Annotated in this window: 110 protein-coding genes and 2 tRNA genes (1 of these 112 running past the window's edge); 61 read left to right on the top strand and 51 right to left on the bottom strand. The window is 54.9% G+C overall.

Going from position 1 to position 113,681, the window contains the following annotated elements:
- The 5 genes from aaeX to ACOTZD_RS19410 form a co-directional block, all read left to right on the top strand.
- A protein-coding gene (gene aaeX / locus ACOTZD_RS19430; protein ID WP_003860416.1) for a p-hydroxybenzoic acid efflux pump operon protein AaeX crosses the window boundary here: on the top strand, positions 1-41 show its 3' end. The gene continues 163 nt to the left of window position 1, outside the view; only the last 41 of its 204 coding nucleotides appear in the window; its start codon lies beyond the left edge, outside the window; the stop codon is at positions 39-41.
- 7 nt (positions 42-48) lie between these two features.
- Positions 49-981 (top strand): p-hydroxybenzoic acid efflux pump subunit AaeA, encoded by a 933-nt coding sequence (aaeA, locus tag ACOTZD_RS19425; protein ID WP_003860417.1) that lies wholly within the window; start codon positions 49-51, stop codon positions 979-981.
- Positions 982-986: 5 nt separating this feature from the next.
- Positions 987-2,954: a p-hydroxybenzoic acid efflux pump subunit AaeB gene (gene aaeB, locus ACOTZD_RS19420; RefSeq protein WP_003860418.1), complete on the top strand. Its 1,968-nt coding sequence runs from the start codon at positions 987-989 to the stop codon at positions 2,952-2,954.
- Between the two features lie 86 nt (positions 2,955-3,040).
- Positions 3,041-4,495 carry an NAD-dependent succinate-semialdehyde dehydrogenase gene (locus ACOTZD_RS19415; protein ID WP_003860422.1) on the top strand — a complete coding sequence of 485 codons (1,455 nt, stop codon included), beginning with the start codon at positions 3,041-3,043 and terminating at the stop codon, positions 4,493-4,495.
- A 45-nt stretch (positions 4,496-4,540) separates the two neighbouring features.
- The gene (locus ACOTZD_RS19410; RefSeq protein ID WP_003860424.1) at positions 4,541-4,813 is read left to right on the top strand and encodes a barstar family protein; all 273 of its coding nucleotides are present in this window, start codon (positions 4,541-4,543) and stop codon (positions 4,811-4,813) included.
- 59 nt (positions 4,814-4,872) lie between these two features.
- On the opposite strand, the gene yhcN is transcribed toward ACOTZD_RS19410, so the two are convergent.
- Entirely contained in the window at positions 4,873-5,136 is a 264-nt protein-coding gene (gene yhcN, locus ACOTZD_RS19405; RefSeq protein WP_003860426.1) for a peroxide/acid stress response protein YhcN, read from the bottom strand.
- A gap of 378 nt (positions 5,137-5,514) precedes the next feature.
- Positions 5,515-5,985, bottom strand: coding sequence for a transcriptional regulator ArgR (gene argR / locus ACOTZD_RS19400; protein ID WP_003860428.1), 471 nt, complete (start codon positions 5,983-5,985; stop codon positions 5,515-5,517).
- Between the two features lie 397 nt (positions 5,986-6,382).
- Here argR and mdh point away from each other — a divergent pair, with 397 nt between their 5' ends.
- Positions 6,383-7,321 carry a malate dehydrogenase gene (gene mdh, locus ACOTZD_RS19395; protein WP_003860429.1) on the top strand — a complete coding sequence of 313 codons (939 nt, stop codon included), beginning with the start codon at positions 6,383-6,385 and terminating at the stop codon, positions 7,319-7,321.
- Positions 7,322-7,372: 51 nt separating this feature from the next.
- Here the strand turns inward: mdh and degS are convergent, their stop codons facing one another.
- The 3 genes from degS to zapG all read right to left on the bottom strand — a co-directional run bounded on the left by degS (position 7,373) and on the right by zapG (position 10,469).
- A complete protein-coding gene (gene degS, locus ACOTZD_RS19390; protein ID WP_003860430.1) occupies positions 7,373-8,440 on the bottom strand; it encodes an outer membrane-stress sensor serine endopeptidase DegS in 1,068 nt (355 codons plus the stop codon).
- Between the two features lie 92 nt (positions 8,441-8,532).
- Complete coding sequence (gene degQ, locus ACOTZD_RS19385) at positions 8,533-9,900, bottom strand: serine endoprotease DegQ (RefSeq protein ID WP_003860431.1); 1,368 nt, start codon at positions 9,898-9,900, stop codon at positions 8,533-8,535.
- A 170-nt stretch (positions 9,901-10,070) separates the two neighbouring features.
- Complete coding sequence (gene zapG / locus ACOTZD_RS19380; protein WP_174402491.1) at positions 10,071-10,469, bottom strand: Z-ring associated protein ZapG; 399 nt, start codon at positions 10,467-10,469, stop codon at positions 10,071-10,073.
- A 189-nt stretch (positions 10,470-10,658) separates the two neighbouring features.
- Here zapG and zapE point away from each other — a divergent pair, with 189 nt between their 5' ends.
- From zapE to ACOTZD_RS19325, 11 genes are all read left to right on the top strand, one after another.
- Positions 10,659-11,783 (top strand): cell division protein ZapE, encoded by a 1,125-nt coding sequence (zapE, locus tag ACOTZD_RS19375; protein WP_003860433.1) that lies wholly within the window; start codon positions 10,659-10,661, stop codon positions 11,781-11,783.
- Positions 11,784-12,075: 292 nt separating this feature from the next.
- Positions 12,076-12,504, top strand: a complete 429-nt coding sequence (rplM, locus tag ACOTZD_RS19370; RefSeq protein ID WP_003860434.1) for a 50S ribosomal protein L13 — start codon at positions 12,076-12,078, stop codon at positions 12,502-12,504.
- Between the two features lie 15 nt (positions 12,505-12,519).
- Complete coding sequence (gene rpsI / locus ACOTZD_RS19365; protein ID WP_003860436.1) at positions 12,520-12,912, top strand: 30S ribosomal protein S9; 393 nt, start codon at positions 12,520-12,522, stop codon at positions 12,910-12,912.
- Positions 12,913-13,219: 307 nt separating this feature from the next.
- Entirely contained in the window at positions 13,220-13,858 is a 639-nt protein-coding gene (sspA, locus tag ACOTZD_RS19360) for a stringent starvation protein SspA (protein WP_003860438.1), read from the top strand.
- Between the two features lie 5 nt (positions 13,859-13,863).
- Positions 13,864-14,361, top strand: a complete 498-nt coding sequence (sspB, locus tag ACOTZD_RS19355; protein WP_003860440.1) for a ClpXP protease specificity-enhancing factor — start codon at positions 13,864-13,866, stop codon at positions 14,359-14,361.
- A gap of 370 nt (positions 14,362-14,731) precedes the next feature.
- Entirely contained in the window at positions 14,732-15,409 is a 678-nt protein-coding gene (locus ACOTZD_RS19350; protein WP_023323800.1) for a DUF1120 domain-containing protein, read from the top strand.
- A gap of 128 nt (positions 15,410-15,537) precedes the next feature.
- The gene (locus ACOTZD_RS19345; protein WP_023323799.1) at positions 15,538-16,242 is read left to right on the top strand and encodes a fimbria/pilus chaperone family protein; all 705 of its coding nucleotides are present in this window, start codon (positions 15,538-15,540) and stop codon (positions 16,240-16,242) included.
- 14 nt (positions 16,243-16,256) lie between these two features.
- Complete coding sequence (locus ACOTZD_RS19340; RefSeq protein WP_023323798.1) at positions 16,257-18,674, top strand: fimbrial biogenesis outer membrane usher protein; 2,418 nt, start codon at positions 16,257-16,259, stop codon at positions 18,672-18,674.
- A complete protein-coding gene (locus tag ACOTZD_RS19335; protein WP_023323797.1) occupies positions 18,671-19,237 on the top strand; it encodes an outer membrane protein in 567 nt (188 codons plus the stop codon). Before ACOTZD_RS19340 ends, ACOTZD_RS19335 begins: the two co-directional genes overlap by 4 nt.
- A gap of 168 nt (positions 19,238-19,405) precedes the next feature.
- On the top strand, positions 19,406-20,071 hold the full coding sequence (locus ACOTZD_RS19330; protein WP_023323796.1) for a DUF1120 domain-containing protein: 666 nt from the start codon (positions 19,406-19,408) through the stop codon (positions 20,069-20,071).
- 198 nt (positions 20,072-20,269) lie between these two features.
- Entirely contained in the window at positions 20,270-20,941 is a 672-nt protein-coding gene (locus tag ACOTZD_RS19325; RefSeq protein WP_032627961.1) for a DUF1120 domain-containing protein, read from the top strand.
- 56 nt (positions 20,942-20,997) lie between these two features.
- Here the strand turns inward: ACOTZD_RS19325 and gltD are convergent, their stop codons facing one another.
- Both gltD and gltB read right to left on the bottom strand, forming a co-directional pair.
- Positions 20,998-22,416 (bottom strand): glutamate synthase subunit GltD, encoded by a 1,419-nt coding sequence (gene gltD, locus ACOTZD_RS19320; protein ID WP_017382721.1) that lies wholly within the window; start codon positions 22,414-22,416, stop codon positions 20,998-21,000.
- A 9-nt stretch (positions 22,417-22,425) separates the two neighbouring features.
- Positions 22,426-26,886 (bottom strand): glutamate synthase large subunit, encoded by a 4,461-nt coding sequence (gene gltB / locus ACOTZD_RS19315; protein ID WP_174402501.1) that lies wholly within the window; start codon positions 26,884-26,886, stop codon positions 22,426-22,428.
- 687 nt (positions 26,887-27,573) lie between these two features.
- Here gltB and ACOTZD_RS19310 point away from each other — a divergent pair.
- On the top strand, positions 27,574-28,515 hold the full coding sequence (locus tag ACOTZD_RS19310; protein ID WP_114078569.1) for a TIGR01212 family radical SAM protein: 942 nt from the start codon (positions 27,574-27,576) through the stop codon (positions 28,513-28,515).
- On the opposite strand, the gene ACOTZD_RS19305 is transcribed toward ACOTZD_RS19310, so the two are convergent.
- Positions 28,495-29,997, bottom strand: coding sequence for a helicase HerA-like C-terminal domain-containing protein (locus ACOTZD_RS19305; protein ID WP_023323792.1), 1,503 nt, complete (start codon positions 29,995-29,997; stop codon positions 28,495-28,497). The two genes, ACOTZD_RS19310 and ACOTZD_RS19305, sit on opposite strands and share 21 nt — an antisense overlap.
- Before the next feature lie 137 nt (positions 29,998-30,134).
- Here ACOTZD_RS19305 and ACOTZD_RS19300 point away from each other — a divergent pair, with 137 nt between their 5' ends.
- A complete protein-coding gene (locus tag ACOTZD_RS19300; RefSeq protein ID WP_022651917.1) occupies positions 30,135-31,781 on the top strand; it encodes a dihydroxyacetone kinase subunit DhaK in 1,647 nt (548 codons plus the stop codon).
- Between the two features lie 147 nt (positions 31,782-31,928).
- Here the strand turns inward: ACOTZD_RS19300 and ahr are convergent, their stop codons facing one another.
- The 5 genes from ahr to pepA form a co-directional block, all read right to left on the bottom strand.
- The gene (ahr, locus tag ACOTZD_RS19295; RefSeq protein WP_003861889.1) at positions 31,929-32,948 is read right to left on the bottom strand and encodes an NADPH-dependent aldehyde reductase Ahr; all 1,020 of its coding nucleotides are present in this window, start codon (positions 32,946-32,948) and stop codon (positions 31,929-31,931) included.
- A gap of 83 nt (positions 32,949-33,031) precedes the next feature.
- Positions 33,032-33,535, bottom strand: coding sequence for a GNAT family N-acetyltransferase (locus tag ACOTZD_RS19290; protein ID WP_003861887.1), 504 nt, complete (start codon positions 33,533-33,535; stop codon positions 33,032-33,034).
- Between the two features lie 123 nt (positions 33,536-33,658).
- Positions 33,659-36,514 carry a valine--tRNA ligase gene (locus tag ACOTZD_RS19285; protein ID WP_050870467.1) on the bottom strand — a complete coding sequence of 952 codons (2,856 nt, stop codon included), beginning with the start codon at positions 36,512-36,514 and terminating at the stop codon, positions 33,659-33,661.
- The gene (gene holC / locus ACOTZD_RS19280; protein ID WP_003861884.1) at positions 36,514-36,957 is read right to left on the bottom strand and encodes a DNA polymerase III subunit chi; all 444 of its coding nucleotides are present in this window, start codon (positions 36,955-36,957) and stop codon (positions 36,514-36,516) included. Before holC ends, ACOTZD_RS19285 begins: the two co-directional genes overlap by 1 nt.
- Before the next feature lie 68 nt (positions 36,958-37,025).
- Positions 37,026-38,537: a leucyl aminopeptidase gene (gene pepA / locus ACOTZD_RS19275; protein ID WP_003861882.1), complete on the bottom strand. Its 1,512-nt coding sequence runs from the start codon at positions 38,535-38,537 to the stop codon at positions 37,026-37,028.
- Between the two features lie 265 nt (positions 38,538-38,802).
- On the opposite strand from pepA, the gene lptF reads away from it, so the two are divergent.
- The 5 genes from lptF (at position 38,803) to mtgA (ending at position 45,064) form a co-directional block, all read left to right on the top strand.
- Positions 38,803-39,903: an LPS export ABC transporter permease LptF gene (lptF, locus tag ACOTZD_RS19270; RefSeq protein WP_003861881.1), complete on the top strand. Its 1,101-nt coding sequence runs from the start codon at positions 38,803-38,805 to the stop codon at positions 39,901-39,903.
- Positions 39,903-40,985 (top strand): LPS export ABC transporter permease LptG, encoded by a 1,083-nt coding sequence (gene lptG / locus ACOTZD_RS19265; RefSeq protein WP_001147540.1) that lies wholly within the window; start codon positions 39,903-39,905, stop codon positions 40,983-40,985. The genes lptF and lptG overlap by 1 nt, the downstream gene beginning before the upstream one ends.
- A 137-nt stretch (positions 40,986-41,122) precedes the next feature.
- Positions 41,123-43,456, top strand: coding sequence for an aerobic respiration two-component sensor histidine kinase ArcB (gene arcB, locus ACOTZD_RS19260; RefSeq protein ID WP_000809803.1), 2,334 nt, complete (start codon positions 41,123-41,125; stop codon positions 43,454-43,456).
- A 232-nt stretch (positions 43,457-43,688) separates the two neighbouring features.
- Positions 43,689-44,342 (top strand): isoprenoid biosynthesis glyoxalase ElbB, encoded by a 654-nt coding sequence (gene elbB / locus ACOTZD_RS19255; protein WP_003861876.1) that lies wholly within the window; start codon positions 43,689-43,691, stop codon positions 44,340-44,342.
- Entirely contained in the window at positions 44,339-45,064 is a 726-nt protein-coding gene (gene mtgA / locus ACOTZD_RS19250) for a monofunctional biosynthetic peptidoglycan transglycosylase (protein ID WP_003861874.1), read from the top strand. The genes elbB and mtgA overlap by 4 nt, the downstream gene beginning before the upstream one ends.
- 39 nt (positions 45,065-45,103) lie before the next feature.
- Here the strand turns inward: mtgA and npr are convergent, their stop codons facing one another.
- The 11 genes from npr to ACOTZD_RS19195 form a co-directional block, all read right to left on the bottom strand.
- Complete coding sequence (npr, locus tag ACOTZD_RS19245) at positions 45,104-45,376, bottom strand: PTS phosphocarrier protein NPr (protein ID WP_003861872.1); 273 nt, start codon at positions 45,374-45,376, stop codon at positions 45,104-45,106.
- Positions 45,373-46,227 (bottom strand): RNase adapter RapZ, encoded by an 855-nt coding sequence (gene rapZ, locus ACOTZD_RS19240; RefSeq protein ID WP_003861870.1) that lies wholly within the window; start codon positions 46,225-46,227, stop codon positions 45,373-45,375. Before rapZ ends, npr begins: the two co-directional genes overlap by 4 nt.
- 45 nt (positions 46,228-46,272) lie before the next feature.
- Positions 46,273-46,764 carry a PTS IIA-like nitrogen regulatory protein PtsN gene (gene ptsN, locus ACOTZD_RS19235; protein WP_003861869.1) on the bottom strand — a complete coding sequence of 164 codons (492 nt, stop codon included), beginning with the start codon at positions 46,762-46,764 and terminating at the stop codon, positions 46,273-46,275.
- Between the two features lie 82 nt (positions 46,765-46,846).
- Complete coding sequence (gene hpf / locus ACOTZD_RS19230) at positions 46,847-47,134, bottom strand: ribosome hibernation promoting factor (RefSeq protein WP_003861866.1); 288 nt, start codon at positions 47,132-47,134, stop codon at positions 46,847-46,849.
- Positions 47,135-47,156: 22 nt separating this feature from the next.
- Positions 47,157-48,590 carry an RNA polymerase factor sigma-54 gene (gene rpoN / locus ACOTZD_RS19225; RefSeq protein WP_003861864.1) on the bottom strand — a complete coding sequence of 478 codons (1,434 nt, stop codon included), beginning with the start codon at positions 48,588-48,590 and terminating at the stop codon, positions 47,157-47,159.
- Positions 48,591-48,637: 47 nt separating this feature from the next.
- Positions 48,638-49,363, bottom strand: coding sequence for an LPS export ABC transporter ATP-binding protein (gene lptB / locus ACOTZD_RS19220; protein ID WP_003861862.1), 726 nt, complete (start codon positions 49,361-49,363; stop codon positions 48,638-48,640).
- A gap of 6 nt (positions 49,364-49,369) precedes the next feature.
- Positions 49,370-49,924 carry a lipopolysaccharide ABC transporter substrate-binding protein LptA gene (gene lptA, locus ACOTZD_RS19215; RefSeq protein ID WP_003861860.1) on the bottom strand — a complete coding sequence of 185 codons (555 nt, stop codon included), beginning with the start codon at positions 49,922-49,924 and terminating at the stop codon, positions 49,370-49,372.
- Positions 49,893-50,468 (bottom strand): LPS export ABC transporter periplasmic protein LptC, encoded by a 576-nt coding sequence (lptC, locus tag ACOTZD_RS19210; RefSeq protein ID WP_003861858.1) that lies wholly within the window; start codon positions 50,466-50,468, stop codon positions 49,893-49,895. The genes lptA and lptC overlap by 32 nt, the downstream gene beginning before the upstream one ends.
- Positions 50,465-51,031, bottom strand: coding sequence for a 3-deoxy-manno-octulosonate-8-phosphatase KdsC (gene kdsC / locus ACOTZD_RS19205; RefSeq protein ID WP_003861856.1), 567 nt, complete (start codon positions 51,029-51,031; stop codon positions 50,465-50,467). The genes lptC and kdsC overlap by 4 nt, the downstream gene beginning before the upstream one ends.
- 14 nt (positions 51,032-51,045) lie before the next feature.
- Positions 51,046-52,032 (bottom strand): arabinose-5-phosphate isomerase KdsD, encoded by a 987-nt coding sequence (gene kdsD / locus ACOTZD_RS19200; RefSeq protein WP_003861853.1) that lies wholly within the window; start codon positions 52,030-52,032, stop codon positions 51,046-51,048.
- Positions 52,033-52,045: 13 nt separating this feature from the next.
- The gene (locus ACOTZD_RS19195; RefSeq protein ID WP_174402139.1) at positions 52,046-53,023 is read right to left on the bottom strand and encodes a calcium/sodium antiporter; all 978 of its coding nucleotides are present in this window, start codon (positions 53,021-53,023) and stop codon (positions 52,046-52,048) included.
- 227 nt (positions 53,024-53,250) lie between these two features.
- Between ACOTZD_RS19195 and mlaF the strand changes: the two genes are divergently transcribed.
- The 7 genes from mlaF (at position 53,251) to murA (ending at position 58,044) form a co-directional block, all read left to right on the top strand.
- On the top strand, positions 53,251-54,063 hold the full coding sequence (gene mlaF / locus ACOTZD_RS19190) for a phospholipid ABC transporter ATP-binding protein MlaF (RefSeq protein ID WP_174402138.1): 813 nt from the start codon (positions 53,251-53,253) through the stop codon (positions 54,061-54,063).
- A gap of 7 nt (positions 54,064-54,070) precedes the next feature.
- On the top strand, positions 54,071-54,853 hold the full coding sequence (mlaE, locus tag ACOTZD_RS19185) for a lipid asymmetry maintenance ABC transporter permease subunit MlaE (RefSeq protein ID WP_003861848.1): 783 nt from the start codon (positions 54,071-54,073) through the stop codon (positions 54,851-54,853).
- Between the two features lie 4 nt (positions 54,854-54,857).
- Positions 54,858-55,406, top strand: coding sequence for an outer membrane lipid asymmetry maintenance protein MlaD (gene mlaD, locus ACOTZD_RS19180; RefSeq protein ID WP_003861847.1), 549 nt, complete (start codon positions 54,858-54,860; stop codon positions 55,404-55,406).
- 18 nt (positions 55,407-55,424) lie between these two features.
- On the top strand, positions 55,425-56,060 hold the full coding sequence (gene mlaC / locus ACOTZD_RS19175; protein WP_003861845.1) for a phospholipid-binding protein MlaC: 636 nt from the start codon (positions 55,425-55,427) through the stop codon (positions 56,058-56,060).
- The gene (gene mlaB, locus ACOTZD_RS19170; protein ID WP_003861843.1) at positions 56,060-56,353 is read left to right on the top strand and encodes a lipid asymmetry maintenance protein MlaB; all 294 of its coding nucleotides are present in this window, start codon (positions 56,060-56,062) and stop codon (positions 56,351-56,353) included. The genes mlaC and mlaB overlap by 1 nt, the downstream gene beginning before the upstream one ends.
- 126 nt (positions 56,354-56,479) lie before the next feature.
- Positions 56,480-56,734: a BolA family iron metabolism protein IbaG gene (gene ibaG, locus ACOTZD_RS19165; protein WP_003861840.1), complete on the top strand. Its 255-nt coding sequence runs from the start codon at positions 56,480-56,482 to the stop codon at positions 56,732-56,734.
- Between the two features lie 50 nt (positions 56,735-56,784).
- Complete coding sequence (gene murA / locus ACOTZD_RS19160; protein ID WP_129258081.1) at positions 56,785-58,044, top strand: UDP-N-acetylglucosamine 1-carboxyvinyltransferase; 1,260 nt, start codon at positions 56,785-56,787, stop codon at positions 58,042-58,044.
- Positions 58,045-58,106: 62 nt separating this feature from the next.
- On the opposite strand, the gene sfsB is transcribed toward murA, so the two are convergent.
- Positions 58,107-58,394: a DNA-binding transcriptional regulator SfsB gene (gene sfsB / locus ACOTZD_RS19155; protein WP_017382732.1), complete on the bottom strand. Its 288-nt coding sequence runs from the start codon at positions 58,392-58,394 to the stop codon at positions 58,107-58,109.
- A 228-nt stretch (positions 58,395-58,622) separates the two neighbouring features.
- On the bottom strand, positions 58,623-59,594 hold the full coding sequence (ispB, locus tag ACOTZD_RS19150; RefSeq protein ID WP_003861833.1) for an octaprenyl diphosphate synthase: 972 nt from the start codon (positions 59,592-59,594) through the stop codon (positions 58,623-58,625).
- Positions 59,595-59,851: 257 nt separating this feature from the next.
- Here ispB and rplU point away from each other — a divergent pair, with 257 nt between their 5' ends.
- From rplU to cgtA, 4 genes are all read left to right on the top strand, one after another.
- Positions 59,852-60,163 (top strand): 50S ribosomal protein L21, encoded by a 312-nt coding sequence (gene rplU, locus ACOTZD_RS19145; RefSeq protein WP_003025032.1) that lies wholly within the window; start codon positions 59,852-59,854, stop codon positions 60,161-60,163.
- A gap of 19 nt (positions 60,164-60,182) precedes the next feature.
- On the top strand, positions 60,183-60,440 hold the full coding sequence (gene rpmA / locus ACOTZD_RS19140; RefSeq protein WP_003861831.1) for a 50S ribosomal protein L27: 258 nt from the start codon (positions 60,183-60,185) through the stop codon (positions 60,438-60,440).
- 95 nt (positions 60,441-60,535) lie between these two features.
- Entirely contained in the window at positions 60,536-61,501 is a 966-nt protein-coding gene (locus ACOTZD_RS19135; protein ID WP_003861826.1) for a DMT family transporter, read from the top strand.
- Positions 61,502-61,516: 15 nt separating this feature from the next.
- A complete protein-coding gene (cgtA, locus tag ACOTZD_RS19130) occupies positions 61,517-62,692 on the top strand; it encodes an Obg family GTPase CgtA (RefSeq protein ID WP_003861823.1) in 1,176 nt (391 codons plus the stop codon).
- Positions 62,693-62,725: 33 nt separating this feature from the next.
- Here the strand turns inward: cgtA and pmrB are convergent, their stop codons facing one another.
- From pmrB to dacB, 3 genes are read right to left on the bottom strand one after another with little or no spacing between them, the layout of a single operon-like run.
- On the bottom strand, positions 62,726-63,769 hold the full coding sequence (gene pmrB / locus ACOTZD_RS19125; protein ID WP_150324831.1) for a two-component system sensor histidine kinase PmrB: 1,044 nt from the start codon (positions 63,767-63,769) through the stop codon (positions 62,726-62,728).
- Complete coding sequence (gene pmrA / locus ACOTZD_RS19120; protein WP_003861819.1) at positions 63,766-64,428, bottom strand: two-component system response regulator PmrA; 663 nt, start codon at positions 64,426-64,428, stop codon at positions 63,766-63,768. Before pmrA ends, pmrB begins: the two co-directional genes overlap by 4 nt.
- A 2-nt stretch (positions 64,429-64,430) precedes the next feature.
- Positions 64,431-65,864 carry a serine-type D-Ala-D-Ala carboxypeptidase gene (dacB, locus tag ACOTZD_RS19115; protein WP_003861817.1) on the bottom strand — a complete coding sequence of 478 codons (1,434 nt, stop codon included), beginning with the start codon at positions 65,862-65,864 and terminating at the stop codon, positions 64,431-64,433.
- A 228-nt stretch (positions 65,865-66,092) separates the two neighbouring features.
- Between dacB and greA the strand changes: the two genes are divergently transcribed.
- Positions 66,093-66,569: a transcription elongation factor GreA gene (greA, locus tag ACOTZD_RS19110; protein ID WP_003861815.1), complete on the top strand. Its 477-nt coding sequence runs from the start codon at positions 66,093-66,095 to the stop codon at positions 66,567-66,569.
- 151 nt (positions 66,570-66,720) lie between these two features.
- On the opposite strand, the gene yhbY is transcribed toward greA, so the two are convergent.
- Positions 66,721-67,014 (bottom strand): ribosome assembly RNA-binding protein YhbY, encoded by a 294-nt coding sequence (gene yhbY, locus ACOTZD_RS19105; protein ID WP_003861814.1) that lies wholly within the window; start codon positions 67,012-67,014, stop codon positions 66,721-66,723.
- Between the two features lie 127 nt (positions 67,015-67,141).
- Between yhbY and rlmE the strand changes: the two genes are divergently transcribed.
- The 6 genes from rlmE (at position 67,142) to ACOTZD_RS19075 (ending at position 72,733) form a co-directional block, all read left to right on the top strand.
- Positions 67,142-67,768, top strand: coding sequence for a 23S rRNA (uridine(2552)-2'-O)-methyltransferase RlmE (rlmE, locus tag ACOTZD_RS19100; protein WP_003861812.1), 627 nt, complete (start codon positions 67,142-67,144; stop codon positions 67,766-67,768).
- A gap of 102 nt (positions 67,769-67,870) precedes the next feature.
- The gene (gene ftsH, locus ACOTZD_RS19095; RefSeq protein WP_003861810.1) at positions 67,871-69,805 is read left to right on the top strand and encodes an ATP-dependent zinc metalloprotease FtsH; all 1,935 of its coding nucleotides are present in this window, start codon (positions 67,871-67,873) and stop codon (positions 69,803-69,805) included.
- A 98-nt stretch (positions 69,806-69,903) separates the two neighbouring features.
- Positions 69,904-70,752, top strand: coding sequence for a dihydropteroate synthase (folP, locus tag ACOTZD_RS19090; RefSeq protein WP_003861807.1), 849 nt, complete (start codon positions 69,904-69,906; stop codon positions 70,750-70,752).
- Entirely contained in the window at positions 70,745-72,082 is a 1,338-nt protein-coding gene (glmM, locus tag ACOTZD_RS19085) for a phosphoglucosamine mutase (protein ID WP_003861804.1), read from the top strand. Before folP ends, glmM begins: the two co-directional genes overlap by 8 nt.
- A 222-nt stretch (positions 72,083-72,304) precedes the next feature.
- Positions 72,305-72,637: a preprotein translocase subunit SecG gene (gene secG, locus ACOTZD_RS19080; protein ID WP_003861803.1), complete on the top strand. Its 333-nt coding sequence runs from the start codon at positions 72,305-72,307 to the stop codon at positions 72,635-72,637.
- 9 nt (positions 72,638-72,646) lie between these two features.
- A tRNA-Leu gene (locus tag ACOTZD_RS19075) sits at positions 72,647-72,733 on the top strand.
- Positions 72,734-72,919: 186 nt separating this feature from the next.
- Here the strand turns inward: ACOTZD_RS19075 and argG are convergent.
- The gene (gene argG / locus ACOTZD_RS19070; protein ID WP_022649518.1) at positions 72,920-74,266 is read right to left on the bottom strand and encodes an argininosuccinate synthase; all 1,347 of its coding nucleotides are present in this window, start codon (positions 74,264-74,266) and stop codon (positions 72,920-72,922) included.
- A gap of 286 nt (positions 74,267-74,552) precedes the next feature.
- On the opposite strand from argG, the gene ACOTZD_RS19065 reads away from it, so the two are divergent.
- The 12 genes from ACOTZD_RS19065 (at position 74,553) to mtr (ending at position 88,256) form a co-directional block, all read left to right on the top strand.
- Positions 74,553-74,629: transfer RNA gene (locus ACOTZD_RS19065), tRNA-Met, on the top strand.
- A 207-nt stretch (positions 74,630-74,836) separates the two neighbouring features.
- Positions 74,837-75,289, top strand: a complete 453-nt coding sequence (rimP, locus tag ACOTZD_RS19060; protein WP_014833432.1) for a ribosome maturation factor RimP — start codon at positions 74,837-74,839, stop codon at positions 75,287-75,289.
- A 28-nt stretch (positions 75,290-75,317) separates the two neighbouring features.
- Entirely contained in the window at positions 75,318-76,820 is a 1,503-nt protein-coding gene (gene nusA, locus ACOTZD_RS19055; protein ID WP_003861798.1) for a transcription termination factor NusA, read from the top strand.
- A gap of 24 nt (positions 76,821-76,844) precedes the next feature.
- Entirely contained in the window at positions 76,845-79,532 is a 2,688-nt protein-coding gene (gene infB, locus ACOTZD_RS19050) for a translation initiation factor IF-2 (RefSeq protein WP_003861796.1), read from the top strand.
- Between the two features lie 106 nt (positions 79,533-79,638).
- Complete coding sequence (gene rbfA / locus ACOTZD_RS19045) at positions 79,639-80,043, top strand: 30S ribosome-binding factor RbfA (protein WP_003861793.1); 405 nt, start codon at positions 79,639-79,641, stop codon at positions 80,041-80,043.
- Entirely contained in the window at positions 80,043-80,993 is a 951-nt protein-coding gene (gene truB / locus ACOTZD_RS19040) for a tRNA pseudouridine(55) synthase TruB (protein ID WP_003861791.1), read from the top strand. The genes rbfA and truB overlap by 1 nt, the downstream gene beginning before the upstream one ends.
- Positions 80,994-81,147: 154 nt before the next feature.
- On the top strand, positions 81,148-81,417 hold the full coding sequence (gene rpsO / locus ACOTZD_RS19035) for a 30S ribosomal protein S15 (protein WP_003861789.1): 270 nt from the start codon (positions 81,148-81,150) through the stop codon (positions 81,415-81,417).
- Positions 81,418-81,659: 242 nt separating this feature from the next.
- A complete protein-coding gene (pnp, locus tag ACOTZD_RS19030) occupies positions 81,660-83,798 on the top strand; it encodes a polyribonucleotide nucleotidyltransferase (RefSeq protein ID WP_003861786.1) in 2,139 nt (712 codons plus the stop codon).
- A 110-nt stretch (positions 83,799-83,908) separates the two neighbouring features.
- Positions 83,909-84,793, top strand: coding sequence for a lipoprotein NlpI (gene nlpI / locus ACOTZD_RS19025; RefSeq protein WP_003861782.1), 885 nt, complete (start codon positions 83,909-83,911; stop codon positions 84,791-84,793).
- A 107-nt stretch (positions 84,794-84,900) separates the two neighbouring features.
- On the top strand, positions 84,901-84,981 hold the full coding sequence (yrbN, locus tag ACOTZD_RS19020; RefSeq protein ID WP_097397692.1) for a protein YrbN: 81 nt from the start codon (positions 84,901-84,903) through the stop codon (positions 84,979-84,981).
- A complete protein-coding gene (locus ACOTZD_RS19015) occupies positions 84,974-86,869 on the top strand; it encodes a DEAD/DEAH family ATP-dependent RNA helicase (protein WP_003861780.1) in 1,896 nt (631 codons plus the stop codon). The genes yrbN and ACOTZD_RS19015 overlap by 8 nt, the downstream gene beginning before the upstream one ends.
- 142 nt (positions 86,870-87,011) lie before the next feature.
- A complete protein-coding gene (gene mtr, locus ACOTZD_RS19010; RefSeq protein ID WP_045347164.1) occupies positions 87,012-88,256 on the top strand; it encodes a tryptophan permease in 1,245 nt (414 codons plus the stop codon).
- Between the two features lie 101 nt (positions 88,257-88,357).
- Here the strand turns inward: mtr and ACOTZD_RS19005 are convergent, their stop codons facing one another.
- The 3 genes from ACOTZD_RS19005 to ubiU all read right to left on the bottom strand — a co-directional run bounded on the left by ACOTZD_RS19005 (position 88,358) and on the right by ubiU (position 91,325).
- Positions 88,358-89,365 (bottom strand): luciferase-like monooxygenase, encoded by a 1,008-nt coding sequence (locus ACOTZD_RS19005; protein ID WP_045347165.1) that lies wholly within the window; start codon positions 89,363-89,365, stop codon positions 88,358-88,360.
- 78 nt (positions 89,366-89,443) lie between these two features.
- Positions 89,444-90,322: a U32 family peptidase gene (locus ACOTZD_RS19000; RefSeq protein WP_045347166.1), complete on the bottom strand. Its 879-nt coding sequence runs from the start codon at positions 90,320-90,322 to the stop codon at positions 89,444-89,446.
- A gap of 7 nt (positions 90,323-90,329) precedes the next feature.
- Positions 90,330-91,325, bottom strand: a complete 996-nt coding sequence (ubiU, locus tag ACOTZD_RS18995) for a ubiquinone anaerobic biosynthesis protein UbiU (protein ID WP_003861773.1) — start codon at positions 91,323-91,325, stop codon at positions 90,330-90,332.
- Positions 91,326-91,546: 221 nt separating this feature from the next.
- On the opposite strand from ubiU, the gene ubiT reads away from it, so the two are divergent.
- Together ubiT and ACOTZD_RS18985 are read left to right on the top strand one after the other, a co-directional pair.
- Entirely contained in the window at positions 91,547-92,071 is a 525-nt protein-coding gene (gene ubiT, locus ACOTZD_RS18990) for a ubiquinone anaerobic biosynthesis accessory factor UbiT (protein WP_023314904.1), read from the top strand.
- Positions 92,065-92,568, top strand: a complete 504-nt coding sequence (locus tag ACOTZD_RS18985; protein ID WP_003861769.1) for a GNAT family N-acetyltransferase — start codon at positions 92,065-92,067, stop codon at positions 92,566-92,568. Before ubiT ends, ACOTZD_RS18985 begins: the two co-directional genes overlap by 7 nt.
- Here the strand turns inward: ACOTZD_RS18985 and ACOTZD_RS18980 are convergent.
- Positions 92,555-92,884: a GIY-YIG nuclease family protein gene (locus ACOTZD_RS18980; protein WP_003861768.1), complete on the bottom strand. Its 330-nt coding sequence runs from the start codon at positions 92,882-92,884 to the stop codon at positions 92,555-92,557. The two genes, ACOTZD_RS18985 and ACOTZD_RS18980, sit on opposite strands and share 14 nt — an antisense overlap.
- 14 nt (positions 92,885-92,898) lie before the next feature.
- Here ACOTZD_RS18980 and ACOTZD_RS18975 point away from each other — a divergent pair, with 14 nt between their 5' ends.
- Positions 92,899-93,333: a YhbP family protein gene (locus tag ACOTZD_RS18975; protein ID WP_003861766.1), complete on the top strand. Its 435-nt coding sequence runs from the start codon at positions 92,899-92,901 to the stop codon at positions 93,331-93,333.
- Here ACOTZD_RS18975 and ACOTZD_RS18970 read toward each other — a convergent pair.
- Positions 93,313-93,831, bottom strand: a complete 519-nt coding sequence (locus ACOTZD_RS18970; protein WP_015571965.1) for a type 1 glutamine amidotransferase domain-containing protein — start codon at positions 93,829-93,831, stop codon at positions 93,313-93,315. The two genes, ACOTZD_RS18975 and ACOTZD_RS18970, sit on opposite strands and share 21 nt — an antisense overlap.
- Before the next feature lie 128 nt (positions 93,832-93,959).
- On the opposite strand from ACOTZD_RS18970, the gene ACOTZD_RS18965 reads away from it, so the two are divergent.
- Positions 93,960-94,604, top strand: a complete 645-nt coding sequence (locus tag ACOTZD_RS18965) for an NAD(P)H-binding protein (protein WP_023304489.1) — start codon at positions 93,960-93,962, stop codon at positions 94,602-94,604.
- 40 nt (positions 94,605-94,644) lie between these two features.
- Positions 94,645-95,682, top strand: coding sequence for a permease (locus ACOTZD_RS18960; protein ID WP_003861758.1), 1,038 nt, complete (start codon positions 94,645-94,647; stop codon positions 95,680-95,682).
- Between the two features lie 50 nt (positions 95,683-95,732).
- On the opposite strand, the gene dolP is transcribed toward ACOTZD_RS18960, so the two are convergent.
- The 4 genes from dolP to ACOTZD_RS18940 are packed head-to-tail and all read right to left on the bottom strand — an operon-like array spanning position 95,733 to position 99,409.
- Positions 95,733-96,308, bottom strand: coding sequence for a division/outer membrane stress-associated lipid-binding lipoprotein (gene dolP, locus ACOTZD_RS18955; protein ID WP_003861756.1), 576 nt, complete (start codon positions 96,306-96,308; stop codon positions 95,733-95,735).
- 9 nt (positions 96,309-96,317) lie between these two features.
- The gene (diaA, locus tag ACOTZD_RS18950; RefSeq protein ID WP_003861754.1) at positions 96,318-96,908 is read right to left on the bottom strand and encodes a DnaA initiator-associating protein DiaA; all 591 of its coding nucleotides are present in this window, start codon (positions 96,906-96,908) and stop codon (positions 96,318-96,320) included.
- 21 nt (positions 96,909-96,929) lie between these two features.
- Positions 96,930-97,325: a YraN family protein gene (locus ACOTZD_RS18945; protein ID WP_003861751.1), complete on the bottom strand. Its 396-nt coding sequence runs from the start codon at positions 97,323-97,325 to the stop codon at positions 96,930-96,932.
- Positions 97,283-99,409: a penicillin-binding protein activator gene (locus ACOTZD_RS18940; RefSeq protein ID WP_058663166.1), complete on the bottom strand. Its 2,127-nt coding sequence runs from the start codon at positions 99,407-99,409 to the stop codon at positions 97,283-97,285. The genes ACOTZD_RS18945 and ACOTZD_RS18940 overlap by 43 nt, the downstream gene beginning before the upstream one ends.
- 61 nt (positions 99,410-99,470) lie before the next feature.
- Here ACOTZD_RS18940 and rsmI point away from each other — a divergent pair, with 61 nt between their 5' ends.
- Complete coding sequence (gene rsmI, locus ACOTZD_RS18935; protein ID WP_045907594.1) at positions 99,471-100,334, top strand: 16S rRNA (cytidine(1402)-2'-O)-methyltransferase; 864 nt, start codon at positions 99,471-99,473, stop codon at positions 100,332-100,334.
- A gap of 67 nt (positions 100,335-100,401) precedes the next feature.
- Here rsmI and ACOTZD_RS18930 read toward each other — a convergent pair whose 3' ends face one another.
- The 11 genes from ACOTZD_RS18930 to kbaZ all read right to left on the bottom strand — a co-directional run bounded on the left by ACOTZD_RS18930 (position 100,402) and on the right by kbaZ (position 112,496).
- On the bottom strand, positions 100,402-102,291 hold the full coding sequence (locus ACOTZD_RS18930) for an enterotoxin (protein ID WP_047719120.1): 1,890 nt from the start codon (positions 102,289-102,291) through the stop codon (positions 100,402-100,404).
- A gap of 16 nt (positions 102,292-102,307) precedes the next feature.
- Positions 102,308-103,480 carry a MalY/PatB family protein gene (locus ACOTZD_RS18925; protein ID WP_003861744.1) on the bottom strand — a complete coding sequence of 391 codons (1,173 nt, stop codon included), beginning with the start codon at positions 103,478-103,480 and terminating at the stop codon, positions 102,308-102,310.
- Between the two features lie 12 nt (positions 103,481-103,492).
- Complete coding sequence (gene malX, locus ACOTZD_RS18920) at positions 103,493-105,064, bottom strand: maltose/glucose-specific PTS transporter subunit IIBC (RefSeq protein WP_017693930.1); 1,572 nt, start codon at positions 105,062-105,064, stop codon at positions 103,493-103,495.
- A gap of 117 nt (positions 105,065-105,181) precedes the next feature.
- On the bottom strand, positions 105,182-106,054 hold the full coding sequence (kbaY, locus tag ACOTZD_RS18915) for a tagatose-bisphosphate aldolase subunit KbaY (RefSeq protein ID WP_047654234.1): 873 nt from the start codon (positions 106,052-106,054) through the stop codon (positions 105,182-105,184).
- A 12-nt stretch (positions 106,055-106,066) separates the two neighbouring features.
- Positions 106,067-107,209, bottom strand: a complete 1,143-nt coding sequence (locus tag ACOTZD_RS18910) for an SIS domain-containing protein (RefSeq protein ID WP_126297105.1) — start codon at positions 107,207-107,209, stop codon at positions 106,067-106,069.
- 246 nt (positions 107,210-107,455) lie between these two features.
- Entirely contained in the window at positions 107,456-108,589 is a 1,134-nt protein-coding gene (nagA, locus tag ACOTZD_RS18905) for an N-acetylglucosamine-6-phosphate deacetylase (protein ID WP_045350328.1), read from the bottom strand.
- Positions 108,586-109,020, bottom strand: a complete 435-nt coding sequence (gene agaF / locus ACOTZD_RS18900) for a PTS galactosamine/N-acetylgalactosamine transporter subunit IIA (protein WP_003861734.1) — start codon at positions 109,018-109,020, stop codon at positions 108,586-108,588. The genes nagA and agaF overlap by 4 nt, the downstream gene beginning before the upstream one ends.
- Before the next feature lie 17 nt (positions 109,021-109,037).
- The gene (gene agaE, locus ACOTZD_RS18895) at positions 109,038-109,916 is read right to left on the bottom strand and encodes a PTS N-acetylgalactosamine transporter subunit IID (protein WP_017693933.1); all 879 of its coding nucleotides are present in this window, start codon (positions 109,914-109,916) and stop codon (positions 109,038-109,040) included.
- The gene (agaW, locus tag ACOTZD_RS18890; protein WP_003861730.1) at positions 109,906-110,685 is read right to left on the bottom strand and encodes a PTS N-acetylgalactosamine transporter subunit IIC; all 780 of its coding nucleotides are present in this window, start codon (positions 110,683-110,685) and stop codon (positions 109,906-109,908) included. The genes agaE and agaW overlap by 11 nt, the downstream gene beginning before the upstream one ends.
- Positions 110,686-110,695: 10 nt before the next feature.
- Complete coding sequence (gene agaV / locus ACOTZD_RS18885) at positions 110,696-111,169, bottom strand: PTS N-acetylgalactosamine transporter subunit IIB (RefSeq protein WP_003861728.1); 474 nt, start codon at positions 111,167-111,169, stop codon at positions 110,696-110,698.
- A gap of 19 nt (positions 111,170-111,188) precedes the next feature.
- Positions 111,189-112,496: a tagatose-bisphosphate aldolase subunit KbaZ gene (gene kbaZ / locus ACOTZD_RS18880; RefSeq protein ID WP_174402140.1), complete on the bottom strand. Its 1,308-nt coding sequence runs from the start codon at positions 112,494-112,496 to the stop codon at positions 111,189-111,191.
- A 239-nt stretch (positions 112,497-112,735) separates the two neighbouring features.
- On the opposite strand from kbaZ, the gene ACOTZD_RS18875 reads away from it, so the two are divergent.
- Complete coding sequence (locus tag ACOTZD_RS18875; protein ID WP_032607968.1) at positions 112,736-113,539, top strand: DeoR family transcriptional regulator; 804 nt, start codon at positions 112,736-112,738, stop codon at positions 113,537-113,539.
- Positions 113,540-113,681 lie beyond the last annotated feature (142 nt).

The following is a 113,681-nucleotide window of genomic DNA, read 5'->3' as shown; positions in this document are numbered from 1 at the left end:
ATTGCTGCCTGTTCTATTTAATATCGCGCATGTTTGTCTGAGGTTGATGTGAAAACGCTAACAAGAAAAATCTCCCGCACTGCCATCACTATGGCGCTGGTCATCCTGGCGTTCATCGCTATTTTTCGCGCCTGGGTTTATTACACCGAATCCCCGTGGACGCGCGATGCGCGTTTCAGCGCGGAGGTGGTCGCGATAGCGCCCGATGTCGCCGGTCTCATTACGGCAGTCAACGTCCACGATAACCAACTGGTGAAAAAAGATCAGGTGCTGTTCACCATCGACCAGCCGCGCTATCAAAAAGCGCTGGAAGAAGCGGAAGCCGACGTGGCGTATTACAACGCGCTGGCCTCTGAAAAACGCCGTGAAGCAGGACGCCGTAACAAGCTGGGCATCCAGGCCATGTCCCGGGAAGAGATTGACCAGTCCAATAACGTGCTGCAAACCGTGCTGCATCAGCTGGCAAAAGCGCAGGCGACGCGCGATCTGGCGAAGCTCGATCTGGAACGTACCGTTATCCGCGCCCCGTCCGATGGCTGGGTGACCAACCTCAATGTCTATGCGGGCGAGTTTATCACGCGCGGCTCTACGGCCGTGGCGCTGGTGAAACAGAACTCTTTCTACGTCCTCGCCTATATGGAAGAGACCAAGCTGGAAGGCGTGCGTCCGGGCTATCGCGCCGAAATCACGCCGCTCGGCAGCAACCGGGTCCTGAAGGGAACCGTGGACAGCGTGGCCGCGGGGGTGACCAACTCCAGCAGTACCAATGATTCAAAAGGTATGGCGACCGTCGATTCTAACCTCGAGTGGGTTCGTCTGGCGCAGCGCGTACCGGTACGCATTCGTCTGGATGAGCAGCAGAGCAACCTCTGGCCCGCAGGCACCACGGCGACGGTGGTGATCACGGGTGAAAAAGACCGTGATGCCAGCCAGGATTCTATCTTCCGTCAAATCGCCCATCGCCTGCGCGAGTTTGGTTGATCGCTATGGGCATTTTTTCCATCGCCAGCCAGCACATCCGCTTCGCCGTGAAGCTGGCATGCGCCATTGTGCTGGCGCTGTTTGTTGGCTTCCATTTCCAGCTTGAAACGCCGCGCTGGGCCGTTCTGACCGCCGCGATCGTCGCCGCCGGTCCTGCCTTCGCGGCGGGTGGCGAACCTTACTCCGGGGCAATTCGCTATCGCGGGATGCTGCGTATTATCGGCACCTTTATCGGCTGTATCGCCGCCCTGACCATTATCATCCTGATGATCCGCACGCCGCTGCTGATGCTGATTGTATGCTGTATCTGGGCGGGTTTTTGCACCTGGGTCTCTTCGCTGGTGAAGGTGGAGAACTCGTACGCCTGGGGTCTGGCGGGATATACCGCGCTGATTATTATCATCACCATTCAGAGTGAACCGCTGCTTGCTCCGCAGTTCGCCGTGGAACGTTGCAGCGAGATTGTCATTGGTATCGTCTGCGCGATTGTCGCAGACCTGCTCTTCTCTCCGCGATCCATCAAGCAGGAAGTCGATCGTGAGCTGGACGCGCTGATTGTTGCTCAGTACCAGCTCATGCAGCTGTGCATTAAGCACGGCGACAGCGAAGAGGTCGACAAGGCCTGGAGTGCGCTGGTGCGCCGCACGCAGGCGCTGGAAGGGATGCGCAGTAACCTCAATATGGAGTCTTCCCGCTGGGAGCGGGCCAACCGTCGTCTGAAAGCGATCAATACCGTCTCGTTAACGCTGATCACCCAGGCGTGTGAAACCTACCTGATTCAGAACACCCGCCCCGAAGTGGTAACGGATACTTTCCGCGAACTGTTTGATGAGCCTGTGGAGACGGTGCAGGACGTGCATCGACAGCTTAAACGCATGCGTCGTGTGATTGCGTGGACAGGAGAACGGGATACGCCAGTCACCATTTATACCTGGGTAGGCGCCGCAACGCGCTACCTGCTCCTGAAACGCGGCGTGATTAGCAACACCAAAATCAGTGCGGCGGAAGAAGAGGTGTTACAGGGCGAAGTGGTGATCAAACCTGAATCCGCCGAGCGCCATCATGCGATGGTTAACTTCTGGCGTACCACCCTGGCCTGTATACTCGGCACGCTGTTCTGGCTGTGGACCGGCTGGACGTCTGGCAGCGGCGCGATGGTGATGATTGCCGTCGTCACCGCGCTGGCGATGCGTCTGCCCAACCCGCGCATGGTCGCGATCGATTTTCTGTACGGCACCATTGCGGCGTTACCCATTGGCGCGCTCTACTTCCTGGTGATTATTCCCTCGACGCAGCAAAGCATGCTTTTGCTCTGCATCAGCCTGGCGGTGATGGCGTTCTTTATCGGAATTGAGGTACAAAAACGCCGTCTGGGATCGTTAGGCGCACTGGCGAGTACGATTAACATCATCGTGCTGGATAACCCGATGACCTTCCATTTCAGTCAGTTCCTGGATAGCGCACTAGGTCAGCTGGTGGGCTGTTTCCTGGCAATGATGGTGATCCTGCTGGTGCGGGATAACTCTCAGGCGCGGACAGGGCGCGTGCTGCTGAATCAGTTTGTATCGGCCGCCGTATCGTCCTTGACCACCAACACCGCGCGGCGCAAGGAGAACCACCTGCCGGCGCTCTATCAGCAGCTGTTCCTGTTGCTAAATAAATTCCCGGGCGATGTCGCCCGCTTCCGCCTGGCGTTAACCATGATTATCGCGCACCAGCGTCTGCGGAACGCGCCAGTGCCGATCAACGACGATTTGTCCGCCTTCCACCGCCAGCTACGGCGCACGGCGGACCATGTGATATCGGCATCCAGTGATGACAAACGTCGCCGCTACTTTAAGCAACTGCTGGAGGAGCTGGATATCTACCAGGAGAAACTGCGGATCTGGGAAGCGCCGCCGCAGGTTACCGAGCCGGTAGAGCGGCTGGTGTTTATGCTGCACCGCTACCAGAATGCGCTGACAGACAGCTAACGAAGAGAAAACCGACGCCAAAAGCGTCGGTTTTTTTGTGGCTATACTTATTCTTGCAGGTTCAAACATTCAGGAAGGGAGGACACATGACAACCCAGGCTCTTCAGGACAGTATTCTTTTTCAGACCGGGTATCTGGTCAACGGTATCTGGAAAACACTCGACACCACGTTTGATGTGCTAAACCCGGCCACGGGCGAGGTCATTGCGAAAGTGGCGAAAGCAGGAAAAGCCGAAACCGAAGAGGCCATTGTGGCCGCGACGAAGGCCTTTCCCGCATGGCGCGCAAAAACGGCAAAAGAGCGTTCCGCGATCCTCTATCGCTGGTATGAACTGATTATCGAGAACAAAAGCTGGCTCGGGCGGCTGATGACTACCGAGCAGGGCAAGCCGCTGAAAGAGGCTGAAGGTGAGGTGGACTACGCTGCCAGCTTCATTCAGTGGTTTGCCGAGCAGGCCAAGCGCGCCAACGGTGAAATCATTCCTCCGGTTAAACCTGGCTCCCGTATTCTGGCCACTCGTGAACCTGTCGGGGTGGTTGCTGCTATCACGCCATGGAATTTCCCGATGGCTATGCTCACCCGTAAGCTCGGCCCGGCGCTGGCAGCAGGATGTACCGGCGTGATCAAACCTGCAAACAACACGCCGCTGAGCGCCTTTGCGCTGCTGACGCTGGCGAAGCAGGCCGGTGTGCCGGATGGTGTGCTGAATGCGGTCGCGGGGAGCACCTCAGAAATTAGCGACGCCATTATGGCCAGCCATGACGTGCGCAAAATCTCGTTTACGGGTTCAACCGCCGTCGGGAAAACGCTGGTTCGCAATTCCGCAGAGACCATGAAAAAGGTATCGATGGAGCTGGGCGGTAATGCGCCGTATATCGTTTTCGAGGACGCGGATATTGATGCCGCCGTCAAAGGCGCGATCGCCAATAAGTTCCGTAACGCCGGGCAGGTCTGCGTCAGCGTAAACCGTTTCTATATTCAGGAGACGGTCTATGACAAGTTCGTCAATCAACTTGCCGATGCGGTGAAGGCGCTGAAGGTGGGTAACGGTCTGGACGAGGGCGTCGTTGTCGGCCCGCTGATTGAGCCTTCGGCTGTCGAGAAAGTGCGTGAGCACGTCGAAGATGCGGTAGCGAAGGGCGCCACGGTGCTGGCTGGGGGTAAACCGCACGAACTTGGCGGCAACTTCTGGATGCCAACCGTACTCGGTGACTGCCATGAAGGCATGAAGCTGGCAGAAGAGGAGACCTTTGGTCCCGTAGCCGCCTGCTTCCGCTTCACGTCGGAAGACGAAGTGGTTATGCGCGCTAACAATACGCCTTACGGGCTGGCGGCCTACTTTTATACCCAGAATCTTTCGCGCGTGTTCCGCGTCTCACAGGCCATTGAGAGCGGCATGATCGGAATTAATGAATGTGCGGTCTCGACCGAACTGGGTCCGTTTGGGGGCGTAAAAGAGTCCGGGCTGGGCCGCGAGGGGTCCGTGCTGGGGCTGGAGGAGTTTCTGGAAGTTAAAACCCTGCATATCGGGGGATTATAATAGACAGGGCGGCATTTGCCGCCCGCCTGTACCGGGTGGCTGGCAATGAAAATTTATACCTTTGATTTTGACGAAATTGAGAGTCAGGAAGACTTCTATCGCGAGTTTATTCGGGCGTTCGACCTGGAGCGGGGCAGCGTAAGCAATCTTGATATGCTGTGGGATGTGGTTACCGGCGACAGGCTGCCGTTACCGCTGGAAATCGAATTTACCCATCTGCCTGAAAAACTGCGCAGACGCTTTGGCGCATTGATTTTATTGTTTGATGAAGCGGAGGAGGAGCTGGAAGGGCAACTGCGTTTCAACGTGCGCCAGTGATAAAAAAGCCCCTGACCGGGAGGTCAGGGGCAAGTCGTATGATGAGATACGACGAGGGTTTATTTGTACAGTTCTGCGGTAGCGTGCCAGTGGTCGCCACTGCGCGCTTCGATGATGCGATAAGATGACGCACCCTGTTCTTCCGCTTTTTTGTTCAGCATTTCGTGCATGTCCATCGGAGACGTACCGATGGCACCAACAGAAACAGTCCCGATAGCCTGACGGGATTGTGCCTGTTCGGCATTAATGGTGTCGGCTGCAAACGCACCGAATGACAGGACTGACAGTACGCTCAGGGTAGCTACAGTGGTTTTAATTTTCATGATTATTTACCTCGTCAATTATTTTACTGGGGTCTTTGTTCTGTGACCCTCATCACAAAATCAAGTATACACTAATCACGCTAAAAATTAATACCAGGCTAATGGTTTCCTCTGTTATTACGTGTTAAAAAAATCATTTTTTATAACGCGAATGCATAAAAAAGGACGCCACAATGCAAGGTTTATGGTTTTTTCTTTCCTAAATCAAAGGGATAGATCAATTTGATTTTTTGTGCGGTTTTGCGGCAGATCATTCACTGAATGAATGTTAACAGGCGGTAAAAAGCACTATTTGCAAAAACAGCAGGCAGAGAAAAGCAGGGTAAAACGCGGAAGCAGCAGAATGATCCCCGCAGTCAGGCGCTACGGGGCAGACAATTACAACTCCTGTTCGAACAGGACCAGAATCGCTTCGTAGAGGTCTTTCACCGAGAAACCATTTGCCGGGGTGGTAAAAATGGTGTCATCACCGGCGATGGTCCCGAGGATCCCCTCTGCTTTACCCAGCGAGTCCAGCAGGCGGGCAATCAGCTGGGCTGCGCCCGGGCTGGTGTGGATCACGACCACGGCATCGTTATAGTCGATGTCCAGAACCAGGTTTTTCAGCGGGCTGGAGGTCGTTGGCACGCCAAGTTCAGCAGGCAGGCAATAAACCATTTCCATTTTGGCGTTGCGCGTACGCACCGCTCCAAACTTGGTTAACATGCGAGAGACCTTCGACTGGTTGATGTTGTCGAAGCCTTGTTCCTGCAACGCCTGAACAATTTCTCCCTGAGAACTGAATTTCTCTTCTTTGAGTAGCGCTTTAAACGCCTTCACTAATTCTTCTTGCTTAGACGAGCTTCGCATAAGTCACCCGGAATATGACGATAGAAACAACATTATTATGCATGTGGATGAATTTTTATGCAAATTATCTACCTGACGCCAGGCTGAAATAATGTTATGAAAGGGAGAGATTTTATCAGATTTCGTTATCGGAAAACATGCCTGGGTCACGCCGCGCAAATAACCTTAAAAGTAAATTAAATGTTATCAAAATGATGTTGTTTTGGTGGCGTGGCAGGGTGTATTGTAACCCCCTCTTAATTCGTTGTTGCCTACAGCCCGATAGTATTCAGGTGAAGGTGAAAGACGTGCGACCTCAAATTCTTTAGCGATGAAAATTGTAATTAATGACGTGCTGAATTATGGTCGCCGCAACGGAGTTACAGATACTTAAGTTAACCATAATAAGGAGTTTAGGATGAAAGTCGCAGTCCTCGGCGCTGCTGGTGGTATCGGCCAGGCGCTTGCCCTACTACTGAAAACCCAACTGCCTTCAGGCTCAGAACTCTCCCTGTACGATATTGCTCCGGTAACCCCAGGTGTGGCGGTTGACCTGAGCCACATCCCGACAGCTGTGAAAATCAAAGGCTTCTCCGGTGAAGATGCGCGTCCTGCGTTGCAGGGTGCCGACGTGGTGCTGATCTCCGCGGGTGTTGCACGTAAACCGGGTATGGATCGTTCAGACCTGTTCAACGTCAACGCGGGCATCGTGAAAAACCTGGTTCAGCAGATCGCTGAAACCTGCCCGAAAGCGTGCATCGGTATCATCACCAACCCGGTGAACACCACCGTTGCCATCGCAGCAGAAGTACTGAAGAAAGCAGGCGTTTACGACAAGAACAAACTGTTCGGCGTAACTACGCTGGATATCATCCGCTCCAACACCTTCGTGGCTGAGCTGAAAGGCAAGCAGCCAACGGAAGTGGAAGTGCCGGTTATCGGCGGTCACTCTGGCGTGACCATCCTGCCTCTGCTGTCGCAGATCCCGGGCGTGAGCTTCACCGAGCAGGAAGTGGCTGACCTGACTAAACGCATTCAGAACGCAGGCACCGAAGTGGTGGAAGCGAAGGCGGGTGGCGGTTCTGCAACCCTGTCTATGGGTCAGGCGGCGGCACGTTTCGGCCTGTCTCTGGTTCGCGCGTTGCAGGGCGAAAAAGGCGTTGTTGAATGTGCCTATGTTGAAGGCGACGGTGAACACGCGCGCTTCTTCTCTCAGCCGCTGCTGCTGGGTAAAAACGGTGTTGAAGAGCGTAAGTCTATCGGCACGCTGAGCGCGTTTGAGCAAAACGCGATGGAAGGCATGCTGGATACGCTGAAGAAAGACATCACGCTGGGCGAAGAGTTCGTTAACAAGTGATCTTGTCCCGGTAAAAAAAACGGAGCGCTAAGCTCCGTTTTTTTATGCCCGTCAGTTAGTGGCCGGGTATTCCTGGATGGTGACCTGGATCGTCAGCTTCTTGTCATTACGCATGACTTCAACAGGGATGATGGAGCCCGGGCGAATCTCAGCCACCTGGTCCATGGTTTCCAGCGCAGAGACCGCTGGCGTACCGTTAACGGAAAGGATAACGTCGTTCACCTGGATACCTGCATTGGCCGCCGGGCCGCCAGGCGCCACTTCGTTGACCACAATCCCCTGGATCTGATCGATACCACCGCCCTGCGTATGCATCGGTGCGATTTCACGCCCACCAATACCGATGTAGCCACGGATCACGCGGCCATCGCGGATCAGCTTGTCCATGATCTTGGTCGCCAGCTGGAATGGAATGGCAAAGCCAATCCCTTCCGGTGTTTCGCCGTCGTTGCTCTTGTCGAAGGAGAGGGTGTTAATGCCCATCAGTTCGCCCAGAGAGTTCACCAGCGCACCGCCGGAGTTACCGTGGTTGATAGAGGCATCGGTTTGCAGGAAGTTCTGCCGCCCTGACGGGTTCAGGCCGATTCGACCGGTCGCGCTGATGATCCCCTGAGTGATGGTCTGGCCCAGGTTGTACGGGTTACCGATCGCCAGTACCACATCGCCGATATGCGGCGTTCGTTTGCGATTAATCGGGATAGTCGGCAGACCGCCGGTGGCGTTGATCTTCAGCACCGCCAGATCGGTCAGGCTGTCCGACCCCACCAGCAGGGCTTCAAACACGCGGCCATCCTGCAAGGCGACGATAATCTGGTCGGCATCGTTAATGACGTGTTTATTGGTGATGATGTAGCCCCGGTCATCCATGATCACACCGGAACCGAGCGTGCGGATCTCCAGCTGGTTATGAGCAGAACTGTTAAGCCCGCGGTTATAGACGTTAACCACGGCGGGGGCGGCACGGCGTACCGCCTGATTGTACGTCGCAGGCGTTTCATCCGTGCTGTCGAACTGAGGAGCCGACAGTTTGTTGAACTGGCGTAAAGATGGCATAGCCACCAGCAGCAGACCGGCAACGATCAAACCAATGACAATTGAACGAAAGAGCTTTAAAAGCATGATGCGTGTGTCGTTAAAGAAGGAACGGTTTGCAGCATAACATGAGTTATCCGGACATCACACGCAGCGGCGATGCCCGGAGTCGCAAATGGTTAACGCAGTAAAATGTAGAGGGTATCGTTGCCACGGATAATTTGCAGGGCAATGACCGCCGGTTTACTCTCCAGCACCTTACGCATTTCGGCAATAGACTGCACGCGAGTACGGTTCACGCCCACGATCACGTCGTCCTGATGCAAACCTGCCTGCGCGGCCGGGCTGCTCTTCTCAACGGTAGTGACAGAAATGCCTTTCGTGCCGTTTTTAAGCTGACCGTCGCTCAGCGTAGCGCCCTGTAGAGCCGGGGAGATCTGTTCTGCGCTGGCGGAAGAGGAGGTGCTCTTGTCCAGCGTCACTTCCACGGTCAGCGGTTTGCCCTCGCGGATCAGGCCCAGCTTCACTTTAGCGCCAGGCTCCGTGGTGGCAATACGCGAACGTAATTCAGCGAAGCTGCTCAGCGGTTTATCGTTCAGGCTGACAATAACGTCACCGGATTTCACGCCCGCTTTCGCAGAGCCTGAGTTGGGCAACACTTCGCTGACAAACGCCCCGCGCTGGACGTTGAGCTTAAAGGCTTTGGCGATATCGGCGCTCATCTCCATGCCTTTGATGCCCAGCAGACCGCGCTTAACCTCGCCAAACTGAATCAGCTGTTGAGACAGGGTTTTCGCCATGTTGCTCGGAATGGCAAAACCAATCCCGATGCTGCCGCCGCCTGGCGCGAGGATAGCGGTGTTGATGCCGATCAGCTCACCGTTCAGATTAAGCAGCGCACCGCCGGAGTTGCCCCGGTTGATGGAGGCATCGGTCTGGATGAAATTTTCCAGCCCTTCGAGATTCAGGCCGCTGCGCCCCAGGGCGGAGACAATTCCGGAGGTGGCGGTCTGGCCTAAGCCGAACGGGTTACCGACCGCGACAGCAAAATCACCGACGCGCAGCTTATCGGAATCAGCAATGGCGATCTGGGTCAGGTTGCTGGGGTTTTGTACCTGTAGCAGGGCGATATCACTCTGATCGTCACCGCCGATCAGTTTGGCGTCAAACTCCCGGCCATCATTCAGCTGAACGCTGATTTTATCGGCCTGGCTGATCACGTGGTTATTGGTCAGGATATAGCCCTTAGCCGCGTCGATAATTACCCCTGAGCCCAGACCTTCAAACGGCTGAGCCTGCTGATCCGGCGCGTCTTCGCCAAAATATTTCTTCAGCTCTTCGGGAATACGCTGGCTTTGGCGTGCCGTCCCTTCCACCTGAACGCTGACTACCGCAGGCAGGACTTTTTCAAGCATCGGCGCAAGGCTGGGAATGGCTTCTTGTCCAGGCACCTGAGAAGGCAGTGCCGCACTGACGGGGAAGGACGCCGAGAGAGATAACCCGACACTTAACGCTAAGGCGCTCAACAGCTGGTTTTTTTTCTTCATCGATGCTGACTCTCGTATCCTGGAATGAAAAAGAACGGCCCCAAAAACATCTTGATGTTATTGAATTTTCAACCGCTGAACAATGAGGTGTTTGACTAAATAATAGCTGGGGACGGGAAGAAAGGACGGGCGCATAAGGTGCGCCCGTAAAATTTATTCAGGTTGTGCGATTAATCGCGTTTTACGCCACCGCGCAGCAGGCCGGACGCGCCGTCTGAATAGTCGCGTGGCATCTGAACCGGAGCCTGATCGTTACCGGCTTCAGAATCAGCCAGACGATTGCGGAAGGGGTTGGTCTCCGCGGTCATTTCCGGCAGCAGGTTGCTGGAGCTTTTCGCCATGTGCTGGTAGAGCTGGCGATAATCTGTCGCCATGTTGTCCAGCAGCTCAGCGCTACGGGCAAAGTGGCTGACCAGCTCTTCGCGATATTCTTCCAGTTCGGCTTTGTTCTTTTCCAGTTCGTATTGCAGTGACTGCTGCTGACGCAATTTGCGGTTACCGAAACGCATGGCCACAGCACCAATGATGATGCCGACGACTAAACCGATTAGCGCATATTCCCAGGTCATGAACTTCTCCCGTTGTCTTGTTGTTCCGTAGGGTGTTGGCTCGGCTCCTGCCTGTGCCTGATTATGCCACTATAACCGCTATTTCCGCAGAAGTGGAATCCTGACGTATCATCGCGTAGTGTAGAACAGCCTTTTTTTCATCAGCCACGCGCGCTGGTGAGGTTTAACTAAAGGAATAACAACAACATCATGCAAAACCTGTCCCCTTCATCGCGTTACCAACTGGCCCTGAGCGAGGGCACACACCAGCCGGATGATGTCCAGCGTGAAGCGGTTAACCGCCTGGACACGATTTATCAGGAAATTCTGGCGAAACCCGCCGATGCGGTGCAGAGCAGTGGGCTGAAGGCGGCATTCGGCCGTTTACTGGGCAAAAAAGAGCCCACGGTAAACGCACCGGTTCGTGGATTATATATGTGGGGTGGCGTTGGGCGGGGTAAGACCTGGCTGATGGACATGTTCTACCAGAGCCTGCCCGGCACGCGTAAGCAGCGTCTGCACTTTCACCGTTTTATGCTGCGGGTCCATGAAGAGCTGACGGCGCTCCAGGGCGAAACCGACCCGCTGGAGATTGTGGCCGATCGCTTCAAGGCGGAAACGGACGTGCTCTGCTTCGACGAGTTCTTTGTTTCCGATATTACGGATGCCATGTTGCTGGGGGGCCTCATGAAAGCGCTGTTTGCGCGTGGGATCACCCTGGTGGCGACTTCAAATATCCCGCCGGATGAGCTTTATCGCAATGGTCTTCAGCGGGCGCGTTTCCTGCCAGCCATAGATGCCATTAAACAGCACTGCGACATCATGAATGTCGATGCCGGCGTCGATTATCGTCTGCGCACATTAACGCAGGCGCACCTGTGGCTTTCACCGCTGAACGCCGACACAGCCAGCGAGATGGATAAACTCTGGCTGGCGCTGGCAGGGGCGCCGCGGGATAACGCGCCAGCGCTGGAGATTAATCATCGCCCGTTGTCGACGCTTGGCGTAGAGAACCAGACGCTGGCCGTCTCGTTTGGAACGCTCTGCGTGGACGCCCGCAGCCAGCATGACTACATTGCGCTTTCACGTCTGTTCCATACCGTTATGTTGTGGGATGTGCCCGTTATGACCCCACTAATGGAGAGCGAAGCGCGGCGCTTCATCGCGCTGGTAGATGAGTTTTACGAGCGCCACGTTAAGCTGGTGGTCAGCGCCGAGGTGCCTTTATATGAGATCTATCAGGGCGAGCGCCTGAAGTTTGAGTTCCAGCGCTGCCTGTCGCGCCTGCAAGAGATGCAGAGCGAAGAGTACCTCAAGCGTGAGCATATGCCGTAATAAATGCGCCCCTCTCCCCGTGGGAGAGGGGCTGGGGGTGAGGGCACCAGACCGCACAGTACGCAACCCCGAAAAACCCATTCCAAATCACATTTAAGGGTCGATCTTTGACCTCAACTTCTCTATAATCTTGCGACCCCACGTTTCGAGAAGGTTTTTTTCCCGAAACTTTCTATGTGTCGGCATGTGCTATTCGAAGGGGTAGGTTTGCCGGACTTTGTCGTGTGAACCTCAACTGACTAAACGTTTGGGTGTTCACCAACGTGTAACTTATTATTTGGGTAAGCTTTTAATGAAAACTTTTACAGCTAAACCAGAAACCGTACAGCGCGACTGGTATGTTGTTGACGCGACCGGTAAAACTCTGGGCCGTCTGGCTACTGAACTGGCTCGTCGCCTGCGCGGTAAGCATAAAGCGGAATACACTCCGCACGTTGATACCGGTGATTACATCATCGTTCTGAACGCTGACAAAGTTGCTGTTACCGGCAACAAGCGTACTGACAAAATGTACTACCACCACACCGGCCACATCGGTGGTATCAAAGAAGCGACCTTTGAAGAGATGATTGCCCGCCGTCCTGAGCGTGTGATTGAAATCGCGGTTAAAGGCATGCTGCCAAAAGGCCCGCTGGGTCGTGCTATGTTCCGTAAACTGAAAGTTTACGCAGGCAACGAGCACAACCACGCGGCACAGCAACCGCAAGTTCTTGACATCTAATCGGGATTATAGGCAATGGCTGAAAATCAATACTACGGCACTGGTCGCCGCAAAAGTTCCGCAGCTCGCGTTTTCATCAAACCGGGCAGTGGTAAAATCGTAATCAACCAGCGTTCTCTGGAACAATACTTCGGTCGCGAAACTGCCCGCATGGTAGTTCGCCAGCCGCTGGAACTGGTTGATATGGTAGAAAAACTGGATCTGTACATCACCGTTAAAGGTGGTGGTATCTCCGGTCAGGCAGGTGCGATCCGTCACGGTATCACCCGCGCTCTGATGGAGTACGACGAATCCCTGCGTTCTGAACTGCGTAAAGCTGGCTTCGTTACTCGTGACGCGCGTCAGGTTGAACGTAAGAAAGTGGGTCTGCGTAAAGCACGTCGTCGTCCACAGTTCTCCAAACGTTAATCCATTCTGCTTACGCAGAACGATTGGCGAAAAACCCGCTTCGGCGGGTTTTTTTATGGATAATACGCAGGTTATCCACAGTAACATTTCATATATCTTCTCTTTTTCCACATTTCCGGAATCCCCTCACCACAAAGCCATCAAAATCTGGTAAACTATCATCCAATTTTCTGCCCAAATATCGGTGAATACTCGATTTTTGTTCGATTCTTGAACAATGTGTCTTCTCTGGGATGGGCGATACATCATCTGGCTGGCCCCGTTGGGCTGGTAGCAGTAAAAATTCTGAATATACCTGGAGGTTTTCATGGCTGTCGCTGCCAACAAACGTTCGGTAATGACGCTGTTTTCTGGTCCTACTGACATTTATAGCCATCAGGTTCGTATCGTGCTGGCCGAGAAGGGTGTCAGTTTTGAGATCGAGCATGTGGAAAAGGATAACCCGCCTCAGGATCTGATCGATCTCAACCCGAGCCAAAGCGTACCGACGCTGGTGGATCGCGAGCTGACCCTGTGGGAATCCCGTATCATTATGGAATACCTGGATGAGCGTTTCCCGCATCCGCCGCTGATGCCTGTTTATCCTGTTGCGCGTGGTGAAAGCCGCCTGTACATGCAGCGTATCGAGAAAGACTGGTACTCGCTGATGAACGTTATTGTCAACGGTTCCTCTTCTGAAGCGGATGCTGCACGTAAACAGCTGCGTGAAGAGCTGCTGGCGATTGCGCCGGTATTTGGTCAAAAGCCTTTCTTCCTGAGCGACGAATTCAGCCTGGTAGATTGCTACCTGGCTCCGCTGCTGTGGCGTCTGCCAACCCTGGGCGTAGAGTTCAGCGGTCCTGGCGCGAAAGAGCTGAAAGGCTACATGACTCGCGTCTTTGAACGCGACTCTTTCCTGGCATCCTTAACTGAACCGGAACGTGAAATGCGTCTCGGCCGAGGCTAATGACTGTGGAAATGTCACAACTTTCACCACGCCGTCCGTATCTGCTGCGCGCCTTCTATGAATGGCTGCTGGATAACCAGCTCACGCCGCACCTGGTTGTGGATGTGACGTTGCCGGGCGTGCTGGTTCCAATGGAATACGCGCGCGACGGACAGATTGTACTGAATATTGCGCCACGCGCAGTGGGTAACCTGGAGCTGGCGAACGACGAAGTGCGCTTTAATGCGCGCTTCGGCGGCGTGCCGCGTCAGGTTTCCGTGCCGCTGGCAGCTGTGCTGGCTATCTACGCCCGTGAAAACGGTGCGGGCACAATGTTTGAGCCGGAAGCAGCTTATGATGAAGAGGTTGCGAGCCTGAACGATGAAGAGGGCGGCGTTGGGACCGAGAGCGAAACGGTGATGTCTGTGATTGATGGTGATAAGCCCGATCGCGAAGATGATAACGATCCTGATGACGATCCGCCGCCGCGCGGAGGACGTCCGGCATTACGCGTTGTAAAATAACGCTAACTCAATTTTAATCTTAACGGTCAGGTTTATGCCTGGCCGTTTTTTTTGGAGAAAATTATATATTTTTTAAATTGATCGAAAAATAAGAATATGGGACTGCATTTTTCGTTTTTTTTTATCTCGAGAAGAATGGTTACAATAATAAACGCAATGAATAATTTAAGCGGGTAGCCTTGCGTAATACCCGATTTAATAATTCATGATTATTATATCAGAGAAACTAAAAGTATAAATTAAATTTGCTAAATTGCATATATTTATAAAAATAATATTATAAAGTTCCCCAGTGACAGCTCATATTGCAAAAATAGTTTTGTACCTGATGGAAACCTATTTTTAATTATCATATGTTAAGGATTAACGAATGAAAAAAGTTCTTATTGCCACCGCACTGTCTCTTTGCGTCGCTTCCGCATTTGCTGCTGATACCGCAGTATTGCAGGTAAAAGGTAAGCTGACAAATGCTGCCTGTACTCCAGAATTAAGTAAAGGTGGCGTAGTAGATTACGGTACTATTCACCTTGGTTCATTGTCTGCCAGCGCAGTAAACCAGTTAGGTCAGAATAATATCGATCTAACCATCACTTGTTCTGCTGCGACGAAAGTTTCGTGGACTATGGTTGACGATCGTGCAGAGACGAATGCGGGTTTAACCGTTAATAACGCAATGTTTACCGGTGCAAGCCTATCCAATTCTAGTCAGACCTACGGTGTAGGTAAAACAACGGGCGGCGTGAACATCGGCAGCTATGCAATGTTTGTTAAGGTTGATAGCGTAACCGCTGACGGGGCGACAGTTGATCCTATTTACACTCAGAATGGGGATACCTCCAAGTGGACCACGAGCACGAATGGTTCTAGTCAGGCTCAAAACATCCGTGAGTTTACTGTTGCAAAATCTGGCGAAAAAGTTCCATTGGCATTCCTGAGTGCAACATTCCCGCTGGTGACATCACTGGCTATTCAGGATACTACCACGCTGGCCATTACCGACGATACCACACTTGATGGTCAGCTGACTATCAGCCTGAAATATTTATAATATTTTAAAAGTTATAATATTTTAAAATCGGTATATTAATTAAAAAGGGAATAAACATATCTTGTTTATTCCTTTCTAACTACACGTGAACATGGAATGTTGTGTTGTGGATTAAAGGAGTGATAATTATGTCTTGTTTAAAGAAAACCTTACTGAAGTCCGTTATTGCTGCCGCTCTGTTTTCAGCTCAATTCTCGACGTATGCAGCAGGAATGGTTCCTGAAACCAGTTTACTGGTAATTGATGAGGCAACGCACAGCGGTACGATCAACGTTAAAAATACGGACAGCTTTCCGGCTCTGTTATATACCAATGTCCTTGATTTACCGGACGATCAGGGTTTAAAACTGATTTCCACCCAACCGGTGGTACGTCTGGAGCCTGGCCAGACCCAGCAGCTTCGTTTTATTTTACAAAATAAAGAACCGCTGGAGGCTGAGCACTATAAACGTGTGACGTTCGAGGGTATTCCGCCGAAAAGCGATAACAAGAACATTAAGATCGGATTTAATCTTCGTCAGGATTTGCCTGTGCTTATCCGTCCGGCGAAACTGGCGGTTGTTACCGATGCATGGAAGTACCTGGAATGGAACGCAACGGGTACAACGCTTACGGTGAAAAACCCCAGCAAATACGTTGTGCGTCTGGCACAAAACGTTATGACTCAGCCATCTGGCACCGCAGGCACGCTGCCTAAAACGTATATTTTACCAGGCCAAAGTATGACCGCAACGCTGAAGAAAACGGTGAGCGGCGATAATAAAGTGAAATTTTTCCCGGCCAGTCGCTACGGTGTGGAAGTACCGAGCTTTGTTTCAGAATTAAATAAATAACACTCAATAGGGATATGACGGTGTGTAAAAAAAGCCGCCTTGCACTTTGTGTCCGCGCTATTCTTTGCGGCACATTACCTCTGGTAGTCCTCGCGTCACCCTCTTTGTATGCGAGGGAAGTGACGTTTGATACGGGCATTATTCAGTCACGTGGATTAAGCCCCGATTTAAACCATTACTTTGCACAAGCGCCACGATTCTTACCCGGCACACACTCTGTACAGGTTAAAGTGAATGGGAAAGATCGCGGTACGGCCGCTGCACGTTTTAATGAAGACGGCGAGCTCTGTATTGATAAAGATTTTCTGGATTTTGCCGGGATTATGCCTGTCCCGCTCAAGGCTGGCGAAGCGTGCCATGATATCCGCAGCGATTATGCGCAGGCGGTTGTCAACGCATTACCAAACCAGGACGCGGTAGAGCTTTATTTACCCCAGGAGGCAATTAACAGTTTAACCTCCAATATTAAACACTTTCAGCAAGGTGGCACGGCGGGGTTACTGAACTACTCATTATTCAGTACCCGTAACGAATATGGCGACAGCGATAACAGCCGCTATTCGCAGGCTAGCCTGGAGGCTGGCTTTAATACGATGGACTGGTCTGTGCGCAGCCGCTATATCCTGACGGATGATGATGGCGATAAAAATGCGGAAAGCATTTACACCTACGCGGAGCATGTATTTGTTCCCCAGCGCCTGACCATGCAGGTGGGTGAAATTAACGCCATGTCCGGTGTATTAAGCGGCGTGCCGATTACGGGGGTGCAGCTCATGCCCACCAACGGCCTGGAAAGGGACGGGACTGGCGTAAGCGTATCGGGTATCGCCCGTTCCTCGCAGGCGCGCGTTGAGGTGCGCCAGAGTGGTCGTCTCGTCTACAGTACGTTAGTGCCGGCGGGTCCGTTTACCCTGGACGATGTGCCAGTTGTCAGAAATAACGTCGATCTCGACGTGACTGTCGTGGAATCAGATGGCTCTTCAAGCCACTTCATTGTGCCTGCTTCCGCAGTCAGAACCCGCAAGCTGGGGCGTCCGCAGGGATTGACCATGTCTGTGGGCCAGGTACGGAGTATTGACAGCGATTATAGCGATCCGCTGGTCGTGAACGTCTCTGACGGCTGGCGTATCACACCATGGATGAACGTACTGGCATCCGGCGCAGTGGCAGAAAAGTATCAGGCTGCGGGCGGCAGCGCGGAGTTTATGCTCTCTGATATATGGGGCATCACGACTACCGCTGCGGCAAGTAAAGAGCAGTTTGGCGACAGTAATAGCGGGCTCAAAACCGAGCTGCAAAGCGATTTAACGCTGGGTGAACACGTGAGCCTTTCCGCCAGCGCAACGCATTTTAGCAGCGGTTACCGCGAGCTTGCCGATGCGCTGGATGATGAATTTCAGCCTAATGATAATACTTACAGCGGCAACGTAAGTTTTGCGACAGGGATTGCGGGTACGTTTAGCGCAGGGTTTAACTACAACCAGAGCGCAAACTACGAGGACAGCCGCTACCTGCTGCTGTCGTGGGGTAAAACCTTTAAATATGCCAGCATCACCGTGAACTGGCAGAGCGCCGTCGGAAATACTGATGACGAGCAGGATGACGATATGCTCTACGTCAACCTGAGCATTCCACTCGGTGGCTCGCAAAGCCTGAGCAGCTATATGCGCAAGCAGGGTGACAGAACCACCTATGGTGTCGCGAACAGCGGCGCCATTGGCGATAACACCAATTATTATATCTCTGCGGATCGTGATAACGATGACAATGAGAATAGCTTTAACGGCAATATCAACACTAACCTGCACTATACCCAGTTGAGCGTTGGTGGGGGCAGCAGCGGTAGTAACCAGCGCAACTATAGCGCAACGCTGACGGGCGGTATTGCAATGCATAAAGATGGCGTGACCTTCTCGCCGTACGCTATTAAAGATACGTTCGCCATCGCTAAGCTGAACGAGCCGAAGAGTGGCGTAGAGATTTCAACGCCGCAGGGCACCATCTGGACCGACCATTGGGGACAGGCTGTGGTACCGGGGCTGAATGAGTGGCGTAACTCCCGTATTGAAATTGATGCCAATAAACTTCCGCCAAGCATGACGCTGGCGAACGGCATTAAATACGTTGCGGCAGGGCATGCTTCCGTCAGTGAAGTCAGCTTTAAAATTCTGAATAGCCGTCGCGTGATGCTGCGGGTGAAGAGAGCGGATGGTACACCACTGGCGAAGGGGTTATCCATTGTTGATGAGAAGGGCAATTATATCGTCACCAGCGTGGATGACGGCCATGTGTTTATCAATGATGCCGATCAGCTGAAAGGGCTGTATGCCATGGATGACAATAACAATCGGCTTTGTCAGATTCACTATACCTTAAGTGATAAAAAAGATGACGAAGCGTTCTATGAGGAAGTAAACGGAGTATGCCAATGAAGACTCAGCGCGTAATCAAAGTAGCGACGTTTCTGGCGTTTTGTTTACCCGGTTTGACGCTTGCCGAAGATTGTCAGATCACGCTTTCTCAGCCCATTGTAGATTATAAACAGCTCAAGCGTGACGATATTGTTACGTCTCAGCAAAGCTGGCATAAATTGCCGGAACGGGAAGTTACCGTGAATGTGTTTTGTCCAGACAAACAGAAGCTGGCAGTGCTTTTACAGGGTAATGCTGGAGAGAAAGGTCGCTTCCGTTTTGGTCAGAATGGCGGTGTCGCAGTTAAAATTGATGATATGAATGTTGATGGCAAAAGCTATACCGTGGGTAAAACGGTTGATCAGCTTAACTTTACGCCGGAAAGCGGGTCGCCTTCGCCATTCTATTTAAGAAATAATGAAGCCGTCGTCGCGGTTGAAAATAACCAGGCCGTTACGGGCCAGCAGATGACATTTACAGCTACGATATTCCCTGTGCTTAATGAAAGTGCATTCAGTAATAATGCCGATCAAACAACGCTGGAAAGCGATTTAAGCTGGAAAATATTGCAAAATAATCCATAGGCAATGTGGTGATGATATCGTAATAACGTTATCTTTAAGCGTTGCAGGATTGTTTTATCACGAATGGTACGCCATTCAATTAGTAAGTGCGGAATATACAACCCATTCTTTACATGAATAAAAGATTGGGTTGGGTTTCCGTGAATCAATAATGTTAAGGATTAACAAATGAAAAAAGTTCTTCTCGCTACCGCGTTGTCTCTTTGTGTCGCTTCCGCATTTGCTGCTGATACCGCAGTATTGCAGGTAAAAGGTAAGCTGACAAATGCCGCTTGTACTCCTCAGTTAAGTAACGGCGGTGTCGTAGATTATGGCACTATCCATTTGGGTGAGCTCTCTGCAACAGCTGTTAACCAGTTAGGTGACAAAGATATTAACCTGACGATTACATGCGGTGCGCCTACTCAGGTTGGTTGGGTTGTGAATGACGATCGCGAGTCAAGTAAGGCTGGTATTAATGTCGATTTCAACGGCACAATGCAAAACATTTCTTACTATCAGTATGGCGTAGGTAAAACCACAGGTGGTGTGAATATTGGTAACTATATGCTTTTCATCAAAAATAAGAAAGTCACCATTGATGGGCAAGAGGGCGACGAAATTTTTTCAAACGTCGACTGGAATGGCTCTAAATGGGAATCAGGCGGTGCGGTTCGCAGCGACGGTATCTCCATTATCAGTGCCGCAACCACAGGCACAACGACCCCTGTTGCATTTACCACTGCGGTTTTCCCACTGGTTACCTCTCTGGCTATTCAGGGGACCGATACGCTGGCGATTACTGACGATACATCTTTAGATGGTCAGGCAACAATTACCCTGAAATACCTTTAAGTTATTTGGGTATTAATATCCCGCTCTGTCGTTGTGTAAGGCTATATTAGCATTTACGCTTACAGCGGATTATTTAGGTTTGAATATGTAGAGGGAGTAACTTCCCTCTTTGTTTAGAAAATTCTGTTTTTAATAGCGAGAGTAGCCCACTTTATTAAAAGCAGAAAGAACATTTACATTAACGTTAAGAATTAACAAATGAAAAAAGTTGTATTGGCTTCTATGCTTGTCATGTTTGTATCTTCTGCCTTTGCCGCAGACACCGCCGTACTGAAAGTCACAGGCGTTCTGACAAATAGCAGTTGCATCCCTGAAATCAGCGGCGGTGGCGTGGTAGATTACGGTACGATCCACCTGTCAGCCCTGAACACCACTGCTATTAACCAGCTGGGCCAGAAAGATTTCTCTCTTTCTATTACCTGCCCTGCGCTGACCAAAGCGGGCTTTAGCGTTTCTGACGACCGTACTGGTACTGCGCCAAACATTATGGTTAAAGATGGTGCGGGTAACGGTAACGATATTATTCAGCCGCTCAATATGTTTGGTCTGAATAAGACCGCAGGAAACGTTAACATCGGTAACTACACCATTTTCGTGAAAAACGACACGATTACTGCTGATGGTGCCACTGTTGGGGCGATCTACAGCGCAGACAACGGCACCAGCTGGTCTGATAACGGCACACTGATGGTTAATGACGGTAGCCAGATTGTATCCGTTGCTACAGTTGGCAGCACCGCGCCAGTTGCGTTTAAAAACCTGGTCATTCCGATGGCGGTTTCTGCTGCGATTCAGGATACCAATACGCTGGCTATTACTGATGATACCAACATGGATGGTCAGGCAACGTTTACCATCAAGTATCTGTAATATTCAGAAACTGGCAGAATATAAAAATAATGCCCGGCATTGCCGGGCATTATTATTTACACTTCGAGGAAGTTCATGATCCCATCAGCCGCTTTACGGCCTTCGGCAATCGCCGTGACCACCAGGTCAGAGCCACGAACGATGTCGCCACCGGCGAAGATTTTCGGGTTGCTGGTCTGGAACGCGTTGTCGCTGCCTTCTGGCGCAATGATGCGGCCCTGAGAGTCCAGCTCTACGCTGTGCTTCGCCAGCCACTCCATGCTGTGAGGACGGAAACCAAACGCCATCACCACGGCGTCAGCCGGGATCACGTGTTCAGAACCGGCCACGATCTCCGCGCGACGACGGCCTTTCGCATCTGGCGCACCCATCTCCGTGCGCGCCATCTTCACGCCGCTCACTTTACCATTGGCATTCACTTCAATACCCAGAGGCTGAATGTTGAACTGGAACTCGACGCCCTCTTCACGCGCGTTTTTCACTTCGCGTTTAGAACCCGGCATGTTCTCTTCGTCACGACGGTAGGCACAGATGACATGCGCCGCATTCTGACGAATGGAGGTACGCACGCAGTCCATCGCGGTATCACCGCCGCCCAGCACCACCACGCGTTTGCCTTCCATACTGACGAACGGCTCATCGGCGGTCTCGCCGTAGCCCATTAGCTGTTTGGTATTCGCAATCAGGAACGGCAGCGCGTCGTACACGCCTGGCGCATCTTCGTTCTCCAGACCACCGCGCATGGACTGATAGGTTCCCACGCCCAGGAACACGGCGTCGTAATCTTTCAGCAGGTCGTCGAGCTGTACGTCGCGGCCCACTTCGGTGTTGAGTTTGAACTCAATGCCCATGCCGGTGAAGATTTCGCGGCGGCGGGTCATGACCTCTTTCTCCAGCTTGAAGGCCGGGATACCGAAGGTCAGCAGGCCGCCAATCTCTGGGTGGCGATCGAAGACCACCGCCTTCACGCCGTTACGGGTCAGCACGTCCGCACAGGCCAGGCCTGCCGGGCCCGCGCCGATAATCGCCACGCGCTTGTCGGTTTGACGCACACCGGTCATATCCGGACGCCAGCCCATCTCGAACGCTTTATCGTTGATATAGCGTTCGATGTTGCCGATGGTCACCGCGCCAAACTCGTCGTTCAGCGTACAGGAGCCTTCACACAGACGATCCTGAGGGCACACGCGGCCGCACACTTCCGGCAGGGTGTTGGTCTGATGAGACAGCTCGGCGGCTTCAAAAATACGCCCTTCGTTGGCCAGCTTCAGCCAGTTCGGGATGTAGTTATGGACCGGACACTTCCATTCGCAGTAAGGGTTACCGCAGGACAGGCAGCGGTCTGCCTGTGCTTTGGCCTGGCCTTCTGAAAACGGCTCATAGATTTCAACAAATTCAATTTTACGGATCTTCAGCGGTTTCTTTGGCGGATCAACACGCTGAAGGTCGATAAACTGGTAAACGTTCTGGCTCATCTGAATTCCTTACTGCGCCTGCACGCGCAGCTCTGCTGCGCTACGACTACGGTGACCCAACAGGGCTTTAACATCGCTGGACTTCGGCTTAACCAGCGCGAATTTCGCAGAGAACGCCGGCCAGTTGGCCAGGATCTCTTCGCCGCGCGAAGAACCGGTATGCTGCACGTGTTCGGTAATTAAGCCGCGCAGGTGTTCTTCGTGGATGGCCAGAGTATCAACGTCCAGCACTTCCACCAGCTCAGGGTTCACGCGTTTGCGGAACTCACCGTCTTCATCCAGGACGTAGGCAAAACCGCCCGTCATGCCCGCGCCAAAGTTCACGCCGGTTTTACCCAGGACGCACACTATTCCGCCCGTCATGTATTCACAGCCGTTATCGCCGATGCCTTCCACCACGGTGATGGCGCCGGAGTTACGCACCGCAAAACGCTCGCCCGCACGGCCCGCGGCAAACAGACGACCGCCGGTTGCACCGTACAGACAGGTATTGCCGATGATGCTTGCTTCATGGCTGCGGAAGGCTGAACCAACCGGAGGACGCACCGCCAGCAGACCGCCCGCCATGCCTTTTCCGACGTAGTCGTTGGCATCACCGGTCAGGTATAACTCAACGCCACCCGCGTTCCACACGCCGAAGCTCTGACCCGCGGTACCGCTGAAATGCGCGGTAATCGGATCCGACGCCAGACCCTGATCACCGTGCGTTTGCGCGATGTAACCGGAGAGAGATGCACCCACGGAACGGTCGGTGTTGCGGATATCAAACCAGAACGTTTTGCTCTGCTTCTCATCCACATACGGCTTCGCCTGTTGCAGCAGCTGTGCGTTCAGCACGCCGTTATCGAACGGCGGGTTGTTCTCGGTACAGTAAACCGCTTTGCCAGGATGCGGCTGAGCGGTTTCCAGCAGCTTGGACAGCTCCAGCTTCTGCTGCTTGGCCGTGAAGCCCTCAAGCTCTTTCAGCAGGTCGGTACGGCCAATCAGATCCACCAGACGCTTCACGCCCAGCTGCGCCATCAACTCGCGGGTTTCACGGGCGATGAAGTCAAAGTAGTTAGTCACTTTGAACGGCAGGCCGTGATAGTGGTTCTTACGCAGCTTTTCGTCCTGGGTAGCAACGCCCGTTGCACAGTTGTTCAGGTGGCAAATACGCAGGTATTTACAGCCGAGCGCAACCATTGGGCCGGTACCAAAGCCGAAGCTTTCCGCTCCCAGAATCGCCGCTTTGATGATGTCGAGGCCGGTTTTCAGCCCACCGTCCACCTGCAAACGGATCTTGTGACGCAGGCCGTTAGCGACCAGCGCCTGCTGGGTTTCCACCAGGCCGAGCTCCCACGGACAGCCCGCATATTTCACGGAGGAGAGCGGGCTTGCGCCGGTGCCGCCGTCGTAACCGGCGATGGTGATCAGATCCGCATAGGCTTTCGCCACGCCGGTGGCAATGGTGCCAACGCCCGGTTCGGAAACCAGCTTCACGGAGATCATCGCTTTCGGGTTGACCTGTTTCAGGTCGAAAATCAGCTGCGCCAGATCCTCGATAGAGTAAATATCGTGGTGCGGCGGCGGGGAGATCAGCGTCACGCCTGGCACCGAGTAGCGAAGCTTAGCGATGTACGGGGTGACTTTATCACCCGGCAGTTGACCGCCTTCACCCGGTTTTGCCCCCTGAGCGACCTTAATCTGGATCACGTCGGCGTTAACCAGGTACGCAGGCGTTACGCCAAAGCGACCGGACGCCACCTGCTTGATACGGGACACTTTGTTGGTGCCGTAGCGGGCCGGATCTTCACCGCCTTCGCCGGAGTTGGAGTTGCCGCCGATGCTGTTCATGGCTTCCGCCAGCGCTTCGTGGGCTTCCGGGCTCAGCGCGCCGATGGACATCGCCGCGGTATCGAAGCGTTTGAACAGCTCAGACGCGGGTTCAACCTCGTCAATGCTGACCGCTTCCTCACCCGGATTGAGGGCAATGAGATCGCGCAGCGTCGCCGCGGGACGGTTGTTCACCAGCTCAGCATACTGCTGATAATCGCTGTACTCGCCGCTCTGCACCGCCTGTTGCAGCGTGCGCACTACGTCCGGGTTATAAGCGTGATACTCACCCCCGTGGACATATTTCAGCAGGCCGCCCTGTTCCAGCGGCTTACGTGCCAGCCAGGCGCGTTTCGACAGGTTAACCAGATCCTGCTGGAAGTCAGCAAAACCAGCGCCACCGATACGGCTGACCACGCCCTGGAAGCAGAGGTTGGCGACCTCGTTATGCAGGCCGACCGTTTCAAACAGCTTCGAGCAGCGGTAAGAGGCGATGGTCGAGATGCCCATTTTGGACATGATCTTGTACAGACCTTTGTTGATGCCGTTACGGTAGTTCAGCATCACAGCACGGTAGTCTTTGTCGATCGCGCGGGTATCTACCAGGCGTGCCAGCGTTTCGTAGGCCAGGTACGGATAAATCGCCGTGGCGCCAAAGCCTAACAGCACCGCAAAGTGGTGCGGGTCGCGCGCGCTCGCGGTTTCAACGATGATGTTGGCATCGCAGCGCAGGCTCTTGTCCACCAGACGCGTCTGGATAGCCCCCACCGCCATGGGGGCAGGCACCGGCAGACGGTTTTTCGCGATGTTGCGGTCAGACAGCACCAGCAGAACGGTGCCGTTACGTACCATCTGCTCGGCTTTGTCGCACAGCGCGTTCACCGTCTCTTCGAGGCTCGTTTCGGTCACGTCGAAGGTGATATCGAGCGTGTCGGCGCGATAGTGCTCCTCGGTCATGGTGGTGAGCTGTTTGAAATCGGAGTACAACAGGATCGGTGATTTAAAGGTCAGACGGTGCGCCTGGCCTTCGGCTTCACAGAATACGTTCATCTCACGGCCGATGCTGGTGGCCAGCGACATGACGTGGGCTTCGCGCAGCGGGTCTATTGGCGGGTTAGTGACCTGCGCAAACTGCTGACGGAAATAGTCGTAAATAATGCGTGGCTGGCTGGAAAGCACGGCAAACGGGGTATCGTCACCCATTGAGCCGACCGCTTCCTGGCCGTTTTCGCCGAGCACGCGAATAACCGAGTCCAGTTCTTCCGCGCTGTAGTTAAACTGCTTCTGGAAGCTCGCGAGGGTGTCATCGTCCAGCTCGCGGCTGCCCACTTCTTCGTCCGACAGATCTTCAAACGGCACCAGACGACGCACGTTTTTCTCCATCCACTCTTTGTACGGATGGCGGCTCTTCAGATCGTTGTCGGTTTCGGCGGAATGCAGAATACGCCCACCGCGGGTGTCGATCACCATCAGCTCGCCCGGACCGACGCGGCCTTTTTCGACCACTTCGTCAGGCTGGTAATCCCAGATCCCGACTTCAGAGGCGCAGGTGATGAGCTTGTCTTTAGTAATAACGTAGCGCGCCGGACGCAGACCGTTACGGTCCAGGTTACAGGCGGCAAAACGACCGTCGGACATCACGATGCCCGCCGGGCCGTCCCACGGCTCCATGTGCATGGAGTTAAAGTCGAAGAACGCGCGCAGCTCAGGGTCCATATCCGGGTTGTTCTGCCAGGCCGGTGGCACGAGCAGACGCATGGCGCGCACGATATCCATCCCGCCCGCCAGCAGCAGCTCCAGCATGTTATCCATGGAGCTGGAGTCCGAGCCGGTTTCGTTGACGAACGGTGCGGCATCGTGCAGGTCCGGGATCAGCGGGGTCTGGAACTTATAGGTACGGGCGCGGGCCCACTGGCGGTTGCCGGTAATGGTGTTGATCTCACCGTTGTGCGCCAGGTAGCGGAACGGCTGAGCCAGCGGCCAGCGTGGAACGGTGTTGGTGGAGAAGCGCTGGTGGAACAGGCAAATGGCCGATTCCAGACGCAGATCCGCCAGGTCCAGATAGAAGCGCGGCAGGTCAGCCGGCATACACAGACCTTTATAGATGTTCACCAGGTTAGAGAGGCTACAGACGTAGAACTCTTTATCGTCCTGGAGACGTTTTTCAATGCGGCGGCGTGCGATAAACAGACGGCGTTCCATATCACGCGGACGCCAGCCCGCAGGCGCGTTGACGAAAATCTGTTCAATACGAGGCAGCGAGGAGAGGGCGATTTCACCGAGCACCCCTTCGTTGGTTGGCACATCGCGCCAGCCGACAATCGACAGGGTTTCACGCTGAAGTTCTTCTTCAACGATGCGGCGTGAGGCGGCAGCTTTTTCTGGATCCTGATTCAGGAACAGCATACCGACAGCGTAGTTTTTGGCTAAACGCCAGCCGCGCTCTTCCGCCACGATGCGGAAGAAACGATCCGGTTTTTGCAGCAGCAGGCCGCAACCGTCGCCGGTTTTACCATCGGCAAGGATGGCGCCACGGTGCTGCATACGGGCCAGTGCGTGAATAGCAGTACGCACTACCTTGTGGCTAGGTTCGCCTTCTATGTGGGCGATCAGGCCGAAACCACAGTTATCCTTCTCAAGGGATTTATCGTACAACATATCAGTGAACCTCCCCAGGCTCGTCGGGCTTCCCACTGAACTTTACCGTGGCGCACAGGCGCAGAAAGAGCATGGCGACGGGGTTAGCGTTTCATACGCGGACCTCGCATTCGCCCTCTTTTTCATCCTTTTGCGCAGGTAAACAAGTTTGAGGACTTGCTTCAGAGGGAATCTCAATTACTGCATAAATATGATGAGCAGGCCGCTCATCCAGAAAGCTTCCAGCGGATTTCCAACTTATCGGGAATTGGTACACAGGTCAAATGGCAATCTTATTTATACAAAAATGTGCTAAAGCGTTATTATCTAATTGTTTTTATTGTGTATTTAACTATTTTTACAACCGCTTAAAGCACCGGGCAGGTGCAGGGGAGTGTGATCTGACTCACTATATGAAAGCGGTATTATCGATGCAGCGTGCTGAAATGCAGATTTATAGCAGAATATTAATCTGGTGTTGCATTCAATGCCGCATAAAATCACTGTTTTTCAGTCCTGGCGCTATAAATGAAAAAAACCATCAGAACATAAGGAAAAGTAATTACGTTCAGGGTGAATGAAATGTCGGTAATCGTGATTATTTATTCAAATAGATAAAAGCCGTCCAGGGCGATTGATCCAAGTCATCGCCGACAGAGGCTAAAAATGGCAGGCTTGTCCCCTTTCTTCGGGACGGTCTATCAGATTATGCAGTTACAGAAATTAGTCAATATGTTTGGTGGGGATCTTTTGCAGCGCTACGGACAAAAGGTTCACAAACTGACGCTGCACGGCGGCTTTAGCTGCCCGAACCGCGATGGCACCATCGGGCGTGGTGGCTGCACCTTCTGTAACGTGGCCTCGTTTGCTGACGAGGCCCAGCAGCATAAATCTATCGCTGAACAGCTCGCCCATCAGGCGAGTCTGGTGAACCGCGCGAAGCAGTATCTGGCCTATTTCCAGGCCTATACCAGCACGTGGGCGGAGGTGCAGGTGCTGCGCTCGATGTATCAGCAGGCGGTTGCTCAAGCGAACATTGTCGGGCTGTGCGTGGGGACGCGTCCGGACTGCGTGCCGGACGCCGTGCTGGATTTACTTAGCGAGTACAAAGAGAAGGGCTACGAGATCTGGCTGGAGCTGGGCTTGCAGACCGCGCATGACAAAACCCTGCACCGTATCAATCGCGGGCATGATTTCGCCTGCTATCAGCGCACCACGCGTCTCGCCCGCGAGCGTGGATTAAAAGTCTGCTCGCATCTGATTGTCGGCTTGCCGGGAGAAGGGCAGCAGCACGGGCTGGAAACGCTGGAAAAAGTCGTTGAGACCGGCGTGGATGGCATTAAGCTGCATCCGCTGCATATCGTGAAGGGCAGCATAATGGCGAAAGCCTGGGAAGCGGGGCGGTTATGTGGTATCGAACTCGACGACTATACGGTGACTGCGGGGGAAATGATTCGCCATACGCCGCCGGAGATTGTTTACCACCGCATCTCGGCAAGCGCCCGCCGTCCAACGCTTCTGGCACCGCTATGGTGTGAGAACCGCTGGACGGGGATGCTGGAAATCAACCGCTATCTACAGGAGAACGGCGTACAGGGGTCGGCGCTTGGCCGCCCGTGGGTTCCCACGCTACCGGCGACGGCCGCCTAGCAGACTTCCCAGCATGCCGCGTACTATCTGGTTGGTAATCTGACGCGTCGCGCTTTTTGCCATGGTCTGAACCACGCCATCGCGTTTGCCGCCGCGTGGCCCGGTGCTGCCGAACAGAATATCTTTCAGCCCGCCGAGAATGCCGTCGTCCACGGCAACAGATTGCCCTTTTGCGGCAGGCGCATCCTGCGATTCGGCAGTCGCCTGCACCCCTTTTTGCAGCATCTCGAACGCCGATTCGCGATCCACCTCGTCTTCATACTTTCCGTACACCGGGGAGTGGTTAATCAGGCTGTTGCGTTCATCGTCCGTTACCGGACCCATGCGCGAGCAGGGCGCAATCACCATCGCGCGCTCGACAACTGTCGGGCTGCCTTTTGCATCGAGGAACGAAATCAGCGCTTCACCGGTGCCCAGCGCCTGAATGGCGGTTTCGGTATCAAAGGCCGGATTGACACGCATGGTTTGCGCCGCGGCTTTCACCGCTTTCTGATCTTTCGGCGTAAAGGCGCGCAGGGCGTGCTGCACGCGGTTACCCAACTGCCCCAGTACGTTGTCCGGAATATCCGACGGGTTTTGCGACACAAACCAGACCCCGACGCCTTTGGAGCGGATCAGGCGGATAACCTGTTCAATTTTATCCAGCAGCACCTGCGGCGCGTCGTTAAACAACAGATGCGCTTCGTCAAAGAAGAACACCAGTTTGGGTTTTTCCAGATCGCCTGCTTCCGGCAGTTGTTCGTACAGTTCAGAGAGCATCCACAGCAGGCTGGCGGCGTAAAGCTTCGGCATCTGGTAGAGCTTCTCTGCGCTCAGAATGTTGATGATGCCTTTGCCGCTGCTGTCGGTACGCATCCAGTCTTTGATATCCAGCATTGGCTCGCCGAAGAAGTGTTCGGCGCCCTGTTGCTCCAGCGTCAGGAGCCCGCGCTGAATGGCGCCCACTGAGGCGCTGCTAATATTGCCGTACTGGTTCTGGAAGGATTTGGCGTTATCGCCAATGTACTGGGTGATGGCGCGCAGATCTTTGAAGTCGAGCAGCAGTAGCCCCTGATCGTCGGCGATACGGAAGATAATGTTCAGTACCCCGGACTGCACGTCGTTGAGGTTAAGCAGACGAGCCAGCAGCAGCGGGCCGAGGTCGGAGACGGTGGCACGCACCGGATGCCCTTTTTCGCCGAAGATATCCCAGACTACCACCGGATTACCGTGCGGCGTCCAGTCCGTGATACCGATATTTTTCAGGCGCTCAAGCAGTTTTTCTGACGCTGCACCTTCCTGAGCCACCCCAGTTAAATCGCCCTTCACGTCAGCCATAAAAACCGGCACGCCAGTCTCTGACAACGACTCAGCCAGCTTTTGCAGGGTAACGGTTTTTCCCGTCCCGGTCGCGCCGGTGATCAGGCCATGACGGTTCGCCATCGCGGGCAGTAAAAACAGCTCTTTTTCCAGCGTCCTGGCGATTAACAATGGTGTACTCATGATGCACGTCCTCTCGTAGTCCTGGGTGGAGTATAGGCAACCTGACGGCAAAATGTCTGCGTAAATTCCTCACTTTGCGGCGCATTATCCAGTGCGGACTATGCTTTTGCATACGGTAAACAAAATTTTGGGAAACTATGTCCAGATTCTTTTTTAACGACCGCAAACAGCTTGTCAACGATGCCATTGAAGGCATACTTCTCTCCGCGCCGCACGGTAATCTCGTCAAACTGGATATCGATCCGGCCATCCGCGTGGTGGCTCGCGGCGACTGGGATAAAAGCCGCGTGGCGGTGATCTCCGGTGGCGGCTCCGGCCATGAACCGGCACATGCCGGGTTCGTCGGCAAAGGCATGCTTACCGCAGCGGTGTGTGGCGATCTGTTCGCCTCCCCAAGCGTGGATGCGGTCCTCAATGCCATTGTGGCGGTGACGGGCGACCGTGGCTGCCTGCTGATTGTGAAAAACTACACCGGCGACCGGCTTAACTTTGGCCTGGCGGCGGAAAAAGCCAAACGCTACGGCCTGAAGGTCGAGATGGTTATCGTGGCGGATGATATCGCCCTGCCGGATAACAAGCAGCCGCGTGGTATCGCGGGAACGGCGCTGGTGCATAAAATTGCGGGATATGCGGCAGAGCAGGGGAAATCGCTAAACGACGTGCGGGATATTGCGCAACAGGCCTGCGATAACCTCTGGAGCCTGGGCGTGGCGATGCAAACGTGCAACCTGCCGGGCAGCGATGATGAAGGGGGGCGCATTAAACAAGGCCATGTCGAGCTGGGTTTGGGCATTCACGGCGAGCCGGGAGCTTCCGTCGTGGATACGCAAAACAGCAAAGCCATTATCGACACGCTGGTGACGCCGTTACGCGCGCAGGCGGGGGAAGGGCGTTTTGCGGTGCTGATTAACAATCTTGGTGGCGTATCGGCGTTGGAGATGGCGCTGCTGACCAAAGAGCTGGCGCACTCGGCGCTGAAAGAGAACATTGCGTATCTGATTGGCCCGGCGCCGCTGGTGAGTGCGCTGGATATGAAAGGCTTTTCGTTAACGCTGCTAAAGCTCAACGATTTCTTCGAGAAGGCGATTCACGCCGAGGTCGAGACGCTGGGCTGGCAGAAGCCCGTGGCGTTCGCGCCCCTGCGTACCGTCCCACATAGCGCCCTTCATGATCGCGTGGAATATGCCCCGTCGGACAATACGGAGGTGAGCGAGGCCGTCGCCTCGGTAACGAAAACATTGATTCAGCTGGAAAACCGCCTTAACGCGCTGGATGCCAAAGTAGGCGATGGCGACACGGGCTCCACTTTTGCGCAAGGGGCGCGGGATATTGCGCAGCGACTTGAGGAGAACAACCTGCCCCTTAACGACGTGCCGACATTACTCCTGCTGGTAGGCGAGCGGCTGGCAACGGTGATGGGCGGATCGAGTGGGGTGTTGATGTCGATCTTCTTCACGGCGGCAGGACAAAAGCTTCACGATGGACAGCCGCTACCTGAAGCCTTGCTGAGCGGACTTGCGCAGATGAAGCAGTATGGCGGCGCGGATCTCGGCGATCGTACGCTGATCGATGCGCTGCAACCGGCGCTGGAGGCGTTACAGAAAGGCAATATTCAGGCGGCAGCGCAGGCCGCGCAGCAGGGCGCCGAAGCAACGGCAAAAATGGCGAAAGCCGGCGCGGGACGCTCGTCGTATGTGAATAAAGAGAATCTGGACGGGGTGATGGATCCGGGGGCAGTCGCGGTGGCGGAAGTTTTTAAGACCATGGTAGATGCAAAACGGTAACAACCGTTACCGTTTTTAGTGTTTGCGCCCTCTCCCTGTGAGCTGAGGGATCCCCACAAAATAATGCCTGCACAGACGGCCCCCTCTCCCTTGAGGGAGAGGGTTGGGGTGAGGGCATCAGGCCGCACATTCCCCGGCAATGTCACATCAAAAATCCGCTTTCAACACCACGCGGTAGCGGGCTTTGCCGTCGCGCACGTGCTGGATCGCTTCGTTGATTTTTGACATCGGGTACAGCTCGGTGGTGGGTGCCACTTTTGTGCGTCCGGCAAACTTCATCAGCTTGCGCAGCTCGTACGGTGTACCGGTCGCGGAGCCTGACACGCTGCGATCCCCGCCGATCAGGGTAAACGCCGGAACCGGCAGCGGCTTCATCACCGCACCCACGGTGTGGAAGTTACCGCCGTAGGCCAGCGCTTCAAAGTACGGCTGCCAGTCGAGATCGACGTTTACCGTGTTGATGATCAGGTCAAACTGGCCTGCCAGGGCGGTGAGTGCCTGAGGATCGCGGCTGTTCACCACTTTATCCGCACCCATCGCCAGCACTTCCTGCTCTTTCGCCGGGTTAGAGCTGAACGCCGTCACTTCACAGCCCATCGCATGCAGCAGTTTGATGGCAATATGCCCCAGACCGCCAATACCGATCACGCCGACGCGGCTGGTGGCGGTGATGTGATGCATCAGCAGCGGTTTAAATACGGTGATACCGCCACACAGCAGCGGACCTGCGGATTCAATATCAATGCTGTCCGGCAGCGGGATAACCCATTGCCAGTCGGCGCGCAGCTTATCGGCGAAACCGCCCTTGTTAAGGATGGTCGGCGTTGCGCCCTCAAGGCAGTTGATCTGGTTGCCGCTGATACAGGCATCGCAGTGACCGCAGCTGCGTGCCGTCCAGCCGATACCCACGCGCTGGCCCACTTTCAGCCCTTTGTCCTGCGCGGCGCTGCCGAGCGCCACGACGCGGCCAATGACTTCGTGCCCGGCAACCAGCGGATAGCTGGAAAAGCCCCATTCATTGTCGATCATCGAGAGATCCGAGTGGCAGATCCCGCAGTAATCAACCTGTACTTCGACGTCTTCCGCTTTTAGTTCGCCCGCATCGTACTCGTACAGCTCAAGTTCTGCACCCGCCTGCGGTGCGGCGTAGCTTTTTATCTTCGACATCGCGTTTCCCCTGTTTTGGTGTGAACTGTGAGTGTAGAGCATTCAGTTTACAGACGCTTAACAGAAGACGGCAGGAACGAAACTTACAGACTTTTCAGCATCCTGACTTCGCAGTCCACGTGGCCCGTGCAGCCCAGTGGCGCATCGATATGCTCAAAGCCCAGATGCTCATACAGGCCAATGGCCTCTTTAAGGAAAGCGGTGGTTTCGAGGTAGCAACGTTTAAAGCCCTGTGATCGTGCATGTTCCAGGGCGACCAGCGCCAGCTTTTTCGCCAGGCCTTGTCCGCGTATCGTTGGCAGGAAATACATTTTCTGAAGTTCACAGATATCCGGCTCGCTGCAAAGCAGTGGGGCAATGCCGCCGCCGCCCACGACCTGGCCGTCCTGTTCAATGACCCAGTAGGCATGACCCGGCTGGCTGTACAGCTGAAAAAGTTCGTCCAGATTGGGGTCGGCCACGGTGTAGCCTTTGTCGGCGGTCAGGCCATATTCGGCAGAAACCGTGCGGATAACGGCGGCGATAGCCGGGTTGTCCTGCTCAGTGATCCGACGCATTGTCGTCGCGACGGGGGTAATCACGCTCATAGCTTTACTCATGACAAAAATTGACACACAACTGCTGTTAATAGCACCGCAGAAAGGGGAGTGCAAGCGAGGAGTTTTCAGGAAGGATACCCCTTACGCCCTGAAGCGTAAGGGGTAAAAGCATTACAGGGCTGCGATAACCGCCTGCTGCTCGATCAGTTTGGTCTTCGCATCGGCGAAGGCAACCAGACGCTCACGCTCTTTGGCGATGACCGCTTCCGGCGCGCGGGCCACAAAGCCCTCGTTCGCCAGTTTGCTTTCGATTTTGCCAATTTCCACGTCGACTTTCGCCACTTCTTTCGCCAGACGCGCCAGCTCCGCGTCTTTGTCGATCAGGCCCGCCATCGGGATCAGCAGCTCCGCGCCGTCGATGATTTTGGTCACGGAAACCGGACCTTTGTCATCGGCAGGCAGCACGGTGATGCTTTCCAGACGCGCCATGGTTTTCAGGAATGTGTTGTTCTCGGTGACGCGACGAACGGCAGCTTCGCTGCAACCGCGCAGCAGCAGTTCCAGTGGTTTACCCGGAGCGATATTCATTTCCGCGCGGATGTTACGTATCGCAACGATCGCCTGTTTCAGCCACTCGGTATCCGCAGACGCGGCTTCATCCACTTTCGCGGCGTCGAATGCCGGGAACGGCTGGAGCATGATGGTATCGGCATTAATACCGGCAATCACCTTCACGCGCTGCCAGATGGTTTCGGTGATGAATGGAATGATCGGGTGCGCAAGGCGCAGCAGACCTTCCAGAACGGTAATCAACGTATTACGCGTGCCGCGCAGTTCCGCTTCAGAACCACCGTTCATGACCGGCTTCGCCAGCTCCAGGTACCAGTCGCAGAACTGGTTCCAGGTGAATTCGTACAGGATGCCTGCCGCGATGTCGAAGCGGTAGCTGTCCAGCGCGTCGCGGAATGCTTTAACCGTCTGGTTAAATTCCGCCAGGATCCAGCGGTCTGCCAGAGACAGGGTCATTTCGCCGCCGTTAAAGCCGCAATCCTGATCTTCGGTGTTCATCAGCACGAAGCGGCTGGCGTTCCACAGCTTGTTACAGAAGTTACGGTAACCTTCCAGACGCTTCATATCCCAGTTGATGTCACGGCCGGTGGAGGCCAGCGCCGCCAGGGTGAAGCGCAGGGCGTCGGTACCGTGAGATTCGATCCCGTTCGGGAACTGCTTCTCGGTACGCTTGCGGATTTTCTCCGCCAGCTGCGGCTGCATCATATTGCCGGTACGTTTTTCCAGCAGCTCTTCCAGAGAGATACCGTCTACCATATCCAGCGGGTCGATAACGTTACCCTTGGATTTGGACATCTTCTGGCCTTCGTCGTCGCGGATCAGGCCGGTCATGTAAACGGTATGGAACGGAACCTGCGGCTTGCCGTCTTCGTCTTTGATGAAGTGCATGGTCATCATGATCATGCGGGCGATCCAGAAGAAGATGATGTCGAAGCCGGAGACCATCACGCTGGTTGGGTGGAACTGACGCAGCGCGTCGGTGTTTTCCGGCCAGCCGAGGGTAGAGAAGGTCCACAGCGCGGAGGAGAACCAGGTATCCAGCACGTCTTCATCCTGGCGCAGGGCAACGTCAGCGCCCAGGTTGTTTTCCTGACGCACTTCCTCTTCGGTGCGGCCAACGTAGACATTGCCTTCGTTGTCGTACCACGCCGGGATACGGTGACCCCACCACAGCTGACGGGAAATACACCAGTCCTGAATATCGCGCATCCAGGAGAAGTACATGTTTTCGTACTGCTTCGGCACGAACTGAATGCTGCCGTTCTCAACCGCTTCCACAGCCGGTTTCGCCAGCACGTCGGCACGCACGTACCACTGGTCGGTCAGCATTGGCTCGATAACTACGCCGCCACGGTCGCCGTACGGCACGGTCAGATCGTGAGGCTTAATCTCTTCCAGCAGGCCGAGCGCGTCAACGGCGGCTACGATGGCTTTACGCGCGGCAAAGCGCTCCAGCTTCTGGAACTCAGCCGGGATGTCGCTGGAATAAACGTCGGACTCGTTGCCTTTGGTGTCATACACTTCTGCGCTTTCGCGGATATCGCCGTCGAAGGTCAGAATGTTGATCATCGGAAGTTGATGACGACGACCGACTTCATAGTCGTTGAAGTCATGCGCCGGGGTGATTTTCACGCAGCCGGTGCCTTTTTCCATGTCGGCGTGTTCGTCGCCCACAATCGGAATACGGCGGTTCACCAGCGGCAGCACCACGAATTTGCCGATCAAATCTTTATAACGCGGATCTTCCGGGTTAACGGCCACGCCGGTATCGCCCAGCAGGGTTTCCGGACGGGTGGTCGCCACCACCAGATAATCTTTGCCGTCTGCGGTTTTTGCACCGTCTGCCAGCGGATAGCGGATGTGCCACATGGAGCCTTTAGACTCGCGGTTTTCCACTTCCAGGTCAGAGATGGCGGTACGCAATTTCGGGTCCCAGTTGACCAGGCGTTTGCCGCGGTAAATCAGGTCTTCTTTGTACAGACGGACGAAGACTTCTTTCACGGCGTTGGACAGGCCTTCGTCCATGGTGAAGCGCTCGCGCTCCCAGTCCACGGAGTTGCCGAGGCGGCGCATCTGACGGGTAATGGTGCCGCCGGATTCTGCCTTCCACTGCCAGATTTTGTCGATGAACGCGTCGCGACCGTAGTCGTGGCGGGTTTTACCCTCTTCAGCGGCAATTTTACGCTCAACCACCATCTGGGTCGCGATACCCGCGTGGTCAGTCCCCGCCTGCCACAGGGTGTTTTTACCCTGCATGCGCTGGTAGCGGATCATGGTATCCATGATGGTCTGCTGGAAAGCATGCCCCATATGCAAACTGCCGGTGACGTTCGGCGGCGGGATCATGATGCAGAAGGACTCTTTGCTTTCGTCGCCGTTAGGCTTGAAATAGCCCTGCTGTTCCCAGTGCTCGTAAAGCGGCTGTTCGATATCGCGTGGGTTATATGTCTTTTCCATTATTTCCAGGTTGCCGTATTCAGGTTAAAACCGGCCAGGCGGTACGCTTTGTAGCGTTCGCGCGCCAGTTGTTTCAAAGATTCTTCGTAAGGGACAAAGTCTACCACTTCTGTGAAAGCGGTGGCAAAATCTGCAAAGTCTGTCCGCAGGCTAATGAGAATATCGCGCGCGCTACTGTTGCGTTTTTGCGGCCAGGCAATCTCCACCGGTGCCCCGCCGCGTGGACCTTCGCCCGACAGGTTATGCGGAACAAAACTCTCCGGCGGGCGCGCCCATAGCGCTTCATCCAGGCGAATTGCTTGCTGCTCATCTTCACAGGCAATCAGGACGCGTTTACCTGCGCGCCAACGTTCTGCGGCAATTTCACACACCAGCTGTTCAACGGCGCTGAGGCCATCCTGATGGGTGTCATTGTCCAGAAGGTAGAACGTTGCATTCTTCATATATGGGGTTTCTTGTCGTGGATTTAAATGCAAAGCCGGGTAAGCGTAGCGCCACCCGGCGTTTATCATTACTCGTCGCCGTTAAAACCCGCACGATTGAGCAGGAACTGCGACAGCAGCGCCACCGGACGTCCGGTCGCGCCTTTGGCTTTACCGGAGCGCCATGCGGTCCCCGCGATGTCCAGGTGCGCCCAGTTGTACTTGCGGGTAAAGCGCGCCAGGAAGCAGCCCGCGGTAATCGCCCCGCCAGGACGACCGCCGATGTTTGCCATGTCTGCGAAGTTAGACTCCAGTTGTTCCTGGAACTCGTCCCCCAGCGGCAGACGCCACGCGCGGTCGCCGGCCTGTTCGGACGCGCCGATCAGTTCATGCGCCAGCGGGTTGTGGTTCGACATCAGGCCGGTGATGTGATGCCCCAGCGCAATCACGCAGGCGCCGGTCAGTGTAGCCACGTCAATCACCGCTTCAGGTTCGAAACGCTCAACGTAGGTCAGCACGTCGCACAGCACCAGACGGCCTTCGGCGTCGGTGTTCAGCACCTCAACGGTCTGGCCGGACATGGTGGTCAGCACATCACCAGGACGATAAGCGCGGCCGCCAGGCATGTTTTCGCAGCCCGCCAGCACGCCGATCACGTTGATGGGCAACTGAAGTTCCGCGACCATGCGCATAACGCCGTAAACCGCCGCCGCGCCGCACATGTCGTACTTCATCTCATCCATGCCTTCTGAAGGCTTGATGGAGATACCGCCTGAGTCGAAGGTCAGCCCTTTACCGACGAGCACGATCGGACGCGCATCTTCAGACGGATTGCCCTTGTACTCAATGACTGACATCAGGGATTCGTTCTGGGAGCCGTTACCGACCGCCAGATAAGAGTGCATCCCCAGCTCTTTCATCTGCTGTTCGCCGATAACGCGGGTGATAACGTTCTTGCTGTAGGCGTCAGCCAGCTGGCGCGCCTGAGACGCCAGGTACGCGGCGTTACAGATGTTTGGCGGCATATTGCCAAGATCTTTTGCCGCTTTGATACCGGCGGCAATGGCCAGACCGTGCTGAATGGCGCGCTCGCCGCTGGTCAGCTCGCGACGGGTTGGCACGTTAAAGACCATTTTACGCAGCGGGCGACGCGGCTCGCTTTTGGTGGTCTTCAGCTGATCAAAGCTGTAGAGGCTCTCTTTTGCGGTTTCGACGGCCTGGCGCACCTTCCAGTACGTGTTGCGGCCCTTAACGTGCAGCTCCGTCAGGAAGCAGACGGCTTCCATCGAACCAGTATCATTCAGTGTATTAATGGTTTTCTGAATAACCTGCTTGTACTGGCGCTCATCAAGCTCACGTTCTTTACCACAGCCAATCAGCAGAATACGCTCGGACAGGACGTTCGGAACATGGTGCAGCAACAAGGTCTGCCCTGGTTTGCCTTCCAGTTCGCCACGGCGCAGCAGGGCGCTGATATAGCCGTCGCTGATTTTATCGAGTTGCTCGGCGATCGGGGAGAGTCGGCGTGGTTCAAAGACGCCCACAACGATGCAGGCACTCCGCTGTTTCTCCGGGCTACCGCTTTTTACACTGAACTCCATGCACTACGCTCCTGAATCTTAAAGACAACGGCGGCGGCTACGGATAGAATTGAAACCTTTCGTAACTCATGTCCGCCGTTGTGGTGACTTCGTGTTAATCTTACGTTACTACGGTTTCGACACGTCAATAAATGTCATGAAGCGCGAATCCGCCGGGTTTTTTAATCTTAGCGATGATTTCGACGACTCAAGAGAATAAATGACGTTTAAGCCATGAAACAAGCTAAATTCCTGCATAAGACGAGTTTTAACGGGCGTATTTAAAGTGATAATCATAAGATATCTGGTTCGGGAGACGCTGAAGAGCCAACTGGCGATCCTCTTTATCCTCCTTCTGATCTTTTTCTGTCAGAAGCTGGTCAGGATCCTCGGCGCGGCGGTTGATGGCGAAATCCCAACGAATCTGGTGCTTTCCCTGCTCGGGCTTGGCGTGCCGGAAATGGCGCAGCTTATCCTGCCGTTAAGCCTGTTCCTTGGTCTGCTGATGACCCTGGGTAAGCTCTATACCGAAAGTGAAATCACCGTGATGCATGCCTGCGGCCTCAGTAAAGCCGTACTGGTAAAAGCAGCCATGGTGCTGGCGCTGTTTACGGGCATTGTTGCCGCGGTTAACGTCATGTGGGCGGGGCCGACCTCCTCTCGTCATCAGGATGAGGTGCTGGCGGAAGCAAAAGCTAACCCGGGGCTGGCGGCGCTGGCGCAGGGGCAGTTCCAGCAGGCGACCGACGGTAACTCCGTGCTGTTTATCGAAAGCGTCGATGGCAACCGCTTCAATGACGTGTTTCTTGCTCAACTGCGCCCGAAAGGTAACGCTCGGCCTTCTGTGGTGGTGGCGGACTCCGGTCAGCTGTCTCAGCGTAAAGACGGCTCTCAGGTTGTCACGCTGAACAAAGGAACGCGTTTCGAAGGCACGGCTATGCTGCGCGACTTCCGTATTACCGATTTCCAGAACTACCAGGCCATCATTGGTCATCAGGCCGTCGCGCTCGATCCAACGGATACTGAGCAGATGGATATGCGCACCTTAATGAATACCGATACCGATCGTGCGCGTGCTGAACTGCACTGGCGTATCACGCTGGTATTCACCGTATTTATGATGGCGCTGATGGTGGTTCCGCTGAGCGTGGTGAACCCGCGCCAGGGCCGCGTGCTGTCGATGCTGCCAGCGATGCTGCTGTATCTGGTGTTCTTCCTGCTGCAAACCTCAATCAAGTCTAACGGCGGGAAAGGAAAAATTGACCCGATGATCTGGACCTGGGTCGTGAATGGTTTGTATCTGCTGCTGGCAGTCGGACTCAACTTGTGGGACACGGTGCCTGTGCGTCGTCTTCGTGCCCGGTTTACGCGTAAAGGAGCCATCTAATGCAGGCGTTTGGCGTACTTGACCGCTATATCGGTAAAACGATTTTCACCACCATCATGATGACCCTGTTCATGCTGGTGTCGCTCTCGGGCATTATCAAATTTGTCGACCAGCTGAAAAAAGCCGGGCAGGGGAGTTACGACGCGTTGGGTGCCGGGATGTACACCCTGCTCAGCGTACCAAAAGATGTGCAGATCTTCTTCCCGATGGCGGCCCTGCTGGGGGCGTTGCTGGGCCTGGGGATGCTGGCTCAGCGTAGCGAGCTGGTGGTGATGCAGGCATCTGGCTTTACCCGTATGCAGGTTGCGCTGTCGGTAATGAAAACCGCGATCCCGCTGGTGCTGTTGACCATGGCGATTGGCGAATGGGTCGCGCCGCAGGGCGAACAGATGGCGCGTAACTACCGTGCTCAGGCTATGTACGGTGGTTCGCTGCTCTCCACGCAGCAGGGGTTATGGGCGAAAGATGGTCAGAACTTCGTCTATATCGAACGCGTGAAAGGGGACGATGAACTGGGCGGCGTGAGCATCTACGCCTTCAACAACGATCGTCGTTTGCAGTCGGTGCGTTATGCCGCCTCCGCTAAATTTGATGCGAACAACAAGCTGTGGCGGTTATCCCAGGTTGATGAATCTGACCTGACGAACCCGAAACAGATCACCGGTTCGCAGACCGTAAGCGGTACCTGGAAAACCAACCTGACGCCGGACAAGCTTGGCGTGGTAGCGCTCGATCCCGATGCGCTCTCCATCAGCGGTCTGCATAACTACGTGAAGTATCTGAAATCGAGCGGACAGGATGCGGGGCGTTACCAGCTCAACATGTGGAGCAAAATCTTCCAGCCACTGTCCGTGGCGGTGATGATGCTAATGGCGCTGTCGTTCATCTTTGGACCGCTACGTAGCGTGCCGATGGGGGTCCGCGTGGTAACTGGTATCAGCTTTGGTTTCGTGTTCTACGTCCTCGATCAGATTTTCGGTCCGCTGACACTGGTGTATGGCATTCCGCCAATTATCGGCGCGCTGTTGCCGAGCGCCAGTTTCTTCCTGATCAGCCTCTGGATGCTGCTAAAACGCTCCTGATAAAACGTCTTCCTCGCTCCCGCTAGCCCGGGGGCGAGGCTAATCTCCTGTTTCACCCCGCACTTTTTCTCACAACCTTCAACGCCTCGCCGTGAATTTGAGTATTATTGAGCGATAAAGTCGTGAAGGGATCCTCTATGAAGCAAATTCGAATGCTGGCCCAGTACTACGTCGACCTGATGATGAAGCTCGGGCTGGTGCGTTTTTCCATGCTGCTGGCGCTGGCGCTGGTCGTTCTGGCCATTGTCGTGCAAATGGCCGTGACCATGGTTCTGCATGGTCAGGTCGAGAGCATCGACGTGATCCGCTCTATTTTCTTTGGCCTGCTGATCACCCCATGGGCGGTCTATTTCCTCTCCGTGGTGGTTGAGCAGCTGGAAGAGTCCCGACAGCGTTTATCGAAACTGGTGGATAAGCTGGAAGAGATGCGCGAGCGCGATCTTAAACTCAACGTTCAGCTCAAGGACAACATTGCCCAGCTGAATCAGGAAATTTCAGACCGTGAGAAGGCGGAAGCCGAGCGTCAGACCACGCTTGAGCAGCTGAAAATTGAGATGAAAGAGCGCGAAGTCACGCAGATCCAGCTTGAACAGCAATCCTCTTTCCTGCGCTCGTTCCTCGATGCGTCGCCGGATCTGGTGTTCTACCGTAATGAAGATAAAGAGTTCTCCGGCTGTAACCGGGCCATGGAACTGTTGACCGGGAAAAGCGAAAAACAGCTGATCCACCTGAAACCTCAGGATGTCTATTCCGAAGAGGCGGCAGCAAAAGTGATGGAGACGGATGAAAAGGTCTTCCGCCATAACGTTTCGCTGACCTATGAGCAGTGGCTGGACTACCCCGACGGGCGCAAAGCCTGCTTTGAGATCCGCAAAGTACCTTATTACGACCGGGTGGGTAAACGTCATGGTCTGATGGGCTTTGGCCGTGATATCACCGAGCGTAAGCGCTATCAGGATGCGCTGGAGCGCGCCAGCCGGGATAAAACAACTTTCATCTCCACCATCAGCCATGAACTGCGCACCCCGCTGAATGGCATTGTGGGGCTGAGCCGCATTCTGCTGGATACCGAGCTGACCAGCGAGCAGGAAAAATACCTCAAAACGATCCACGTCTCGGCGGTCACGCTGGGCAATATCTTCAATGATATTATCGACATGGATAAGATGGAGCGCCGTAAAGTTCAGCTCGACAACCAGCCGGTTGATTTTACAGGCTTCCTTGCGGACCTGGAGAACCTGTCAGGTTTGCAGGCCCAGCAAAAAGGGTTGAGCTTTGTGATGGAGCCGACGCTGCCGCTGCCGCATAAAGTGGTGACGGACGGCACGCGGCTGCGTCAGATCCTGTGGAACCTCATCAGCAATGCCGTGAAGTTTACCCAGAAGGGGCAGGTTGCGGTGCGCATTCGCTATGACGAAGGCGACATGCTGCACTTTGAAGTTGAGGACTCGGGTATCGGCATTCCTCAGGAAGAGCAGGATAAGATCTTCGCCATGTATTATCAGGTTAAAGACAGCCACGGCGGTAAACCGGCGACCGGTACGGGCATTGGCCTGGCGGTGTCGAAACGTCTGGCGAAAAGTATGGGCGGGGATATCACCGTTGCCAGCCAGCCGGGTAAAGGCTCCACCTTTACGCTTACCGTCCACGCGCCTGCCGTGGCGGAAGAGGTGGAAGATACGTTTGAGAACGACGATATGCCGCTGCCAGCCCTGCACGTCCTGCTGGTGGAAGATATTGAGCTGAACGTCATTGTCGCCCGGTCGGTACTGGAAAAACTCGGTAACAGCGTGGATGTGGCGATGACCGGCAAAGCCGCGCTGGAGATGTTCACGCCGGGCGAGTACGACCTGGTGCTGCTCGATATTCAGCTACCGGACATGACCGGACTGGATATCTCCCGCGAGCTGACGCGCAAATATGCTCCTGACGAGCTGCCGCCGCTGGTGGCGTTGACCGCAAACGTGCTGAAAGATAAAAAAGAGTACCTCGAGGCCGGAATGGACGATGTGCTCAGCAAGCCGCTGGCGGTACCTGCCCTGACGGCGATGATCAAGAAGTTCTGGGATACCTGTGATGAAGAGGAGAGCACCATGACGTCTGTTGATAGCGCCAAAGCCCAAACGATACTGGATACCGCCATGCTGGAGCAGTATATCGATCTGGTAGGACCAAAACTGATCACCGATGGCCTGGCCGTGTTCGAAAAAATGATGCCGGGCTATCTGAACGTGCTCGAATCCAACCTGACGGCGCGTGACCAGAAGGGCATCGTCGAAGAGGGACATAAAATCAAAGGCGCGGCAGGATCGGTCGGGTTACGTCATCTCCAGCAACTGGGCCAACAGATTCAGTCGCCTGATTTACCTGCCTGGGAAGATAATGTAGGTGATTGGGTCGAAGAGATGAAACAGGAGTGGCAAAACGATGTGGCAGTGCTGAAAGCCTGGGTAGATGCCAGAAAAAAATGACCCCGGCTATACCGGGGTGCGCGAATACTGCGCCAACACCAGGGAAATCGTGGCTGCGCCTGATTTTTGTGGGTTGTTTTCGCATGGACGCCGCCTGAAAATTGAGGCCGCACGCAGATAAGATAGCAAATCTTAAACAGTTTGTTACATGAATCAGTGAAATGTGTGAAGCATAGCGTTTTAATCAGAATTTTTAATGTGCTTCAGCGAGTTGCTTAGAAGGATCGTCAGAATGAAGAAAGTGGGTGTCGTGCTGAGCGGATGTGGCGTTTACGATGGTTCAGAGATACACGAAACCGTATTAACGCTGCTGGCATTATCGCGGCAGGGGGCAGACGTTCTCTGCTTCGCGCCGGATAAAACTCAAGCAGACGTAATGAATCATCTTACCGGCGAGCCAATGGCGGAAAGCCGTAACGTGCTGATTGAAGCAGCACGTATTGTGCGTGGAGATATTCATCCGCTGGCACAGGCCGATGCCGCTGAACTTGATGCGCTCATCGTGCCGGGCGGCTTTGGCGCGGCAAAAAACCTGAGCACGTTTGCAACAGAAGGCGCGGCGTGCCATGTCGATCCCGATTTGAAAGCGCTATCGCTGGCGATGCATGCAGCAGGTAAGCCGCAGGGCTTTATCTGCATTGCGCCAGCCATGCTGCCGAAAATTTTTGATTTCCCGCTGCGGCTCACGATCGGAACCGACATTGATACCGCTGAAATTATTGAGGATATGGGCGGCGAGCACGTGCCATGCCCGGTCGACGACATTGTGGTGGATGAGGACAACAAAATCATCACCACGCCGGCGTATATGCTGGCGCAGAATATCGCTGAGGCTGCCGCAGGCATTGAAAAGCTGGTGGACAGAGTGCTGGTTCTTACCGAATGAGTCGTAAATTATCCCCTGGCGGGTGGTTAAAACGGATCCTGCTGCGTATTGTGCTGGTCCTGGCCGTTTTTTGGGGCGGAGGCATTGCGCTGTTCAGCATCCTGCCCGTCCCGTTCTCCGCCGTGATGGCAGAGCGGCAGATTAGCGCCTGGCTCTCGGGTGATTTTGGCTATGTTGCCCACTCAGACTGGGTCGGCATGGATGAAATCTCCCCGTGGATGGGGCTGGCGGTCATTGCGGCAGAAGATCAGAAATTCCCGGAGCACTGGGGTTTTGACGTGGCGGCTATTGAGAAGGCGCTGGATCATAATGAACGTCATGAAAACCGCGTCCGCGGCGCGTCAACGCTTTCTCAGCAGACGGTAAAAAATCTGTTCTTATGGGACGGTCGCAGCTGGGTAAGAAAAGGGCTGGAGGCCGGGCTGACGCTGGGGGTCGAGACGGTGTGGAGCAAAAAACGCATTTTGACCGTCTACCTGAATATCGCGGAGTTTGGTGACGGCGTGTTTGGCGTCGAAGCGGCATCGCAGCGCTATTTTGGCAAGCCCGCCAGCAGGTTGACTATGTCCGAAGCGGCACTCCTTGCCGCCGTGCTGCCGAACCCGCTGCGTTTTAAGGCCAGCACCCCGTCAGGCTACGTGCGAAGCCGCCAGGCGTGGATTATGCGCCAGATGCGTCAGTTGGGTGGGGAAGGGTTTATGGAGCGAAATAATCTTATGTAGGGCGGGTAAGCGCAGCGCTACCCGCCGACATGGCGAACGTTAGTCTTCGTCAAACCCGGCGTTAAACAGGGCAATCACTGCCGCCAGCGCTTCTTCTTCCTGCGGGCCGGTGGCTTCAACTTCAATCTGGCGGCCTTTGGCAGAATCCAGCATCAGCAGGGCGATCACGCTATTGGCTTCTGCCTCGGTTCCCTCGTCGTTGCGCAGCAGCACCTCAGCATCAAAACCCTGCATCAGCTCAAACAGCTTCATCGCCGGGCGCGCATGCATGCCCAGCTTATTGGTGATTTCGACGGTCTGTTTTACGGTCATGTTTTGCGTTTTTCCAGCGTGCGATGACGGGACTGAACGTTCTTCCCGCGTGAGCGGAAGTAATCGGCCAGCTGTTCGGCAATGTAGACCGAACGATGTTTACCGCCGGTACAGCCAATCGCCACCGTCAGGTAGCTGCGATTGTTTGTTTCCAGCATAGGTAACCATAGCTCAAGGTAGCTTCGCGTCTGGTAGATAAAATTGTGTACTTCTGTGTGTCGGTCGAGGAACGCCGCCACCGGCTTATCCAGACCGGTCATCGGACGCAGTTTCGGATCCCAGTGCGGGTTCGGCAGGAAACGCACATCAAAAACGTAATCCGCATCGATAGGTATGCCGTGCTTAAAGCCGAAGGATTCAAACACCATCGTCAGTTCACGCTCGCGCTTGCCGAGTAAGCGCGTACGCAGCATTTCCGCCAGCTCGTGGACGGACATTTCAGAGGTGTCGACAATCAGGTCGGCCCGCGAACGCAGCGGCTCAAGCAGATCGCTCTCTTTATCGATGGCGCTTTCCAGCGAAAGATTTTTACTGGAGAGCGGATGCAAACGACGTGTATCGCTGTAACGGCGGATCAGCGTGTTGCGGTCAGCGTCCAGGAACAAGAGCTGAGGCGAGAAGCATTCCGGCAGGCTGTTCATTGCCTGCTCGAAGATTTCCGGCGATTCCGGCATGTTACGCACGTCAATACTGACGGCGGCAGAGATTTGCCTGTCCGCCAGCGTCCGCGCCAGATCGGGTAACAACACTACCGGCAGGTTATCTACACAGTAAAATCCCATGTCTTCCAGCGCGCGCAGGGCCACGGACTTCCCGGACCCCGAACGACCGCTGACGATCATCAGCACCATGTTCCGTTTCTCCTCAGGGCAGCCGTTCTGAAGGCCCTTTCCCGATTATGCCTCATCCTGATTGCCTTCTGCTTCAGTGATAATTTGATAAAGCTCTTCATCACTTTGGGCTGAGCGCAGTCGACGACAAATGGTTTTATCCGCCAGACGTTTGGCAACCAGCGACAGCGTGTGCAGGTGGGTCTTGGTCTGATCGGCAGGAACCAGCAGCGCGAAGAGCAGATCCACAGGCTGGTTATCAATGGCGTCAAAAGCGATAGGCGTTTCCAGTTGCACAAACACCCCCACGGCACGCAGCGTATCTTCTTCCAGCTTGCCATGCGGGATCGCAATGCCATTGCCGATGCCGGTACTGCCCATTTTTTCACGAGTCAGAATGGCTTCAAACACGATCTGCGGCGGCAGACCCAGCTGTTTTGCGGCCAGCTCACTGATGATTTCCAGCGCACGTTTTTTGCTCTGGCAGTGAACGCCACTGCGGGTACAATCCTGGTTAAGGACATTGCTCAGTTGAAGAGCGGAATCGTTGTTTATCATAATTTCACCTAAGCGCTAACTGTACAAATGGCCTGTTGTGTTTCACAACAGGCCGTCCTGCACCCGTTAACTGCCCGGACAATTAGTGTTGTTTCAGTTTATCTTTATGTTTATTGAGCTGTCTCGCAAGCTTATCAATCAAGCCGTCGATAGCCGCGTACATGTCTTGCCCTTCCGCACTGGCATGGAGTTCCCCTCCGTTGACGTGCAGGGTCGCATCCGAGATATGCGTCACTTTCTCCACTTTCAACACAACATAGACCTGGTTGATCCTCTCGAAATACTGCTCGAGTTTCGCAAACTTAGTGTTTACAAAATCGCGTAAAGCCTCAGTAATCTCGACGTTATGTCCGGTGATATTGAGCTGCATAGTGTCTTCCTTATCGGTTGTGTCAAACCAGTTGTTTACGCTGGTTAGACGGCGGAATGGATAAAGACTCTCGATACTTCGCGACAGTACGACGTGCCACCATAATACCCTGATCGGACAGCATGGTGGTTAACTTACTGTCACTGAGTGGCTTCGCGGGGTTCTCCGCGGCGATCAACTTCTTCACCAGTGCGCGAATGGCCGTCGACGAGGCTTCGCCGCCGCCTTCGGTGTTCACGTGGCTGGAGAAGAAATACTTAAGCTCAAAAATACCGCGTGGGCTGTGCAGATACTTCTGCGTGGTCACGCGGGAAATGGTTGATTCATGCATCTCGACTGCCTGGGCTATGTCCGCCAGCACCATCGGTTTCATAAACTCTTCGCCCTGCTCAAAGAATGCCTGCTGCTGTTCGACAATACAGCGGCTGACGCGCAGCAGCGTGTCATTACGGCTCTCCAGACTCTTAATCAACCAGCGTGCTTCCTGAAGGTTGCTGCGAATGTATTGATTATCAGCGTCGTTACGGGCGCTGGTGCACATGGAGGCGTATTGCTGGTTGATTTGCAGGCGAGGAATGCTGTCGGCGTTCAGTTCAACGACCCAGCGGCCATTGTGTTTTCTCACCAGCACATCGGGAATGACATATTCCGGTTCGCTGGTCTGAATCGACTGCCCCGGACGCGGATCGAGCGACTGGATCAGATTCACCGCTTCCTTCAGCACCTCTTCTTTCAGGCGCGTGACGCGCATTAGGGTGCGGAAGTCGTGGTTCGCCAGCAGATCCAGATGATCGCTGATGATGAGCCGGGCTTCGTCAATCCACGGTGTCTCTTTAGCAAACTGCGAAAGCTGGATCAGAAGGCAGTCACGCAGATCTTTCGCGGCGACGCCAATCGGGTCGAAACGCTGAACGCGTTTCAGGACGGCTTCGATCTCTTCCAGTTCAATCTCGTCATCGCCGATGCTTTCAAGAATCTCGTCCAGCGTCACGGTCAAATAGCCCGTGTCGTCAACGGCATCGACAATCGAGGTGGCAATGGCGCGATCGGTATCGGAGAAAGGCGTCAGCTCCACCTGCCACATCAGGTAGTCCTGAAGCGATTGGGTAGTTTCGCCCTGGTAGACCGGGAGTTCATCGTCCTGGTAGTCTGCACGCGTCCCGGAAGGGGTACCCGCGGTGTAGATTTCATCCCAGCTGGCATCCAGCGGCAGTTCGTCCGGCATCTCTTTCTGTTCGAGTGCATCTACGGAGTCGAGCGTTTCTGTGTCCTGCGTCTGCTGGGCGTCTACCTCGTCATGAAGATCGGTCTGCTCCAGCAGCGGATTGCTGTCCAGCGCCTGCTGGAGCTCCTGCTGGAGTTCTAACGTGGACAGCTGCAACAGACGGATTGCCTGCTGGAGCTGCGGCGTCATGGCCAGTTGCTGGCTGAGCCGTAATTGCAAACCTTGCTTCATGTTCAGAGCGTTTTTCTCCGGTTCGGCGTGACTTAACCTCTACCCTATCAGAGTCTGAAGTCTTCCCCAAGGTACACGCGCTTAACATGCTCATCTTCGAGGATTTGCTGCGGCGTACCGTGGGCAATCAGATGGCCCTGGCTCACTATGTAGGCGCGCTCACACACCGCCAGCGTTTCACGAACGTTGTGGTCCGTGATCAGTACGCCAAGCCCGCTGTCGCGCAGGTGTTCAATGATACGTTTGATATCGATAACGGAGATGGGGTCAACGCCCGCAAACGGTTCATCCAGCAGGATAAATTTCGGGTTTGCTGCCAGCGCGCGCGCAATCTCAACGCGGCGGCGTTCACCACCGGACAGCGCCTGACCGAGGCTGTCGCGAAGGTGTTCAATATGAAACTCTTCCATCAGCTCGTTCGCACGGTCAGTGCGCTGCTCGCTGGTCAGATCGTCACGGATCTGGAGCACGGCCATCAGGTTGTCGAACACGCTTAAGCGGCGGAAGATAGACGCTTCCTGCGGCAGATAGCCGATGCCACGACGCGCGCGGGCATGCAGCGGCAGCAGGCTGATATCTTCATCATCGATAATGATGTTGCCGGCGTCACGTGGGACGATGCCCACTACCATGTAGAAGGTCGTAGTTTTACCCGCGCCGTTAGGGCCAAGCAAACCCACGATTTCGCCGGAGTTGACGGTCAGACTGACATCTTCGACGACGCGGCGGCCCTTATACGCTTTCGCGAGGTTTTTTGCAGTTAAAGTTGCCATAACGAATTAGTTACTCTTTTTCTTTGCCGGAGCCTGACCGTTGTTCTTGTCCTGCAACTGCGAAGGCACAAGCACGGTCGTGACGCGTTTGCCTTTTTCGCTGGAGGCCTGCATTTTCTGCTCTTTCACCAGATAAGTGATCTTGTCGCCTTTGATATTGCTGTCCAGCTGTTCCAGGTAAGCATTACCGGTCAGGATGACCAGATCCTTCGCCAGTTCATAGTGCATATGCGAGGCATGGCCTTTCACCGGCTTGCCGTTGTCCTGCATCTGGTAGAAGGTGGCCGGGTTGCCATAACCATCGATAATCTCTTTCCCCTGCTCGCCGCCCGGACGGGTAACGACCACTTTGTCGGCGTTGATTTTGATGGTGCCCTGGGTCACAACGACGTTGCCGGTAAAGGTGACGACGTTACCCTGCATATCCAGAGACTGGGTATCGGATTCAATATGAATCGGCTGTTCGGTGTCGCCAGTCACAGCAAGCGCGGGAAGACTGGCCGCCAGCAGCGCGCTGGCGATAACAACTTTAAGGCTGAGTTTGTTTGTTTTGAATTTCATAGGAGGTTCTAACCTTTTCAATCAGCTCGGCGTTTTTGCTGCGTAAGTTCCCGCGCATTCTTAAACCGCTGGAATTAAATGTTGTGCCATACAGGGTGACTAAATCCTGCGACGTGACATCCTGGGTGACCAGGTTGATCTGGGCGTTATCAGTCGTAATTTTTCGCAGTTGCGCGTCAGCGGTCAGGGCGTTGACTTCAACGTGACCATACAGGTAAAGCATACGGTCATTTGTCAGTTTTGCCCGGTCAGACTTGATTGACCACGTCGGCACTTTGTCCGTATCAAAGGTGGTCAGGACCGGCTGGGTAAACCACGAGGTGCCGTCATCTGAAAAATATTCTACATGCTGAGCAACGAGGCGATAGTTCAGCGCACCTTCCGGGCTATAGACCACGGTGTCGCTGTGATCGCTTTTATAGGTCGGGTCGCTCGTGTTAACCACTTCCGCTTGCGTATCATCGCGGTCAGCGAGATTTACGCCAATCAGTATCAGGGCGACAAGCGCAAGCAGAATGATAACCCAACGTCTGGTTTTACTCATATCGATTGCCCTTTCGCCTCATCAAGCTTGCCCTGCGCCAGCAGAAGCAGATCGCAGACTTCACGGACGGCGCCACGGCCACCGTGAATATGGGTAACGTAATCAGCACGCGGGATCAGCAGCGGGTGCGCGTCAGCCACGGCGATGCTCAGACCCACCTCCGCCATGACTGGCCAGTCGATCAAATCATCCCCGACGTATGCCACATTCTCTGGCGCAATGGCCAGTTTTCCCAGCAAATCCCGGAAGGCTACCATCTTATCAGACTGTCCCTGATAGAGATGCGTAATGCCCAGCGTTTCACACCGATCTTCTACCAGTTTAGCTTTCCGCCCGGTGATGATTGCAACTTCAATACCGGACGTGAGCGCACAGCGGATACCGTAACCGTCGCGAACGTTAAAGGCTTTCAGCTCTTCGCCGTTATTGCCCATATAAATCAGACCGTCGGAGAGCACACCATCCACATCGAGGATCAGCAGGCGGATATTTTCCGCCTTTGACATCATGTGGGCGCTCACCGGGCCATAACAGGTTGCAAGGGATGCACCCGCATTACTCATTGTCTTATCCTTCATTACACTACGCCAGCGCGCAGCAGATCATGCATATGTACCACACCCAGCAGTTGGTCGCCATCGGCAACCATCACTGAGGTAATATGACGGGACTGCATCAGGTTCAGTACATCTACCGCCAGCGTACCCGGACGGACGCGGATCCCTCCTGGTGTCATTACATCAGCGATGCCCAGCGTTCGGACATCCACACCCATATCGAATACCCGGCGCAGGTCGCCGTCGGTGAAAATGCCCTGAATCTTCATCAGATCGTCGCAGATAACCGTCATGCCCAGGTTTTTACGGGTGATCTCCAGTAACGCGTCGCGCAAAGAGGCCTCTTTGCTGACGTGCGGGATCTCATCCCCGGTGTGCATAATATCGTTAACCCGCAGCAGCAGTTTGCGCCCGAGCGCGCCGCCGGGGTGAGACAGGGCGAAATCTTCTGGCGTAAAACCGCGGGCTTCCAGCAGCGCAACGGCAAGGGCATCGCCCATCACCAGCGCGGCGGTTGTGCTGGAGGTCGGCGCCAGCCCCAGCGGGCAGGCTTCTTTAGGCACCTTCACGCACAGGTGAATATCCGCCGCGCGCGCCATGCTGCTTTCCGGGCGGCTGGTCATGCAAATCAGCGGTACGTGCAGACGCTTCAGCACCGGGATCAACGCCAGGATTTCATTCGATTCCCCGGAGTTGGACAGCGCAATAACCACGTCCTGCGGCGTAACCATGCCGAGGTCACCGTGCGCGGCTTCTCCGGGATGAACGAAGAATGACGACGTGCCGGTACTGGCAAAGGTCGCCGCCATTTTGCGCCCGATATGGCCGGATTTGCCCATCCCCATCACCACGACTTTACCGGCGCAGTAGAACATCTTCTCACAGGCCAGACTAAAATCCTGATTAATGTACTGATCTAACTGCGCCAGACCTTCACGTTCAATCTCCAGAACGTCTTTGCCTGCTTTCTGAAAGTCAAAACCCGGCTGCAATTCTATTTGCGACATAATGCGTTTCCGTTTACCCAGAGAGAAGTGGCGAAAGCCAGTACAGCATCGCCAGCCATACGATAAATCCACCCGTCAGCAGCGCGCCTGCGCCTTTGCCGATCTGCTCTTTTCGCCGCCAGCAGAGCAGGGCGAAAATTACGCTGACCAGCAGCATTACACCGTAATCGCGCGTGAAGACCATAGGGTTAAACGGCCCCGGTGAGATTAATGCCGGCACCCCCGTCACGATCGCGATATTGAAAATATTCGAGCCAATGATATTGCCGATGGCGATATCATCTTCCCCTTTACGCGCCCCGGCGATGGCGGTAGCCAGCTCTGGCAGGCTGGTGCCGATAGCGATGACCGTCAGACCGATTGTCAGTTCGCTCATCGCAAACGCGTTCGCCAGCACCGTCGCGTTATCGACCACCATCCGCGTGGCCATTGGCATGATAATCAGCGCGACGCCCAGCCACAGCAGGGCGACGGGTAAGGTCCCTTCCCGGGGCAGCTCGGCGAGGTGCTCACGCGTGAGGCTATCGTTACCCTGTTTTTCCGCCAGACGTGCGATCTTCACGCTGTAAAGCAACCAGATCACGGCCAGGGCGAGCAGGAATATACCGTCACCGACGCTCAGCACCCCGTCATAAAGCACATAGCCCGCCAGCAGACTGACGACTAACATTAGCGGCAATTCACGACGCAAAACATCGGAATGTACGCGAAATGGATGCAGTAATGCGGCTAAGCCTAAAATCAGCAAGATATTGACGATGTTAGAGCCAATCGCGGTGCCGATAGCGAGGTCAACCTGGCCATGCAACGAGGCTGAAACAGAAACGATGATTTCAGGAAGCGATGTGCCTACACTGACCACCGTCATGCCGATAATGATGGGCGGCATGCCAATGAGTCGACAGAGAATGGATGCGGCAAAGACCAAACGGTCAGCACTGTAGACCACCAACAGTAAACCAATTATTAACAGTGCTGTTGCTAAAAGCATCAAAAGTCCTTTCTTCAGGTATACTCGCTGGTCCACTGCGCACGAATTTTAGCGCCAGATGAAGTCTGAGACGTGACGAATTCCTAATTTTGACTTTATGCGCCGGAAAAGTAAAACAAATGCCAGCTTTCGCTAACCCCAATAGTGAATATTCTGTAAAAATGCGGGGTTTAGGGCTGATTTACGCTTCATGCCAGCCGTGAAGCAAGGTAAGTAAGGAACCATAAATGAGCCAAACGATGGCGAATATAGTCGATGTCCGGGGCGTCAGTTTTTCTCGCGGCAAGCGGTTAATATTTGATGATATTTCGCTGACCGTGCCGCGCGGTAAAATCACCGCCATCATGGGGCCGTCAGGGATCGGTAAAACCACGTTGCTGCGTCTTATCGGCGGGCAAATCCCCCCTGACAGCGGCGAAATTCTCTTCGACGGCGAAAACGTCCCGGCGATGTCTCGCTCGCGCCTCTACACGGTTCGCAAACGGATGAGCATGCTCTTTCAGTCGGGTGCGCTGTTCACCGATATGAACGTTTTTGACAACGTGGCCTATCCGCTGCGTGAGCACACCCATCTTCCTCCTGCGCTGTTGCACAGCACGGTGATGATGAAGCTTGAAGCCGTGGGGCTGCGGGGGGCTGCGAAACTCATGCCGTCCGAACTCTCGGGTGGGATGGCGCGCCGCGCCGCGCTGGCGCGTGCTATTGCCCTGGAACCCGATTTAATCATGTTCGATGAACCGTTCGTCGGGCAGGACCCCATCACCATGGGCGTGCTGGTGAAGTTAATTTCGGAGCTGAACAGCGCCCTTGGCGTCACCTGCGTGGTGGTTTCCCACGACGTGCCGGAAGTGCTGAGTATCGCTGATTACGCCTATATTGTGGCTGACAAAAAGATCGTCGCCCACGGCAGCGCGCAGGCGTTGCAGGAGAATGGCGATCCGCGCGTGCGGCAGTTCCTGGACGGTATCGCAGATGGGCCGGTGCCTTTCCGCTATCCGGCGGGCGACTATCATGACGATTTACTGGGAATAGGGAGTTAAGCCACTCATGCTGTTAAATGCGTTGGCGGGTCTTGGACACCGTGGCCTAAAAACCATCAGTACGTTCGGGCGTGCCGGATTAATGTTGTTCAACGCGCTGGTCGGCAAACCGGAGTTCCGCAAGCATGCGCCGTTACTGGTGCGGCAGCTTTATAACGTCGGCGTGCTGTCGATGCTTATCATCATCGTGTCGGGTTTGTTTATTGGCATGGTGCTGGGGTTGCAGGGGTATCTGGTACTGACAACCTACAGCGCGGAAACCAGCCTTGGCATGCTGGTGGCGCTCTCGCTGCTGCGTGAACTCGGGCCGGTGGTTGCCGCGCTGCTGTTCGCCGGGCGTGCCGGGTCAGCGTTGACGGCGGAAATTGGCCTGATGCGCGCCACCGAGCAGCTCTCCAGTATGGAGATGATGGCAGTCGATCCGCTGCGCCGGGTGATCTCGCCGCGCTTCTGGGCCGGGGTTATCTCCTTGCCGTTACTGACTATCCTCTTTGTGGCGGTAGGTATCTGGGGAGGCGCGCTGGTTGGCGTTAACTGGAAAGGCATTGATGCCGGATTCTTCTGGTCTGCCATGCAGGACGCCATCGATCTGCGGATGGATCTGGTGAACTGTCTGATCAAGAGCGTGGTTTTCGCTGTGACGGTTACCTGGATTGCGTTGTTTAATGGTTACGATGCCATTCCGACGTCGGCGGGCATTAGCCGTGCAACGACGCGTACTGTCGTACATTCGTCGCTGGCCGTTTTAGGTCTGGATTTTGTGCTCACCGCACTGATGTTTGGGAATTGAGTTCATGCAAACGAGAAAAAATGAAATTTGGGTTGGCGTGTTTCTGCTTCTGGCGCTGCTGGCCGCGCTGTTCATCTGCCTGCGAGCGGCGGACATCACCTCTGTTCGCGCCGAGCCGACGTACCGTATCTACGCGACTTTCGATAACATCGGCGGCCTGAAAGCGCGCTCACCGGTGCGTATTGGTGGCGTCGTTATCGGACGTGTCGCCGACATTACGCTTGATGAGAAAACCTATCTGCCGCGCGTCGCGATGGATATCGAAGAGCGCTATAACCACATTCCGGACACCAGCTCGCTTTCTATCCGCACCTCTGGCCTGCTGGGGGAGCAATATCTGGCCCTTAACGTTGGTTTTGAAGATCCTGAGCTGGGAACGACTATCCTTAAAGACGGTAGCGTAATCCAGGATACCAAGTCAGCGATGGTGCTGGAAGATATGATTGGTCAGTTCCTTTACAACAGTAAAGGGGATGATAAAAAGTCTGACGATGCCCCTGCGCAGAGTGAAGACCACACCAACGTCGAACCGACGCCAGGCGCGACGAATTAATTTCAGGAGAAGTTATTCATGTTTAAACGACTGTTAATGGTTGCCATGCTGGTCATTGCCCCTCTTACCGCGGCGCACGCTGCGGATCAGAGTAACCCGTACAAACTGATGAATGAGGCCGCGAAGAAAACCTTCGACCGTCTTAAAAACGAACAGCCAAAAATCCGTTCTAACCCTGATTATCTACGTGATGTGGTGGATCAGGAGCTGCTGCCGTATGTGCAGATCAAGTACGCGGGCGCACTGGTGCTGGGCCGTTACTACAAAGACGCGACCCCGGCGCAGCGCGAGGCTTACTTTGCGGCGTTCCGTGAATACCTGAAACAGGCTTACGGCCAGGCGCTGGCGATGTATCACGGGCAGACCTATCAGATTGCCCCTGAACAACCGCTGGGCGATGCCACTATCATTCCTATTCGCGTGACGATTATCGATCCAAACGGTCGTCCACCGGTTCGTCTGGACTTCCAGTGGCGTAAAAACAGTCAGACCGGAAACTGGCAGGCGTACGACATGATCGCTGAAGGCGTCAGCATGATCACCACTAAACAGAACGAGTGGAGCGATCTGCTGCGCACTAAAGGCATTGATGGCCTGACGGCTCAGCTTCAGTCCATCTCTCGTCAGAAAATTACCCTGGACGAGAAGAAGTAATGTCACAGCAGCTTAGCTGGGCGCGTGACGGCGAGACGTTGACGCTGACGGGAGAGCTGGATCAGGATCTGCTTAACCCGCTGTGGGACGCTCGCCATAACGCGATGCAGGGCGTGACGCTGATTGATCTCCATGGCGTCACGCGGGTAGATACCGCCGGTATCGCCCTGCTGGCGCACCTGGTGGCCACGGGCAAAAAGCAGGGGAGTAGCGTCACCCTGACGGGGGTAAGCGATAACGTGATTACCCTTGCACAGCTTTACAATTTGCCCGAAGACGTATTACCTCGCTAATTTTTTCAGTACGTTACTTCTGAAAGCCCCGACAGTTTACGCGTCGGGGCTTTTTGCTTGTTTAAGACCGCGCCACTTTGCTCTAAGATGTTGAGCTTGTTTTCACTATCAGATGATGTAGACCCCATGGAAAATAATGAAATCCAGACTGTGCTGATGAATGCACTCTCCCTTCAGGAAGCCCACGTCTCTGGCGATGGCAGTCACTTCCAGGTTATTGCTGTGGGTGAGATGTTCGACGGAATGAGTCGCGTGAAGAAACAGCAGGCTGTGTACGCGCCGCTGATGGAATACATTGCGGATAACCGCATCCACGCCCTGTCGATTAAAGCGTTCACCCCACAGGAGTGGGCACGCGATCGCAAACTAAACGGTTTTTGAGCTGAGGGCGAAACGCCCGCAGCACGGTTGAATTTATAAGAGAGCAAACGATGGATAAATTTCGTGTACAGGGACCTACGCGTCTCCAGGGCGAAGTCACAATTTCTGGCGCTAAAAACGCCGCGCTGCCCATTCTTTTCGCTGCGCTGCTCGCAGATGAGCCGGTAGAGATCCAGAACGTACCGAAGCTAAAAGATATCGACACGACCATGAAGTTGCTCGGCCAGTTGGGCACCAAAGTGGAGCGTAACGGTTCCGTCTGGATCGATGCCAGCAACGTGAACAACTTCTCAGCGCCGTATGAGCTGGTGAAAACCATGCGTGCGTCCATCTGGGCGCTTGGCCCGCTGGTTGCGCGTTTCGGTCAGGGACAGGTTTCACTGCCGGGCGGATGCGCTATCGGCGCGCGTCCCGTTGACCTGCATATCTTCGGCCTGGAAAAACTCGGCGCGGAGATCAAGCTGGAAGAGGGTTACGTTAAAGCATCCGTCAATGGTCGTCTGAAAGGCGCGCACATTGTCATGGACAAAGTGAGCGTGGGCGCAACGGTCACCATCATGTCGGCTGCTACGCTGGCAGAAGGGACCACGATCATCGAAAACGCCGCGCGTGAACCGGAGATTGTGGATACTGCAAACTTCCTGGTCGCGCTGGGAGCGAAGATCAGCGGGCAGGGCACAGACCGTATCACCATCGAAGGCGTTGAACGTCTGGGTGGCGGTGTGTATCGCGTACTGCCAGACCGTATCGAAACCGGCACTTTCCTGGTGGCCGCGGCCATTTCTGGCGGTAAGATTGTCTGCCGTAACGCCCAGCCGGATACCCTGGATGCGGTGCTGGCGAAGCTGCGCGATGCGGGTGCGGACATTGAAATCGGTGAAGACTGGATCAGCCTGGATATGCACGGGCAGCGTCCTAAAGCCGTTAACGTGCGTACTGCGCCACATCCGGCATTCCCGACGGATATGCAGGCACAGTTCACGCTGTTGAACCTGGTGGCCGAAGGCACGGGCTTCATCACGGAAACCATCTTCGAAAACCGTTTCATGCACGTACCAGAACTGATCCGTATGGGTGCGCATGCTGAGATTGAAAGCAACACGGTAATTTGCCACGGCGTTGAAAAACTGTCCGGTGCGCAGGTGATGGCGACCGATCTGCGCGCATCTGCGAGCCTCGTACTGGCAGGTTGTATTGCGGAAGGGACTACCGTTGTCGATCGTATCTACCACATCGATCGTGGTTACGAGCGTATTGAGGATAAACTGCGCGCGCTGGGTGCAAATATCGAGCGTGTGAAGGGCGAGTAATCATTCCGGCACCCCCCTGCCAGAACAGGCCGGGGGATTGCTGTTCTTTCAATTCTGGTGCATCAGTCCTGATGCGCTTTCTTCGTTTTGCTCTGGCGCATCATGCGCGTTCTGTCGATAAATTCATGGGTGATGGGATCGTGGTAGCGTGACGGCCATATCACCCACGGATGCGTATCCAGCGCCGTCGCGATAATCAGTTCCCCCTTCGGCCATGGGCGGGTCAGGGCGTTTGCCAGCGTCGACGAGCTCAGCCCATGACGACGTGATTCGGCAGCCAGCGAAGTTCCTTTTTTACGCAGTGCCGCAATAATGTCAGCAGAATGCCAGTCGATGAATTTTGTATCCATAATGCTGTCCTTGTGTTCGTTATCGTCCACGTCGTTTCGTGTGAAAAGACAGCATTACTATACTCACTTCGAACATCTGTTCTAAAAAGTTCATGTTACGAGAAGCAATATTCAGAATAAGGCACGGCTTTATACATACGGCCTGTAACCCGATGGGCTTACGCGTAAATGTAATTTACTGGAGCGTACTGGAGTCTCCCTGCGTAGGGGCAGGGAGATGATGAGGGATTAACGGTCGCGCTGGACGGCGATGTGCGCGAGGCCGATTAGCGCATCACGCCATGGGCTGTCGGGAATGACCTGAATAGCGGCGATGGCTTTGTCCGCTTCTTCTTCAGCGCGCTGACGCGTCCATTCCAGGGAGCCGCAGATTGCCATTGTTTCCAGTACCGGTTCCAGAAGATGGCGTCCATTTCCCTGCTCGATAGCCTCCCGGATCATTTTCGCCTGCTCTGGTGTGCCATTGCGCATCGCGTGGAGCAGCGGCAGCGTTGGCTTGCCTTCGTTCAGGTCATCGCCGACGTTTTTACCGAGCGTTTCGCCATCCGCGCTGTAGTCCAGCAAATCATCAATCAACTGGAACGCGGTACCGAGGTAACGGCCATAGTCCTGAAGGCCTTTTTCCTCCGCTTCGCTACAGCCAGCCAGAATGCCAGAGCACTGCGCGGCGGCTTCGAACAGACGTGCGGTCTTGCTGTAAATCACCCGCATATAGTTTTCTTCGGTGATGTCCGGGTCGTTGACGTTCATCAGCTGTAGGACTTCACCTTCAGCGATAACGTTCACGGCTTCTGACATCACTTCCAGCACCTTCAGCGAGCCAAGGCTTGTCATCATCTGGAAGGCTCGGGTATAGATAAAATCGCCTACCAGAACGCTTGCCGCATTACCAAACGCGGCGTTGGCGGTGGCTTTGCCACGACGCATGTCTGATTCATCCACAACATCGTCGTGAAGAAGGGTGGCGGTGTGGATAAATTCGATCAGCGCCGCGATCGTGACATGGGCATTTCCCTGATAGCCAACCGCGCGTGCGGCCAGAATGGCAATCATCGGACGAATACGTTTACCGCCGCCGCTGACGATGTAATAGCCCAACTGATTGATCAGCTGAACGTCAGAGTTGAGTTGCTCCAGGATTGCTGCATTCACACCCGCCATATCTTGCGCGGTTAACTCATTGATTTTTTCTAAATTCATCGCAAAAGCCGGGCTTTTTATCCTGTTTATCCCACACGAGATGGGTACACAAAGGGTTTCGGTTTATAAATAGTATTGCTGATTGTACTGAAAAAACGGCTCAGATAAACGTTACCGTACGTGTTGTGTTTTTTTTCTTCATGTATTGATGGTAGCACTTGTCAAAGGCTCGCGTTTTGCGTAATATTCGCGCCCTATTGTGAATATTTATAGCGCACTCTGAATCATACGAGGATGTGCGCGGAAGCGGAGTTTATATGTACGCGGTTTTCCAAAGTGGTGGTAAACAACACCGAGTAAGCGAAGGTCAGACCGTTCGCTTGGAAAAGCTGGACATCGCAACTGGCGAATCTGTTGAGTTCGCTGAAGTTCTGATGATCGCAAACGGTGAAGAAGTCAAAATCGGCGTTCCTTTCGTTGATGGCGGCGTTATCAAAGCTGAAGTTGTTGCTCACGGTCGTGGCGAGAAAGTTAAAATCGTTAAGTTTCGTCGTCGTAAACACTATCGTAAGCAGCAGGGCCACCGTCAGTGGTTCACTGATGTGAAAATTACTGGCATCAGCGCCTAAGACCTGAGGAGAGATTTAAATGGCACATAAAAAGGCTGGCGGCTCCACACGTAACGGTCGCGATTCAGAAGCTAAACGCTTGGGCGTTAAGCGTTTCGGTGGCGAATCCGTTCTGGCGGGTAGCATCATCGTTCGTCAGCGTGGCACCAAGTTCCACGCGGGTACCAACGTAGGTTGCGGTCGTGACCACACTCTGTTTGCTAAAGCAGACGGTAAAGTGAAATTTGAAGTTAAAGGCCCGAACAACCGTAAATACATCAGCATCGTTGCTGAGTAAGGTTTTCTCGGTCCGGTAACGGATTAAAGCCCCGCAACGTGTTGCGGGGCTTTTTACATTGGAAACCCGGAAAATTTTCTGTAGGGAAAACGGGCATGAAGCAGCAGGCCGGCATTGGTATTCTTTTGGCGCTCACTACCGCAATGTGCTGGGGTGCGCTGCCAATTGCAATGAAGCAGGTACTGGAAGTCATGGAGCCACCGACGGTGGTGTTTTATCGCTTCCTGATGGCAAGCATAGGCCTGGGCGCCATTCTGGCCGTCAAAGGTAAGCTGCCACCGCTGCGCATCTTTCGAAAACCGCGTTGGCTGGTGTTACTGGCTATCGCGACGGGCGGTCTGTTCGGTAACTTCATTCTGTTCAGCTCTTCCCTGCAATATCTTAGCCCTACAGCGTCGCAGGTGATTGGTCAGCTTTCACCGGTCGGCATGATGGTCGCCAGCGTATTCATCCTCAAGGAGAAGATGCGCGGCACGCAGATCATCGGGGCAAGTATGCTGCTTTGCGGGCTGGTGATGTTCTTTAACACCAGCCTGATTGAGATTTTTACCCGCCTGACGGATTACACCTGGGGTGTCATTTTTGGGGTGGGCGCAGCAACGGTCTGGGTGAGTTATGGCGTCGCGCAAAAGGTGTTATTGCGCCGTCTTGCCTCACAGCAGATCCTCTTTTTGCTGTACACTTTGTGTACACTGGCATTATTGCCTTTAGCGAAGCCGGGTGTAATTACCCAGCTCAGCGACTGGCAACTGGCGTGCCTCATTTTTTGTGGGCTGAATACGCTGGTCGGTTATGGCGCGCTGGCTGAAGCCATGGCGCGCTGGCAGGCAGCACAGGTGAGCGCCTTAATCACGCTTACCCCGCTGTTTACGCTGTTATTTTCAGATTTATTATCAATGGCCTGGCCCGATGTCTTCGTCAAGCCGATGCTCAACCTGTTGGGTTATCTCGGTGCGTTTGTCGTGGTTGCGGGCGCGATGTATTCCGCCATTGGTCATCGTCTCTGGGGGCGTTGGCGCAAAAATGAAGCGGTTGTAATAGTCCCCCGCTCAGGCGAATGAGTTACGGAGAGTAAAATGAAGTTTGTTGATGAAGCGACGATTCTGGTCGTGGCAGGTGATGGCGGTAACGGTTGTGTAAGCTTCCGCCGTGAAAAATATATTCCTCGTGGCGGTCCTGATGGCGGTGACGGTGGGGACGGTGGCGACGTGTGGCTGGAGGCGGATGAAAACCTCAACACGCTGATCGACTACCGTTTCGAAAAATCTTTCCGCGCCGAGCGTGGCCAGAACGGCCAGAGCCGCGACTGTACCGGTAAACGCGGTAAAGACGTGACGATCAAAGTGCCGGTGGGTACGCGTGTCATCGATCAGGGTACGGGCGAAACCATGGGTGATATGACCAAACACGGTCAGCGCCTGATGGTGGCGAAAGGCGGCTGGCACGGTCTGGGTAACAGCCGTTTCAAATCGTCCGTTAACCGTACCCCGCGTCAGAAAACCATGGGTACCCCAGGTGATAAGCGCGACCTGCAACTGGAACTGATGCTGCTGGCGGATGTGGGGATGCTGGGAATGCCAAACGCCGGTAAATCGACGTTTATCCGTGCGGTCTCTGCGGCGAAACCAAAAGTGGCAGATTATCCGTTTACGACGCTGGTACCGAGCCTGGGCGTTGTCCGTATGGATAACGAGAAGAGCTTCGTGGTCGCTGACATCCCGGGTCTGATTGAAGGGGCTGCAGAAGGCGCCGGTCTGGGTATTCGCTTCCTGAAGCACCTTGAGCGTTGCCGCGTACTGTTGCACCTCATCGACATCGATCCAATCGACGGTTCCGATCCGGTTGAAAACGCTCGTATCATTATCGGCGAGCTGGAGAAATACAGTGAAAAACTGGCGCAAAAACCGCGCTGGCTGGTATTCAACAAGATCGACCTGATGGACAAAGCGGAAGCTGAAGCGAAAGCTAAAGCGATTGCCGAAGCGATGGGGTGGGAAGATAAGTACTATCTGATCTCTGCCGCCAGCCAGGTTGGCGTGAAAGATCTCTGCTGGGATGTGATGACCTTTATCATCGAGAATCCGGTTGTTCAGGCAGAAGAGGCGAAACAGCCTGAAAAAGTCGAATTCATGTGGGATGACTACCACCGCCAGCAGCTCGAAGAGCTGGAAGCGGAAGAAGATGATGAAGACTGGGACGATGACTGGGATGAAGACGACGAAGAAGGCGTCGAGTTCATCTACAAGCACTAACCCCTGTATAAAGCCCCTTAACGGGGCTTTTTTTTATCCTATTTTCGTCGGTAACCAACAGCTGGCGATGAGGCCGCCCTCAGCGCCGTTCTCCAGCGTTAAATGACCATGATGGAGCTGTACGATACGCTGTACGATGCTCAGCCCAAGGCCGCTGCCGCCGTAGCGCTGGTCGAGACGTCGGAAAGGTTCGGTGATCGACTGGCGGTGCGCCTCATCAATACCCGGCCCCTGATCGGTAACGCTCACCCGGGTACCCCCCTCCGTCGCTGTTAATGCCACTTCAATGATTGTGCCTGCCGGGCTGTAACGGGCGGCATTCTCCAGAAGGTTCCTTAGCATCAGACGTAACAGGACGGCGTCCCCCTGTACCGTCAGCGTGCTGTGGGCCGGCCATATTACCGTATGCTCTTTGGCTTCATGCTCCAGGCTAAGCGGAGCAATGATCGACTCAGTCCAGTTCACGGTATCGTAATGGCCGCTGGCCATCGCCTGTCCGGCACGCGCCAGCATCAGCAGCTGTTCCACCGTGTGCATCAGCTGATCGATCCGGTTTATCAGTGGCGTGGCCTGCGGGGAACCGGACTGAGCCATCAGTTCCAGATGGAGCCTAATCCCCGCCAGCGGCGTACGTAACTCGTGTGCCGCATCGGCGGTAAACAGGCGTTCCTGTTGAATAGTGTGGTCCAGCCGGGCGAGGAGTTGGTTGAGGGACGTGGTTACTGCGCCTATCTCTTCCATATCAGAATACATCGGCAGGGGAGTCAGATTATCCGCCGAACGGTTCGCAAGGCTGGCGCGAAGTTTGTTGAGTGGTCGGGTGATCCATGTGACTGCCCAGAATGAGAAGAGCAGGGTAAAACCGACCATCACCAGTGAAGGGACCAGCAGGGAGGCAATGGCTTCGCGGATCTCTTTTTCGACATGGTTGTTGCGTGTTTTAGCGGACAACGTTTCATTCACCAGAAAACCGATCTGCTCGCGGCTCTCATGCCACAGCCAGACTACGCTAATGAGTTGAAAAAATAGCAGAATAACCGCCAGCAACACCATTAATCGCCGGCGCATACTGTTCATTTCTGGCTCTCCAGACGGTAACCCACGCCGCGTACGGTTTTGATGCGATCTTTACCGAGCTTGCGGCGCAGATTATGAATATGAACTTCAAGCGTGTTTGATCCTGGATCGTCCTGCCAGGAGTAGATGTCCTGTTGCAGCGTTTCACGGTGCACGGTCTGCCCGCTGCGCATGATCAGGCGCGTCAGCAGAGCGAACTCTTTTGGGGTCACTTCCACAGGCTGAGACTGGCGCAGCACCTGCTGAGTTTGCAGATTGAGGGTAATATCCCCGTCCGTCAGCAGGTTGTCGCTGTGGCCCTGATAGCGGCGGATCAACGCCCGTACGCGAGCCTGTAGCTCGGCAAGGGCGAAGGGTTTTACCAGATAATCGTCAGCGCCAGAATCAAGCCCGTTAATTCTGTCTTCAATGGCATCGCGGGCGGTGAGAATCAATACGGGATTCTCCACTCCGCGACGACGCCACTGGCAGAGCAGCGTCGCGCCGTCTTTATCCGGCAGTCCCAAATCCAGGATCACCAGGCTGTATTCACCGCTCTGGATCAAGGCATCTGCTTCAGCGGCCGTGGCGGCACAATCCAGGGCGTAGCCCTCATTGCCCAGCGCCAGCGCTAACCCTTCCTGCAATAACAGATCGTCTTCAACTATCAGTAGTTTCATCGCTAGTTATTCTGGTAGATGTCCTTATAGAGCCTGCTTTCGAAACGTACCAGTGGAATACGGCGATTGCGCTGGTCAGCCGGTTCGACGGCATAGCCGGAAAGATACTGCACAAATGCCATGCGTTGTCCGCTGGCGGTCGTGATGAAACCGGCAAGGTTGTAAACGCCTTGCAGGGAACCCGTTTTGGCTGAAACTTTGCCATCCACGCCCGCAGCGTGAAGGCCCGCGCGGTACTGAAGAGAGCCGTCGTGTCCGGCAAGCGGCAGCATCGTAATAAAGTTTAGCTCAGCGTCATGCTGAGCAATGTACTGCAACACCTGCATCATGGTGGCCGGCGAGATCAGGTTATGACGCGATAAACCGGAACCATCAACGGCGATCGTATTGCCCAGATCGATACCCGCCTGCTGGCGCAGGATCTGACGTACGGCATCAGAACCGGCCCGCCAGGTGCCCGGCACACCAAAGCGCGCGTGCCCGATCATGCGGAATACCGTGTCGGCAATCATGTTATCCGACTTTTTCAGCATAATCTTAAGCAAATCATGCAGTGGCGCGGACTGTTTGCTGGCAATCACCGTGCCTGGCTCATTCACCTGCGTCTGGCGCAGCAGCGTTCCGGTGTAGGTTATGCCCGCCTGCTTCAGTTCATCTTTAAAAATGGCACCGGCATAACCTGCGCCATCCTGAATGGCAAAGGCCAGCGGGAGTGGATCGGCCCGCTGGGTCAGGCAGCCGGTGAGCGTATAGCGGTTGAGATCGCCCGGTACCACGTCCAGCTCGCAATACTGTGCCTCCGGGGAGCCTTTCGCCAGCGTCCGCACCTGGCTGAACATCGTGACCGGGTAGTAAGACGCCACGCGGATAAACGCTAAGTCATTTGGTTTTGGCGCGCTGTAAAGCGATACGGAGAAGCAGTTACGGTCAACGATGGCGGCGGCTGGCGGGGCGCTAAAACACTGCGTCATGTCGTTCCATGGCCAGCCAGGCGCTTTATCGTGGCTGGCGAAAATGGAGGTGTCGATCAGCACGTTGCCATCAATTTTTGTTACGCCGGATTTTTTCAGTACCGCCACCATGTTGCGGACATCCTGGCGCTTAAAGGTGGGATCGCCACCAAAACGGGCGATAAGATCGCCTTTCAGTTCGCCACCCTCAACGTTACCTCTGGTTTCAAGGGTGGTAGTAAAACGGAAGTCAGGCCCGAGCTGGAGCAGAGCGGCGAGGGCGGTGATCACCTTCTGGGTACTGGCAGGCAGCGCCATCTGTTGACTGTGATAGTCAATCTCGGGAGCCTGCGCGCCAACCTTCTGCACCATCAGGGCAAGGTTCGCGCCGGCGGGCAGTTGATTAATGTACTCATCAACATTCGCGGCCTGAACGGTGAACGTTATACTGGTAGTCAATCCGATGATAAAACTGGAAAATCGCATAATCTCGCGCTAACAACCCGAAAACAAACCGTCATACTACGGTGCATGGCACTGTAAAGTAAACGATGACCCATAGTGAACTTCGCGGTAAAATGCGTATCAAATTGAAAAATTGCTGCTGACCTGGGGCGTTGCTCCCGGGTCGGTTTTCTTTTTGCTTCTGGCCTGTTCAGGTGGGCTGGAGCAGGGAACACTGCTCCCAACAGGAATGTTTAAGAGGTATAACAAATGCAAGCTATTCCGATGACCTTACGTGGTGCCGAAAAACTGCGCGAAGAGCTGGATTTTCTGAAATCCGTGCGTCGCCCTGAAATCATCGCCGCTATCGCGGAAGCGCGTGAGCATGGCGACCTGAAAGAGAATGCTGAATACCACGCGGCGCGTGAGCAGCAGGGTTTCTGTGAAGGGCGTATTAAAGATATCGAAGCAAAATTGTCCAATGCACAGGTTATCGATATCACCAAAATGCCGAATAATGGCCGTGTGATTTTTGGTTCAACCGTTACCGTGCTGAACCTGGACAACGACGAAGAGCAGACCTATCGCATCGTGGGTGATGATGAAGCTGACTTCAAACAGAACCTGATTTCGGTGAACTCGCCAATTGCTCGTGGCCTGATTGGCAAAGAGCAGGACGATGTGGTCACCATCCGCACCCCTGGTGGTGAAGTGGAATACGAAATTATTAAGGTTGAATATCTGTAATTCGCTTCTCTACTAAGATGTTGATACATTGTAAAGAAAAGAAAAAGGCCGCATAGCGGCCTTTTATCAACTCACGGAGCATGGCATTTTGCTCGCCTGCTGAAAGAAATCCCTCGTTTCACACAGAAAATGTGTTCGATTCAGGATATCCTTAACGTGGCAGCGAGATTTTGCGCTCTTTAGATGGGCGATAGAGCACCAGCGTTTTACCGATGACCTGTACATTACAGGCGCCGGTTTCGCGCACGATGGCTTCCACGATCAGGTTTTTAGTGTCTCTGTCTTCAGAGGCGATTTTCACCTTGATCAGCTCGTGGTGTTCCAGCGCTTGTTCAATCTCGGCAAGCACCCCTTCGGTCAAACCATTGTTGCCAAGCATCACTACAGGCTTGAGCGGATGTGCCAGACCTTTAAGGTGCTGTTTTTGTTTAGTACTCAGATTCATCGTATATTTTTGCTTACGTTGGGATTGAAAACGGTTCATTCTACCGCCATCTCCCTAATATCGCCAAATAGCTGCGTAGAAATTTACGTCACAGGCAAGCAACGATGAACCAGGACGGAAATGTTAAATGACAGGTAAAAAGCGTTCTGCCAGCTCCAGCCGCTGGCTTCAGGAACACTTTAGCGATAAATATGTTCAACAGGCGCAGAAAAAGGGGTTGCGTTCCCGCGCCTGGTTTAAACTTGATGAAATACAGCAAAGTGACAAACTTTTTAAACCGGGAATGACGGTGGTCGACCTCGGTGCGGCACCTGGCGGATGGTCCCAGTATGCGGTTACGCAGATCGGCGGAACGGGCCGAATCATCGCATGCGATCTTTTACCAATGGATCCCATCGTCGGTGTCGACTTCCTTCAGGGCGACTTTCGTGATGAATTAGTGCTGAAAGCATTACTTGATCGTGTAGGTGACAGTAAGGTCCAGGTTGTCATGTCGGATATGGCGCCAAATATGTGTGGAACACCGGCGGTGGATATCCCCCGCGCCATGTATCTGGTGGAACTAGCGTTAGAAATGTGTCGTGATGTACTAGCGCCTGGTGGTAGTTTTGTTGTGAAGGTGTTTCAGGGCGAAGGTTTCGAGGAGTATCTTAAGGAAATTCGCTCCCTGTTTGCGAAGGTCAAAGTTCGTAAGCCGGACTCTTCCCGGGCCCGTTCCCGTGAAGTGTATATTGTAGCGACCGGGCGAAAATGATAACCGGTAGATTTCAGGCGAAAGTTTGAATGAAACTGGATATAGAGTATCCTGACGCTGTTTTTAACACAGTTGTAATATGAGGTTAATCCCTTGAGTGACATGGCGAAAAACCTAATACTCTGGCTGGTCATTGCCGTTGTGCTGATGTCAGTATTCCAGAGCTTTGGGCCCAGCGAGTCGAATGGCCGCAAGGTGGATTATTCTACCTTCCTGCAAGAGGTCAATCAGGACCAGGTTCGCGAAGCGCGTATCAACGGACGTGAGATCAACGTTACCAAGAAAGATAGTAACCGTTACACGACTTACATCCCGGTGAACGATCCTAAGCTGCTTGATAACCTTCTGACCAAAAACGTCAAAGTGGTAGGCGAGCCGCCGGAAGAACCAAGCCTGCTGGCTTCTATCTTCATTTCCTGGTTCCCGATGCTGCTTCTTATCGGCGTCTGGATCTTCTTTATGCGCCAGATGCAGGGCGGTGGTGGCAAAGGTGCCATGTCGTTCGGTAAGAGCAAGGCGCGTATGCTGACGGAAGACCAGATCAAGACCACGTTTGCTGACGTAGCAGGTTGTGACGAAGCAAAAGAAGAGGTGGGTGAACTGGTTGAATACCTACGCGAGCCGAGCCGTTTCCAGAAACTGGGCGGTAAGATCCCGAAAGGCGTCCTGATGGTCGGCCCTCCGGGTACGGGTAAAACCCTGCTGGCAAAAGCCATCGCGGGTGAAGCGAAGGTGCCGTTCTTTACTATTTCAGGTTCTGACTTCGTTGAAATGTTCGTGGGTGTCGGTGCATCTCGTGTGCGTGACATGTTCGAGCAGGCTAAGAAGGCAGCACCGTGCATCATCTTCATCGATGAAATCGATGCCGTAGGCCGCCAGCGTGGCGCAGGCCTGGGTGGTGGTCACGATGAACGTGAGCAGACGCTGAACCAGATGCTGGTTGAGATGGACGGCTTCGAAGGTAACGAAGGTATCATCGTTATCGCGGCAACTAACCGTCCGGACGTACTTGACCCTGCGCTGCTGCGTCCAGGCCGTTTCGACCGCCAGGTTGTGGTCGGTCTGCCGGATGTTCGCGGTCGTGAACAGATTCTGAAAGTGCATATGCGTCGCGTACCGCTGGCGCCAGATATCGACGCGGCAATCATCGCGCGTGGTACTCCAGGCTTCTCCGGTGCGGATCTGGCTAACCTGGTCAACGAGGCAGCCCTGTTTGCCGCTCGCGGTAACAAGCGTGTAGTGTCCATGGTGGAATTTGAGAAAGCGAAAGACAAAATCATGATGGGTGCGGAACGTCGCTCCATGGTGATGACGGAAGCGCAGAAAGAGTCCACGGCATATCACGAAGCGGGCCACGCGATTATCGGTCGTCTGGTGCCGGAACACGATCCGGTACACAAGGTGACGATCATTCCACGCGGTCGTGCGTTGGGTGTGACCTTCTTCCTGCCTGAAGGCGACGCGATCAGCGCCAGCCGTCAGAAGCTGGAAAGCCAGATCTCAACCCTGTACGGCGGTCGTCTGGCAGAAGAAATCATCTACGGTGCGGAACATGTTTCCACCGGTGCGTCGAACGATATTAAAGTGGCGACAAACCTGGCGCGTAACATGGTGACCCAGTGGGGCTTCTCCGACAAACTCGGTCCGCTGCTGTATGCAGAGGAAGAGGGCGAGGTGTTCCTGGGCCGTTCCGTGGCAAAAGCGAAACATATGTCCGATGAAACGGCACGTATCATCGACCAGGAAGTGAAAGCGCTGATTGAACGTAACTACGCTCGCGCCCGTCAGATCCTGAACGACAATATGGACATCCTGCATTCGATGAAAGATGCGCTCATGAAATATGAGACCATCGATGCACCACAGATTGACGACCTGATGGCGCGCCGCGAAGTGCGTCCGCCGGCAGGCTGGGAAGACCCAGGCGCGTCTAACAATTCTGACAACAATGGCACCCCGCGTGCGCCGCGTCCGGTCGATGAACCGCGTACGCCAAACCCGGGCAACACCATGTCAGAGCAGTTAGGCGACAAGTAAGTCACTGCTGTTGAAGCGTTTGTCTGTATCTCAAACCCTGGAGCTTGCTCCGGGGTTTTTCTTATCTGTTTAACCACATTAATCCCAGGGACTTCACCATGAAACTATTCGCCCAGGACTCGCATCTCGACCTTTCACATCCCCATGTGATGGGGATCCTGAATGTCACGCCTGATTCCTTCTCTGACGGCGGCACGCATAATTCGCTTATCGACGCGGTTAAACACGCGAATTTAATGATTAACGCGGGTGCCACCATCATTGACGTTGGAGGGGAGTCAACGCGACCTGGCGCGGCGGAGGTTTCGGTGGAAGAAGAGCTGGCGCGCGTGGTGCCGGTGGTGGAGGCTATCGCCCGGCGCTTTGAAGTGTGGATCTCTGTTGATACCTCCAAACCCGAAGTGATCCGTGAAGTGGCGAGAGTGGGCGCTCACATTATCAATGATATCCGCTCGTTGACCGAGCCGGGCGCGATTGAAGCCGCCGCAGAAACCGGGCTACCGGTGTGTCTGATGCATATGCAGGGCCAGCCTAAGACAATGCAGGAGGCGCCAAAATATGAAGACGTGTTTGCCGACGTCACCCGCTTCTTTATTGAGCATATCGAACGCTGTGAACGTGCGGGTATCGCAAAAGAGAAATTGCTGCTCGACCCGGGCTTCGGTTTCGGTAAAAATCTCTCACACAATTACGCGTTGCTTGCGCGCTTATCAGAGTTTCATCAGTTCGGCCTGCCACTGCTGGTGGGAATGTCGAGAAAATCGATGATTGGTCAGTTGTTGAATGTCGGGCCGAGCGAACGTCTGAGCGGCAGTCTGGCCTGCGCGGTGATTGCCGCGATGCAAGGTGCACACATCATTCGCGTACATGACGTAAAAGAAACAGTAGAAGCCATGCGTGTGGTGGAAGCCACACTGGCAGCGAAGGAAAACAAACGCTATGAGTAATCGTAAATATTTTGGTACCGATGGCATCCGTGGGCGCGTAGGCGATGCGCCAATTACCCCTGACTTTGTCCTGAAGCTGGGCTGGGCAGCGGGGAAAGTGCTGGCGCGTCATGGCTCCCGTAAGATCATTATTGGGAAAGATACCCGTATTTCGGGTTATATGCTGGAGTCCGCGCTGGAAGCCGGGCTGGCGGCGGCGGGGCTTTCAGCTTCCTTTACGGGGCCAATGCCGACTCCTGCTGTTGCCTATCTGACCCGCACCTTCCGTGCGGAAGCGGGCATCGTCATTTCCGCTTCCCATAACCCGTTCTATGACAACGGTATCAAATTCTTCTCCATCGACGGCACTAAACTGCCGGATGACGTGGAAGAGGCGATTGAAGCGGAAATGGAAAAAGAGATCACCTGTGTTGACTCCGCTGAGCTGGGTAAAGCAAACCGTATTGTCGATGCCGCAGGCCGCTACATTGAATTCTGCAAAGGCACTTTCCCGAATGAGCTGAGCCTGGCACACCTCAAAATTGTGGTGGACTGTGCCAACGGTGCGACTTACCACATTGCGCCGAATGTGTTCCGCGAGCTGGGTGCGAAAGTGATCACTATCGGCTGCGAGCCGGACGGTCTGAACATCAACGAAGAAGTTGGCGCGACAGACGTGCGTGCCTTGCAGGCGCGTGTCCTGGCTGAAAAGGCCGATCTGGGTATTGCCCTGGATGGCGATGGTGACCGTGTGATCATGGTTGATCACGAAGGTAACAAGGTCGATGGCGATCAGATCCTCTACATCATTGCGCGTGAAGGCCTGCGTCAGGGGCAACTGCGCGGTGGCGCGGTGGGCACTTTGATGAGCAATATGGGTCTGGAACTGGCGCTGAAACAGCTGGGCATCCCGTTTGTTCGTGCGAAGGTGGGTGACCGCTACGTGCTGGAAAAACTCCAGGAGAAAGGCTGGCGTATTGGCGCGGAAAACTCCGGCCACGTGATCCTGCTCGATAAAACCACCACCGGTGACGGCATTGTGGCGGCGCTTCAGGTTGTTGCCGCGATGGCGCGTAACCATATGAGCCTGCACGATCTGTGCAGCGGCATGAAAATGTTCCCGCAGATCCTGGTCAACGTGCGTTTCACCGCGGGTAAAGGTGACCCGCTGGAAAATGATAACGTGAAAGCGGTGATGGCAGAGGTGGAAGCGACGCTTGGCAGCCGTGGGCGCGTCCTGCTGCGTAAGTCGGGTACCGAGCCGCTGATCCGCGTGATGGTGGAAGGCGAAGACGAAGCGCAGGTGACTGAATTTGCGCACCGCATTGCGGATGCAGTCAAAGCTGCATAATCTTTCAGAATAAGTGTTTAAAAAGGCGGCGTTTGCCGCCTTTGTTTTAAACAATTAATGGCTTTTTGCTGTTTTTTTCCGCAGTTGATACAATGCCTCGAAAATGCCCTTGCGAAGGTGATTCGCTTTGGTTAGTATTCACACCCGCTTCAGTGGGAAACAAAATCCTGCTAATTGGTCGAAGCATTGGTATGCGGCAAATCCGCAAGGAACAGGTTGATTATGTACGAAGCTCTTTTAGTTATTTTCCTTATTGTAGCCATCGCTCTCGTAGCGCTGATTATGCTACAGCAAGGTAAAGGCGCTGATATGGGAGCCTCCTTCGGAGCAGGCGCTTCTGGTACGCTGTTCGGTTCAAGTGGTTCTGCGAACTTCATGACCCGCACGACGGCGATTCTGGCTACGCTGTTCTTCATTATCAGTCTGGTGCTGGGCAATATCAACAGCAACAAGACCAGTAAAGGAAGCGAGTGGGAAAATCTGAGCGCGCCAGCAAAAACTGAGCAAACTCAGCCAGCTGCACCGGCTAAGCCAACCAGCGATATCCCGCAGTAAGTATTCCGTACCGAGGTGGTGGAATTGGTAGACACGCTACCTTGAGGTGGTAGTGCCCTAACGGGCTTGTGGGTTCGAGTCCCATCCTCGGTACCAATATTCCAGAAGAAAGACGTCGCAAGACGTCTTTTTTTCGTCTCTATATTCTGTGTTTCCGATCTATTGTAGGGCGGGTAAGCGCAGCGCCACCCGCCGTTTTGCCCGGTGGCGCTGCGCTTACCGGGTCTACGAAGACCACAAAAAAGGCGCCCATTGGGCGCCTTTTGCATGTCTTGCTGTCGATTACTTCTTATCGCTGTGTTCCAGGTTCTCAACCTGCGGCAGACCATTACCGGAATTCGCGGAGAGCAGGCCATTCTCAACATAGTTGAACAGCTTCTCACGGGTATCGGTGATGTCCAGGTTACGCATGGTCAGCTGGCCAATACGATCGTCCGGAGAGAATACTGACTCACCTTTCTCCATGGTCAGACGCTCTGCTTTATAGGTCAGGTTGTCAGACACGGTGTTCAGGATGGAGTAGTCGTTACCGCGACGCAGTTCCAGGGTCACTTCGCCGGTGATGGCGCTTGCCACCCAACGTTGCAGGGCGTCACGCAGCATCAGCGCCTGTGGATCAAACCAGCGACCCTGATACAGCAGTTTGCCCAGCTGACGGCCATGAGCGTGATACTGCTCAATGGTGTCTTCGTTGTGAATACCGGTCAGCAGACGCTCATAAGCGATGTGCAGCAGCGCCATCCCTGGAGCTTCGTAAATGCCGCGGCTTTTTGCTTCGATGATACGGTTTTCGATCTGATCGCTCATACCCAGCCCGTGACGACCGCCGATGCGGTTTGCTTCCAGCATCAGTTCAACATCGTCGGAGAAGGTTTTACCGTTCAGGGCAACCGGATGACCGCGTTCGAAACGCACGGTCACTTCTTCCGCCGGGATCTTAACGTTCTCATCCCAGAACTTCACGCCCATGATCGGGTTAACAATTTTTACGCTGGAATTCAGGAATTCCAGGTCTTTCGCTTCATGCGTCGCACCCAGCATGTTGGAGTCGGTTGAGTAGGCTTTCTCAACCGACATCTTGTAGTCAAAGCCGCAGGCAATCATAAACTCAGACATTTCATGACGGCCACCCAGCTCGTCGATGAAGTCGGTATCCAGCCACGGTTTGTAGATCTGCAACTCGGCGTTGGTCAGCAGGCCATAACGATAGAAACGTTCAATATCGTTGCCTTTATAGGTGCTACCGTCCCCCCAGATGTTCACGCCATCTTCTTTCATGGCGGCGACCAGCATAGTGCCGGTGACGGCACGACCCAGCGGGGTGGTATTGAAATAGGTCAGGCCGCCGGTAGTGTTATGGAAAGCACCGCACTGGATCGCGGCAATCCCTTCGGCGACCAGCTGCTTACGGCAGTCGATCAGACGTGCGTTCTCTGCGCCATATTCCATGGCACGACGAGGGATCGCGTCATAATCTTCCTCGTCCGGCTGACCCAGGTTCGCAGTATATGCATAAGGAACCGCTCCCTTCTGGCGCATCCACAGCAGTGCAGCGCTGGTATCCAGGCCGCCAGAAAAAGCGATGCCAATACGTTGTCCTACCGGGAGATGCTTGAGAATCGTCGTCATATAATAAAACCCTGCTTGATTGACTGATTAGAGACCGCTTTCGCTCTCGATGCATGTTTATGCAAAATAAGTGAGTATTCATTTAATCATCTTTTATCGACGACCGAAAGAGACGTGTGCGTTTTTTGTAAAAATTTCCCTTTTATTGCCCTGGCCGAAGTTGGGTTGACAGGTGGGGTCAACTATCAATATACTGAATGCCGATTTTACGTCCCGTCTTCGGTACCAAATCCCAGCATTATTTGCAAATTCTGTCCAAAACGCGTAGAATTTGCCACGTTTCAGGCGCGGGGTGGAGCAGCCTGGTAGCTCGTCGGGCTCATAACCCGAAGGTCGTCGGTTCAAATCCGGCCCCCGCAACCACTTTCCCATAAAGTTCTTTTTCAAATATACTGTGAAGACTTAGAGCCTTCGTAGCTGGATTTGAAAAAATGCTTTCGGAGAGTGCTCCAGGCCACAGTTGTGGCTATAGGGTTCAGTTATCTAAAGCCCCGATTTATCGGGGTTTTTTGTTATCTGACTACAGAATAACTGGGCTTTACGCCCTTTTTTTATGTCTTGGGGGTGGGCTTGTCCACATTAGAGCAAAAATTAACAGAGATGATTACTGCGCCGGTCGAAGCACTGGGCTACGAACTGGTCGGCATCGAATTCGTTCGCGGCCGTACATCCACACTGCGCATCTATATTGATAGTGAAGATGGCATCAATGTTGATGATTGTGCTGATGTCAGCCACCAGGTGAGTGCGGTTCTTGATGTTGAAGACCCAATTACCGTTGCGTACAACCTGGAAGTTTCCTCACCTGGCCTCGATCGCCCGATGTTCACGGCCGAGCACTATGTGCGCTTTACCGGTGAAGAAGTGGCTCTCGTTCTGCGTATGGCCGTACAGAACCGCCGTAAATGGCAGGGAATTATCAAAGCCGTTGATGGTGAAATGATCACGGTGACAGTCGAAGGCAAAGATGAAGTGTTCGCGCTGAGTAATATCCAGAAGGCGAACCTGGTTCCCCACTTTTAACAGTCTGGATTGAGGTGAAAAGCCCGCGATGAACAAAGAAATTTTGGCTGTTGTTGAAGCCGTCTCCAACGAGAAATCACTGCCGCGTGAGAAGATTTTTGAAGCGCTGGAAAGTGCACTGGCTACAGCAACCAAGAAAAAATACGAACAAGAGATCGATGTTCGCGTAGAAATCGATCGTAAAAGCGGTGACTTCGATACATTCCGTCGTTGGGTAATCGTTGAAGAAGTGACCCAGCCAACTAAAGAGATCACCCTGGAAGCCGCCCGTTTTGAAGACGAAAGTCTGAACGTGGGTGACTACGTTGAAGATCAGATTGAGTCTGTGACCTTCGACCGTATCACTACCCAGACCGCTAAACAGGTTATCGTGCAGAAAGTGCGCGAAGCCGAGCGCGCGCTGGTTGTCGATCAGTTCCGCGATCAGGAAGGCGAAATCATCACTGGCGTGGTGAAGAAAGTGAACCGCGACAACATCTCCCTGGAGATCAAATCCGAAGGGTTGCCGGGTAACGCTGAAGCCGTGATCCTGCGTGAAGATATGCTGCCGCGTGAAAACTTCCGTCCGGGCGACCGTATTCGTGGTGTTCTGTACGCTGTGCGTCCAGAAGCTCGCGGTGCGCAGCTCTTCGTGACCCGTTCTAAACCAGAAATGCTGGTAGAACTGTTCCGTATCGAAGTACCGGAAATCGGTGAAGAAGTTATCGAAATTAAAGCGGCGGCTCGCGATCCGGGCTCCCGTGCGAAAATTGCGGTGAAAACCAACGACAAGCGTATCGACCCGGTCGGTGCTTGCGTCGGTATGCGCGGTGCGCGTGTCCAGGCAGTTTCTACTGAGCTGGGCGGCGAACGCATTGATATCGTTCTGTGGGACGACAACCCGGCGCAGTTCGTGATCAACGCAATGGCTCCGGCTGATGTGGCGTCTATCGTTGTTGACGAAGACAAACACACCATGGATATCGCTGTTGAAGCGGGCAACCTGGCGCAGGCAATCGGCCGTAACGGTCAGAACGTACGCCTGGCGTCACAGCTGAGCGGCTGGGAACTCAACGTGATGACCGTTGATGACCTTCAGGCCAAGCATCAGGCTGAAGCCCACGCGGCGATCGATACCTTCACCAAATACCTGGACATTGACGAAGACTTCGCCACTGTGCTGGTTGAAGAAGGTTTCTCTACGCTGGAAGAACTGGCCTACGTGCCAATGAAAGAGCTGCTGGAAATTGACGGTCTGGATGAACCAACCGTTGAAGCCCTGCGTGAACGCGCTAAAAACGCACTGACCACCCTGGCGCTGGCTCAGGAAGAAAGCCTTGGCGATAAGAAGCCGGCTGATGACCTGCTGAATCTGGAAGGTCTTGATCGTGCGATTGCGTTCAAGCTGGCTGCCCGTGGTGTTTGTACGCTGGAAGATCTCGCTGAGCAAGGCGTTGATGACCTGGCCGATATCGAAGGTTTAACCGACGAGAAAGCCGGCGAACTCATCATGGCCGCACGTAATATTTGCTGGTTCGGCGACGAAGCGTAATAAACTGTAGCAGGAAGGAACAGCATGACTGATGTAACTGTAAAATCGCTGGCTGCTGAGATTCAGACCTCCGTGGACCGCCTGGTACAGCAATTTGCTGATGCAGGGATCCCGAAGTCCGCTGATGACTCGGTGACCGCGCAAGAAAAACAAACCTTGTTAGCGCACCTGAACCGTGAACACGGCTCTACGCCTGACAAGTTAACGCTACAGCGTAAAACGCGTAGCACGTTGAACATCCCTGGTACCGGTGGCAAAAGCAAGTCGGTACAAATTGAAGTCCGCAAGACGCGCACCTTTGTAAAACGTGATCCGCAAGAGGCAGAACGCCTTGCCGCGGAAGAGCAGGCACAGCGTGAAGCGGAAGAACAAGCTCAGCGTGAGGCAGAAGCCACTGCCAAACGTGAAGCAGAATTAAAAGCTGAACGTGAGGCCGCAGAAAAAGCGAAACGCGACGCCGGTGAAAAAGCGAAGCGTGACGCTGCGGAAAAAGACAAAGTGAGCAATCAACAGACCGACGAAATGACCAAAACTGCCCAGGCTGAAAAAGCCCGCCGTGAAAATGAAGCTGCCGAGCTGAAGCGTAAAGCGGAAGAAGAAGCCCGCCGCAAGCTTGAAGAAGAAGCTCGCCGCGTCGCCGAAGAAGCGCGTCGCATGGCAGAAGAAAACGAGAAGAATGGTGTGAATACCGCTGAACCAACTGAAGATACCAGCGATTATCACGTCACCACGTCTCAGCATGCGCGTCAGGCAGAAGACGACAACGACCGCGAAGTAGAAGGTGGTCGTGGTCGTACTCGCAGTGCAAAAGCTGCGCGTCCTGCGAAAAAAGGTAACAAACACGCTGAATCAAAAGCTGACCGTGAAGAAGCGCGTGCAGCGGTTCGCGGCGGTAAAGGTGGCAAGCGTAAAGGTTCCGCTCTCCAGCAGGGCTTCCAGAAGCCTGCTCAGGCCGTTAACCGTGACGTTGTGATCGGCGAAACTATCACCGTTGGCGAACTGGCTAACAAAATGGCGGTGAAAGGCTCTCAGGTCATCAAAGCGATGATGAAACTGGGCGCAATGGCCACCATCAACCAGGTCATCGACCAGGAAACCGCACAACTGGTTGCCGAAGAGATGGGCCACAAAGTTATCCTGCGTCGTGAAAACGAGCTGGAAGAAGCAGTAATGAGCGACCGTGATACGGGCGCAGCGGCTGAACCGCGCGCACCGGTTGTGACCATCATGGGTCACGTTGACCACGGTAAAACCTCTCTGCTTGACTACATTCGTTCTACTAAGGTTGCCTCCGGCGAAGCGGGTGGTATTACCCAGCACATCGGTGCTTACCACGTAGAAACCGAAAACGGCATGATCACCTTCCTGGATACCCCAGGCCACGCAGCGTTTACCTCAATGCGTGCTCGTGGTGCTCAGGCAACGGATATCGTTGTTCTGGTTGTTGCTGCCGACGATGGCGTGATGCCGCAGACCATTGAAGCTATCCAGCACGCGAAAGCGGCGCAGGTGCCTCTGGTTGTTGCAGTCAACAAAATCGATAAGCCAGAAGCCGATATGGATCGCGTGAAGAACGAACTGTCCCAGTACGGCGTTATGCCGGAAGAGTGGGGCGGTGAAGCACAGTTCATCCCTGTATCTGCAAAAGCGGGTACCGGTATCGACGACCTGCTGAACGCCATCCTGCTTCAGGCTGAAGTTCTGGAGCTGAAAGCGGTTCGTAAAGGTATGGCGAGCGGCGCGGTAATCGAATCCTTCCTGGATAAAGGTCGTGGTCCGGTTGCAACCGTTCTGGTTCGCGAAGGTACTCTGCACAAGGGCGACATCGTTCTGTGTGGTTTCGAATACGGTCGCGTTCGCGCGATGCGTAACGAACTGGGTCAGGAAGTGCTGGAAGCGGGTCCGTCCATTCCAGTGGAAATCCTGGGGCTGTCCGGTGTTCCGGCTGCCGGTGACGAAGTAACCGTCGTACGTGACGAGAAGAAAGCGCGTGAAGTCGCTCTGTATCGTCAGGGTAAATTCCGTGAAGTGAAGCTGGCTCGTCAGCAGAAATCTAAACTCGAGAATATGTTCGCCAACATGACCGAAGGCGAAGTTCACGAAGTGAACGTTGTTCTGAAAGCGGACGTTCAGGGTTCTGTGGAAGCGATCTCCGACTCCTTGCTGAAACTGTCTACCGACGAAGTGAAAGTGAAGATCATCGGTTCTGGCGTAGGTGGTATCACCGAAACCGACGCAACTCTGGCAGCAGCGTCAAACGCGATCCTGGTTGGCTTCAACGTTCGTGCTGACGCATCTGCGCGTAAAGTCATTGATGCTGAAAGCCTGGATCTGCGTTACTACTCCGTCATCTATAACCTGATTGACGAAGTGAAAGCAGCGATGAGCGGCATGCTGTCTCCTGAGCTGAAACAGCAGATCATCGGTCTGGCTGAAGTACGTGACGTGTTCAAATCACCGAAATTCGGTGCGATCGCGGGCTGTATGGTTACCGAAGGGACCATCAAGCGTCACAACCCAATCCGCGTGCTGCGTGACAACGTGGTTATCTACGAAGGCGAGCTGGAATCCCTGCGCCGCTTTAAAGATGACGTTAACGAAGTCCGTAACGGCATGGAATGTGGTATCGGCGTGAAGAACTACAACGACGTTCGCGTTGGCGATATGATCGAAGTGTTCGAGATCATCGAAATTCAGCGTACCATCGCGTAATCTTCTTCAACAGAAGATTAATGAGCGTAGGCCGGGTAAGCGAAGCGCCACCCGGCAGTAATTTTAAAAAGGGGCTTAAGCCCCTTTTTTGTCTGGAGAATTTATTATGGCGAAAGAATTTGGTCGCCCACAGCGCGTCGCGCAGGAGATGCAGAAAGAGATCGCTCTCATTCTGCAACGTGAAATCAAAGATCCACGCGTGGGTATGATGACCACCGTGTCTGGCGTGGAAATGTCCCGCGACCTGGCGTACGCCAAAGTGTTTGTAACTTTCCTGAATGACCAGGATGAAGACGCTGTGAAGAACGGCATTAAAGCGTTGCAGGAAGCCTCTGGTTTCATTCGCTCTCTGCTTGGCAAAGCGATGCGCCTGCGTATCGTGCCAGAGCTGACCTTCTTCTACGACAACTCGCTGGTTGAAGGTATGCGTATGTCCAACCTGGTGACCAGCGTGGTGAAACATGACGATGAGCGTCGTGTTAACCCGGCGGACGACAGCAAGGAGGACTGATGAGTCGTCCTCGTCGTCGCGGTCGTGACGTGCATGGCGTGCTCTTGCTGGATAAACCACAGGGCGCATCCAGCAACGACGTGCTGCAAAAAGTGAAGCGTATTTATAACGCCAACCGAGCAGGGCACACCGGCGCGCTGGATCCGCTGGCAACCGGCATGCTGCCGATCTGCCTGGGGGAAGCGACAAAGTTTTCCCAGTACCTGCTGGATTCCGATAAGCGCTACCGCGTGATTGCCAAACTGGGCCAGCGTACGGATACCTCCGATGCAGATGGCCAGGTGGTGGAAGAGCGCCCGGTGACCTTCAGCGCAGAGCAACTTGATGCGGCGCTGGACAGCTTCCGTGGTGATACGCTACAGGTGCCGTCGATGTATTCGGCGCTGAAATATCAGGGCAAAAAGCTCTACGAATATGCACGTCAGGGCATTGAGGTTCCGCGCGAAGCTCGTCCGATTACAGTGTATGAGCTGCTGTTCATTCGTCACGAAGGTGATGAACTCGAGCTGGAAGTACACTGTTCGAAAGGGACCTATATCCGCACCATCATTGATGACCTCGGTGAAAAGCTGGGCTGCGGCGCGCATGTGATTTATCTGCGTCGTCTGGCGGTCAGCAAATATCCGGTCGAACGCATGGTGACGCTTGAGCATCTGCACGCCCTGATTGAGCAGGCGCAAGCGCAGGGCGTTGCGCCGGCCGATCTGCTGGACCCGCTGCTGATGCCAATGGACAGTCCGGCAGTGGACTTCCCGGTTGTTAATCTTCCTTTAACATCGTCCGTTTACTTTAAGAACGGAAACCCGGTTCGCACAACGGGGGCACCGCTTGAGGGCCTGGTACGCGTGACGGAAGGTGACGAAGGGAAATTCATCGGTATGGGCGAAATGGACGGCGAAGGGCGTGTGGCGCCGCGTCGTCTGGTCGTCGAATATCCGGTCGAAGCGTGACGGTGATAACGCCTTACCTTGCGATAAGCAGGGGAGACGAGTAGAATATCGCCGCTTAACGCCTGGTAAATTGTTTAACAATCTGCGGGGCGTACATGGGATAGCTGAATTAGAGATCGGCATCCTTACATTCTTTATACTTTGGAGTTTGAAAATGTCTCTAAGCGTTGAAGCTAAAGCTAAAATCGTTTCTGAGTTTGGTCGTGGTACTAACGACAGCGGTTCTACCGAAGTTCAGGTTGCACTGCTGACTGCACAGATTAACCACCTGCAAGGTCACTTTGCAGAGCACAAAAAAGATCACCACAGCCGTCGTGGTCTGCTGCGTATGGTTTCTCAGCGTCGTAAACTGCTCGACTACCTGAAGCGTAAAGATGTTGCACGCTACACCGCGCTGATCGAGCGTCTGGGTCTGCGTCGCTAATTCTTGCGAGTTTCAGAAAAGGGGGCCTGATGGCCCCTTTTTTCAACCAGACGGCAGCAATTCAATGGAAACTATTGTATTGTTGCTATAAATGATCTTCATTGCAGAGGTTCGCGCGGCTAATGAGAGGCTTCACCCATGGGGGTGTCGGTTGTCATTAGTCGCGAGGATGCGAAGAAGGTCGGGTTAAATCGTCAGCACACCTGAGGTGTGCTTTCAAACATTTAAGAAAGGACAGAACTTTGCTGAATCCGATCGTTCGTAAATTCCAGTATGGTCAGCATACCGTCACGCTGGAAACCGGCATGATGGCGCGTCAGGCTACTGCTGCCGTTATGGTAAGCATGGATGACACTGCTGTATTCGTTACCGTAGTTGGCCAGAAAAAAGCTAAACCAGGTCAGGACTTCTTCCCGCTGACCGTTAACTACCAGGAGCGTACCTACGCTGCCGGTAAAATCCCAGGTGGCTTCTTCCGTCGTGAAGGCCGTCCAAGCGAAGGCGAAACCCTGATCGCGCGTCTGATTGACCGCCCGGTTCGTCCGCTGTTCCCGGAAGGCTTCGTGAACGAAGTGCAGGTTATCGCAACCGTTGTTTCCGTTAACCCGCAGGTTAACCCGGACATCGTTGCGATGATCGGTGCGTCTGCTGCCCTGTCACTGTCTGGTATTCCATTCAATGGTCCAATCGGTGCTGCGCGCGTGGGTTACATCAATGATCAGTACGTGCTGAACCCAACTCAGGAAGAGCTGAAAGAGAGTAAGCTGGACCTGGTTGTCGCCGGTACTGAAGCCGCGGTGCTGATGGTTGAATCCGAAGCTGAACTGCTGAGCGAAGACCAGATGCTGGGCGCTGTGGTCTTCGGCCACGACCAGCAGCAGGTTGTTATCCAGAACATCAACGACCTGGTGAAAGAAGCCGGTAAACCACGCTGGGACTGGCAGCCAGAAGCGGCAAACGACGCGCTGAACGCACGCGTTGCTGCACTGGCAGAATCTCGTCTGAGCGACGCATACCGCATCACCGACAAACAGGAGCGCTATGCTCAGGTTGATGTGATCAAATCTGAAGTGACCGCGACCCTGGTTGCCGAAGACGAAACGCTGGACGCTAACGAAATTGGCGAAATCCTGCATGCCATCGAGAAAAACGTTGTTCGTAGCCGCGTACTGGCAGGCGAGCCGCGTATCGATGGCCGTGAAAAAGACATGATCCGTGGTCTGGACGTGCGTACTGGCGTACTGCCACGTACTCACGGTTCTGCGCTGTTCACCCGTGGTGAAACGCAGGCGCTGGTAACCGCGACCCTGGGTACTGCACGTGACGCACAGATCATCGACGAACTGATGGGCGAGCGCACTGACAGCTTCCTGTTCCACTACAACTTCCCTCCGTACTCTGTGGGCGAAACCGGTATGGTTGGCTCACCGAAGCGTCGTGAAATTGGTCACGGTCGTCTGGCGAAGCGCGGCGTGCTGGCAGTGATGCCAGAAGCAGACAAATTCCCGTACACCGTACGTGTGGTGTCTGAAATCACTGAATCCAACGGTTCTTCTTCCATGGCTTCCGTGTGTGGTGCTTCTCTGGCGCTGATGGATGCAGGCGTGCCAATTAAAGCCGCCGTTGCGGGTATCGCAATGGGTCTGGTGAAAGAAGGCGACAACTACGTTGTTCTGTCTGACATTCTGGGTGATGAAGACCACCTGGGCGATATGGACTTCAAAGTGGCGGGTTCCCGCGACGGTATCTCTGCCTTGCAGATGGATATCAAAATTGAAGGTATCACCAAAGAGATCATGCAGGTTGCTCTGAACCAGGCTAAAGGTGCGCGTCTGCACATCCTGGGCGTGATGGAACAGGCTATCAACGCGCCACGCGGTGATATCTCTGAATTCGCTCCGCGTATTCACACCATCAAGATCAATCCAGACAAGATCAAAGATGTTATCGGTAAGGGCGGTTCCGTTATCCGTGCACTGACCGAAGAGACGGGCACCACCATCGAAATCGAAGATGACGGTACTGTGAAGATCGCAGCAACCGACGGCGAGAAAGCGAAATACGCTATCCGTCGTATCGAAGAGATCACGGCAGAAATCGAAGTGGGCCGTATCTACAATGGTAAAGTGACCCGTATCGTTGACTTTGGCGCATTCGTTGCCATCGGTGGCGGTAAAGAAGGTCTGGTACACATCTCTCAGATCGCTGACAAGCGCGTTGAGAAAGTGACCGATTACCTGCAAATGGGTCAGGAAGTACCGGTGAAAGTTCTGGAAGTTGACCGCCAGGGCCGTATCCGTCTGAGCATTAAAGAAGCAACCGAGCAGTCTCAGCCTGCTGCGGCGCCGGAAGCTCCGGCTGCTGAACAGCAAGGCGAGTAAGGTTGCCATTTGCCCTCCGCGCAGGCGGAGGGCTTATTATCAGGCAGGACGCCTTGTTAAGCCGCCGGGGGACAGGACGTTCATCCAATAGTTGTCTTCGGGAGTGGGAAATGAAGCCTTTTTTGCGCTGGTGTTTCGTTGCGACAGCTTTAACGCTGGCAGGATGCAGCAACTCTGCCTGGCGTAAGAGCGAAGTCCTCGCAGTGCCATTGCAACCGACTTTGCAGCAGGAAGTCATTCTGGCACGCATGGAACAAATACTTGCCAGTCGGGCTTTAACCGATGACGAACGCGCACAGCTTTTATATGAGCGCGGAGTGTTGTATGATAGTCTCGGTCTGAGGGCACTGGCGCGAAATGATTTTTCACAAGCGCTGGCGATTCGACCTGATATGCCTGAAGTATTCAATTACTTAGGCATTTATTTAACGCAGGCAGGCAATTTTGATGCTGCCTATGAAGCGTTTGATTCTGTACTTGAGCTTGATCCAACTTACAACTACGCGCACTTGAATCGCGGTATCGCATTGTATTACGGCGGACGTGATAAGTTAGCGCAAGATGATCTGCTGGCGTTTTATCAAGACGATCCTAATGATCCTTTCCGCAGCCTGTGGCTTTACATCGTTGAGCAGAAGCTTGATGAGAAGCAGGCCAAAGAAGCACTGAAACAGCGCTTCGAGAAATCGGACAAGGAACAGTGGGGATGGAACATTGTCGAGTTCTACCTGGGCAACATTAGCGAAGCAACGCTGATGGAACGCCTCAAGGCGGACGCAACGGATAACACCTCGCTCGCTGAGCATCTCAGTGAAACCAACTTCTATTTAGGTAAGTACTACCTAAGTCTGGGGGATATGGACAGCGCTACGGCACTGTTCAAATTAGCGGTTGCTAACAACGTACATAACTTCGTTGAGCACCGTTATGCATTGTTGGAATTATCGCTCTTGGGCCAGGAGCAAGACGACCTGGCAGAATCGGACCAGCAATAGCTGACGACATAAACATCAGCCCGTAATCTTTTGATTGCCATCACCTTCACTGGTGAGGGCGTTGTTGTTCGTCAATACACCTAATTTGAGCCGGTTCACACTTTTCAATGAAAATTGCTAATCATTTTCACGATGAGCTAAGTAGACTGGCCGCCATTAATATCGAGGCACTTGTACTACATGGCTGAATTCGAAACCACTTTTGCAGATCTGGGCCTGAAGGCTCCTATCCTTGAAGCCCTTAACGATCTGGGTTACGAAAAACCATCTCCGATCCAGGCTGAGTGTATCCCACACCTGCTTTCTGGTCGTGACGTGCTGGGCATGGCCCAGACTGGTAGCGGTAAAACCGCAGCATTCTCGCTGCCGCTGCTGAACAACATTGATCCGGACCTGCGCGCGCCGCAGATCCTCGTCCTGGCTCCAACCCGTGAACTGGCTGTTCAGGTTGCTGAAGCCATGACGGAATTCTCTAAACATATGCGCGGCGTAAACGTGGTAGCCCTGTACGGCGGCCAGCGTTATGACGTGCAGTTACGCGCCCTGCGCCAGGGTCCACAGATTGTTGTCGGTACGCCGGGCCGTCTGCTGGATCACCTGAAGCGCGGTACCCTGGACCTCTCTAAACTGAGCGGTCTGGTACTGGACGAAGCCGATGAAATGCTGCGTATGGGCTTCATCGAAGACGTAGAAACCATCATGGCGCAGATCCCGGAAGGTCATCAGACCGCTCTGTTCTCTGCAACCATGCCAGAAGCGATCCGTCGCATTACCCGCCGCTTCATGAAAGAGCCGCAGGAAGTGCGCATTCAGTCCAGCGTGACCACTCGCCCGGACATCAGCCAGAGCTACTGGTCTGTATACGGCATGCGCAAAAACGAAGCGCTGGTGCGTTTCCTGGAAGCGGAAGATTTTGATGCGGCGATTATCTTCGTTCGTACCAAAAACGCGACCCTGGAAGTGGCTGAAGCCCTGGAGCGTAGCGGCTACAACAGCGCAGCGCTGAACGGCGACATGAACCAGGCCCTGCGCGAGCAGACCCTGGAGCGTCTGAAAGACGGTCGTCTGGATATTCTGATTGCAACCGACGTGGCAGCACGTGGTCTGGACGTTGAGCGTATCAGCCTGGTTGTAAACTACGATATCCCAATGGACTCCGAGTCTTACGTTCACCGTATCGGCCGTACCGGTCGTGCGGGTCGTGCGGGCCGTGCGCTGCTGTTCGTTGAGAACCGCGAGCGTCGTCTGCTGCGTAACATTGAACGCACCATGAAGCTGACCATTCCAGAAGCTGAGCTGCCAAACGCAGAACTGCTGGGCAAACGCCGTCTGGAAAAATTCGCCGCGAAAGTACAGCAGCAGCTGGAGAGCAGCGATCTGGATCAGTACCGTGCGCTGCTGTCCCAGATCCAGCCTGTCGCTGAAGGCGAAGAGCTGGACATGGAAACCCTGGCCGCAGCACTGCTGAAAATGGCGCAGGGCGAACGTAGCCTGATCGTGCCACCTGATGCGCCGATGCGTCCTAAGCGTGAGTTCCGTGACCGTGACGATCGTTTCGAACGTCGTGGCGACCGTAACGACCGTGGTCCACGCGGTGACCGTCCAGAGCGTGGTGGTGAAGACCGTCCACGTCGCGAGCGTCGTGACGCTGGCGAAATGGAACTGTATCGCATTGAAGTGGGCCGTGATGATGGTGTTGAAGTTCGTCACATCGTTGGCGCGATCGCTAACGAAGGCGACATCAGCAGCCGTTACATTGGTAACATCAAGCTGTTCGGTTCCCACTCCACCATCGAGCTGCCAAAAGGCATGCCGGGCGAAGTACTGCAACACTTTACTCGCACCCGCATCCTGAACAAGCCGATGAACATGCAGCTGCTGGGCGATGCACAGCCACGTCCTGACCGTGGCGGCGAACGTCGTGGCGGTGGTCGCGGTTTCGGTGGCGAGCGTCGTGAAGGCGGTCGCAGCGAAGGTCGCGGTGGTGAAGGCCGTCGTTTCTCCGGTGAGCGCCGCGAAAACCGTGGTCCACGCCGTGAAGAAGGTGCCAGCCGTCGTCGTTTCGGTGACGCGTAAGCCTTTCGCTTCTGACGTAAAGTAAAATATACAGCCCCGATAGTCGCTATCGGGGCTTTTTTTATTCCTTTTGTACTCTTGTACTGGTACAGTGCGGCACATTAAAATGCAGAACCACATTTTTCACTGGAGATAAGGCCGCATGGCAACACTAACCACCACCCAAACGTCACCTTCGCTGCTTGGCGGCGTGGTGATCATCGGCGGAACCATCATTGGTGCCGGGATGTTTTCCCTGCCTGTGGTCATGTCCGGTGCGTGGTTCTTCTGGTCGCTGGCGGCGCTGGTTTTCACCTGGTTCTGCATGCTCCATTCCGGGCTGATGATCCTTGAAGCAAACCTGAACTACCGCATTGGCTCCAGCTTCGACACCCTCACCCGGGATCTGTTGGGCAAAGGCTGGAACCTGGTGAACGGGCTGTCCATCGCGTTTGTACTCTATATCCTGACCTACGCGTACATTTCAGCGAGCGGGTCGATTCTGCATCACACCTTCTCAGAGATGTCGCTGAACGTTCCGGCGCGTCTGGCGGGTCTCTGCTTCGCGCTGGGCGTGGCGTTTATCGTCTGGATGAGCACCAAAGCGGTCAGCCGCATGACGGCAATCGTGCTGGGCGCAAAGGTCATCACCTTCTTTCTTACCTTCGGCAGCCTGCTGGGGCACGTCACGCCGGCCACGCTGTTTAACGTTGCCGAAACGAACACCTCTTATACGCCGTACCTGCTGATGACCCTGCCGTTCTGTCTGGCGTCGTTTGGCTACCACGGTAACGTACCGAGCCTGATGAAGTACTACGGCAAGGATCCGCGCACCATCGTGAAATGCCTGGTTTACGGCACGCTGCTGGCGCTGGCGCTGTATGTGATCTGGCTGCTGGGGACGATGGGTAACATCCCGCGTCCGGAATTTATCGGCATTGCGCAGAAGGGCGGTAACATTGATGTGCTGGTACAGGCGCTGAGCGGCGTGCTGAACAGCCGCAGCCTGGATCTGCTTCTGGTGGTCTTCTCGAACTTTGCGGTGGCGAGTTCATTCCTCGGCGTGACGCTGGGCCTGTTTGACTACCTGGCGGATCTGTTTGGTTTTGATGACTCTGCGACGGGGCGCTTCAAAACGGCGCTGTTGACCTTCCTGCCGCCGATTGTGGGCGGCCTGCTGTGGCCGAACGGTTTCCTCTACGCCATCGGCTATGCAGGACTGGCGGCCACCATCTGGGCGGCGATTGTACCGGCGCTGCTGGCGCGCAAATCACGTAAGCGCTTCGGCAGCCCGAAATTCCGCGTCTGGGGCGGAAAACCGATGATTGCGCTGATCCTGGTATTTGGTATCGGTAACGCGGTGGTGCACGTGCTGTCGAGTTTTAATCTGTTGCCTGTGTATCAGTAAAACGTGCGGTCTGAACCCCTCACCCCGGCCCTCTGCCGCAGGGAGAGGGAGAAAAGAATGTAGGCCCGGTAAGCGAAGCGCCACCGGGCAAAGCAAAAAAACTACCCCACCAACTCCTCTTTCACCTGCATTGCCAAATCAAACGAATGCAGACGCGCCTGGTGATCGAAAATCTGGCCGTTAACCATAATCTCATCCGCCTGGGTTTCACGCAGCACCGCCTCCAGCCCGTGACGCACTTTCGCCTTATCACCTACCAGCGACATACTCAGAGCCTGCTGCACGCCATACTGCTCGGAGGCCGACCACAGCTGATGCATATTCTCTACCGGCGGCGGCAGCTGGCCCGTCTCACCGCGACGCAGCTTCACAAACGCCTGCTGCATGGAGGTGAACAGGAATTCCGCGTCGCGGTTGCTGTCGGCGGCAATGATATTGATACAGACCATCGCGTACGGTTTCTCCAGACGCTCGGACGGTTTGAAGTGCGTGCGGTAGAGATGCAGCGCCTGATGCAGCATATCCGGTGCGAAATGCGAGGCAAACGCAAACGGCAGCCCCAACTGGGCGGCGAGCTGCGCGCTGTACAGACTTGAGCCTAACAGCCATACCGGGATCTTTTCCCCGTACCCCGGCACAGGACGCACGTGCGGGTTCGGATCCCGCGCGTCAAACCAGCCCACCAGCTCCGCCACATCGCGCGGGAAGTTATCGATATCGCCGCTCATATGGCGACGCAGGGCGCGCATGGTCGGCTGGTCGCTGCCCGGCGCGCGGCCAAGCCCTAAATCAATACGGCCCGGATAGAGGGTATTCAGCGTCCCGAACTGCTCAGCAATCACCAGCGGGGCGTGGTTTGGCAGCATCACGCCGCCGGAGCCCAGGTGCAGTGTGGTGGTATTCGCCGCCAGATAGCCAATCAGCACCGAGGTGGCGGCGCTGGCGATGCCCACCATATTGTGGTGTTCCGCCAGCCAGTAGCGGTGATAGCCGCGCTTTTCGGCAAGCTGAGCAAGATCGAGAGAGTGCGTGAAGGCTTCTCTGGCCGAGGAGCCTTGTGGGATCGGCGCCAGATCCAGCACCGAAAACGGAATGGTTTTGTCAGTCATAACAGCTCACTTTGTCGACGGTCAATCTTTAATACTGCATTAAAAAATGATAACCGTTGTTAACAAAGTGAGCCTTTTTTATGCCTGCAATTCCAGCCCGGCGAGACGTCGCCAGTAACCGTTGCAGTCGCTGTTTGCCGTCAGAGGCAGCGGAGCAGCGCCATTTTCGTTGGCGCGGAAGGCGTCCAGCATGGCGAATACGCCGGTATCAAGCGGCGAAAGACGCACCATATCCACCAGCCCGTGCATTGACGCCAGTTCGTTGCCGAGGTTATAGACGTAACCGCTCATGGTCTGAATGCCGTTAAGAACAAACACCTGCTGATTCTCCTGCGACAGCATGCTGCGTCCGTTCGGGTACTTAATGCAGCAGGTTTCGCACTCGTCTTTCGGACGATCTTCGGAACGTGCGGTGAAGCAGCGGGCAGAGTAGGCCAGCGGCAGATGCCCATAGCTCAGAACTTCCACTTCAAACTTGTTGCGAATGCCCAGCTCTTCGCACTGTGTAAGCAGGTTGGCCAGCCAGTCGCGGGAGAGTTCAACCGGCATGCACCAGCGGGTCATCCCCTGTTTGAGCAGCAGGCGCAGGGTCACGGCGTTATAGCAGTTCAGGGCATGTCCGGCGACAAACGGCAGCTTACGTTCGGCGCACATGTTCACCACGCCCAGGTCGCTCGCCTCCAGCAGGAACTCACCGTTTTCGACGTAGCGCTTCAGCTCGCCCAGTTCAGAGGACGCCTGCACCAGCGCCAGCGTCGAGAGCACCACCTGCTTGCCGCTGCCGGCCAGGCTTTTCGCCATATCCAGCCAGTCGCCCACTTTGGTGGCGCGGCGCTTGCTGCACACCGCTTCGCCGAGGTAAATCACATCGGCGCTGCTGGTAGCGGCCTGCTGGTAAAAATCTTCCAGCGTCTCTTTTGACCAGTAGTAAAGCACCGGCCCTAATGAATATTTCATGATTTTCTCACTGCCATTTACGGTGATACGCGCCGAGCGTGGTTTGGGTGCCTTCGGACATCGCGCCGAGCGTCTCCATCCATGCCGCCTGCGGAGCGTAGTTTTGCGGGTCCGCCATGCAGCGGTCGATGGCCTGACGCCACACCTTTGCCACCTGGCTCACGTAGGCCGGGCTGCGCTGGCGGCCTTCGATTTTCACCGAGGCAATATTGGCGGCCAGCAGCTCTGGCAGCAGTTCCAGCGTGTTGAGGCTGGTGGGCTCCTCCAGCGCGTGGTAGCGCTCGCCGTCCACCAGATATCGGCCTTTGCACAGCGTCGGGTAGCCCGCGTTTTCACCGTCCTGATAGCGGTCAATTAACACGTCATTCAGGCGCGACTCCAGCCCCTGCGGCGTTTGCTGCCAGCGAACGAAGCGGGCAGGCGAGCAGGCGCCGACGGTATTTGGCGATTCGCCGGTCAAATACGAGGAAAGATAGCAGCGGCCTTCGGCCATGATGCACAGGCTGCCGAAGGCAAAAACCTCCAGCGGCACTGGCGTGACGCGCGCCAGTTGCTTAACCTGATGAATAGAGAGTACGCGCGGCAGCACCACGCGAGCCACGTCAAAGTGTCGATGATAAAAACGGACGGCCTCTTCATTGGTGGCCGATGCCTGAACAGAGACATGGCGCTCAATATGCGGATAACGTTCTGCCGCATACTCAAGCATGGCGAGGTCGGCCAGGATCAGCGCATCGGCGCCCAGCTGGGCCGCCATATCCACGGCGCGCTGCCAGCGGGCATAGCCATCAGGATGGGCAAAGGTATTGATGGCGATGTGCAGTTTGCGCCGGTGCTGGTGGACGAAGTTAACGGCTTCCTGAAGCTTTTTCTCCGTAAAGTTAAGACCCGCAAAATGGCGGGCGTTGGTATCATCTTTCAGCCCGATATAGACCGCATCGGCCCCATTTTCGATGGCCGCCTTAAGCGCCGGAAGGTTTCCGGCAGGGCAGAGCAGCTCCATAATTTATCCCGATGTTGTCGATCGCAGGGATCGTAAAAAATGTTAACGAGCTGGGATTTTAATTAACCCATACGCGACAATTTTTGATTTAAGGCAGCTAATGGCGTATTGATGGCACCAATAATGAGGTACACCGGACAACGGTTTGTTGATTTACGCCGCTATCTTCTTGTCGGGATATGGCAAAATAGCAGGACTATAGCTATCAGGGAGTAAAGCTCGTGCTGGATAAACTGCGTTCACGTCTCGTACAATTTGGTCCATCAATGCTGAGCGTGCCGGTAAAATTGGCGCCGTTCGCGCTTAAACGCCAGGTGCTGGAACAGGTACTGAGCTGGCAGTTCCGCCAGGCGCTACAGGACGGTGAGCTGGAGTTTCTGGAAGGCCGCTGGTTAAAGATTGAAGTGCGCGATATCGGGTTGCGCTGGTTTACTTCCGTTGAGAACGATCGGCTTATCGTCCGTGAAACCGCCGAGGCGGATGTCAGCTTTAGCGCGGATGCCAGCGATCTGCTGATGATCGCCGCGCGCAAACAGGATCCGGACACCCTCTTCTTCCAGCGTCGTCTGGTGATTGAAGGCGACACGGAGCTCGGTCTGTACGTCAAAAATTTAATGGATGCCATTGAACTGGAGCAGATGCCGAAAGCGCTGCGTATGATATTGATGCAAATGGCAGATTTCGTTGAGGCCGGGCTAAAAACCCCGCCGGACAGTAAACACACTTCAGTAGGTGAACCATGCTGATTCGAGTCGAAATTGGGATTGATGCGCCGGGTATCGATGCGTTGTTACGCCGCTCTTTTGCAGGCGACGCCGAAGCCCAACTGGTTCACGATCTTCGCGAAGATGGCCTGATTACGCTGGGCCTGGTTGCCACTGACGATGAAGGGCAGGTGGTCGGCTACGTGGCCTTCAGCCCGGTGATTGTGCAGGGTGAAGAGTTGCAGTGGGTCGGCATGGCGCCGTTGGCGGTGGATGAAAACTACCGTGGCCAGGGCCTGGCGCGCCAGCTGGTCTATGAAGGACTGGATTCACTGAATGAATTTGGCTATGCCGCTGTCGTCGTTCTGGGCGATCCGGCGTTCTACGAACGTTTAGGTTTTGAGCCAGCGTCCAGATACGATCTGCGCTGCCACTGGCCGGGCACGGAAACATCTTTCCAGGTGCATCCTCTGGCAGATGATGCGCTCGACGGCGTTACCGGTCTGGTGGAGTACCACGATCATTTCAATCGTTTTTAAGCAGGCTTTCGCGTAGCGCCTCGAAAGAGCCGTCCCCGTTGACGAGACGCTCTTTCTGGCGCTTTGTCAGCTGCTTGATGCGGTATTCCAGCCTGAGCGCCAGGGATCTGTCGCCCACGGCGGCTGAAAACGCTAACTGAAGTTCACCTTTCCCCCGTAGTGCTTTCGCCCCTTTCCCCGTTTGATGTTGTAAAAAACGCCGTGCCACATCGGTAGTGATCCCGGTGTAGAGTGCGTTATCAGCGGTTCGGACAAGATAGAGAAACCAGCACACGGTAAACAGATTCAGTATGTTAAGGTGAACGCACCATAGCATGAGAGAGAGCGAAAATGGAAACACTGGCCGCCATTAACCGCTGGCTGGCAAAGCAGCATGTCGTGACCTGGTGCGTCTGTAAAGACGAGGAGATGTGGTGCGCAAATGCCTTTTATTACTACGATCCCGAGCGCGTGGCCTTTTACGTAATGAGCGAAGACAAAACGCGGCATGCGCAGATGACGGGCCAGCAGGCAAAAGTGGCAGGTACGGTAAACGGTCAGCCTAAAACTGTTGCGCTGATCCGCGGGGTCCAGTTCAAAGGTGAAATTCGTCGCCTGGAAGGGGAGGAGAGCGACGCGCAACGTAAACGCTATACGCGCCGCTTCCCGGTGGCTGCGGCGCTAAAAGCCCCGGTGTGGGAAATCCGCCTTGATGAGCTGAAATTTACCGACAACACCCTGGGCTTTGGTAAAAAGCTGCACTGGTTACGCGCCGAGCAGGCGTAGCGCTTCACGGTTAAACGCCGGCAGATCGTCCGGTGTACGGCTGGTGATCAGCTGATCGTTATCGTTCACCACTTCCTGATCGTAGAACTCGGCTCCCGCGTTTTTCAGATCGATAACGATCGGTTTCACCGCGGTGAGCTTACGCCCGCGTACCACCTCGGCGCTGATCAGCAGCTGCGGACCGTGGCAAATGGCAAACACCGGTTTACCGGTGCCGACGAAGTCACGGGTAAAGGTGACGAAACGCTCGTCCCCGCGCAGGGAATCCGGTGAATGGCCGCCCGGTAACAGCAGGGCGTCGAAATCCGACGGGCTGACGTTATCAATGGATTCGTCAATGGTCACGCTGGCTTCGCCCTTATGGCCCTTCACGGTTTTACCCGCTTCTTTCTCGATGGTGACCACTTCGTGGCCCGCCTTGCGGAATGCCTCTGCTGGCGACGTAAATTCTGAATCTTCAAACTCGTCGGTAATCAAGACTGCGATTTTTTTACCCATGCTTCCTCCGTTGTTTTCGCTTCAGACTGTTTTTTTCCCGTTTGTGGTAAATACTTACCGGTAACAGACTTTTAAGTGTGGTAGAGCAGGCCCAGAACGCAAACGGACAATTCTGTAAAGGGGATAAGATGAGTCAGGTACTGATTACCGGCGCAACCGGGCTGGTGGGTGGACATCTGCTGCGGCTGCTGATCCAGGATCGGCATATCAACTATATCGCCGCCCCGACGCGTCGCCCGCTGTTGGATATCACCGGCGTCTATAACCCGCACGATCCACAGCTCACCGACGCGCTGGCGCAGGTGCAGGATCCCATTGATATCGCCTTTTGCTGCCTTGGCACCACCCGACGGGAAGCGGGCAGTAAAGAAGCTTTTGTCCATGCGGATTACACGCTGGTGGTGGATACCGCCCTGACGGCGAAAAAGCTGGGCGCAAAACATTTCCTGGTGGTCAGCGCGCACGGCGCGAACGCAGGCTCGCCGTTTTTTTACAACCAGGTGAAGGGCAAAATGGAAGAGGCGTTAATCGCGCAGAAATGGGAGCGCCTGACCATCGCGCGGCCTTCCATGCTGATGGGGCACCGTGACGAACGTCGTTTTAACGAGTCTTTTTTCGCTCCGCTGTTTCGCATTCTGCCGGGTAACTGGAAGTCCATCGAGGCGCGGGATGTCGCGCTGGCGATGCTAAAAGAGGCGCTGGCTCCGTCGCAGGAGGGGGTTAATATTATCCCTTCGGCAAAACTGCGTGAAATCGCGCAGGGCGAGGCGTAAACTTCCCCGGCTTATTAAATAACACCTTCCGGGGAATGGTATGACTGGTCAGTCTTCATCTCAGGCGGCAACACCTGTTCAGTGGTGGAAGCCCGCACTCTTCTTTCTCGTGGTCATCATTGGCCTCTGGTATGTGAAATGGCAGCCGTACTACGGTAAAGCCTTCACCGCCGCCGACACCCACAGCATCGGTAAATCGATTCTCGCGCAGGCCGATTCCAGCCCGCTACGCGCGGCGTGGGATTACGCAATGGTCTATTTTCTTGCCGTCTGGAAAGCGGCGGTATTGGGCGTATTGCTGGGCTCGCTGATTCAGGTACTTATCCCGCGTAACTGGCTGGTGAAAACCCTGGGACAGCCGCGCTTGCAGGGCACGCTGCTGGGGACGATTTTCTCCCTGCCGGGCATGATGTGTTCCTGCTGCGCCGCACCGGTGGCGGCGGGTATGCGCCGACAGCGCGTGTCGATGGGCGGCGCGCTTGCCTTCTGGATGGGTAACCCACTGCTGAATCCGGCAACGCTGGTGTTTATGGGCTTCGTTCTCGGCTGGCATTTCGCGTTTATCCGTCTGGCGGCTGGCCTGCTGACGGTGGTGCTTGTCGCTACGCTGGTGCAGCACCTGGTGAAAGACAACGAGGCCGGGTCTGCTTCCGTTGAGCTGGACGTCAGCGAGCCGCAGGGCAGTTTCTTTGCTCGCTGGGGCAAAGCGCTGTGGCAGCTTTTCTGGAGCACCATTCCGGTCTATATCCTGGCCGTACTGGTGCTGGGGGCCGCGCGCGTCTGGCTGTTCCCGCATGCGGATGGCGCTATCGACAACACGCTGATGTGGGTGATTGCGATGGCGGTGGCCGGTTGCCTGTTCGTGATCCCAACCGCGGCGGAGATCCCGATTATTCAGACCATGATGATGGCCGGTATGGGGACCGCACCAGCGCTGGCGCTGCTCATCACGCTGCCGGCGGTGAGCCTGCCGTCGCTTATCATGCTGCGTAAGTCATTCCCGGCGAAAGCGCTGTGGCTGACTGCGGGGCTGGTGGCGTTGAGTGGAGTGATTGTGGGGAGTATGGCGCTTGTGTGAAAGAAAGCCCGGTGGCGCTTGCGCTTACCGGGCTTACAGTCAGGTGTGAATTACTTAATATAAGTAAACGCGGTGGTGACGTGCTTCACGCCGCTCACCCGGCTGGCGATATCCGCTGCCGCTTTCCCTTCACGTTCCGTCACCAGACCCAGCAGGAACACTTCGCCGTTCTCCGTGGTCACTTTCACGTTTGAGGATTTCACCTGGTCGGTACCCAGCAGCTGGGAACGCACTTTGGTGGTGATCCAGGTATCAGATGACGCGGTGCCGAGACCAATCGGCTGGCCCTGGCGGATCTCGTTATACACTTCCGCCGTGCCTTCCACACCCATCGCGATCTGTTTGGCGCGCGAGGCGAGTTCAGGATTTGGCGCCTGGCCTGCCAGCAGCACTTTGCCCTGATAAGCCGTCACGTTGATGCGTGCTTCCTTCTTGATCTGCTCGTCTTTCGACAGCGCACTGTTTACGCGCAGCTCAAGCGTACCGTCATCCACCTGCGTCCCAACGGTACGCGGATCGGTCGCTGCTTTGGTGCCGACCGCTGCGGTACCGACTACAGCGGCAGCGATGCATCCCTGAAGCAGTAATGCAGACATCACGACTGCAAGGGCCGATAAAACCTTCATGAGAACTCCTTAATCATCCTGGTGAGGGAAAAGCGTGTTATCGATCAGATCGCATAAGCAGTTCACCGTGAGCATATGCATCTCCTGGATGCGGGCGCTACGGTGCGAAGGAATGCGGATCTCCACATCCTGCGGCCCCAGCAGGCCAGCCAGCTCACCGCCGTCGTAACCGGTCAGGGCGACAATCGTCATATCCCGGGTCACTGCCGCTTCAACCGCTTTAACGATATCCCGGCTGTTACCGCGCGTGGAGATCGCCAGCAGCACGTCTCCGGCATGGCCTAAGGCGCGCACCTGCTTGGCGTAGATTTCGTCATGCAGACGATCGTTGGCAATCGCAGTTAAGACCACGTTATCGGTGTTTAGTGCAATGGCAGGTAAGCTTGGGCGCTCGGTTTCGAAGCGATTGATCATGCTGGCAGCAAAATGCTGTGCGTTGGCGGCGGACGTGCCATTGCCACAACAGAGGATTTTGTTGCCGTTGAGCAGCGACTGAACCAGTGTCATCGCTGCACGCGAGATCGCGTCCGGAAGGGCTTCCGCCGCGGCAATCTGCGTTTGAATGCTTTCTGTGAAGCACACTTTAATTCGTTCGAGCACGGTATCCCTTTAAAATCTTATTTATGCGTCTTCGCCAAACGCGTTTTTAAGCCAGTCGATCGCATTTCCGGTGAAGGCTACCACATCGAAACGGCAATCCACAGTATCAAAACTCCCATTATGGCGGGCAAGCCACAAGTGGGCAGTCTGTAATAATTTTTGTTGTTTGGCGAGCGTCACGCTGGCGGCAGCACCGCCAAAACGGGACGACTGTCGGTAGCGAACTTCAACAAACACGATGGTCTGACCGTCTTTCATGATCAGGTCAATCTCGCCGCCGCGCCCGCGAACGTTGGCGGCGACAAAGCGCAGTCCTTTGCCTTCAAGCCAGCGACGCGCCTTTAACTCCCACGCGTCGCCGGTCTGTTTACGGCTTAACTGGCCGGGACAATCTGCCCCTGCTGGTATTTGAGCCATGATAACTTCCTGTTAATCACACAATCCTGATCGGCGGTCAGATCGCCGGTATTCCCGTTAAGCTCGAAGCCCGGTACCTGGCGCATCTGGGTGAAGTGGTTTGCCAGCGCCCAGGCATCGACGCCCATCGCGTACAGACGCGCCAGGGAATAGTCATTGCGCACCGCGCCCAGCGCCTGCTGCATCAACTGCGGGTTGCTGCCTGCAAGCATCGGGATCTCGCTGTATTGCAGTCCTTCCATTTCCAGACGGAAATCCGGGCCTGCGGTACCCTGTGCGCTGCGTGAGCTGGCGTAGAGCGTTGCACCGCTCTGGCTGCCGTTACGCATGGCGATCATCGGTTTGATAAAGGCGATCTCTTCCGGCGTAGCGACGATGTACGCCGAATCCACTTTACCGCCGCCGCTGATTTGCGCGTCGGTAGGGGGCGCCGGGATCGTCAGACCGCCGATGGTGACGCTCTGCTGCTGCGGAAGGCTGGCGGATACCGGGCTACCGTTGAGGGCAATACCTGCCCCGCCGTTCACGCCCGCTCTCAGTTCGGCAGCTGAGCCAAATTTCTGCTGCAACACCACGCCACCGCCAAGGGTCTGCCACTCTTGCGCAAACGCGTTGGCAACGCGATCGCCCAGCGTGCTGCGTGGGATCAACAGCAGCGGCGCCTGCTTGCCCTGCTCGTGAATATGACGGGCCGCATCGCGGGCTTCATCCTCCGGAGAGAGGGCGAAGTAACAGATATTGGCGCGGTTCTGAACCTGCTCAGGCTGGTTAAGCGCCAGCACGTTCAGCGTGGTGTTGCTCTTCATCAGCGCTTCCACGTTGTTTTTCAACAGCGGACCGACAACGATGCTGGCCCCGTCCTTCTGAACCTGCGCCAGCACCTGGTCAAGCGGCTGGGCGCTGGTGTCGTAGATTTTCAACTCTGCACCAGGGTTAGCGCTGGTGGTGGCCACAGCCTGCGGCTGGGTTGCTGGCTGCTGTTCCGGCTGCGCGGTTTGCGGCTGAGGTTGTTCTGCCGTCGCGGGCGCCGGTGTTTCATCCGGGGCCTGTGTTGCCGCAGGCGCAGGGGGAGCGGGCTGCGTCGTTGGGGCGGTAACCGGATTCTGCATGGTGCCCTGCGCAGGGGTCAGGTCGCTGGTTTCGGCGGCGGACGGGCTGACAACGTCATTCACATTCGCCGCCTGTGCTGCCTGGGTCGGAACCGCGCTACCGCTGACGGCGGTAGTGCCGTTTTTCGCGGCTTCGAAACCTTGCTGAATGGCGCGACCAAACACCGCTGCCTGACCGTTTAACGGCAGCAGTAGGGCGATTTTGCTGGTGGAGGCGGGCTTAAAGTTTTGCACGTTCACCAGCTGCGTTGGCAGCATTTTCGCTCCCGGGTTTTGCGGGTAACGCTTTTGCCAGTCGGTAATGCCAGCTTTCAGCATGTTCGGATCGCTGCGGTTGTTGAACCACATCTGTTGCAGATCCAGCCAGCCTTGCAGAACATTTTCATCGGCGTTGATTACCAGCGCTTTGGCCTGATCCTGGGTCATGGAGGCGAGCGCCTGCCAGGTTGCGTCAATATTTTTTTGCTTGTCTGCACCCGCGAGCAGAGGCTCCTGGGCAATCAGCGCGCGGAGTAGCGTCAGGGAAGGGCGGCCCTGCTCAGCGGTGATACCGGCCTGCCAGAAACGGGCCTGCTGGTTTTTATCCAGCGTGCTGAGATCGATGGTGCCGAGGATCTTCTTCGCGCCGTCGTAATCTTTTTGCGCGACCTTCAGTTCTGCTGACAGCAGCGTCTGCTCATGACGCTGAGTGTCGTTAAGATCCTGCGGCAGCTGGCTGAACAGCTCGGCGGCCTGCTGGGTTTTCCCTTCTTTCAGCAGTGCACGAATGGCGAGTAATTGCCAGTTGATCCTGGTATCATTTGTACTCTGCGACATCTGTTGCAGATAAAAGCCAGAATCAGCCTGAGCGGATCCCTGCATATGAGCAGTGCTCTGGTCAGGTGCCTGGGTGCCGCAGCCGGTAAAGATCAGGGCTGCCAGCAGGAGGGGCACGCTGTGCGCGGCTTTTTTTCGAAGAAACGTTAACGGTACCATACTGTATCCAGTGATTTTTTTACGCAATGCTCAATATTAAATCGGCAATACGGACGAAACAATGAAACAACACGAAACGGCAGATAATTCTCAAGGCCAGCTTTATATTGTACCTACTCCTATCGGGAATTTGTCTGATATTACCCAACGTGCGCTCACCGTATTGCAAGCTGTTGATTTAATTGCGGCTGAAGACACCCGTCATACCGGTTTACTGCTACAACACTTTGCCATCAACGCCCGTTTGTTTGCCCTGCACGATCACAATGAGCAACAAAAAGCCGAAACGCTGGTGGCGAAGCTTAAAGAAGGGCAGAACATCGCGCTGGTCTCCGATGCGGGAACGCCGCTGATCAACGATCCGGGCTACCATCTGGTACGCACCTGCCGGGAAGCTGGCATCCGCGTTGTGCCGCTGCCGGGGCCGTGCGCGGCGATTGCGGCGTTAAGCGCTGCGGGTCTGCCGTCCGATCGTTTCTGCTACGAAGGTTTCCTGCCAGCTAAATCCAAAGGCCGTCGCGATGTGTTAAAGGATCTGGAAGCTGAACCGCGTACGTTGATCTTCTACGAATCAACCCACCGTCTGCTGGAAAGCCTGGAAGATATGGTGACCGTCTGGGGTGAAGCCCGCTATGTGGTGCTGGCGCGCGAGCTGACCAAAACGTGGGAAACCATTCACGGTGCGCCGGTTGGCGAACTGCTGGCGTGGGTGAAAGAGGATGAAAACCGCCGCAAGGGCGAAATGGTGCTGATTGTTGAAGGCCACAAAGCGCAGGAAGACGCCCTGCCTGCCGATGCGCTGCGTACGCTGGTCCTGCTACAGGCTGAACTCCCCCTGAAAAAAGCGGCGGCGCTGGCGGCGGAGATCCACGGCGTGAAGAAAAATGCGCTGTATAAATATGCGCTGGAGCAGCAGGGGGAGTAAGCCCCTGCCGCCTGTTTTGCCGGGTGGCGGCTTCGCCTTACCCGGCCTACACCGTGTCAAAGCCTCACTATTTCTCCGGCATCGCCTCAAACACCAGCGTTTCCAGCGGTTGCAGCGTAATCACCACAGCGTTTTTATACTCCTCTGGTACGGTCGAATTACTGCCGTACACGGCTTTCAGGGTAAACTGGGAACGCTCTCCTGCCGGGATCTCAAAATCTTTGGTTAAATCCAGGAAGTAACGTTGCGGCTTATCCGATGGGTTGCGTAAGCCAAAAATCGCTTTGTCTTTACTCCATGAGGCCCAGCCGTAAACCTCAAGCGAAGTTGGGTCTCCGCCAATCCAGTGAGTATCCACCAGCACGCTGGCATTCTCACGCGACCATTTCGCCGCCTGCGCCAGGGTATCCCACTTCGCCTTATTCAGCATGGACGGCGTGATGTACAGCTCCTGAAGCTGAGTTCCGGTTGCGAAGTAGCTCCAGACCTGATCGGCAAAATCGCTGTCTGTTTGCACTTTCTCGAGTCCATAGTAAGCGTTCTCTGCGCTGACGATCCCGTGGTACATCAGTGAGTTAAGCGGGAACAGCGGACCTTTACGCACGATGGATCGCCAGGTTTCGGCATCGCGGTAGGTCATCCACTGCTGCACTGGCGTGCCGGGGCCGTACAGGTTGATATCATCGCCCTGACGCCAGATTGAATCAGCATAGAACAGCCAGGACGGGCTGGCGTCGGTGCCGGTGGTCAGGTTGATAAACAGGTTCGGATTTGCGCTGCGCATGTTGTGCAGCAGGGCAATGGACGCGTCAAAATCCGATGCAAATGGGCTGCCCTTGATATGCGAATTGGCGTTACCCATTCCGTCGAGCTTGAACGAGGTAATGTGCTCGTTTTTGATCAGCTTAATGATCTGATCGTTAAAGTTTTTAAAGTAGTTCGGCCCCGACAGCGCCAGCTTGCCGTCTACGGTTTCGAAACCATACTCTTTTGCATGCGAGACGCGAATATCGCGCGGCTTGTTGTAACCGCCCCACGGTGAAAGCCACAGCCCAACCGAGCTATGCAGGCTGTCGGCTTTTTCCCTGACTTTGCCAAAACCGTTGCTGAATGCCGGGCCAAACAGCCAGCGTCCGGTGCGATCGTCCCAGCCATCGTCCAGCAGGAACGCGTCCAGCGCCACCCCGCGTCCGGCAATAAATTCTTTATTCCATTCGTCCATCCGCCCAATGACATCCTGCTCGGAGTAAGGGGTAAAGAAGCCGATGTCCATCCAGCTGTTGTAGTGCAGGTAAGGCTTATAAGGCCGCGGACGCACGGCATCGATAAACTGGTTTACGCTGCGGCGCAGCTGATTAGTTTCCGGGAAAGTGCCGAACCAGGTGGTAAAACTAACCGGTGTCTCAGGCAGAATTGGCGTTTTCAGCTCCACGTTGAGGTTCGTGGTGGCTTCATAAGCGTAAGTATTCACAATCGGTTTGTCTGGCAGGATGAAGAACGAGTCGGCCACGATTGGCGAGCTGTTAATCGCCCCGTCAACGTAAGGTGCCTGAGACTGCTTCTTCGTCGGGAAGAAGGTAATTTTCGCTACGTCCCGCGGCTGCCCGACGGCGGCGATGGTGTAGCCGATGCTGGCGTATTTTCCCTTCACCAGGTTCAGTTTCACCGTTACGTTAAAATCCGGATGCGTAAAGTCGATGACTATCGCATTGTCCTGCTTTTCGACGTGCTTGATTTTGAAATCAGCGGTGTGGATTTTTGTTTCATCCGGTAGCGTCAGAAAGAACAACTCCTGGGGCGTGAGCGGATGGTTAGCTTTGCTGTCCGTTACCACTACCGTTGCGTTTGCATCATCAAACGAAAGGGCAATATTGTCGTTACTGAGCGCGTAGTTTGCTGCTGCCGCACCATGAGAAACACAGAGAGTCAGCAGCGAGAGAGTGAGCATTTTTTTCATCGGGGTAAGATCCTTATCAGTAATGCTTCAGCATTCGGTTGATGGACTGTTCCAGCCAGTAGCGCTGGGTGCCGAAGTTAATACGCAGGTAGTTTTCGCCGTTTTGTACGTAGTGGCTGCCATCTTCAATGACCACGCCAGCCTGTTTTGCGAAATGTTGAGTTAGCGCCGTCGCACTGCGATCGTCCGCACTGACGTCTATCCAGGCGAGATACGACGACTCCGGGTTCATCATCTTCCATGCAGGGAAGTGGGTCTGGATGGCATCCGCAAGGTAGCGGGCATTGCCGCGCAGATAACCATTCAGCGCGTCGAGCCATGGCAGAGCCTGCTGATAGGCCAGAATAATTCCCCACACGCCGAAGATATTGGGCGAGGTAATGGAGTTCTTCTCCAGCTGCTGGCGGAAACGCTGGCGCAGCGAATCGTCTGGAATTATCGAGTAGGATGTTTTTAGCCCGCCAAGGTTGAACGCTTTATTGGGGGAGGTCAGCACAATCAGGTTGTCCTGGGCGGCACAGCCCGAAGTCAGACAGCTGACGAATGTACCGTCCAGAATGTGCTCGGCGTGAACCTCATCAACCACCAGAATCGTGCCGTAGCGCTTACAGAGATCGGACACCTGGCGTATCTCATCCGCGCGCCAGATTCGGCCTGAAGGGTTATGCGGCGAGCAGAAGAACCACAGTTTTGGACGGTGAGTTTTGAGCTGAACTTCAATCAGATTAAAATCCAGGTGATAGCGGTTTTCCTTCACGCTCAGCGGATTTGCAAGCACCCGCACGCCCTGTCGCTGTGTCGCCATCGCAAACGGGTCATACACCGGGGTGTTCATCATCACGCAGTCGCCGGGTTTGCAGAACGCCTGAACCGTATAGTGCAGCGTGGAAACGGTGCCGTAGGTCAGGGTGATCCATGACTTATGCACCTCAACCTGATGACGGGTGCGCTGGAAGGCGATGACCGCATCGTAGAATTCGTCGAAGCACCAGGTGTAACCGAAGGTGCCATGCTCCACGATGCGCTGGAAGCCTTCAATCACGGCGGGTGGCGAGGTGAAATCCATGTCTGCTATCCACAGCGGGATAAATCCCTCCGGGACATCACCGAAACGCGAGCACACAAACGCATGATCCCATTTACGGCATTTATCGCTTTTACGCTCAATGATTCTGTCGAAATCAAACACAACGTCCCCCTGTTAAATTAAGGCTTCAATGCCGGATTTGACGCTCTGCACCTGCGGGCCGATGATCACCTGAACGCTGTGGGCATCAAGCACCACGACTGACAAGGCGCCCGCGGCCTTCAGCGCCTGCTGGTCGATAAGCCCCATATCTTTCACCACCAGACGTAAGCGGGTGATGCAGTTGTCGAGCGACTCAATATTCTCTTTACCGCCAAGCGCGCGAAGAATAAGCCCATGATCGTATTTTGATTTTCCACGTGCCCGGGTATTGGCTTCCACCGCCTGGAGCGCACCCTGCGCGTCAACCTCACGGCCCGGCGTTTTAATATCGTGCCTGAGGATGTACCAGCGGAAGACGAAGAAGTAGATAGCAAACCAGGCAATACCCACCGGGAACAGCAGATACCATTTGGTCGACATCCCCTGCATGACGCCGAAGATCAGCAGATCCAGAATGCCGCCGTCGGTGTTGCCGATGGTGACGCCGAGCAGCGCCATCACCATCAGCGCCAGGCCAGACATAACGATATGAAACGCGTAAAGCACAGGGGCAATAAACAGGAACAGGAACTCAATCGGCTCTGAAATACCCGTGACAACTGAAACCAGCACGCCAGAAAGCAGCAGCCCTTTAATCACCGGACGGTTTTCCGGGCGCGCGGTGCGGTAGATAGCGTAAGCCACGGCAGGCAGGCCGAAGATAAAGGTCGGCATAAACCCTTGCGATAAAAATGCCGTAACGTGCGGGCTAAACGGCAGGCCAGCTTTCAGCTCGGCGTAGAAAATGTTCAGCGCACCGGCCACTTCCTGGCCGTTAACCATCTCAATGCCGCCCGCCGGGGTGAAGCGCACCATCGCCAGCAGGATGTGGTGCAGGCCAAAAGGTTTGAGCAGCAGTACGCCCACGCCATACAGGAACGGCCCAAAGACGCTGGTGCTCTGGATGATATGACCAATCCCGGCAATGCCCATTGCCACATATTCCCACAGCAGGGGGATGAACAAGCCGACCAGCGACAGGGTGAGGGCGGTAACAATCGGTACAAAACGAATGCCGCTAAAGAAGGCAAACGCGTCGTGCAGCACCGTGTCCTGGAAGCGTTCGTGCAGGAAGTAGGTGATCACCCCTACCACAATGCCGCCGAGCACGCCCATCTCCAGCGTTTGAATACCAAGCACGATGGATTGTCCCACCTGTCTCATGGTGGCGGCATCCGCAAGCTGGTGGGTGGCGGTCAGGTAGTAGTTGATGCTCATGTTCATCAGCATGTAGCCAACGAATCCGGCAAAAGCGCCCACCGCTTTATTACGTCTGGCAAGGCCCATCGGGATCGCCATGGCAAACATCAGCGGCAGATAGGTAAAAGCAAAGCCGCCGACCATGGCGATAAAACCAAAGGTGAGCTGCGTTAACTCGCCGCCCAGAAAGGGAAAACTTTTGATGGTGGAAGGGCTGGTGACAGAACTACCGATACCTAACAACAACCCCATAAAGGCCAACAGCGAGACTGGGAACATAAACGTCTTTCCCAGGCTCTGGAAAAACTCCCACGCTTTCGATTTAAACGACTTTTCCTGTGTCATGTAGGGACTCCTCGGATTTTTAGGATAATGGAAGGCGCTGTCCGGCTTAAGGACGCGCCTTCATATTTGCGAGGCTTATAGTTATTTTTTTAGGTACTAGCGTTATGCGCGATGGGTTCAGGCTTCAGCCGGAAGCAGCAGCCGGTTCGCCGAGCCGCAAACGGTGATTTTGCTTCTGACCACCTCTTTCATGGCATCCATGCCGACGCGCATGTAGAAGCGCGGATCGTTGCCCTGTGGGTTCTCGGCAAACCAGGCTTTGACTGCGTCAGAGAAGGCGATTTTCAGCTCTGTTGCGACGTTAACTTTGCAGACGCCCAGCTCAATGGTGCGGCGCACATCCTCATCCGGCACATCGCTTGCACCATGCAGCACCAGCGGCACTGTCACTACCTCGCGGATCTCGGCCAGCCGCTGGAAGTCGATTTTTGGGCGTTTGGTATAGAGACCGTGCGCGGTACCGATGGCGACGGCGAGGCTGTCCACGCCTGTCAGTTCGACAAAGCGTTTTGCTTCCTGCGGGTCGGTCAGGAACGCGCTTTCGGCGTCGACGCTCATGTCATCTTCCACCCCACCCAGTCGGCCCAGTTCGGCCTCGACGCTACAGTCGTTGAGGTGGCAGAAATCGACGACCGATTTCACCAGCTTGACGTTTTGTTCGAAGGGGTAATGGCTACCGTCGATCATTGCGCTACGTACGCCGGCATGGACTTTGCGGCGAATGTCGTCCAGCGATTCGTGGTGATCGAGGTGTAGCGCCAGCGGCATGTCATAAGTAAGGGAATACGCGCTGCACAAGGCGTAAATCTCTTCCAGCGCAATATGTTTAAACGTCCCCGGCGTACCCGCGAGGATCACCGGCGATCGCATTTCGCTACAGACTTCGAGGATCGCCTGGATCGTCTCGGCGTTATGGATGTTAAAGGCCGGAACGGCAAAGCCCTTCGCCTGTGCGTCCTGTAAAAGATATTTGGTAGAAATAATACTCATGAGCCTGTCCTCTTAAGCCTGCCACGGATGAATAACGACGCCCTGGACCACACGGTTAACCGTACCGCTGGCGGATGGCGTATCCGGCGTATTGCCAACGTGCAGAGACTGGGTCAGTGCGAAGACCTGGGCGTACATCAGGAAGCAGAACGCCTGCTCCATATCGTTAAATACACGGGAAGGCGGCAGCAGGATATGCGGGCCAGCTTCAATGACCGGATCCGTTTCGGCTGCAATGGCTACCACGCGCATAGCCTGACGATCGCGTCGCAGCTCGGCGAGCAGATCCAGATCGTACTGACGCGTGTACGGATGGCTGGAGACAAACACGACGACCAGCGTTTCGTTGTCCACCAGCGACTTAGGCCCGTGACGGAAACCCGTTGGCGAATCGTAGAATGCCGCCAGCTTGCCGGCGGTCAGCTCCAGCACCTTCAACGCTGACTCCCGTGCGGCGCCCTGTAATCCACCGCTGCCCAGATAAACAATGCGTTTCCACGGTTCGTTACCAAAGACGCCGGGGCTGAAATCGCCAAGCGACGTGAGGATCGCCTGACAGCGATCGGACACGTCGCGGAACGTTTTGCTGTTGATCGTTTCCGGTGCGAATACCGCCAGGCAGCTCGCCATCATGGTGGTGATGCTGCTTGTCATCGCGAACCCGCGATCGTGCGTTTCGGCTGGCATGAGCAGAGCGCAGGCGTTATCGCTGTCGACGGCATTCTGATACAGGCTGCCCGCTTCATTACAGGTGATCGACAGGTGGTAGCACTCCGGAACAAACTGATTCGCCAGCTCAACGGCAGCGACGCTCTCCGGGCTATTGCCAGAACGGGCGAAAGAGACCAGCAGCAGCGGGTGCGCAGGGCTGAAGTAATCCATCGGGTTGGTGACCAGATCGGTCGTAGGTATCGCGGTGATATTTTTTCTCGTGTGGCTGGCAAGCCATGGCGCAATGATGTCGCCGATAAAAGCAGACGTACCCGCGCCGGTCAGAACGATCCGCAGATCGGGCTTGCGCAACAGTGGCGTCAGAAAACTGTCGATCGACGCGCGCAGATTATCAATATTGTTGAGCGAGCGAAGCCAGCTGGCTGGCTGCTGGCGGATCTCTTTTTCGGTCCAGGTGCCGGTGGTGGTAGTGGTTTGTGGCATAACTCAGTCCTTAGTCGTGTGAATTCCACATCAGACGCTGGCAAATGTGTCGCTATCTTTCGTTTCGTTTCACTTGTTCACTTTAGCAGTTAAAGAAAATCTATAGAAAAGAAATCGAAAGTTCAATGGCAAAAAAGAAATAAAACGAAAAGTGTGATCGCGAAAGGAAAGGCGAAGATCAAGGAAAGGAAAAGAAAGGCCTTACGATCGTCTTCCGTAAGGCCAACAGAGCACACTGTGAAGGGGCTACAGGGAAAGAGCCTGACCCTGGATCCAGATCTGCCGGAGGTGTAAACCCGCATCGAGCGCAATAATATTGGCGCGTTTGCCTGGTGCTAACGATCCCAGCAGGTGATCCATACCGAGCAGACGGGCGGGATGCAGCGAGGCCATATGGATAGCGTTTTCTGGGGCGACCCCCGTATGCTCCACCATATTTCGCACGGCGGCATCCAGCGCGAGCGTGCTGCCCGCCAGCCCGCCCGAGGCCGTGCGAACAACGCCGCCCTGCATCTCGACATTTTCACCACACAACGTATAGCGCCCATCAGGCATACCCGCCGCCTGCATGGCATCGGTAATCAGCACCGTACGATCCTTCGCGCAGCAACAACATAGCCGCATGGCTCCAGGATGAACGTGATGCCCGTCGGCAATAAGCTCCAGCCACGCGCGTGGGTCCGTAAGCCCGGCGCCAACCATGCCCGGCTCCCGGTGGTGTAATCCCGTCATGCCGTTGTAGCAGTGCACCAGCCCGTCTGCGCCTGCATCAAATGCGGCCAGGGTTTGCGCGTATGTAGCGGCGCTGTGGCCCAGCATGACGCGTATCCCTTTTTGCTTGAGGTGATGGATCGCCTTCAGGGCATCCACTTTTTCCGGAGCAAGCGCCACCACCCGCAGCGTGTTCTGCGAAACCGCAATCAGCTCATCAAGTTCCGCGAGATCCAGCTCGCGAAACAGTTCTGGCGGGTGCGCCCCTTTGTTCTGCGGTGTAAAGTACGGGCCTTCCAGATAGCTGCCCAGGAGCTGCGCGCCGGGGCCACCGGCATGACAGCGCCGGGCAATGCGCCGTAACGCGCCATGGATCGCCTCCAGCGAAGCGGTGACGGTGGTAGGCAGAAACGCCCCTACGCCTTCACGCGCTTTATGTATGGCTAACCGGTCCAGCACGTCGGGGGCATCATCCATCACATCCACACCCGCGCCGCCGTGGACGTGGATATCAATGTATGCCGGGCAAAGCAGGTCTGCCTCGCGGGTGTTAACCCCTGCCGGAATCGGCTCGATGGCGGTGATGACGCCTCTATCCATACGCAGCTGATGGTCATCCAGCCAGCCTTGCCCGGTAAGCAGACGACGCGCGCGCAGCAGCTGGCTCATATCCCTTCCTCGGCGGGCGCTTCCTCGCGACAGCGTGCAAGTTCATCCACCAGGCTGGTCAGGCCGCGATGGCCGCACTCCAGCGCCTGCAAACGAAAGGCTTCACTGCTTAATCCGTCGCGCTCCAGAACCATCTCCAGCAAAAGCTGGAGATTGGTGCCGGTGATCACTTCGCTGCCGGGGCGCTGCATCGCGAGAGTAGAGGCCACACGAAACGGCGTACCGCCGAGAAGATCGGTGAGAAACACGATATCGTGCTCTGCATCCAGTTCATTCACTGCCTGCTCAAGCTGCGCGGTCAGCCGCGCAGTGGTGGAGCTTTCCGGAAAATCGATGGCGATAAACTGCGGCTGTTCGCCGAGGATTTGCTTCATTGCCTGTTGCAGCCCGCTGGCAAAACCGCCGTGACCCGTCAAAATAATGCCTAACATCGCAACCTCTTTGCTTTTTACAGGAAGTGACAGAATTTACCGACAACGCCCAGCACCACGGTGATACCAATCAGGCGCAGTGGGCTCCAGCCACGGCGTACCAGCCAGAACATGGTCAGGGTGTAGACCAGCGGCAGAAAGGCGGGCATCAGTTTGTCGATCACATCGGTTTGCAGTTTGACGACCGCATCCCCGGCTTTAATCTCGAGTGTGGTATTCAGGCGCACATAGGTTGCCACCAGCGCGCCAATCACTGTCATTCCGACAATGGACGCAGCATGACCAACCTTTTTGGTGTTGGCCTTGATCAGCGGGATCGCGGCGACACCCATTCGGTAGGCATAGTGCGCCAGACCAAAACGCAGGCCGAGATGCACCACGTTAAACAGAACGATAAAGACCACGGCGCCAAGAATGGATCCCTGTAGCGCCAGGCTGGCGCCAATCCCCCCGCAAATGGGCAGCAGGGTCAGCCAGAACATGGCGTCACCAATGCCACCGAGCGGTGCGCCAACGGCAATTTTAGTGCTCTGGATGCTGTTCACATCCTGCTTGGAACGCTCCATTGCCAGAATAATGCCGATGACGAAGGTCACCAGAAACGGGTGGGTGTTAAAGAAGCCCATATGGCCTTTCATGGCGCGCGCCAGGTCCCGCTTATTGGTGTGGATCTTTTTCAGCGCGGGCAGTAGCCCATACAGCCAGCCGGAGGCCTGCATACGCTCGTAGTTAAACGAGGCCTGTAGCAGCATGGAACGCCAGGCGACACGGTTAATATCCTTTTTCGTTAGCTCAGCGCCAATACTCTGATCTTCGTAGACGTTTTCATTCACGCCGGTCAGCAGTGTCTCTTCACTTTCAGACACGCCCGGCAGGGTGGTGTGATTAGATGCCATCTTCAAATTCCTCTTTCTGGGCCGCAGGCGCCGTGGGTTCAGGCGATTTGCGCAGCAGGTCGATCAGCGCCATCGCCAGTGCAGCCGCGGCAATCGCCAGCACCGGGAGTTTCAGCCAGGCCGCGGCGACAAAGCCGATAATGAAGTAAGGGATGTAAACGTTTTTCATCATGATCTTCAGTAGCACGGCGAAGCCGATCGCTGGCATGATGCCGCCCGCGACGCCGAGACCGTCGATCAGACGTTCCGGCAGCACGTCAATGGCGGTTTTCGCATGTTCAGCGCCGAAGTAGATGGGCAGAAATGCGCACAGGAAGTAGAAGACGCCGAGCGCCAGCAGTGCAAGATAGTTGACCCGTTCAATACCACGGGTGTCTGCGTTAGCCGCCATGCGATCGCAGCGGGACATCACGCCGGACATCACCGAGAAGAGGAAGGTGATCCCCATCTGAACCGCCACGGCAAACGGCACGGCGACCCCAACGGCGACATCCGGCTTCACGCCTGTAGTAATGGCAAATGTGGTGCCAACGATGGTGCCGATAATCACGTTTGGCGGCTGCGCGCCCGCCAGCGGCGCGAGTCCCATCCAGACCAGTTCTAACGTACCGCCGGTCAGAATTCCGGTGTGCAAATCGCCCAGAATCAGGCCAACCAGTGGCCCGAGCACCACTGGACGGTGCATGTGTGTTAAGCCGTTAAACATATCCAGGCCCGCTATAAAGGCGAGAAGCCCCAGCGCGAAAGCCTGCAACAGACTGATTTCCATTGTGAATCCCTCAGAGCAGTTTAAAGAGATCCAAAGCAGTCTCTGTTGGAACGCCCTGAACGAAGCATTCCACTCCGGCCGCCTTCAGGCCGTTAAACGCGGCGATATCGTTCGCGTCTACAGATACCGTTTTGGCAATTTGCTGTTTGCCACTGGCGTAATGCATATTTCCGACGTTAATACGGGTGATGGGCACGCCGCCCTCGACCAGCGTTAAAAAATCAGCCGGTGTTTTACAGACCAGCAGAATTTTCTGCCGGTCGGCGGCGCGATGAATGTTGTCGATCACTTTTTGCAGAGACCAGAAACGCACGGCGATGCCTTCCGCAAGCACCATCTCCATCAGGTTTTGCTGAACCGGATCGTCTGCAACCTCGTCATTTGCCACCAGCACCAGGTTCGCCCCCGCAAACCCCACCCACTGTACGCCCACCTGACCGTGGATCAGGCGTTCATCAATGCGGCATAAGACAATGTTTGGCATAGCGTTTTCCTCTTTTTAATTATGCGTGTTGAGTCGTTACGCCTTCGCAGGCGGCATGGTACTGATGGAGTATGTCCTGAATGTGGTCGAGGATGAGTTCCCGTGGTGTGGAGCTGAGAGCACCATCGCGAACTTTGCTGTACTGCAACGGCAGATACTGGCTGATCAGCGGCAGCGGGATCGGTTCATCCGCCAGGTTGCGTACCAGCCGCTCAAAGGCGTCGTCAATCTGGCTGTCTGGCCAGTAATAGCGCACGCGGTCGGAATAGCTGTAACCGCGGGCCAGGCGACGGGCATTGCCGTCGCCGTGATAGTGGCTTTGCCAGTATTCCGGGCGATCGAGCATCACGTTTTCCAGGACGTGACGCAGCCCTGAGCAGGCTTTTGCCGGCAGCAGCTCTTCTTCAATTGCTGCCAGTGAGAACAGCGCTTCGCGCAGCGCGAAGGTTAGCGCAGGGCCGACTTTCAGAATGGCGAAGTGATCTTTCACCAACTGGCGCAGCGCCTGCGGCGTCTGGTAATCGGTAGAGTGTGCTTCAAATACCAGCGTGTCGTAGGCTTCAACCATCTTGCTCAGCGCGACGGCTTTATGCGGTTGATAGTCACAAACGTGCGCATGGTCGAACTCAACGCTAGGCTGAACGACCAGGCCAATAATGCGCGGCCAGATGTCGCTTAACCCTTCCTTCTCGAATGCGTGGCGGTGTGCCTCAAGCGTGGCGCGTGCCGCCTCTGGCGTGGTGACCTCAAGCTCGGTCAGCGTCTCGTGTGCCCCACCGGGAACCGGAACTTCCGTGCCGATAACGTAGACCAGATCGGCTACGCCAAATTGCTCGAGACAGGTGGTTTCGGCAATTTTAGCCAGCCGAGCGGCACGCCCGGCAACGATTGCATCGGTTAAAGGAACCGGGTCGTCTTCGCAGGACATGCTGCAATCGAGGTGAATTTTTTTAAATCCGGCCGCCACGTAGCTTCTGATCAGATCGTCGGCGTTCGCCATCGCCTGCAAAGCTGGCAGGTTTTGCCAGCGGTTTGGACCTAAATGATCGCCGCCAAGGATCAGCTGTGAGGTGGGGAAACCGAGGGATCCCGCCAGCTTGCAGACAAACCCATAAAAATCGGCGGGCGTCATACCGGTATAGCCGCCAAACTGATCCACCTGGTTTGAGGTGGCTTCAATCAGCAGAGGCGTCTGTTGTGAATGGGCGTAACGTATTGCAGCTTCAAGTACCAGTGGATGTGCGGAACAGACGGCATAAATCCCGTTTGTATTCCCCCGTTTATGTTGTTCCACCATTTCTGTCAGATGTTTCACTTTCCTCTCCATTTCGGATGGTGTTGGCATTCATCTTTCGTTTTGTTTCATTTGATACTGCATTATGGTGATGTAAAAATAAAACGAAAGATAATAGTTTTCCGATCTGTTTCACAAAAGAAACATAATGAAAGGTTTCAGCGGCGATTAAGCTTGCGTCCGCCTCCCATACAGGGCTTGCATTCCCTCAAAAGAAAGGCGTTAATAAGAAAAACGAAATGAAACGAAAGTTTATTTACTAAGGAGCTCGTATGAGCAGCACCGATTCGTCCGCAGAGAAGCGCATCACCGGCACCAGTGAAAGGCGAGAGCAGATCATTCAGCGGTTGCGGGCGCAGGGAAGCGTGCAGGTTAACGATCTTTCTCTTTTATTCGGCGTGTCGACGGTGACGATCCGTAACGATCTGGCCTTTCTGGAAAAGCAGGGGATTGCCGTTCGCGCTTACGGCGGCGCGCTGATTTGCGAAGGCAATGCCCCCGGCGTGGAGCCATCCGTTGAGGACAAAAGTTCCCTTAATACGGCAGTGAAGCGCAGCATCGCGCAGGCGGCGGTTGAACTGGTGAAGCCGGGTCACCGCATTATTCTGGACTCCGGCACCACGACCTTTGAAATTGCCCGCATGCTGCGCCAGCACACCGATGTCATTGCCATGACCAACGGGATGAACGTTGCAAACGCGCTGCTGGAAGCGGAAGGCGTAGAGCTGCTGATGACCGGCGGGCATTTGCGCCGTCAGTCACAGTCCTTCTACGGCGACCAGGCGGAGCAGTCCTTACAGAATTACCATTTTGACCTGCTGTTTCTGGGCGTCGATGCCATCGATCTCGACCGGGGGGTGAGTACGCATAACGAGGATGAAGCCCGTCTGAACCGCAAAATGTGCGAGGTGGCGGAGCGTATTATCGTTGTCACGGACTCCAGCAAGTTTAATCGTTCAAGCCTGCATAAAATTATTGATACCCATCGAATCGACATGATTATCGTTGATGAAGGCATTCCGGCGGAAAGCCTGGAAGGGTTACGCAAAAGCGGGATCGATGTGGTGCTGGTCTAAAGAGGCTTTTCCCCTCACCCTAACCCTCTCCCCATAGGGGAGAGGGTTCCCCAGTAATTTGAAAGCAAAAACTATAACGTTGCCTCAGAATAACTGAGGGCTTTCAGCGATGCCTCGGTCCGGCTGTAAATCGCTGAGGCGT

The sequence above is a fragment of the Enterobacter cloacae complex sp. SHL022 genome (genome assembly GCF_049237785.1).
Taxonomy (GTDB): domain Bacteria; phylum Pseudomonadota; class Gammaproteobacteria; order Enterobacterales; family Enterobacteriaceae; genus Enterobacter; species Enterobacter hormaechei_C.
Note: the sequence above shows the minus strand (reverse complement) of the source record. Positions and strands in the feature narration are given on the sequence as shown.

Excerpts from the sequence above, each read along its gene's own strand:
- murA (WP_129258081.1), top strand. The coding sequence starts at position 56,785 with ATGGATAAATTTCGTGTACAGGGACCTACGCGTCTCCAGGGCGAAGTC.
- dolP (WP_003861756.1), bottom strand. The coding sequence starts at position 96,308 with ATGAAGGTTTTATCGGCCCTTGCAGTCGTGATGTCTGCATTACTGCTT.
- ACOTZD_RS18965 (WP_023304489.1), top strand. The coding sequence starts at position 93,960 with ATGAGTCAGGTACTGATTACCGGCGCAACCGGGCTGGTGGGTGGACAT.
- kbaY (WP_047654234.1), bottom strand. The coding sequence starts at position 106,054 with ATGAGTATTATTTCTACCAAATATCTTTTACAGGACGCACAGGCGAAG.
- ACOTZD_RS19195 (WP_174402139.1), bottom strand. The coding sequence starts at position 53,023 with ATGCTTTTAGCAACAGCACTGTTAATAATTGGTTTACTGTTGGTGGTC.
- nagA (WP_045350328.1), bottom strand. The coding sequence starts at position 108,589 with ATGAGCCAGCTGCTGCGCGCGCGTCGTCTGCTTACCGGGCAAGGCTGG.
- argG (WP_022649518.1), bottom strand. The coding sequence starts at position 74,266 with ATGACGACGATTCTCAAGCATCTCCCGGTAGGACAACGTATTGGCATC.
- ACOTZD_RS19330 (WP_023323796.1), top strand. The coding sequence starts at position 19,406 with ATGAAAAAAGTTCTTCTCGCTACCGCGTTGTCTCTTTGTGTCGCTTCC.
- mtgA (WP_003861874.1), top strand. The coding sequence starts at position 44,339 with ATGAGTCGTAAATTATCCCCTGGCGGGTGGTTAAAACGGATCCTGCTG.
- ACOTZD_RS18960 (WP_003861758.1), top strand. The coding sequence starts at position 94,645 with ATGACTGGTCAGTCTTCATCTCAGGCGGCAACACCTGTTCAGTGGTGG.
- pmrB (WP_150324831.1), bottom strand. The coding sequence starts at position 63,769 with ATGAACAGTATGCGCCGGCGATTAATGGTGTTGCTGGCGGTTATTCTG.
- ACOTZD_RS19345 (WP_023323799.1), top strand. The coding sequence starts at position 15,538 with ATGTCTTGTTTAAAGAAAACCTTACTGAAGTCCGTTATTGCTGCCGCT.
- agaF (WP_003861734.1), bottom strand. The coding sequence starts at position 109,020 with ATGTTAGGCATTATTTTGACGGGTCACGGCGGTTTTGCCAGCGGGCTG.
- mdh (WP_003860429.1), top strand. The coding sequence starts at position 6,383 with ATGAAAGTCGCAGTCCTCGGCGCTGCTGGTGGTATCGGCCAGGCGCTT.
- rapZ (WP_003861870.1), bottom strand. The coding sequence starts at position 46,227 with ATGGTGCTGATGATCGTCAGCGGTCGTTCGGGGTCCGGGAAGTCCGTG.
- kdsC (WP_003861856.1), bottom strand. The coding sequence starts at position 51,031 with ATGAGTAATGCGGGTGCATCCCTTGCAACCTGTTATGGCCCGGTGAGC.
- ACOTZD_RS18940 (WP_058663166.1), bottom strand. The coding sequence starts at position 99,409 with ATGGTACCGTTAACGTTTCTTCGAAAAAAAGCCGCGCACAGCGTGCCC.
- ACOTZD_RS19005 (WP_045347165.1), bottom strand. The coding sequence starts at position 89,365 with ATGACTGACAAAACCATTCCGTTTTCGGTGCTGGATCTGGCGCCGATC.
- sfsB (WP_017382732.1), bottom strand. The coding sequence starts at position 58,394 with ATGGATACAAAATTCATCGACTGGCATTCTGCTGACATTATTGCGGCA.
- ACOTZD_RS18875 (WP_032607968.1), top strand. The coding sequence starts at position 112,736 with ATGAGCAGCACCGATTCGTCCGCAGAGAAGCGCATCACCGGCACCAGT.
- ispB (WP_003861833.1), bottom strand. The coding sequence starts at position 59,594 with ATGAATTTAGAAAAAATCAATGAGTTAACCGCGCAAGATATGGCGGGT.
- mlaE (WP_003861848.1), top strand. The coding sequence starts at position 54,071 with ATGCTGTTAAATGCGTTGGCGGGTCTTGGACACCGTGGCCTAAAAACC.
- rpmA (WP_003861831.1), top strand. The coding sequence starts at position 60,183 with ATGGCACATAAAAAGGCTGGCGGCTCCACACGTAACGGTCGCGATTCA.
- ACOTZD_RS19135 (WP_003861826.1), top strand. The coding sequence starts at position 60,536 with ATGAAGCAGCAGGCCGGCATTGGTATTCTTTTGGCGCTCACTACCGCA.
- zapG (WP_174402491.1), bottom strand. The coding sequence starts at position 10,469 with ATGACCTGGGAATATGCGCTAATCGGTTTAGTCGTCGGCATCATCATT.
- lptG (WP_001147540.1), top strand. The coding sequence starts at position 39,903 with ATGCAGGCGTTTGGCGTACTTGACCGCTATATCGGTAAAACGATTTTC.
- degS (WP_003860430.1), bottom strand. The coding sequence starts at position 8,440 with ATGCTTTTAAAGCTCTTTCGTTCAATTGTCATTGGTTTGATCGTTGCC.
- agaE (WP_017693933.1), bottom strand. The coding sequence starts at position 109,916 with ATGGCATCTAATCACACCACCCTGCCGGGCGTGTCTGAAAGTGAAGAG.
- mlaD (WP_003861847.1), top strand. The coding sequence starts at position 54,858 with ATGCAAACGAGAAAAAATGAAATTTGGGTTGGCGTGTTTCTGCTTCTG.
- ibaG (WP_003861840.1), top strand. The coding sequence starts at position 56,480 with ATGGAAAATAATGAAATCCAGACTGTGCTGATGAATGCACTCTCCCTT.
- rplM (WP_003860434.1), top strand. The coding sequence starts at position 12,076 with ATGAAAACTTTTACAGCTAAACCAGAAACCGTACAGCGCGACTGGTAT.
- yhcN (WP_003860426.1), bottom strand. The coding sequence starts at position 5,136 with ATGAAAATTAAAACCACTGTAGCTACCCTGAGCGTACTGTCAGTCCTG.
- malX (WP_017693930.1), bottom strand. The coding sequence starts at position 105,064 with ATGACACAGGAAAAGTCGTTTAAATCGAAAGCGTGGGAGTTTTTCCAG.
- nusA (WP_003861798.1), top strand. The coding sequence starts at position 75,318 with ATGAACAAAGAAATTTTGGCTGTTGTTGAAGCCGTCTCCAACGAGAAA.
- aaeB (WP_003860418.1), top strand. The coding sequence starts at position 987 with ATGGGCATTTTTTCCATCGCCAGCCAGCACATCCGCTTCGCCGTGAAG.
- ACOTZD_RS18970 (WP_015571965.1), bottom strand. The coding sequence starts at position 93,831 with ATGGGTAAAAAAATCGCAGTCTTGATTACCGACGAGTTTGAAGATTCA.
- elbB (WP_003861876.1), top strand. The coding sequence starts at position 43,689 with ATGAAGAAAGTGGGTGTCGTGCTGAGCGGATGTGGCGTTTACGATGGT.
- holC (WP_003861884.1), bottom strand. The coding sequence starts at position 36,957 with ATGAAGAATGCAACGTTCTACCTTCTGGACAATGACACCCATCAGGAT.
- truB (WP_003861791.1), top strand. The coding sequence starts at position 80,043 with ATGAGTCGTCCTCGTCGTCGCGGTCGTGACGTGCATGGCGTGCTCTTG.
- argR (WP_003860428.1), bottom strand. The coding sequence starts at position 5,985 with ATGCGAAGCTCGTCTAAGCAAGAAGAATTAGTGAAGGCGTTTAAAGCG.
- agaW (WP_003861730.1), bottom strand. The coding sequence starts at position 110,685 with ATGGAAATCAGTCTGTTGCAGGCTTTCGCGCTGGGGCTTCTCGCCTTT.
- dacB (WP_003861817.1), bottom strand. The coding sequence starts at position 65,864 with ATGCGATTTTCCAGTTTTATCATCGGATTGACTACCAGTATAACGTTC.
- lptB (WP_003861862.1), bottom strand. The coding sequence starts at position 49,363 with ATGGCAACTTTAACTGCAAAAAACCTCGCGAAAGCGTATAAGGGCCGC.
- ACOTZD_RS19340 (WP_023323798.1), top strand. The coding sequence starts at position 16,257 with ATGACGGTGTGTAAAAAAAGCCGCCTTGCACTTTGTGTCCGCGCTATT.
- ACOTZD_RS19305 (WP_023323792.1), bottom strand. The coding sequence starts at position 29,997 with ATGAGTACACCATTGTTAATCGCCAGGACGCTGGAAAAAGAGCTGTTT.
- mlaB (WP_003861843.1), top strand. The coding sequence starts at position 56,060 with ATGTCACAGCAGCTTAGCTGGGCGCGTGACGGCGAGACGTTGACGCTG.
- ACOTZD_RS19300 (WP_022651917.1), top strand. The coding sequence starts at position 30,135 with ATGTCCAGATTCTTTTTTAACGACCGCAAACAGCTTGTCAACGATGCC.
- rbfA (WP_003861793.1), top strand. The coding sequence starts at position 79,639 with ATGGCGAAAGAATTTGGTCGCCCACAGCGCGTCGCGCAGGAGATGCAG.
- infB (WP_003861796.1), top strand. The coding sequence starts at position 76,845 with ATGACTGATGTAACTGTAAAATCGCTGGCTGCTGAGATTCAGACCTCC.
- mlaC (WP_003861845.1), top strand. The coding sequence starts at position 55,425 with ATGTTTAAACGACTGTTAATGGTTGCCATGCTGGTCATTGCCCCTCTT.
- folP (WP_003861807.1), top strand. The coding sequence starts at position 69,904 with ATGAAACTATTCGCCCAGGACTCGCATCTCGACCTTTCACATCCCCAT.
- rpsI (WP_003860436.1), top strand. The coding sequence starts at position 12,520 with ATGGCTGAAAATCAATACTACGGCACTGGTCGCCGCAAAAGTTCCGCA.
- ACOTZD_RS19310 (WP_114078569.1), top strand. The coding sequence starts at position 27,574 with ATGCAGTTACAGAAATTAGTCAATATGTTTGGTGGGGATCTTTTGCAG.
- gltB (WP_174402501.1), bottom strand. The coding sequence starts at position 26,886 with ATGTTGTACGATAAATCCCTTGAGAAGGATAACTGTGGTTTCGGCCTG.
- ACOTZD_RS18945 (WP_003861751.1), bottom strand. The coding sequence starts at position 97,325 with ATGGCTCAAATACCAGCAGGGGCAGATTGTCCCGGCCAGTTAAGCCGT.
- lptC (WP_003861858.1), bottom strand. The coding sequence starts at position 50,468 with ATGAGTAAAACCAGACGTTGGGTTATCATTCTGCTTGCGCTTGTCGCC.
- greA (WP_003861815.1), top strand. The coding sequence starts at position 66,093 with ATGCAAGCTATTCCGATGACCTTACGTGGTGCCGAAAAACTGCGCGAA.
- agaV (WP_003861728.1), bottom strand. The coding sequence starts at position 111,169 with ATGCCAAACATTGTCTTATGCCGCATTGATGAACGCCTGATCCACGGT.
- ACOTZD_RS19000 (WP_045347166.1), bottom strand. The coding sequence starts at position 90,322 with ATGAAATATTCATTAGGGCCGGTGCTTTACTACTGGTCAAAAGAGACG.
- degQ (WP_003860431.1), bottom strand. The coding sequence starts at position 9,900 with ATGAAGAAAAAAAACCAGCTGTTGAGCGCCTTAGCGTTAAGTGTCGGG.
- ACOTZD_RS18975 (WP_003861766.1), top strand. The coding sequence starts at position 92,899 with ATGGAAACACTGGCCGCCATTAACCGCTGGCTGGCAAAGCAGCATGTC.
- ACOTZD_RS19290 (WP_003861887.1), bottom strand. The coding sequence starts at position 33,535 with ATGAGCGTGATTACCCCCGTCGCGACGACAATGCGTCGGATCACTGAG.
- pmrA (WP_003861819.1), bottom strand. The coding sequence starts at position 64,428 with ATGAAACTACTGATAGTTGAAGACGATCTGTTATTGCAGGAAGGGTTA.
- ACOTZD_RS19335 (WP_023323797.1), top strand. The coding sequence starts at position 18,671 with ATGAAGACTCAGCGCGTAATCAAAGTAGCGACGTTTCTGGCGTTTTGT.
- arcB (WP_000809803.1), top strand. The coding sequence starts at position 41,123 with ATGAAGCAAATTCGAATGCTGGCCCAGTACTACGTCGACCTGATGATG.
- ubiU (WP_003861773.1), bottom strand. The coding sequence starts at position 91,325 with ATGGAGCTGCTCTGCCCTGCCGGAAACCTTCCGGCGCTTAAGGCGGCC.
- mlaF (WP_174402138.1), top strand. The coding sequence starts at position 53,251 with ATGAGCCAAACGATGGCGAATATAGTCGATGTCCGGGGCGTCAGTTTT.
- rsmI (WP_045907594.1), top strand. The coding sequence starts at position 99,471 with ATGAAACAACACGAAACGGCAGATAATTCTCAAGGCCAGCTTTATATT.
- ACOTZD_RS19015 (WP_003861780.1), top strand. The coding sequence starts at position 84,974 with ATGGCTGAATTCGAAACCACTTTTGCAGATCTGGGCCTGAAGGCTCCT.
- ACOTZD_RS19285 (WP_050870467.1), bottom strand. The coding sequence starts at position 36,514 with ATGGAAAAGACATATAACCCACGCGATATCGAACAGCCGCTTTACGAG.
- ACOTZD_RS18985 (WP_003861769.1), top strand. The coding sequence starts at position 92,065 with ATGCTGATTCGAGTCGAAATTGGGATTGATGCGCCGGGTATCGATGCG.
- mtr (WP_045347164.1), top strand. The coding sequence starts at position 87,012 with ATGGCAACACTAACCACCACCCAAACGTCACCTTCGCTGCTTGGCGGC.
- hpf (WP_003861866.1), bottom strand. The coding sequence starts at position 47,134 with ATGCAGCTCAATATCACCGGACATAACGTCGAGATTACTGAGGCTTTA.
- pepA (WP_003861882.1), bottom strand. The coding sequence starts at position 38,537 with ATGGAGTTCAGTGTAAAAAGCGGTAGCCCGGAGAAACAGCGGAGTGCC.
- rpoN (WP_003861864.1), bottom strand. The coding sequence starts at position 48,590 with ATGAAGCAAGGTTTGCAATTACGGCTCAGCCAGCAACTGGCCATGACG.
- sspA (WP_003860438.1), top strand. The coding sequence starts at position 13,220 with ATGGCTGTCGCTGCCAACAAACGTTCGGTAATGACGCTGTTTTCTGGT.
- glmM (WP_003861804.1), top strand. The coding sequence starts at position 70,745 with ATGAGTAATCGTAAATATTTTGGTACCGATGGCATCCGTGGGCGCGTA.
- rpsO (WP_003861789.1), top strand. The coding sequence starts at position 81,148 with ATGTCTCTAAGCGTTGAAGCTAAAGCTAAAATCGTTTCTGAGTTTGGT.
- secG (WP_003861803.1), top strand. The coding sequence starts at position 72,305 with ATGTACGAAGCTCTTTTAGTTATTTTCCTTATTGTAGCCATCGCTCTC.
- rplU (WP_003025032.1), top strand. The coding sequence starts at position 59,852 with ATGTACGCGGTTTTCCAAAGTGGTGGTAAACAACACCGAGTAAGCGAA.
- cgtA (WP_003861823.1), top strand. The coding sequence starts at position 61,517 with ATGAAGTTTGTTGATGAAGCGACGATTCTGGTCGTGGCAGGTGATGGC.
- nlpI (WP_003861782.1), top strand. The coding sequence starts at position 83,909 with ATGAAGCCTTTTTTGCGCTGGTGTTTCGTTGCGACAGCTTTAACGCTG.
- ACOTZD_RS18980 (WP_003861768.1), bottom strand. The coding sequence starts at position 92,884 with ATGCTATGGTGCGTTCACCTTAACATACTGAATCTGTTTACCGTGTGC.
- yrbN (WP_097397692.1), top strand. The coding sequence starts at position 84,901 with ATGAAAATTGCTAATCATTTTCACGATGAGCTAAGTAGACTGGCCGCC.
- ACOTZD_RS18930 (WP_047719120.1), bottom strand. The coding sequence starts at position 102,291 with ATGAAAAAAATGCTCACTCTCTCGCTGCTGACTCTCTGTGTTTCTCAT.
- kbaZ (WP_174402140.1), bottom strand. The coding sequence starts at position 112,496 with ATGGAGAGGAAAGTGAAACATCTGACAGAAATGGTGGAACAACATAAA.
- yhbY (WP_003861814.1), bottom strand. The coding sequence starts at position 67,014 with ATGAATCTGAGTACTAAACAAAAACAGCACCTTAAAGGTCTGGCACAT.
- gltD (WP_017382721.1), bottom strand. The coding sequence starts at position 22,416 with ATGAGCCAGAACGTTTACCAGTTTATCGACCTTCAGCGTGTTGATCCG.
- ACOTZD_RS18910 (WP_126297105.1), bottom strand. The coding sequence starts at position 107,209 with ATGCCACAAACCACTACCACCACCGGCACCTGGACCGAAAAAGAGATC.
- ahr (WP_003861889.1), bottom strand. The coding sequence starts at position 32,948 with ATGTCGAAGATAAAAAGCTACGCCGCACCGCAGGCGGGTGCAGAACTT.
- ACOTZD_RS19410 (WP_003860424.1), top strand. The coding sequence starts at position 4,541 with ATGAAAATTTATACCTTTGATTTTGACGAAATTGAGAGTCAGGAAGAC.
- npr (WP_003861872.1), bottom strand. The coding sequence starts at position 45,376 with ATGACCGTAAAACAGACCGTCGAAATCACCAATAAGCTGGGCATGCAT.
- kdsD (WP_003861853.1), bottom strand. The coding sequence starts at position 52,032 with ATGTCGCAAATAGAATTGCAGCCGGGTTTTGACTTTCAGAAAGCAGGC.
- zapE (WP_003860433.1), top strand. The coding sequence starts at position 10,659 with ATGCAAAACCTGTCCCCTTCATCGCGTTACCAACTGGCCCTGAGCGAG.
- ptsN (WP_003861869.1), bottom strand. The coding sequence starts at position 46,764 with ATGATAAACAACGATTCCGCTCTTCAACTGAGCAATGTCCTTAACCAG.
- lptA (WP_003861860.1), bottom strand. The coding sequence starts at position 49,924 with ATGAAATTCAAAACAAACAAACTCAGCCTTAAAGTTGTTATCGCCAGC.
- ACOTZD_RS19415 (WP_003860422.1), top strand. The coding sequence starts at position 3,041 with ATGACAACCCAGGCTCTTCAGGACAGTATTCTTTTTCAGACCGGGTAT.
- ACOTZD_RS19325 (WP_032627961.1), top strand. The coding sequence starts at position 20,270 with ATGAAAAAAGTTGTATTGGCTTCTATGCTTGTCATGTTTGTATCTTCT.
- ACOTZD_RS19350 (WP_023323800.1), top strand. The coding sequence starts at position 14,732 with ATGAAAAAAGTTCTTATTGCCACCGCACTGTCTCTTTGCGTCGCTTCC.
- ftsH (WP_003861810.1), top strand. The coding sequence starts at position 67,871 with ATGGCGAAAAACCTAATACTCTGGCTGGTCATTGCCGTTGTGCTGATG.
- rlmE (WP_003861812.1), top strand. The coding sequence starts at position 67,142 with ATGACAGGTAAAAAGCGTTCTGCCAGCTCCAGCCGCTGGCTTCAGGAA.